The organism is Neorhizobium sp. AL 9.2.2 (genome assembly GCF_013317225.1).
Lineage (GTDB): Bacteria > Pseudomonadota > Alphaproteobacteria > Rhizobiales > Rhizobiaceae > Neorhizobium > Neorhizobium soli.
On sequence record NZ_JAALXU010000001.1, the window covers coordinates 1,241,837 to 1,345,236 of the forward strand.

The window sequence follows — 103,400 nt, forward strand, 5'->3', positions numbered from 1 at the left end:
AGATAAAGTGGTTCGCGCTCATAGTACCAGCGTGAAAAGAGCAGGACGGCGAGCGTCACCGCTTCAGCGGCCCAGATCAACAGACCCGTCAAGATATCCACGTCCAGCTCCGTCATTCATTCCCGGCCGCTTCAGTATGCAGCCAAGTCTTTAAGGCTGCGTTGCTGTTTTGCGTCGGTTATTTTGATTAGAATGCTGTCATTTATTCATATCTGCTTTACCCTGCTCGATCAAAAATGCTTGGATGGCCGTCGATACTTCTCTTTTGCCTCTGGTATATGAGAGTTGTTGCATTATCGGTCAGCCTCGCGCATCCCAAGCCGATTAAGGATATCGGGCTCTCCGTCTTGAAGTACCCGGCGGTGACACTCTATGTAGGAGATAACCCATTCCAATGATTCCGGAGCGCATCGCCGCCTTCGGCGATGCATTTGACAAAGGACGGACATGAGAAATCCAGTTGATACCGCAATGGCCTTGGTGCCGATGGTCGTTGAGCAGACCAATCGCGGTGAACGCTCCTACGATATCTACTCGCGCCTCCTGAAGGAGCGCATCATCTTCGTCACCGGTCCGGTGGAAGATTACATGGCGTCGCTCGTGTGCGCCCAGCTGCTTTTCCTCGAGGCTGAAAATCCGAAGAAGGAAATCGCGCTCTACATCAATTCGCCAGGTGGTGTCGTCACCGCCGGCATGTCGATCTACGACACGATGCAGTTCATCAAGCCGGCCGTGTCGACGCTCTGCATCGGTCAGGCCGCGTCAATGGGCTCGCTGCTGCTGTGCGCCGGCGAGAAGGGCATGCGTTTTGCAATGCCGAACTCGCGTATCATGGTTCACCAGCCCTCCGGCGGCTTTACCGGTCAGGCCTCGGACATCGAGCGTCATGCCCGCGACATTCTGAAGATGAAGCGCCGCCTGAACGACGTTTACGTGAAGCACACCGGCCGTACGCTTGAGGAAGTTGAAAAAACCCTCGATCGTGACCACTTCATGACCGCCGACGAAGCTCAGGACTGGGGCGTCGTCGACAAGATCCTGACCACGCGTCAGGAAATGGAAGGCGTTTCGGCGTCTTGAGGCAATAGTGGCATCCGTGCTGCTCACCCGGATTTGAGTGATTTCGGGGGTTTCAAGTGGCACGGAACGCGCTATTAGTACCTATTAAGGCTGTGTTGAGTGTTTATGACATAGCATTGGCGTCTTAGGGGTTTCGTTGCAGCCGGTCATTCTGGACCTGCGAAAGCGAGTTTAAGGCCGGTAGAGTACCCCTTGAGCGAAGACAGGCGCGGCATGGCGTCCGCGCGTGTCGACAGCGACAAAGTTGACCGCGACCGTCTGGACAGGCGGATAGGCGGAGTGCTGGAAGGAAAGTGATATGAGCAAAGTCAGCGGCGGCAACGGCGGCGACTCCAAGAATACCCTGTATTGCTCCTTCTGCGGAAAGAGCCAGCACGAGGTCCGCAAGCTGATTGCCGGCCCGACCGTATTCATCTGCGATGAATGCGTCGAATTGTGCATGGACATCATTCGCGAAGAGAACAAGTCTTCGATGGTGAAGTCCCGCGAAGGCGTTCCTACGCCGCAGGACATCATCAAGGTCCTCGACGAGTACGTCATCGGCCAGAAGCAGGCCAAGCGTATTCTGTCGGTCGCAGTCCACAATCATTACAAGCGTCTCGCGCATGCCTCAAAGGGCGGCGATGTCGAGCTTGCGAAGTCGAACATCATGCTCGTCGGTCCGACGGGTTGCGGCAAGACCTATCTTGCCCAGACGCTCGCGCGCATCATCGACGTCCCCTTCACGATGGCCGACGCGACGACACTCACGGAAGCCGGCTATGTCGGTGAAGACGTGGAAAACATCATTCTGAAGCTGCTTCAGTCGGCTGATTACAATGTCGAGCGCGCCCAGCGCGGCATCGTCTACATCGACGAAGTCGACAAGATCTCCCGCAAGTCGGACAACCCTTCGATCACCCGCGACGTGTCGGGCGAGGGCGTCCAGCAGGCGCTTCTGAAGATCATGGAAGGCACGGTCGCATCGGTTCCGCCGCAGGGTGGTCGCAAACATCCGCAGCAGGAATTCCTGCAGGTCGACACGACGAACATCCTGTTCATCTGCGGCGGCGCGTTCGCCGGTCTCGACAAGATCATCTCGGCCCGTGGCGAGAAGACCTCGATCGGTTTCGGTGCATCCGTCCAGTCTCCGGACGATCGTCGCGTTGGCGAAGTGCTGCGCGAACTCGAACCGGAAGATCTGGTCAAGTTCGGTCTCATTCCGGAATTCATCGGTCGTCTGCCGGTTCTGGCAACGCTCGAGGATCTCGATGAGGATGCGCTGATCCAGATCCTGTCGGAGCCGAAGAACGCGCTGATCAAGCAGTACCAGCGCCTGTTCGAGATGGAAGACGTCGAACTGACGTTCCACGAGGACGCGCTGCGCGAGATCGCCAAGCGCGCCATCATCCGCAAGACGGGTGCTCGTGGTCTTCGCTCGATCATGGAAAAGATCCTGCTCGACACGATGTTCGAGCTGCCGGCGCTGGAAGGCGTTCGCGAAGTGGTCATTTCCGACGATGTGGTGCGGGGCAATGCACGGCCGCTCTACATCTATGCCGACAGGCAGGAAGAAAAGGCCAACGTTTCGGCCTGATCCTCAGTGGTCATAGCAACATTGAGAAGGGGCCCCATTGGGGCCTCTTTTTCGTTTTAGCCTCGGCTATTGTTTTAGGCCGTATTACACGATTTTTGCACTGCAAAGAGTTGCAAGATAATCCGCTTGATTTAGACAGGGTCAGGGATGAACCTTTCCGTTCCGGCTGCTTCGCATCTTTTGTGCGTGTGCCGTTGATTTCGGACCTCGTCTCGAAGAGCTTTGTCGGCAAGAACGGTGGCGCGTCCGTGCTGAAGAGCTGACATTTTGCGTAATGCGTTATGCGTGGGCGCTTTGTCTGACGGCTGGTTGCACAAGGTGCAGTGCAGCGACCTTGCAAGGCTTGAAAACGATCTGTGAAAACTCCACTTTTAGCGGGAGTGAAGTGCTTGGGTAATTTCTCAAGCCATCCCGGCAACGGGACGATGGAAAGGAAATGACATGACGAATTCAACGTCTGCGGCATCCGGCGCTGAGACCTATCCGGTCCTGCCTCTGCGCGACATTGTGGTCTTCCCGCACATGATCGTGCCGCTGTTCGTCGGACGGGAAAAGTCCATTCGGGCGCTTGAAGAGGTCATGGGTTCCGACAAGCAGATCATGCTCGTCACCCAGATCAATGCCAGCGACGACGATCCTGAGCCTGAGCAGATCTACAAGGTCGGCACGGTGGCCAATGTGCTGCAGCTCCTGAAGCTCCCGGACGGAACCGTCAAGGTTCTGGTCGAAGGCAAGGCGCGCGCCCAGATCTCCGAATACAGCGACCGCGAAGAGTTCTACGAAGCCAAGGCCGAGATTCTGGCCGAGCCCGATGAGGACGCCGTCGAGGTCGAAGCACTGTCGCGCTCCGTGGTTTCCGAATTCGAAAACTACGTTAAGCTCAACAAGAAGATCTCGCCGGAAGTCGTTGGTGCCGCGAGCCAAATCGAGGACTACTCGAAGCTGGCCGACACGGTCGCCTCGCACCTGTCGATCAAGATCACCGAAAAGCAGGAAATGCTCGAAACGGTCTCGATCAAGCTGCGGCTTGAAAAGGCCCTCGGCTTCATGGAAGGCGAAATCTCCGTCCTCCAGGTCGAGAAGCGCATCCGCTCGCGCGTCAAGCGCCAGATGGAAAAGACCCAGCGCGAGTATTACCTCAACGAGCAGATGAAGGCGATCCAGAAGGAACTCGGCGACGGCGACGAAGGCCGAGACGAGATGGCCGAACTGGAAGAGCGCATCGGCAAGACCAAGCTTTCCAAGGAAGCCAAGGAAAAGGCCGACGCCGAGTTGAAGAAGCTGAAGCAGATGAGCCCGATGTCGGCGGAAGCCACCGTCGTGCGCAACTATCTCGACTGGCTGCTCGGTATTCCGTGGTCCAAAAAGTCGAAGATCAAGACCGATCTTAACGCGGCTGAGAAGGTCCTCGAACTGGATCACTTCGGTCTCGACAAGGTCAAGGAACGCATCGTCGAGTATCTCGCAGTGCAGGCCCGTGCCACCAAGCTCAAGGGCCCGATCCTCTGCCTCGTCGGTCCTCCGGGCGTCGGCAAGACGTCTCTTGCCCAGTCGATCGCCAAGGCGACCGGCCGCGAATACGTGCGCATGGCACTCGGTGGCGTTCGTGACGAAGCGGAAATCCGTGGTCACCGCCGCACTTACATTGGCTCGATGCCCGGCAAGGTCATCCAGTCGATGAAGAAGGCGAAGAAGTCGAACCCGCTCTTCCTGCTCGACGAAATCGACAAGATGGGTTCCGATTTCCGCGGCGATCCGTCTTCGGCCCTGCTCGAAGTGCTCGATCCGGCGCAGAACTCGACCTTCATGGATCACTACCTCGAGGTTGAATACGATCTGTCCGACGTGATGTTCATCACCACGGCGAACACACTGAACATCCCAGGTCCCCTGATGGACCGCATGGAAGTGATCCGCATCGCCGGGTACACCGAGGATGAGAAGCGGGAGATCGCCAAGCGTCACCTTCTGCCGAAGGCGATCCGGGACCATGCGCTGCAGCCGAAGGAATTCTCGGTGTCGGACGATGCCCTGATGGCGATCAGCCAGCAGTACACGCGCGAAGCCGGCGTTCGCTCCTTCGAGCGCGAGCTGATGAAGCTCGCCCGCAAGGCCGTGACCGAGATCATCAAGGGGAAGACGAAGTCGGTCGCGGTGACCGCTGCCAATATTTCGGATTACCTTGGCGTTCCGCGTTTCCGTCACGGCGAAGCCGAAGGCGAGGATCAGGTCGGTGTCGTTACGGGTCTTGCCTGGACAGAAGTCGGCGGTGAGCTCCTCACCATCGAAGGCGTCATGATGCCGGGCAAGGGTCGCATGACCGTGACCGGCAACCTCAAGGACGTGATGAAGGAATCGATTTCGGCTGCGGCATCCTATGTCCGCTCCCGTGCCGTCGATTTCGGCATCGAGCCGCCGCGCTTCGACAAGTCGGACATCCACGTGCACGTGCCGGAAGGTGCGACGCCGAAGGACGGTCCGTCGGCCGGTGTCGGCATGGCAACCGCGATCGTTTCGATCATGACCGGCATTCCTGTTCGCAAGGATGTCGCCATGACCGGCGAAATCACGTTGCGCGGCCGGGTGCTGCCGATCGGTGGTCTCAAGGAAAAACTCCTTGCGGCTCTGCGCGGCAACATCAAGGTTGTGCTGATCCCGGAAGAGAACGCGAAGGACCTCGCGGACATTCCGGACAACGTGAAAAACGGAATGGAGATCATCCCGGTGTCGCGTATGGGCGAGGTGATCAAGCACGCTTTGGTTCGCCTTCCCGAACCGATCGAGTGGGATGGCACGGTAGAGACTCCGGTCATTGCGACAGTTGACGGTGCCGACGACTCGTCGACAACGATCGCTCACTAAGCGGTGCCTTGAAGCCGCCACGAACTGATAAAAAAGCCGGCGAAAGCCGGCTTTTTTTGTGAAAAATGCCCAAGACCCCTTGTTTTTCAGGCTTTTTCGGAGCCTTTGGGTTGCCAAGTGCCGACGCAAAACTATTGTCGGCGCCGACCAAATGAGTCGTTCCAAAACCGTTGAAAGGGTGGAAATATGAACAAGACCGAACTGGTGTCCGCAGTGGCCGAAAAAGCCGGCCTCTCCAAGGCTGATGCCGCCTCTGCAGTCGATGCCGTTTTCGAGACTGTCCAGGCCGAACTGAAGAATGGTGGCGACATCCGCCTCGCTGGCTTCGGCAGCTTCTCCGTTTCGCGTCGCGAAGCATCCAAGGGCCGCAACCCGTCCACGGGCGCTGAAGTCGATATCCCTGCTCGTAACGTGCCGAAGTTCTCGGCCGGCAAGGGTCTCAAGGAAGCTGTTAACAGCTGATCGAAAGCATCTGGCGGCCTGCCGCCGTGATGCAAAGCGTTGAGAAGGCCCGGTGAAAACCGGGCCTTTTTCGTTGAACAGAAAGCGTGTTCGAGCCTTATCCGCAGGTCCGTTCTTTCTGCGTCCAAAACTGTCATCCGCCTGTCATGACAGTGCAGCACAAGCCGAGTGTAGTTTCACGGAGGCTTCCCATGACATTCTCGACACGCGCCGCTTTGACCGCGCTCCTCCTCGGCTCCGTTGCAGCTCCTGCCGGCGCCGAGCAAGTCTTCGACCGTATTGCATCCTTCCCGGTTGCCCAGAACCTGCCCAAGGGCGAGGACAAGGCGACCTCGTCGGAAATCATCACGGCGACCGCCGACGGCAACACGCTCATCTATTCCGATGCGCCGGGTGGCACGATTGGCTTTATCGACATCACCGACGCGAAAGCGCCGAAGGCAGGCGGCTCGGTCAAGATCGACGGCGAGCCGAACTCGGTCGCAGCAATCGGTGCGAAGGTTCTTGTCACCATCGACCGCACCAAGGATCTGACCAAGCCCGCGGGCCAGCTCGGGGTGGTCGATATCGCCTCTCGCAAGATCGAGGCCACCTGCGATCTCGGCGGCCAGCCGGACTCGGTCGTCATCTCGCCGGATGGCACGTTTGCGGCCATTGCCATCGAGAACCAGCGCGACGAAAAGCTCAACGACGGCGCTCTTCCGCAGCTGCCGGCCGGTGAATTGCAGATTGTCACCCTGAACAATGGCGTGCCGGTTTGCGATAGCATCCGTCACGTCGACCTGACGGGACTGTCCACTGTCGCTCCTGAGGATCCTGAGCCGGAATTCGTCAATATCAACGCCAACGGCGAAATCGTCGTGACGCTGCAGGAAAACAACCACATCGTCATCGTCGACAGCAAGACCGCAAAGGTTACCGCCCATTTCACGGCCGGCACGGTTGATCTCGATGGCGTTGACAACAAGACCGACGGCGCACTGACCTTCTCCGGCAAGCTCACAGCCATCCCGCGCGAACCGGATGCGGTAAAGTGGCTCGGTACCGATCGTTTCGTTGTCGCCAACGAAGGCGACTACAAGGGCGGGTCGCGCGGCTTCACCATCTTCGACCGCACAGGCAAGGTTCTCTATGACGCCGGCACTTCGCTCGAATATGCCGTAGCCCGCGTTGGTCACTTCCCGGAAAAGCGTGCCAAGAACAAGGGCATCGAGCCGGAAGGCTTGGAAGCTGCGACCTTCAACGGTCAGAAGTATTTCTTTGTCCTGTCGGAACGCGGTTCGATGATCGCGGTCTACAAGGATACCGGTGCGGAACCGGAACTGGTGCAGCTTCTGCCATCCGGCATCTCGCCGGAAGGCGCGGTTGCTATTCCCGGCCGCAACCTGCTCGCGTCCGCCAACGAAGCCGATCTCGGCGAAGATGGCGGTGCCCGCTCGCATGTCATGATCTACCAGCTTGGCGAAGGCGAGAAGGCCTATCCGATGCTGGTTTCCAAGGATGTCGACGGCAAGCCGCTCGGCTGGGGCGCCATGTCGGGCCTCGTCGGTGATGCGGAGAAGGACGGCATTCTCTACGCAGTCAGCGATAGCGTCTATGCCATGCAGCCCTCGATCTTCACCATCGACGCCACCAAGAAGCCGGCCGAAATCACCAGTGTCGTGCGTGTGACCCGCAACGGTCAGCCGGCCCAGAAGCTGGATATCGAAGGTATCGCACTCGACGGCAAGGGCGGCTTCTGGCTCGCTTCGGAAGGCGACAGTGCCAAGTTCGTCGGTCACGGCATCTACAACGTCAGCGCCAAGGGCGAGATCAAGTCCGAGATCGCGCTTCCTGCAGAACTTCTGGCCGGCGAAACCCGCTTCGGCCTGGAAGGCATCACCACAACCGGTTCCGGCGACGACCTGACACTCTGGATGGCAATCCAGCGCGAATGGAAGGACGATCCGAAGGGCCAGGTGAAGCTTCTGTCCTACAAGCCGAAGTCCAAGGAATGGGCCGCCGTTCGCTACCCGCTCGAAAAGACCGAAAAAGGCTGGGTCGGCCTGTCGGAAATTACGGCCCGCGGTGACTACCTCTACATCATCGAGCGCGACAACCTGATCGGCGACAAGGCAAAGCTCAAGAAGCTCTACCGTGTGGCAATCGCCGATCTGAAGCCGGCAAAGCTTGGAGGAGAGCTGCCGCTCGTCACCAAGCAGGAGGTTCACGACTTCCTGCCCGACCTGAAGAACGCCACCAACGGATACGTGGTCGACAAGCTCGAAGGTTTCGCCTTCGACAAGTCCGGCAAGGCCTTCGCCATCACCGACAATGACGGCGTCGATGACAGTTCTGGTGAGACGCTGTTCTTCCCGGTTGAGATCAAGGCGACCAACTAAACCGTTCATCAACAGGAAAAGGCCGGGTGTTTTCGCACCCGGCCTTTTTTATTGCCGATGCGTGACTTAAGTCTGTCGTTCCCGATGTGTTCCAGCAGCCGAGTCGATGACCTCATTCCGCTTCATCCATGCCGCCGATCTGCATCTAGGCAGTCCCTTTCAGGGCCTGGCGCTGAAGGATGTCGAGCTTGCCGATATCTTCATCGAGGCCAGCCGCAAGGCGTTTTCAGGCCTGGTGGACGAGGCGGTTGAGCGCAAGGTCGACTTCTTCATCGTCGCGGGCGATGTCTATGACGGCGATTGGAAAGACAACAAGATCGGCCTGTTTTTCAACCGCGAGGTCGCCCGCCTGGAACGCGCCGGCATTCCGGTCTATCTGCTGAAGGGCAATCACGACGCAGAAAGCGTCATCACCAAGACAATCACGCTGCCGAAGAATGTCAGCGAATTCCCGACGGCAAAGCCCGGCACGTTCAAGCTGGATCACCTGAGGGTCGCGCTGCATGGCCAGGGTTTTGCCGAGCGCTCGGCCAATGAAAACCTGGCGCTTGCATATCCGAAGCCGGAGGCCGGCTGGTTCAACATCGGCGTGCTGCACACCTCGCTGACCGGCCGCGAGCCGCACGCAGCCTATGCGCCCTGTTCCGTCGAAGATCTGCGGTCGCGTGGCTACGATTACTGGGCGCTCGGCCATGTCCACGATTTCGAAATCGTCGCCGAAGACCCGCTGGTGGTTTTCCCCGGCAACCTTCAGGGACGATCGATCCGCGAGCAGGGCGCAAAGGGCGCCGTGCTCGTGACCGTCGAGGACGGGCGCATCGCCTATGAGCGCATCGTGACCGACAGCGCAAGGTTTGCCGAACTCGCCGTTCTCGTTGAGCCGAATGAAACACCGGCGGCGATCCTGCGGCGGCTGGAAGACCTGCTTGGTTCTGTGATCGATGCGATGGAAAGCCGCCCGCTGGCGCTGCGCATCCGCATAAGCGGGCGCAGTCGCTTCCGCAACGAGATCCTGGCGAGAGCGGCCGATTTCCGGGATGAGGTACAGGCCGCCTGCCATCGCGGCCATGAGGATATCTGGCTGGAAAAGCTTGAGGTTAAACTCGAAGCCGAGGTCGCCTCGACGGGGAAATCGACCGATCTCCTCGGGCTCGAAGGCCTCCTGCCGACGGCGGAGTTTTCACCATTGCTGGTCAGCGAGGCCGAGGCCCGCATTGCAGAGATCGCCGCGCGTCTGCCGGGCGGTATCGGCGCCGGCGACCTGGCGCTTGGCGATGATGCGGCAGCGCTGTTGGCGGAAGCACGCGAGCTGCTTCTGTCGCGTGCGGCAAGGGTAGGGTAGTCACATGCGTTTTACCCGTCTCGACATCCTGCGCTACGGCGCGCTCACCGACCGCGCGCTTACCTTCCGGCCGGATGCGCAGCTGCATGTCATCTATGGTCCGAACGAAGCCGGAAAGTCTTCGGCACTGTCGGCAATCTCGGATCTGCTGTTCGGTTTTCCGACCGCTGCCGAATACAGTTTTCTCCACGATGCGACGGCCCTTCGCGTCGGCGCCGAAATCGAGACACGCGATGGCAGCAAGCTGGGCTTTCGCCGTCGTCGCGGCCGCAAGAACACGCTGCTCGCCGCAAGCGACGCGGAAGAAGCGCTGCCCGAAGATGCGCTGGCACCGTTTCTCGGCACGCTGAACCGCGATGTGTTTCAACGCGCCTTCGGTCTCGATTCGGCCTCGCTGCGCGCCGGCGGCCAGAGCATGCTGAAAAGCGGCGGCGAGATCGGCAGCCTGCTGTTTTCCGCAGCGTCGGGCCTTACCGGCCTCTCCGACCTGCGCAAAAGCTTCGATGCCGAGGCAGACACCATCTACGCGTCGCGACGCTCCAAGGACCGTTTGTTCTACCAGGTCCTCGACAGCCATGACGAAGCGCGCAAGGCCGAGCGGGACAACGAGCTGAAGTCCGGCGACTGGAAGAAGCTGCTCGCCGAACAGGCCGAGCTGGAAGCGGAACTCGCCACCATCAAGACCGAGCGCGAAACCACGAAACAGACGCTCGAACGGCTGCGCAAGCTGATGCGGCTGGAGCCGGTGCTTCGCGAGATCGATCGCGAGCAGGACCAGCTGGCGCAGTATCAGTCGCTGGGCGCGCTGCCGCCTGGCTTCGAGGACGCACTCGCGCGGGCGCTGGAAGAGGCGCGGCGCAATGACGACGCGCATCGGGCGGCGGAAACGGAAGTTTCGCGGCTGGGCGACGAGATCGCCGCTCTCCATGTCGACGACGCGCTGATCGCCGCTGCCGGCAGCATTCTTGCCCGCCACGCCGACAAGGGCGTCTATCTGAAAGCCCGCGAGGATATCGCGAGGGTGCGCGGCGAGGTGGAGGATTTCGATACCCGGCTGGTGCAGCTGGGGCGCAGGTTGGGTCTTGTCAGGACCGACGACCTCGAACGCCACCAGCCTGCCGATGCCGATCTGGTGCGGCTGAAGACCCTTCTCGAGGAAGGCAGCGAACTCGACCGGAGCCTCAAACAGCTGCATCTCCGTCTGGAAGAAGAGCGCGAGGCGCTGCGCCGTCTGGATGAAGCCAATCCGGACAGCCGCCTGATCGATCCGAAACCATGGGCCGAGCAGCTCACGGCGTTGCGCCCCGAACTCAGTGATCTCGCAGGGATCGAAAACCTGCAGGTCCGCGCCACACGGGCAGAGAGCGATCTTGCCGCCGCCGTTGCAAGGCTCGATCCGCCGGTCAAGGACATCGACGCCCTGCTTGCGAGCCCGCTGCCGGATCTCGCAGCGCTCAGCAGCCACCGCAAGCTGATCGACGATGCACGCGCCGTGCATGCGAGGATCACCCAGACGCTGACGACGGTGAAGGCAGAAGCCAAGACCGTGGCGGATCAGATGGCGGCGCTGGAAGGGCAGGGCCGCATCGTTTCGCGTGCCGATATCCTGGAAGCTCGCCAGCTGCGCGATGCGGGTCTTGCCGCACTCGGAGCAAAGCCAACAACGGATAAGCTCGCCGATGTGCACAAGGCCGTGCAGAACGCTGACGAATTGGCTGACGCGGCCCTGACCGACGCCGAGCGCGTGTCCCGGCACGCACAACTCAGCTTGCGTCAGCACGAGATCGAGCATCAGTTGACAAACGCCCGCGCCGAAGCGCGCGAAAGCGATATCGCGCTGTCGGATGCGATCACCGAATTCGAGGACCTGTTCCGCTCGGTGCCCGTCTCCCCGCTGTCGCCCGAACGCATGCTCGAATGGCGCCGCGGCGTCGAAGCCCTGTCGCATCAGGTCGATGCGCTAAAGGATGCACGTGACGCGCTGCAGACCGCGCGGCTGAAGGAAGAGCGGTTGAAGCCGGTGCTGGTCGGCCTTGCCGACGCGATTGGTCTTGCCGCAACCGCCTTGCCGCCGGCGGCCCTGGCGCGCGCTCTCGACCGCAGACTGGCGGAGATCGCGGAACGCTGGACGGAAAGCCGCTCGCTGGAGGGCAAGCGCCATTCCGCCGTCGATGCGCTGCAACGTCTCGAAGAGCGCGAGACCGTTCTGCGCCGTGAAGTCGACACGTGGCGAGCCGCATTCTCCAACGCTGCGACCATGGCCGGCCTGCCGGATGAGGCGACGGTCGAAATGGCGGCCGCAGCGCTCGATGTCTGGCGCAGCGTGCCGGATCTTCTGGCCGAGCGCGAGAACCGCAGGCGCCGGGTGCGCGGCATGCAGCGCGACATGGAAACCTTCGACGAAGAGATCCGCAGCCTCTGCACCAAGGTGGCGCCCGACCTAATCACTGTGCCGGCAGACGTCGCCGCCGGCCTGCTCAACGACCGGGCAGTGGACGCCAATGCCGCCGCCAAGCACAAGGCGGCGATGTCAGCTGACCTGGAGCGTGCGACGCTCTCTCTCGAGCGCTACGCCACGCGCCAAAAGACCCTGCAGGACGAGCTTGCGGCCCTTGCCGCATCCGCCTCGCGAGACGTCGCCGACCTCGAACAGGTCCACGAAGAATTGCGCCAGCGAAGCCGGCTGAACGGACAGCTGCTGCAGTGCCGCTCCCGTTTCAACGAACACGCCGATGGTGACGACGAAGTGGTAGTGCGCTCGGCGCTGGTCGATTTCGACAAGGTGACCGCAGGGCTCGAGATCGAGCAGCTGGAAAGCGCCGATAGCAGGCAGATCGACCGGATTTCTTCCCTGCGGACCGCTGAGGCAGACAATGCCCGCCGCCGCCGCGAACTCGAAAGCGGCATCGGCGCCGAGCGCGCTGTGTTCCAGAAGCATGCGGCCGAAACCGAGGCGAGGGACCTTGCGCGTCGGTGGGTGGTCCTGAAGCTTGCCGCCAGCCTCCTGTCGTCGTCGATGGAAACCTATCGCGAGCAACAGGCCGATCCTGTCATGCAGCGGGCGGGAAAGGTTTTTGCTGATCTCACCGGCGAACGGTTTGCCAAGCTGGTGCAGCTCTATGACGAGAAGGACGAGCTCCAGCTTGCCGTCGAGCGAAACACCGGTGAGCAGGTTCCGCTATCGGGCCTCAGCGAAGGGACCGGCGACCAGCTCTATCTGGCACTGCGTCTGGCGTTCCTCGAGGATTACTGCAGCCGCAACGAACCGGCACCGCTGATCCTCGACGACATCTTCCAGACATTCGACGACGAACGCACCGCCGCTGGCATCCGCACCCTCGCTGCCGCCGGCGACAAGTTCCAGACGGTGCTGTTCACCCACCAGCTGAGCCTGGTGGAAACGGCGCAGCGCGAACTCGGAGAGCGGCTGGACTTGATCAGGCTTTAACGCAATCTGACGGTTGCGTAGCGTGGCTAGCCTTGCGGCGAAAAAACTTGCCCCACTGGGAGCGTCAGGCAGCCGATCCGCGTGCTGACGATCGCTCGCTGTGACGCCCTGGCAGGTTCCGGCGTCGGTACCGGGCATGCCGTGGTAACGGGATGGGCAACGAGGAGCAGGTTGAACCGTCTCTGGTCCATCATTTCGGGGACAAAGGTGGCGCGGTAGTTTTCGAGATCGGATTTAAACGCCGTGCGGGCGGAAAGCCTTGCCTCGAGATATGACCGGCTCTGCGGTGTCAGCGACAGGCCGTAACCGTCGAGCGTGGTCAGTGCAGTCTGCAACAGCGCACCGTCGTGGCGCTCATCCGTGAAACTGAGCTTGATCCGGAAGGTGCGCAGGTCATCCTCTCCAACCCCTTTCGCCTGGATGAACAGAGACGCCGGATCTTCACCCGGGCCCAGCGGCAGGAAGAACGTGCACTCCCATACATTGGCGCCCGCCAAGAAGTTCGGCGGTTCAACGCCTATGCCCGCCAGTGCTTGGCAGCGTTCCTCGGTTGATGTCGTAACGGGTGGGATGAGACGCGACGTGTCGTGCGCCAGCGGCCGGACCAGTCTGGGCAGCTGCTTGCTACTCGCCGCAAGCCGTCGCTGGCGCCCGATGCGAACAGCCGGTGCGGGAGGAGGAGGAAGCAGATAGGTTTGCAGGCCGAACTGGCGCACCAGACGCTTATAGTTGCGCCCTTCGTTGACGAAAAGGACGGTCGCCGCAAGCCCGCTGAAGACAACGAGAAGGAACACCGCAAGAACGAACAACCGGCCGCCGCGTCGGCGACGTTGTTCGGCAGGGGTCGAAATTGCGGGCCTCTCCTCTTGCGGCATAGTCTTGTTCCGATCGAGGAATGCCTGCGATGATGCCTGCGCTTACCACATTACTAACAGGCTTCAAATCTAGAGCTTCGCCATATTTTCGATTCGACCGGCGGTCATCAGCGTCTGGCGGACGAGTTTACGCTGGTCGGAGCTGTAAGCTGTCTCGCCTTCTCAACTCCATTTGCAGGCGTGGTGCCGCTTTCTGTTCACTGTATGGTTGATTGTTGCTGTAAGGTATCTGGCGATCCAACCCATGCTAGTATAAACAGGAGGCAGGTTATGTAATGGCTTGTTTATGCAATAACTTTGTGCTTTTTGCGAACCCCTGAACCCGCCTTGGGCCATATGTGTATTAGCTTTTCTCGTGACATCCGCTAATAAGTATGTTGTTAAAGTTGTCCGATGCGGGCATTCCGCATCCGCCATTTTAGCTGTGAAAACAGAGTGACAATGACGATCGAAATTATTGGTAGAGCCTGTGTGGCGCCGGGTGCAAGCTCCGTCAAGGAACTCAAGACGATCCTGAGCGGCGGCCGTTGCACCGTTTCGGAGATCCCTGGAGATCGATGGGACTTGGCACGTTTCTGGCATCCGGCACAGGGTATCGCTGGAAAGACCTATACGTTTGCCGCAGGCGTTATCGACAGGCTGTATGACTTTGATCCTGCCGTTTTCGGCATTTCGCAGCGCGAGGCCATGCAGATGGACCCGCAGCAGCGCGTGCTTCTGACACTGGTCTGGCAGGCGCTGGAAGACGCCAATCTTCCGGCAAGCACGCTCGCCAAGGAAAAGGTCGGCGTTTATATCGGCGCGTCCAGTCTCGAAAACAGTACGCTGTCGTCGGAGGATCCGGCATCCGGTAGCCCGTATTTCATGACGGGCAACACGCTCTCGATCGTCTCGAACCGCATTTCGCACGTCTTCGGCCTCAATGGGCCGAGCATGACCATCGACACCGCCTGCTCGTCGTCGTTGGTGGCGCTGGATCAGGCGGTGCGCTCGCTCGAGCGCGGTGATATCGACACCGCGATCGTCGGCGGCGTCAATATCCTCGTCAACCCGCTCTCCTTCGTCGGCTTCGCGCAGGCGCGGATGCTGTCGCCCGAAGGGCTTTGCCGTGCTTATGACACCAACGGCCATGGCTATGTCCGCGCCGAAGGCGGGGTGGCGATCGTCCTTCGTCGCAGCGATCGCGCGAAGCGGGAAAATGACCGCAGCTACGCCAAGATCCACGCAACAGGCGTGAATTCTTCGGGCCGCACCAACGGCATCAGTCTGCCATCGCGGGAAGCGCAGGCCGATCTTCTGCGCTCGATCTATCAGGGCAACGGCATCGACGTGAACCGCGTCGCCTTTATCGAAGGCCACGGCACGGGAACGCGTGTGGGCGACCCGGCGGAAGTCTGGGCCATTGGCACTGTCATCGGCCAGAACCGTCCGGCTCCGCTGCCGATCGGTTCGATCAAGTCGAATATCGGCCATACCGAGCCGGTGTCGGGTCTTTTCGGTCTCATCAAGGCGATGATCGCGCTGGAAAACGATTTCCTGCCCGCGACGCTGCATATCGATAAAGCCAACGAGGATATCGACTTCGCCTCGCTCAACGTGCGGGTCAACATGTCCGCGATGAAGCTGATGCCTGCCAAGGGCGCTCGGCTCGCCGGCATCAACTCGTTCGGCTTCGGCGGCACCAACGCCCACGTCGTGATCGGCGATCCCGATCCGGTCGACACGCCGGCGCTGCCCACCAAGGCCGACAGCCAGTTCTTCTTTGCCAGCGCCCATAGCGCCACCGCCCTGAAGTCGCTTCTGGAAAACTACCAGTCGGCCCTCGAACGCTCCGATGCTGTCAAGGCACGTCGGATGATCGCCGCCTCCAGCGCCAATCGCGACCCGATGCGTTATCGCTTCGCCGTCGAAGCCAAGGACGAGGGCAGGGTTCTCAAGGCGATCGAAACGCATTTGGCCGGAACGGCTTCGCAGGGGGAGCGCGGAGAAGCGCCGTCCCATGCCGGCAAGACAGCTTTCGTGTTTTCCGGCAATGGTGCGCAGTGGGCTGGAATGGGTGTTGAGGCCTATCGTGAAAGCCGCCATTTCCGCCAGTGCTTCCAGTCCTTCAGCGCGCTGTTCGAGTATCACCTGGGCGAAAAGCTCTCGGATCTGCTGTTTGCCGACGATATCGGCAATAGGCTTGCCGATACCAAGATCGCTCAGCCTATGCTGTTTGCGATCCAGGCTTCCATCTCGGATTGCCTCGCTAATCTCGGGGTTCGCCCGGATGTCGTCTTCGGCCACTCCGTGGGCGAAATTGCAGCTGCCTATGCCGCCAAGGCCCTGACCGCTGCGGAAGCCGTGGCGATCGTCGCCAAGCGCTCCAAGTCGCAGGATCTGTTTGCCGGCAAGGGCAAGATGGCTGCCGCTGTGATGAACGAGGAGACGGCGCTTGCCTTCGCAAAGACCCATGGTCTGAACGAGATCGGCGTCGCCGCCATCAATGCACCGAACTCGGTCACGATTTCCGGTCCGACTGACGAGATCCAGGCGTTTCGCGATGCGGCACGCAAGGCGCAGACCGTCGTCCATGTTCTCGACATCAACTACCCGTTCCATCACCCTATCATCGACAGCGCGCGCGATCTTTTTCTCGCGGACCTGCCGACGATCGAGCCGAAGAGTGGCGCTTGCACCTATGTTTCGACGGTCACCGGCGGCATCTACGACTGCCGCGGCCTGGATGCCGATTACTGGTGGCGCAACGTCCGTGACCCGGTTCTCTTCAAGTCTGCCGCCGAAACTGCACTGGATCTCGGCTGCAACCTCTTCATCGAGATCTCGCCGCGTTCGATTCTGTCGAACTATGTCAGTGAAATCGCCAAGCATGCGTCGCATTCGGCTGTCGTGATCGGTACCCTGCAGCGAGAGACCCCGATCGAGGGACGTGACCCGGTCGCGCAGTCGTTTGCCCGCGCCATCGCCCACGGCGTCTCGCCGAGCGTGTCGCGCCGTAGCAGCAAGCGCGATGCGTTTGCAGGCCTCCCGGTCCTGCCGCTCGAGCCGTCCGTCTTGAAGATGGCGAACACGACCGATGAGGTTGATATCTTCGGCCGCGAACACCGCGGCAGCTACTCGCTGCTCGGATGGCGCACCGATCCCAACAGCGCCCACTGGAAGAACCATGTCGACGCGCAGCTTTTCCCGGATCTGGCTGAGCACGTCGTCGATTCGCGCGCGATCCTTCCGGGTAGCGGATTTGTCGAGATCGCCGTCACAGCCGCCCAGGTGCATTTCGGGTCCGACGACGTCGAACTGACGAATATGGAGATCGTGCGTCCGCTCGAACTTCGTACCGACCGGCTGCTCGAGCTATCGACGATCCTGTCGCCCGAGACAGGCGATATCGAGATCCGCTCGCGCGAACGACTGAGCAGCGACGACTGGACCGTGCATGCGGTGGCCCGCTGCCGCAAGCCGGTAGAGCATGCATCTGACCGTCAGATCTGGCGTGCCAACGAAGGCGAAAGCGCGAAGCTCTCCTCGCTGGAGGTCTACGGGACTGCCGAAAAGTTCGGCCTCCAATACGGCCCGCACTTCCAGCTGCTGCGCGAAGCGCGCGTCTTTGGTCGCAACACCGTCGAGGTCGATCTGAAAGCGGCCGAGGCTCCGGCCCACCCCTATCTGACCTACAACCTCAACCCGTTCTCGGTGGACGCGGTGTTTCATGGCCTTGTTGCCATGTTCGACCAGTTATCGGGCAGCGATGCCGGCTCTCCCTATATCCCTGTACGATTTGGTTCGGTTCGGGTGGGGGCGCGGGCCAAGCCTATTACCCGTGCAGTCATTGAGATCGAACGGTTCAGCGGCTTCTCGATCAAAGTCAACTTCCGCATGTTCGGGGAAGATGGCGAAATCGTCGCGTCGTTCGACGACTGCCGGTTCCGCCGCACCTCGTTGCGTCGTCATCACACCTTGGCCTCGGTGGCGTTCCATTACGAAGCCGTGCCGTCGACGATGTCAGGCAATTTCGCTCGGATCGGGTTTGCCGGCGGTCTACTGGCCGCGACGACGGATGCAGAAGCCAAGGACACTGCGTCGTTGATGCTGGATGCGATGATTTACCGTGCCTGCCACGAGATCGCGCTGTCGCTCGCATCACAGGACGGGTTCGTCTCCGTCACCGAGTTCCCGGGCGAACCCAATTTCCGGGCTTTCCTGGCAAGCTGTCTGTTTATTCTGGAAGATGCCGGGATCGCGTCGTCCGAGGAATCCGGCTGGCGCGTGCCGTCCGAATTCACCATGCCGGCCGTCTCTGAACTTCTGCAAGAAATCTACCGTGAGGATTCCGGACGTATCGCCGAGGCCGTGCTGCTGCACAATGCCTATCGCGATGCTCTGGAACACCTGTCGCTTGGCGGCCTCCATAGCGGCGAAGACGTCTCCGAAGCGCGCCACACCAGCGAAGCAACGCTCGAACACGTGCTTGTTCACTCGCCACTTGGGCGCAAGCGCTCCGATCTGGCGCTGCATCTTGTCGAGCAAGCCTGTCGGGCCAATGGCGGCCGGACCCGGGTCATTGTCGAGCTCGGCTCCACATCCGTATCCGTCAGCAGCAAGCTTGCGTCGCTTGCCGTCGATTTCTCGGCGACGCTCGCCATCGTCGAGCCGCGCGAAAGCGTTCGCCGTACACTCGAACTTGCCTTCGAACAGCATGCACATGTCTCGGTGATCGAGCCGAAGGCGCTGACCGATCTCCGCGGCATCGATGTGATCGTTGCCGCCGGACTTGAAAGCCAGGCGGTTCTGGTCGCCGACGATAGCCTTCGTTCGGCTGTGCGAGGCGCTGCCGCAAGAGGCGCTGCATTCCTGTTCGTCGACCGTGCACCGTCAGCGTTCAACGACTTTGCCTTCGGCCTGTCGGATGACTGGTTTGCCGCAAGTCAGTCGCCAGAATTCCCGGTCGGGCGTCTCGCGACAACCGAACAGGTAACCGACCTTCTGACAGGTCTCGGCTTTGCCGCCCCGCTTGTCGAAGAGAAAGATGTGGCCGAAGGGCTGCTGATTGTTGCAGGCGCCTCCTCGGCCGCGGCCGACCAGCTGCAGGCACTGCCGTCGATCCCGTCGGCGCTCGTCTTCGCTGAAGATGTTGCCCGTGCTGCAGCGTTTGGTGACGGCGACACCGTCGTCCTGCTCAGCGCGGATGCGGACGAGACTGCGATTTCGCAGTCGCTTGCCGGATTCGATGGCAAACCCGTTCAAGCCATCTTCTTAGCCGAACGTCTGAGCGATCGCGAAGCCTCCGATGTCGCTCTGGCACGTCTCGAAAACCTGAAGCGTATCGTTGAAGCGTTCACCCGGCATAGCGCCAGCCTCGCGTCGGGCGACCAGTCCCGTCTCGTGATCGTCGCACCCGGCGGCTCGCCGCTTGCCGGTGAGGCGACTGATGACGTCAACGCCGGTCTCTGGACCTTCGCCCGCGTTCTTCAGAACGAATACGATGCGGTCGCCACGCACCTTCTCGATCTCGAGACGGACAGTGCGGAACTCGGCCTGTATGTCGGCGAGATCCTTGCATCCGCCAGTGCCAACCGTGAGTGGATCCTGCGCGATGGTTCGCTGTCGGAAATCCGCGCATCGAGCGGTCCGTTCGGGCCGAAGGATACAGAAAGCGCCGACTTCACCGCGGCCACGATCCGGCAAACCGTGAATGGACGCGTCGACAGCATCATCTGGGAGAGCGCCTCCGAGCCGGTGCCGGATGCCGACGAGATCGTTCTCGCCGTGGAAGCGGCCGGCCTCAACTTCCGTGACGTCATGTGGGCGATGGGACTGCTTCCGGAAGAAGCACTCGAAGACGGCTTTGCCGGCGCAACCATCGGCATGGAAATGTCCGGCCGCGTCATCTCGGTCGGTGCGTCGGTGACGGATCTCGTTGCCGGAGACCGTGTCATGGGCATCGGCCCGGCCGCGTTCTCCACGCACGTCAAGGTTCGCCGTGACGGCGTGACGAAGTTTCCGGCCCGCCTCGACTTTGAGGCTGCAGCAACGGTTCCGGTGGCATTCCTAACCGCCTATTACGCCATGGTCCAGCTCGGCCATATCGAACCCGGTGAAACCATCCTCATCCATGGCGCTGCTGGCGGTGTCGGCCTTGCCGCATTGCAGATCGCCAAGCTGAAGGGTGCGATTGTCATCGCCACGGCTGGCACGGTGGAAAAGCGCCGCTTCCTGGAAGCGCTTGGTGCAGACCATGTGTTCGACAGCCGCTCGCTGGATTTCGTGGCCCGCGTGCGCGGCGTCACCGGTGGCGAAGGCGTCGACCTGGTGCTCAACTCGCTGTTCTCGGAAGCGATGGAACGCAGCCTGGAACTGGTGAAGCCGTTCGGTCGCTTTCTCGAACTCGGCAAGCGCGACTATTATTCCGACCGCAAGATCGGCCTTCGTCCGTTCCGTCGCAACATCAGCTATTTCGGCATCGACGCCGACCAGTTGCTGGTGAAGCTGCCGGCGATCACGAAGAAGATCTTTACCGAGATCGGCGTCCTGTTCGAACGGGGCGACCTGTCTCCGCTGCCCTATCGCGCCTTCGGCTATGACGAGATCGGCAGTGCCTTCCGTCTGATGCAGAATGCCGGCCAGATCGGCAAGATTGTCATCCGTCCGCCGGTTGCCGGCAAGGACAAGGTGGTGATTTCAAACGAAAAGCCGGTCGCCTTCGATCCGGATGGCATCTATTTGGTTGCCGGCGGCATTGGAGGCTTCGGCCTCGTTGCAGCGGACTGGCTTGCCGCACGCGGTGCCAAGCAGATTGCACTTTGCTCGCGCAAGGGCGTTGCCGACGCTGAAACCGAGGCGGCGATCGCCAAGTGGCATGCGAAGAGCGTGAAGGCATCTGTCCACGCCTGCGATATCACCAGCGAGCCGGCTCTTTCGAAGCTCCTCGACAGCCTGCGCAAGCAGGCTCCGATCAAGGGCATCGTGCACGCCGCCATGGTGCTCGACGACGCGCTTCTGTCCAACCTGACGCCTGAGCGCAACCGCCCGGTTGTCGAGGTCAAGGTTCGCGGCGCGGCTCTGCTCGACAAGCTGACGGCGGGCGACGACCTCGATCTCTTCCTCGTCTTCTCGTCGGCCACGACCATGCTCGGCAACCCGGGCCAAGCCAACTACGTCATTGCCAACGGCTATCTCGAAGGTCTTGCCCGTGCACGTCGCGCGGCCGGCAAGCCGGGTCTCGCCGTCGGCTTCGGCGCCATTGCCGATACCGGTTTCCTTGCACGCAATGCCGAGGTCAACGAAATCCTGTCCAAGCGAATCGGCAAAACGGCCATGAAGGCGCGCGATGCGCTGGAGCAGGTCGAACGCTACATGGCGTCAGACACCGGCACCATTGATGCGGCAGCCGTGATGATTGCCGAAGTCGACTGGCAGGCAGTGCGGATGCTGCCGATTTCTAACGCCTCGATCTTCGAGACGGCGATCCGTTCGGCCGGCAATCAGCAATCGGCCTCCGATGGCGACCGGATTGATCTTGAGGATCTGATCCGTGGCAAGTCGGCGGATGAAGCGCAGCAGCTTCTTCACAACCTCGTCGCGTCTGAAATCGCCACGATCCTGCGTGTCACGGAAGACAGTATCACGCCGGAAAAGGTCTTGAAGGATATCGGTCTCGACAGTCTGATGGCGATGGAGCTCGGTATGAGCTTCCAGCAGAAGACGGGCTTTGATATTCCGCTGAGCGGAGTAGGGGAAGACACGTCCGTCAGCGACGTGGTAAGCCGTCTGAGAGAGCGTGTCGCCAAGCGCAACGGCGAGGACGACACCGTCCAGAACGAAGTGATCGACCGGCTGGTCAAGAGCCATTCGACGCAGCAGAAAGCCGCAACGCAGTGACAGACAGCAGTTCGGATGAAACCCGGCCCTCCAAGCTGAGCCTTGGGGGGAAGGGCAATTTTATCGACCAGATGCGCAAGGCCAACGAAAACGTCGGGCGCAATCGCACGACGCGGCTCAATGCACAGCCGCAGCAGCCGGCCCGCCCTCCGGTCGGCTTTGACGCCTTGCCCGAATATCAACGGGTCATGGTGCAGCGCAAGGCGAGCGAAATCATCGGCGTCGACAACCCGTTCTATCGCTCGCACGACGAAGCCGCCGGCGCGACGACGACCATGGACGGGGAAGTCTATGCGAATTTTGCTTCCTACGACTATCTCGGCACCAACACGGACCCGAGGGTGACCGAAGCCGCCAAGGCTGCGATCGATCGTTTCGGCATTTCCGCCTCCGCCAGCCGTCTGGTCGCAGGCGAGCGCCCGGTGCATGCGGAACTCGAAGAAAAGCTTGCCAGCGTCTACGGCGTTGATGCTGCAGTCTGTTTCGTCAGCGGCTACCTTACCAACGTTGCGGCAATCAGCTGTGTCGTCGGCCCCAAGGACCTCGTCATCCACGACGAATTCATCCACAACAGCGCGCTGGCCGGCATCAAGCTTTCCGGCGCCACGCGGCGCCTGTTCAAGCACAATGACGTCGATAACCTCGAGACGGTGCTCAACACGCTTGCCGGAGATTTCCGGCGCGTTCTCGTGATCGTCGAAGGCGTCTATTCGATGGATGGCGACATCGCCGACCTGCCACGCCTGATCGAGCTGCGCAATCGGTACGGCTTCTGGCTGATGGTCGACGAGGCCCATTCGCTCGGCGTTCTCGGCAAGACCGGTCGCGGCTCGTTTGAACATTTTGATATCGACCCGAAGAGCGTCGATATCTGGATGGGCACCCTGTCGAAGACAACGTCGAGCTGCGGCGGATATATTGCCGGTAGCCGGGCGCTGGCTGACATCCTAAAGGCCGAAGCGGGCGGTTTCGTCTACAGCGTCGGGCTTGCTCCGGTTCTGGCAACGGCTGCAGCCACGGCCCTCGATATTCTGCGCGAGGAACCGGATCGGGCCGAGCAGTTGCACCGGAACGGTTCGCTGTTTCTGAAGCTCGCCCGGGAAGCCGGTCTCGACACCGGATTGAGCCTCGGCTTTTCCGTCGTGCCGATCCTCGTCGGTGATTCGCTTCGCTCCATCCAGCTGTCGAACGAATTGCTGGAAGATGGCGTCAACGCTTTGCCGATCATTCATCCCGCCGTCCCGGAAGGCATGGCCCGGTTGCGATTCTTTATCACCAGCGACCATACGGAAGAGCAGATTCGCCATGCGGTGGAATCGACAGCAAGACGCCTGAAGGACCTGCAGGACAGGAATTTCGGTCTTGCCTCTCTCAGCCCGGAAAAACTGATGCAGCTTGCGCCGCTTCTCCAGTCGCCCGACAACACCTGAGGCTGTGGCGACGACGATGCACGTGATCGTAACGGGTGGATCAAGCGGCATCGGACTGGAAGTGGCGCGGATCTACGCATGCCGGGGTGCGCGCGTATCGATCATCGCGCGCACGGCGGCAATGCTTGAAAGCGCTGTTGTCGACCTCCGCAGTACCGGCAAGGCTGACATCAGATGTGAACGCGCGGATGTCGCGAACGATAGCGAGATCTCGCGTGCTGTTGATGCCTGCGAGGCCGCATTCGGACCGTGCGACGTTCTTGTTGCCTCGGCCGGGATGGTAGAACCCGCTTTTTTCGACCAGCAATCGCAGAGCGACTTTTCCCGCCAGATAGACGTCAACCTGCTCGGTACGGCGAATGCCGTACGCTCGGTCTACGCGGGCATGAAGAGCCGCGGGCAGGGCGCAATCATGATCGTGTCCTCGGGTGCGGCACTGATCGGCATACCCGGCTACACAGCTTATTGTGCCTCCAAGTCGGCGCTCACGGGCTTCGCCGAGGCCCTCCAGGCTGAGTCGGTTGGAGATGGCGTCACCATATCGCTGTGCTTCCCGCCGGATACCGAAACGCCGCAGTTCGAGAGGGAACTCGCCAAACGCCCGGCGCAGGCACGGGCTCTGATGGGTGCCGCGCCGCCGTGGAAGGCGAATGCCGTTGCCGAAAAGATCGTTCGCGGCATCGATCGGCGGTCGAAGAAAGTCTATTTCGGCTTTTCCATCACTGGCCTTGGCCTGTTCGGTCCACTGGTAAAGCCGTTCGTTGCGGCCTGGTTTTCCAGACGTCGCTAGATAAACCGCGTCTCTTCGCCCGCAATCCTCAAGATTGTCAGCTTGCCCGAATAAAATGCCCCGGTATCGATGCCGATTCTGTTCGGTCCGAGCGAAGGCTCAGCCTGCGGCGTGTGGCCGTGGATCACGAAGGTGGATGGAAGGTTTGGTCCTTTGGCGAGGAATGGATCGCGGATCCACATCAGGTCAGCCTCCTCCTGGTCTTTCAACGCGACACCCGGCCGGATGCCGGCGTGGACGAACAGAAGCTGTCCGACCTTCATGCTGATCGGCAAATCGGTGAGGAACTGGCGGTGCGCATCGGGCACGACTTCAGCCAGCAGCTGCTTCAGCGTGCCATTGCGGCTGCGCTGGCGAAAGTTCTGGTCATGCACGTCGAGCCCGTAGGACGCCAGCGTCTGCTCTCCGCCGAGGCTCAGCCATTCGCCATGCGTATCCGGATCATCGAGGAAGAGGCGGAACACATCGTCATGGTTTCCGCATAGCGGCAGTCGGCGCAGACCGTATTCGCTCGGCTTGATCAGATAGTCGAGAACACCCGAGGATGCCGGGCCGCGGTCCACATAGTCGCCGAGAAGAACCACCACGCCCGCACGGCGCGTTTCTTCGATGTCGCGGGCGATCTTCGCCTCGGCTTCCTTGAGGAGCCCCAGGCAGCCATGCACGTCGCCGATCGCGTAGATCGGATAGGTCGGCGCGTCTACGCCAAGGTCGATACGCCGACGGGGACGTGGGACGCTCCCCTGGCTGGAACGTTTCTGGGTGAGCCACCCGATGACCTTGCGCATGATACAGTTCGTTTCGAGAATGAGAGAGAACGTGAGGATACAATGGGAAATGTGCCCCTAATGGACGTTTAACAAGCCCTTTCGGATCTCGTTGCAAACCGTTCAACGATCCCGATGCTGCTGCACCTCCGCTGCAGTATGAGAAAGTATAAACCGGCGCTCCGCAAAATATAATGCTGCACTGCACCAAGTCCTCGTGCTGCTATGGACAGTTGTTTTATTTTGAAACACTATCGAGGGGAGGAGCTGGGGGAGGGAAATAAATGCGGATACAGATCGTTGCCATCTCGATTATGGCAAGCCTTTTCCTGTGGATTTTCGCATACTATTGTCTGCAGACCACCTACAGGACGGGCCAGGCTTACGGCGTGATGCCGAACCTGAACATCAGCAAACGACTCAGCATCTTTGATTGAACGGGTAAGCGCTTCGAGTGCACGAGAGCTTCTGCGCTGTCGCTAAGGCTGCCTCTGCGCGTAGGTCGCCGCGAGTTGCTTGACCCCTTGGCGATATTTGAACAGCTCTATGCCGCCGACGAAGACGGCGCAGCAGGAGAGCAGAATAAAGGCGACAGCGGCAGCTTTCATGGCGGGACAATGGCATGCCGCTCGCCTCTGCGCCAGTCCCGGTTGAAGTGCTGCCGGACAGGCGTACAAAACAGGAGACCGGAGAGTGTTCGCCGGCCGTCCAAATGCTACAACGCGTATAGTCGTGCAGGCCGACAGTCTTTTGCAACGTAGCCCCTCAGCGATGCAAACCACAATTGTGTAGCTCGCCAACGTCATTTGCCCGTGATCGAATGATTGAGACTGGATAACGAATCGGTTGGAACCTGGCGTTGATGTCGCGCAGTATTCTGTCGGAGCGGATGAGCCGCTTAGAGCCGCCGCCTACTTCCGGTCAACGCAATCGTCCAAAAGGCAGTGATGGGCAAACATGTGCCATTATCAGCGAGAGAGCATTCTACGGAAATTATCTGGTAGGGAAGGCCGAAGAATGGTGGGCGATGACGGACTCGAACCGCCGACATCCTCGGTGTAAACGAGGCGCTCTACCAACTGAGCTAATCGCCCCTAAACTGCAGACCGTTTCGTCTGCCGCTTCGGTGGCCGTGATCTATGCGGATCGCGCGAAAACCGCAAGAGCTTTGACGACATTTTTTTGAATTTTCGACAAAATCCGTGGCAGATAAGGGTTCTTAACGACAAACCACGGGCCTCGATGTGGGAAAGTGAGTGGCGTCATTATTTTGTCTTCAAACTTGCTTGACACCTCCCGTCGAACCTCTTAGGAAGCGGCCAACCGAGCAGTCGAGGCTGCCTGGTGAGAGACGAAAGTTTCTGAAGAAATGTGCGGGTGTAGCTCAGTTGGTTAGAGTGCCGGCCTGTCACGCCGGAGGTCGCGGGTTCGAGCCCCGTCACTCGCGCCATTCTTCTTCCTCGAACGTCGTGTCCAAATGATGCGGCGCCGTAAAGTCGGCAATATGCGCGGGTGTAGCTCAGTTGGTTAGAGTGCCGGCCTGTCACGCCGGAGGTCGCGGGTTCGAGCCCCGTCACTCGCGCCATTTACTTTTTTTCCTCCCATTTGATCAAGCGTCTCTATCCTCACCGGGATGGGGAATGATCGTGTCGTCGAGCCCACCTGTCGCGCTGAGAGTTGCAACGTCCGTCCGCCGCGCCTCTCGAATCGCTATTCCTGAATGAAACTCGATCGTTAGAAGACCGTCGGCAGACCCTTGGCCGGGAACATGTCGGGTACTGATTTGTTGGCGAACGAACTGGTGTTTTCCAGTGGAGTATTATTGGTAGGTGAGGGGGACTCAAAGGGCTTGCGCCTTTCCTCACGCTGCGCTAGTCACGCCTTGTTGCAATGCACGTACGCTTGTCGAATTCATGTTCGAGCGTCGCCCGGCGCTAAAGGCAAGCAGGGATCGAATATCATGAGTGAACTCCTCACTTCCTACGTCCCGATCGCGATCTTCATCGGTATATCCTTGGTGATCGGTCTGGCGCTTCTGATCGCGCCTTTCGCCGTTGCCTACAAGGCGCCAGATTCGGAAAAGCTTTCCGCCTACGAATGCGGCTTCAATGCCTTCGACGATGCCCGCATGAAGTTCGACATCCGCTTCTATCTCGTGTCGATTCTGTTCATCATTTTTGACCTCGAAGTTGCCTTCCTGTTCCCTTGGGCTGTGTCCTTCGGTGAAATCGGCTGGTTCGGCTTCTGGTCCATGATGGTGTTCCTGGGTGTCCTCACGATCGGCTTTATCTACGAATGGAAAAAAGGAGCGCTGGAATGGGAGTAGTCGATAGCGGCACAACTCTCGTCGCGCCGAAGTCCAAGGGTATTATCGACCCGAATACCGGCAAGCCGATTGGCAGCGACGACGCGTTCTTTGGCGAGATCAACAATGAGCTCGCCGACAAGGGCTTTCTTGTCACGTCGACCGACGAACTGATCAACTGGGCCCGTACCGGCTCGCTGATGTGGATGACGTTCGGTCTGGCCTGCTGCGCCGTCGAAATGATGCAGCTTTCCATGCCGCGTTATGACGTCGAGCGTTTCGGCTTTGCGCCACGCGCTTCGCCGCGCCAGTCGGACGTGATGATCGTGGCGGGAACGCTGACCAACAAGATGGCGCCTGCGCTTCGCAAGGTCTATGACCAGATGCCGGAGCCACGTTACGTCATCTCGATGGGATCATGTGCAAACGGCGGTGGGTATTATCACTATTCCTACTCCGTCGTTCGCGGTTGCGACCGCATCGTGCCGATCGACATCTACGTGCCGGGCTGTCCCCCCACGGCAGAGGCGCTGCTTTACGGCGTGCTCCTGCTGCAGAAGAAGATCCGGCGCACCGGAACGATCGAGCGTTGAGGGCTTGAGGAGGATATGATGACCGAGACCCTGAGCGAGCTTTCGACCTACATTCGCGAATCGCGCTCGACGCTGGTCGAAGACGCGGTGATGTCCTATGGCGAACTGAACCTGATCGCCACCAGCGACAACATCATCGAGCTTCTGACCTTCCTCCGCGATGATCCGAAATGCCGTTTCATCAGCTTCATCGATATCTGCGGCGTCGATTATCCGGCCCGTGCGAAGCGTTTTGATGTGGTCTATCACCTGCTGTCGCCGCACCGGAACCTGCGCATCCGGATCAAGGTTGCAACGGGCGAGGACGAACCGGTTCCTTCGGCATTCTCGGTCTACCCGGGCGCCGACTGGTTCGAACGTGAGGCCTGGGATCTCTACGGCATCCTGTTTACCGGTCACCCGGATCTTCGCCGGATTCTCACCGATTACGGTTTCGAGGGGCATCCGCTCCGCAAGGACTTCCCGACGACCGGCTTCGTCGAGGTTCGTTACGACGACAGCGTCAAGCGCGTCGTCTACGAACCGGTCGAACTTCGGCAGGAATTCCGCAACTTCGATTTCCTTTCACCTTGGGAGGGGACGGATTACGTTCTTCCCGGTGACGAGAAGGCGAAGACCTGACGCGGTTGATTTGGTAATTGCCGGGTTGGGTGGACTTGGTTGAGGGAGCGGGCAGGCGGGTCGATTAGACGTGGTAATGTGATATCGGTCGAAAATATCAGGAGAGGACAGCAACATGGTTGCACTCCCTGAAAGATCGGTTCCTACTAAGTCTGCGTCCGTCTGAATTGATTGACATGACGATGAAGCAGAATTTCGGGCGGTTGCCCATTTTCCAAAGCGCGGAGCGCTGAAATGACGGAACACAACGTCCGGAACTTCAATATCAACTTCGGTCCGCAGCATCCGGCTGCCCACGGCGTTCTGCGTCTGGTGCTGGAACTGGATGGCGAAATCGTCGAGCGTGTCGATCCGCATATCGGCCTCCTGCATCGCGGCACCGAAAAGCTGATCGAGACCAAGACCTATCTGCAGGCCTTGCCCTATTTCGACCGGCTCGATTACGTCGCGCCGATGAACCAGGAGCATGCCTATTCGCTCGCGGTCGAAAAGCTGCTCGGCCTCGAGATCCCGATCCGCGGTCAGCTGATCCGCGTTCTCTATTCGGAAATCGGCCGTATCCTCTCGCATCTTCTCAACGTCACGACGCAGGCCATGGACGTCGGCGCTCTGACCCCGCCGCTCTGGGGCTTCGAAGAACGCGAAAAGCTGATGGTGTTCTATGAGCGCGCCTGCGGCGCCCGCATGCATGCGGCATACTTCCGTCCGGGCGGCGTCCATCAGGACCTGCCGGTGGAACTGGTCGAAGACATCGGCCAGTGGTGCGACGAGTTCCCGGCAAAGCTCGACGATATCGACGACCTTCTGACCGGCAACCGTATTTTCAAGCAGCGCAACGTCGATATCGGCGTTGTGAGCCTCGACGACGCATGGGCCTGGGGCTTCTCCGGCGTCATGGTCCGCGGTTCGGGCGCGGCATGGGATCTGCGCAAGTCGCAGCCTTACGAATGCTACGCCGACCTCGACTTCGATATTCCGATCGGCAAGAACGGCGATTGCTACGACCGCTACCTGATCCGCATGATCGAGATGCGCGAATCGTGCAAGATCATGAAGCAGTGCGTCAATCGTCTGCTCAGCGACGCAAAGACCGGCCCGGTGTCTTCGACCGACGGCAAGGTCGTGCCGCCGAAGCGTGGCGAGATGAAGCGTTCGATGGAAGCGCTGATCCACCACTTCAAGCTCTACACCGAAGGCTACCACGTTCCGGCCGGCGAAGTTTACGCGGCCGTCGAAGCGCCCAAGGGCGAGTTCGGCGTGTTCCTGGTCGCCGACGGCACCAACAAGCCCTACCGCTGCAAGATCCGCGCTCCGGGTTATGCACATCTCCAGGCGATGGACTTCATCTGTCGCGGACACCAGCTGGCGGACGTGTCCGCGGTGCTCGGTTCTCTGGACATCGTGTTCGGTGAGGTTGACCGCTGATGATGCTTCGCGCCGTCGCAGCCGCTGCTCTCGTGCTCTCTGCTCCTGCGGTCTCGCAGGCGCAGGAGGCGCTGTCGAGTGTCAGCGGCGGTTCGGCGTCGATGGCTACGCTCCTGTCCGATGGCTACGAGATCAAGACATCCGTACTCAACGGCACGAAGCTGATCGTGTTCATGCAGAAAGACAAGACGGCCTATGCCTGCGAATTCGTGACCCTCACGAGATCGCGGTGCGGGGTCATAAACTGATAAGGCGTTGAAAGCATGTCCGTTCGTCGACTAGCCGAAGAACAGTTCCAGCCGGCAAACTTCTCCTTCAACGAGGAGAATGCGGTCTGGGCAGAGGCAACGATCAGGAAATACCCGGAAGGCCGGCAGCAGTCGGCCGTCATTCCGTTGTTGATGCGTGCGCAGGAGCAGGATGGCTGGGTCACCCGTTCCGCCATCGAGCATATCGCCGCCAAGCTCGACATGGCCTATATCCGCGTTCTCGAAGTCGCGACCTTCTATACCCAGTTCCAGCTGAAGCCGATCGGCACGCGCGCCCATATCCAGGTCTGCGGCACGACGCCTTGCATGCTTCGCGGCTCGGAAGACCTGATCAAGGTCTGTCAGAAGAAGATCCACCACGATCCGCTGCATCTGAATGCGACCGGCACGCTGTCCTGGGAAGAGGTCGAGTGTCAGGGCGCCTGCGTCAACGCACCGATGGTGATCATCTTCAAGGATGCCTACGAGGACCTGACCCCCGAGCGTCTTGAAGAAATCATCGACACGTTCGAGGCAGGCAAGGGCGCCGAGGTCAAGACCGGCCCGCAGATCGACCGTCATGAGTCGGCACCGATCGGTGCTCCAATCACACTGGTCGACGATATCAAGCCTGTTCGCACCAATCTCGAGCCGCAGCCACAGGCTGTGACCGAGGGCGCATCTGTGCCACCGGCAAATGCCGGTCGTCCGAAGGATACGGCGCCTGAGACAGACAAGTCGCTGAAGACGCCGGTCACGGCACCGAAGGCTGCTGCCGAGAACGTCAAGGTTGCTGAAAAGGGCGAAGGTTCGCCGACGACAACCGAGACGGCGCCAGCAGCGACCGGCAGCAAGGCCGAAGGCGCTCCGGCAGAGCTCGGTGTTCCCTCGGGCGAGACGAAGCCGAAGCGCAGCCGCAAGCCGAAGCCTGAAGGGGAAAGCTCCTGATGATGGGCGCGGCAAAGTTTCGGTCCGTCACTACGGGCATGCTGATGATGACATCCGATGTGATAAAGTCGGTCGAGTAGGTAGATAGATCATGTTGCAAGACCAGGATCGCATTTTCACCAATATCTACGGTCTCAAGGACAAGTCCTTGAAGGGCGCGATGAGCCGTGGCCACTGGGATGGTACGAAGATCATCATCGAGAAAGGCCGCGACTGGATCATCAACGAGATGAAGGCTTCCGGTCTTCGCGGTCGTGGTGGCGCAGGCTTCCCGACCGGGCTCAAGTGGTCCTTCATGCCGAAGGAGTCCGATGGTCGCCCGCACTACCTTGTCGTCAATGCCGACGAATCGGAGCCCGGCACCTGCAAGGACCGTGAAATCATGCGCAACGATCCGCATACGCTGATCGAAGGCTGCGTGATCGCCGGTTTCGCCATGAACGCGCATACCGCCTACATCTATGTCCGCGGCGAATACATGCGCGAGCGTGAAGACCTCCAGGCGGCGATCGATGAATGCTATGCTGCCGGTCTTCTCGGCGTGAACAACAAGAACGGCTGGGATTTCGACATCTACGTCCATCACGGCGCCGGTGCCTATATCTGCGGCGAAGAGACGGCGCTCCTCGAAAGCCTCGAAGGCAAGAAGGGCCAGCCGCGCCTGAAGCCTCCGTTTCCGGCCAATATGGGTCTCTACGGCTGCCCGACGACCGTCAACAACGTCGAATCGATCGCTGTTGCGCCGACCATTCTGCGCCGCGGAGCCTCGTGGTTCTCGTCGATCGGTCGTCCGAACAATGTCGGCACCAAGCTGTTCATGGTGTCTGGTCACGTCAACAAGCCCTGCACCTTTGAAGAGGCGATGGGTCTGTCGTTCCGCGAGATCATCGAGCATCATTGCGGCGGTATCCGCGGCGGTTGGGATAACCTTCTCGGCGTCATTCCCGGCGGCGCGTCCTGCCCGATCGTTCGCGGCGAAGACATGGCCGATGCCATCATGGACTTCGACGGCATGCGCGACGTGAAATCGTCGTTCGGCACGGGCGGCATGATCGTCATGGACAAGTCGACCGACGTCATCAAGGCGATCTGGCGCATCGCAGCCTTCTTCAAGCACGAGAGCTGCGGCCAGTGCACGCCGTGCCGCGAAGGCACGGGCTGGATGATGCGCGTTCTCGAGCGGATGGTGCGCGGCAATGCGCAGAAGCGCGAAATCGACATGCTGTTCCAGGTATCAAAGCAGATCGAAGGCCACACGATCTGTGCGCTCGGCGACGCGGCCGCTTGGCCGGTCCAGGGCCTGATCCGTAATTTCCGCCCCGAAATCGAGGCGCGGATCGACCAGTACACGAAGGACTCGACCTCACACGGCGCAGTTCTGGAAGCAGCGGAGTAACCGGACGGCATCTGCTTGAAGGTCGAAAAGAATTCGAAGGACAAAGGTGTTGGTGGGCTTGCCGCGATCGCCGCTTGGTCCGAAACAGATATTGCCCGGTTCGAAGACGACTTGGGTTTCGATGGGCGCATTTCGCGGGACGACTGGGTCGGCCAGGCGCGGGCGCTGTTGAAGTAAGGAATGTGTCCCTCGGCGAGACGGCTGATGGATGAACTGAGGACGTAGTTAAGACGATGACGAAGCTGAAGGTAGACGGCAAGGAAATCGAAGTCCCGGATCATTTCACGCTGCTTCAGGCGTGTGAGGAAGCCGGCGCCGAAATCCCGCGCTTTTGTTTCCACGAGCGTCTGTCCGTGGCAGGCAACTGTCGCATGTGCCTGATCGAGGTAAAGGGTGGCCCGCCAAAGCCGGCGGCATCCTGCGCGATGGGCGTGCGTGATATTCGCGGCGGCCCGAATGGCGAACTGCCGGAAGTCTTCACCAACACGCCGATGGTCAAGAAGGCCCGCGAAGGCGTGATGGAATTCCTGCTGATCAACCATCCGCTGGATTGCCCTATCTGTGACCAGGGTGGCGAATGCGACCTGCAGGACCAGGCGATGGCCTTCGGCATCGATAGCTCGCGCTACACCGAAAACAAGCGCGCCGTCGAAGACAAGTATATCGGCCCGCTCGTCAAGACCGTGATGAACCGCTGCATTCACTGCACGCGCTGCGTCCGCTTCACGACCGAAGTCGGCGGCATTTCTGAGCTTGGTCTTATCGGCCGCGGTGAAGATGCCGAAATCACGACCTATCTCGAGCACGCGATGACTTCGGAGCTTCAGGGCAACGTGGTCGATCTCTGCCCGGTCGGTGCGCTCACCTCCAAGCCGTTCGCCTTCACGGCCCGTCCTTGGGAACTGAACAAGACCGAATCGATCGACGTCATGGATGCCGTCGGCTCCGCAATCCGCGTCGACACTCGCGGCCGCGAAGTGATGCGCATCATGCCGCGCGTCAACGAGCAGGTGAACGAAGAGTGGATCTCGGACAAGACCCGCTTCATCTGGGACGGCCTGAAGACCCAGCGCCTCGATCGTCCTTACGTCCGCAAGGATGGCCGTCTGCAGGCTGCAAGCTGGGCTGAAGCCTTCGCAGCGATCAAGACCGCTGTTTCCGCGACATCAGGGGACAAGATCGGCGCAATTGCCGGCGATCTGGCTTCGGTCGAGGAAATGTACGCGCTGAAGTCGCTGATGAACTCGCTCGGTTCGGAAAACCTCGATTGTCGCCAGGACGGGACGGCGCTCGATCCGTCGCTTGGTCGCGGCAGCTACATCTTCAACCCGACCATCGAAGGCATCGAACAGGCCGGTGGCTTGCTCCTGATCGGCGCCAACCCGCGCTATGAAGCTTCGGTTCTAAACGCCCGCATTCGCAAGCGTTTCCGTCGCGGCAACTTCCCGATCGGCGTGATCGGCGAAGTAAGCGAACTCCGCTACGCCTATGATTATCTCGGCGCCGGCCCGGACTCGCTTGCCGAGCTTTCGTCGGGCAGCAACAGCTTTGCCGAAAAGCTGCGCGGCGTGAAGAACCCGATGATCATCGTAGGGCAGGGGGCTCTGTCCCGTCCGGATGGTCTCGCCATCCTTCAGGCAGCTGCAAAGCTTGCCGGTTCCGTTGGCGCGCTGACGGAAGAGTGGAACGGTTTCGGCGTCCTGCACACCGCAGCATCGCGCGTCGGTGGCCTCGATCTCGGCTTCGTGCCGGGTGCCAAGGGTGCCAATGCCGCGACCATGCTGAAGTCGATGGACGTTCTCTTCCTGCTTGGCGCCGACGAGATGGAGTTCTCGACGAAATACGCCAAGTTCACCGTCTATATCGGCAGCCACGGCGATAACGGCGCACATACCGCCGACGTGATCCTGCCGGCCGCGACCTACACGGAAAAGTCAGGCACCTGGGTCAACACCGAAGGCCGCGTCCAGATGGGCAACCGTGCCGGCTTCGCGCCGGGCGAAGCCCGCGAGGATTGGGCAATCATCCGCGCCCTGTCCGACGTGCTCGGCAAGAAGCTGCCGTTCGACTCGCTTTATGCTCTGCGTGCGAAGCTCTATGCGGATCACCCGCATTTTGCGGATCTCGACGAGATCGCGACCGGCTCGGTCAACGACATCGCCACCCTCGGCCTGAAATCCGGTGAGCTTTCCAAGGGCGGCTTCACGACGCCGATCAAGGATTTCTATCTGACCAACCCGATCGCCCGCGCATCTGCCGTCATGGCGGAGTGCTCGGCACTGGCCCGCAACAATTTCCAGGTTGCGGCGGAGTAATATGAACATGGATTCGTTCTTCTGGACCTACGTTTGGCCGGCACTGATCATGGTTGGGCAGTCTCTTCTGCTCCTGGTCTGCCTTCTGGTCTTCATTGCCTATATCCTTCTCGCCGACCGCAAGATCTGGGCGGCCGTTCAGCTGCGCCGTGGTCCGAACGTCGTTGGTCCGTTCGGTCTGTTCCAGTCCTTCGCCGACCTTTTGAAGTTCATCCTGAAGGAGCCGATCATTCCGGCTGGCGCCAACAAGGGCGTCTTCCTTCTGGCGCCGCTGATTTCGGTGACGCTGGCGCTGGCGACCTGGGCGGTCATTCCGTTCAGCCAGAACTGGGTTATCGCCAACATCAATGTCGGTATCCTCTACGTCTTTGCGATCTCGTCGCTCGAAGTCTACGGCGTCATCATGGCCGGCTGGGCATCGAACTCGAAATACCCGTTCCTCGGTGCACTCCGCTCCGCGGCGCAGATGGTGTCTTATGAAGTCTCGATCGGCTTCGTCATCGTTTCGGTCCTGCTCTGCGTGGGCTCGCTCAACCTGACCGACATCGTCAATGCACAGCATGACGGTCTCGGCACGATGATGGGTCTGCCGGCTTCGTTCCTCGACTGGCACTGGTTGGCGCTGTTCCCGATGTTCGTGATCTTCTTCATCTCGGCGCTTGCAGAAACCAACCGTCCCCCGTTCGATTTGCCGGAAGCGGAATCCGAACTTGTCGCCGGTTACATGGTCGAGTATTCGTCAGCGCCATACATGATGCTGATGCTCGGCGAATACGCCGCCATCCTGATGATGTGCTCGCTGACCACTATTCTTTTCCTCGGAGGCTGGCTGCCGCCGGTAGACGTCTGGTTCCTCAACTGGGTTCCCGGCATCATCTGGTTCATGCTGAAAGGCTCCATGGTCTTCTTCATGTTCGCTATGGTGAAGGCCTTCGTACCGCGCTATCGCTACGACCAACTCATGCGTCTCGGCTGGAAGGTGTTTCTGCCTCTGTCGCTCGCCATGGTCGTGATCGTTGCATTCGTGCTGAAACTGATGGGATGGGCATGATCATGGCTCGTTCGTCACTCGGCATCATTGGAGAATAAGATGGCTATTGCCCAGGCTATCAACTCGCTGTTCCTGAAGGAATTCGTCGGCGCCTTCTTCCTGTCGATGAGGTATTTCTTCAAGCAGAAGGCGACGATCAACTACCCGTTCGAAAAGGGCCCGGTCTCGCCGCGCTTCCGTGGCGAACATGCACTGCGCCGCTATCCGAACGGCGAAGAGCGTTGCATCGCCTGCAAGCTGTGCGAGGCGATCTGTCCCGCCCAGGCGATCACCATCGAAGCCGGCCCGCGCCGCAACGACGGCACCCGCCGCACGGTGCGTTACGATATCGACATGGTGAAGTGCATCTACTGCGGCTTCTGCCAGGAAGCCTGCCCGGTCGACGCGATCGTCGAAGGTCCGAATTTCGAATTCTCGACGGAAACCCGCGAAGAACTGTATTTCGACAAGGCACGTCTTCTCGAAAACGGCGATCGTTGGGAGCGTGAAATTGCGCGCAACATCGGGATCGACTCGCCCTACCGGTAACGGGGCGAGCATGCCGTCGCTCTGATCGGGCGCCGGGCAAGCATTGGTCATTTAATCTCGGTGCGTTCGAAGCGCCGGGTTCTGACGGGCAGGGGGCTTTTTGGAAGCGCCGCCCGATGAGGAACGAAAAGGCACCACGATGGGTCTGCAGGCTATCTTTTTCTACATCTTCGCGTTCATCGCGGTGGCGTCGGCGTTCATGGTCATCTCGGCCAAGAACCCGGTCCATTCGGTGCTCTTCCTCATCCTCACCTTCTTCAACTCGGCGGGCCTGTTCCTGCTGACCGGGGCCGAGTTCCTGGCGATGATCCTGCTCGTCGTCTATATCGGCGCGGTCGCGGTTCTCTTCCTGTTCGTCGTGATGATGCTCGACATCGACTTCGCCGAACTGCGTTCCGGTATTCTTCAATACGCGCCGATCGGCATCGTCATCGGGCTGATCCTCGCGGCTGAACTGATCGTCGTGATCGGTGGCTCGGTTCTGGCACCGGAGGCGGCGAAATCCATCACGATGCCGATCCCGAACCCTGCCGTGCGCACCAATACGGCCGCTCTCGGCGATGTGCTCTATACGAATTACGTCTATTTCTTCCAGCTCGCCGGCATGGTGCTTCTGGTCGCAATGATCGGTGCCATCGTGCTGACGCTGCGCCATCGCACCAACGTCAAGCGTCAGGATATTTCGAGGCAGGTCGCACGCACCCCGGAAACTGCCGTCGAGGTGGTCAAGGTCAAGTCCGGCCAGGGTCTCTGAAGGTAGCGGGAACAAGGAACAACAAACATGGAAATCGGTCTTTCCCACTATCTCACGGTCAGCGCCATCCTGTTCACGCTCGGCGTGTTCGGTATCTTCCTGAACCGCAAGAACGTCATCATCATCCTGATGTCGGTCGAGCTTATCCTGCTCGCGGTCAACCTCAACATGGTGGCCTTCTCATCCTTCCTGAACGACATCGTCGGCCAGGTCTTCGCACTGTTCATTCTGACCGTCGCAGCTGCGGAAGCCGCCATCGGTCTTGCAATTCTCGTCGTCTTCTACCGCAACCGCGGCTCGATCGCGGTCGAAGACGTCAATATGATGAAGGGCTGATCGGGTCATGATCTACAAGGCAATCGTCTTTCTTCCCCTGATCGGCTTCCTGATCGCCGGCCTGTTCGGCCGCCAAATCGGTGCCAAGGCTTCCGAATACGTCACCAGCGGTCTGATGATCATCGCGGCGATCCTCTCCTGGATCGTCTTCTTCAACGTGGCCCTTCACCACGGCGAAGCCGGCGAAGTCATCAAGGTTCCGGTGATGCAGTGGATGCAGTCGGGCGGCATCGACGTCGAATGGGCGTTCCGCATCGATACGCTGAGCGCGATCATGTTCGTCGTCGTCAACTCCGTGTCGACGCTCGTGCACATCTACTCGATCGGCTACATGCACCACGATCCGCATCGCCCGCGGTTCTTCGCCTACCTGTCGCTGTTCACCTTCGCGATGTTGATGCTGATCACGTCCGACAACCTGGCGCAGATGTTCTTCGGCTGGGAAGGCGTGGGTCTCGCGTCCTATCTGCTGATCGGCTTCTGGTACAAGAAGCCCTCCGCATCGGCCGCGGCCATGAAGGCGTTCATCGTCAACCGCGTCGGCGACTTCGGCTTCATCCTTGGTATCGCCGGCCTGTTCGTGTTGTTCGGCTCGATCAGCTTTGAAACCATTTTTGCCGCTGCGGCCAACTACCTGCCGGCTGAAGGTGCTCCGGAAGCGACGCAGGTCGTTGCCAACATCTTCGGCATGGAACTGACACGGGCAACCGCACTCACCGTCGTCTGCCTGCTTCTGTTCATGGGCGCCATGGGCAAGTCGGCGCAGTTCCTGCTGCACACCTGGCTGCCGGACGCGATGGAAGGCCCGACCCCGGTCTCGGCCCTCATTCACGCCGCGACCATGGTCACTGCCGGTGTGTTCCTCGTCGCCCGCATGTCGCCGGTGTTCGAGCTGTCGCCGGACGCGCTGACCATTGTCACCATTATCGGTGCGATCACGGCCTTCTTCGCGGCAACCGTCGGCCTCGTGCAGAACGACATCAAGCGCGTCATCGCCTATTCGACCTGTTCGCAGCTCGGCTACATGTTCGTGGCACTCGGCGTCGGCGCCTATGGTGCCGCCGTATTCCACCTGTTCACGCACGCCTTCTTCAAGGCACTCCTGTTTCTATGCGCCGGCTCGGTCATCCATGCCGTCGATGGCGAACAGGACATGCGACACATGGGCGGCCTGCGCAGCCACATCAAGCTCACCTTCGCCATGATGCTCATTGGCACGCTTGCCATCACCGGCGTTGGCATTCCGTTCACGCCAATCGGTTTTGCAGGCTTCTTCTCGAAGGACTTCATCATCGAGGCGACCTATGCGTCCCATTCGCCGGTTGCAGGCTTTGCCTTCACTCTGCTGGTCATTGCCGCGATGTTCACGAGCTTCTATTCGTGGCGCCTGATCTTCCTCACCTTCTTCGGCAAGCCGCGTGCGAGCCATGAAGTGATGCATCACGTCCATGAGAGCCCCAACGTCATGCTGGTGCCGCTCTACATCCTGGCAGCCGGCGCAGTGCTCGCTGGTGTCGTGTTCAAGGAATTCTTCTACGGCCACGACTACGACGCCTTCTGGAAGGGCGCGCTGTTCACGTCCGAGCAGAACGAACTGCTACACGAGTTCCACCACGTGCCGGCACTGGTGGCGCTGTCGCCATTCATCGCCATGCTGATCGGACTTGTCACCGCCTGGTACTTCTACATCAAGTCGCCAGAAACCCCGAAGCGTCTCGCCGCTTCGCAGCAGGGCCTCTACCAGTTCCTGCTGAACAAGTGGTATTTCGACGAACTCTACGACTTCCTTTTCGTCCGCTCGGCCAAGGCTCTCGGCCGCTTCCTGTGGAAGAAGGGTGACGTCGCCGTGATCGATAACTACGGCCCCAACGGCGTCGCCGCCCGCGTGGTCGATATCACCGACCGGGTGGTCAAGCTGCAGTCCGGTTACCTTTATCACTACGCGTTCGCGATGCTGATCGGCGTCGCCGCCCTCGTCACATGGATGATGCTCGGGAGCTCAATGTAATGACCGACTGGCCAATTCTCTCGACGGTCACCTTCCTGCCGCTGGTCGGCGTTCTCCTTCTCTTGCTGACAAACGGCGAGGGGGCGAACGGTCGCCGCAACGTGCTCAACATCGCGCTCCTGACGACGGTCGTCACCTTCATCGTCTCTCTGTTTATCTGGATCGGCTTCGACAATTCGAACCCGGGCTTCCAGATGGTTGAAAAGCATGAGTGGCTGAGCACCGGGATTTCCTATCATCTCGGCGTCGACGGCATTTCCATGCTTTTCGTCATCCTGACGACATTCCTGATGCCGTTCTGCGTGCTTGCCAGCTGGGAAGCGATCGAGAAGCGCATCAAGGAATACATGATTGCCTTCCTGCTTCTGCAGGTTGCCATGACCGGCGTCTTCGTCGGCCTCGATATCGTTTTGTTCTACATCTTCTTCGAAGCGACGCTGATCCCGATGTTCATCATCATCGGTGTCTGGGGTGGCAAGGATCGCGTCTACGCATCCTACAAGCTGTTCCTCTATACGCTGCTTGGTTCGGTTCTGATGATGCTGGCCGTTATGGCCATGTACTGGCAGGCCGGCACGACCGATATGACCGAGCTTCTGAAGTTCGGCTTCCCGGCCGGCGTCCAGACCTGGCTCTGGCTCGCCTGCTTTGCAGCCTTCGCGGTCAAGATGCCGATGTGGCCGGTCCACACCTGGCTTCCGGATGCGCACGTTCAGGCTCCGACCGCAGGTTCGGTCATCCTGGCCGGTGTCATGCTGAAGCTCGGCGGCTACGGCATGATCCGTATCCTCTTGCAGATGTTCCCGCTGGCGTCGGAGTACTTCGCACCGATGGTGTTTGCGCTGTCCGTCATTGCCATCATCTACACCTCGCTGGTGGCGATGATGCAGGACGACATCAAGAAGCTGATCGCTTACTCGTCGGTTGCCCACATGGGCTACGTCACAATGGGCATCTTTTCGGCTAACCAGCAGGGCGTGCAGGGTGCGATCTTCCAGATGCTGTCGCACGGCATCGTCTCCGGCGCGCTCTTCCTCTGCGTCGGCGTTGTCTATGACCGCCTCCATACCCGCGAGATCTCGGCTTACGGTGGTCTCGTCAACAACATGCCGAAATATGCCGTCGCCTTCATGATCCTCACCATGGCGAATGTCGGCCTGCCGGGCACGTCCGGCTTCGTCGGCGAATTCCTGACGATCATGGGCGTTTTCCGGGTCAACACCTGGGTGGCACTGTTTGCCGCCACCGGCGTCATCCTTTCCGCGTCCTATGCGCTCTGGCTTTATCGCCGGGTCATTTTCGGGGCACTGGAAAAGGAAAAGCTGAAGGCACTTCTCGACCTTTCGACGCGCGAGAAGTTCCTGCTCTACCCACTGGTCGCGCTCACGATTTTCTACGGTTTCTATCCAATGCCGGTCCTCAACGCGACCGCAGCCTCGGTGGATCTCGTGGTGAACAATTACTCCGCAGCCTTGGCCGCAGCAAAGAACCTTGCACTCAACGTGCACTGAGACGGGACGAAACTGGACATGACCGCTGAACTCTTGAGCCAAAGCCTGCGTCTGGCCCTGCCGGAAGTCATCCTGGCCGTAGGCGCGCTCGCCCTTCTGATGATTGGCGTCTTCTCCGGCGAGAAATCCGCCCCGCTGGTCACCGGTCTTTCGATCGCCCTTCTGGCGGTCGTAGGCGCCATGCTGGTCTTCATGACCGGCGACGGTCAGGCGTTCGGCGGCGCCTTCGTATCGGATACGTTCGCCCGCTTCATGAAGATCCTGGCACTGATCGGATCGATCACCGCCATGGTCATGTCGATGGGGCAAGCCAAGGCGCTGGAACTCGACAAGTTCGAATTCCCGGTCCTTCTGGTTCTCGCAACGCTCGGCATGATGGTGCTGATCTCGGCCAACGACCTGCTCGCCTTCTATCTCGGCCTCGAACTGATGTCGCTGGCTCTGTATGTTGTCGCTGCCTTCAGCCGCGACAACCTTCGCTCCACGGAAGCGGGCCTCAAGTACTTCGTTCTCGGCGCCCTGTCGTCGGGCATGATGCTCTACGGCATGTCGCTGGTCTACGGATTCACCGGCAATACCGGCTTTGATGAAATCGCCACCGTTCTGTCGTCTGAAGAGCGCGGCCTCGGCCTCATCTTCGGCATGGTCTTCATCCTTGCCGGCGCCTGCTTCAAGATCTCCGCCGTCCCGTTCCACATGTGGACGCCGGACGTGTACGAAGGTGCACCGACACCGGTGACCGCCTTCTTCGCGTCGGCGCCTAAGGTTGCTGCCATGGCAATTCTGGTCCGTGTCGTCTCGGAAGCCTTTCTGCCGATCCTTTCCGACTGGCGCCAGATCATCGTCTTCGTGGCGATCGCATCGATGCTGCTCGGTTCCTTCGCGGCCATTGGTCAGAAGAACATCAAGCGACTGATGGCCTATTCCTCGATCGGCCACATGGGCTACGCACTGGTCGGCCTTTCTGCCGGCACCGAAACCGGCGTCTCCGGCGTCGTGCTCTACATGACGATCTATATGGTGATGACGCTTGGCACCTTCGCCTGCATCATGGCGATGCGCCGCGAAGACGGTACCTATGTCGAAACCGTGGAAGATCTCGCAGGTCTTTCCTCGACCAAGCCCTTCATGGCTCTGGTGCTGACGGCGCTGATGTTCTCGATGGCCGGCATTCCGCCGCTCGCGGGCTTCTTTGCCAAGTACTTCGTCTTTGTCGCGGCGATCGAGGCAAAGCTCTATGCGCTGGCAATCATCGGCGTGCTTTCTTCCGTCGTCGGCGCCTATTACTACCTGCGCATCGTCAAGCTGATGTGGTTCGATGAGCCGAAGGCACAGTTTGCCCGCGTCTCCGGCGAGCTGCGTCTGATCTTCGGTCTGTCCGGCCTGTTCGTCGTCGCCTATGTGCTGATCGGTGGACCGATCGGCTCGGCGGCCAGCGCTGCGGCGAAGTCGTTCTTCTGAGGATGACGTTGAGGAGCCGAAGCCTGTCGCTCGATGCGTTTCGTCACGAAGCGCTGAGCGAGGTCGGCTCCACCAACACAGAATGCCTCGCCCGCGCCCGTGCGGGCGAAGCCGGTTTGTTGTGGTTGACCGCCACCCGCCAGACAGACGGCCGTGGCCGCCGCGGTCGCGCCTGGACGTCCGAGCCCGGCAATCTCTATGCCTCGCTGCTGCTTATTGATCCGGCACCTCCGGAGCGCCTTGCGTCGCTCCCGCTCGCAGTTGCCGTCGCTGTCCATGCCGCCTTGCGTGCCGTTCTACCCACCGGTGGAGAGCCGCTCGAGGTCAAATGGCCGAACGATATTCTCATCGGGCGCAAGAAAACCTGCGGCATCCTCATTGAAAGCGAAACGCTTCCCGGCGGCCACCGGGCGCTCGTGATCGGCATCGGCATCAATATTCGCCACATGCCCGATAGCGCACCCTACGGTGTCACCCGTCTTCACGACCAAGGGTCTTCTGCGTCGCCAGAGGATGTATTCGCACATCTTTTCAGGGAGATGGCGACAGTTCTGGAGGAATGGGACGAGGGTCGGGGTATTACCACAGTCGTCGACAGATGGCGCCGCGTCGCATGCGGAATTGGTGAGAAAATTACGGTAAATCTACCTGAGCGCTCGCTAAACGGCACATTCGCAGGTATCGATGACACTGGATTTCTGCTGCTTGATACCGGCCATGGCTCTTTGATGCCGATCGCAGCAGGCGATGTATTTTTTGCAAGAACGGAATAACAATAAAAATGGCTAAACAGGACGAACTGGTGTTCCTGCCGCTTGGCGGCGTGGGTGAGATCGGCATGAACCTCGCTCTCTACGGCTACGGAACGCCGGACAAGCGTCAATGGATCATGGTCGATTGCGGCGTCACCTTCCCGGGTCCGGACCTTCCGGGCGTGGATTTGGTCCTGCCCGATATCCGGTTCCTGACCGCCCAGAAGAAAAACATCAAGGCGATGATCATCACGCACGCGCATGAGGATCACTACGGCGCCATGAACGATCTGTGGCCCGGCCTCAAGGTGCCGGTCTACGCCTCTCCGTTTACGGCGGGCATGCTGGAAGCAAAGCGCAATTACGAAGGCACCCGTGCCGAAATCCCGATCACCATCTTCAAGGCTGGCGATCGCATCAATGTCGGCCCGTTCGAGATCGAAGCCGTCGGCGTCAACCACTCGATCCCAGAGCCGATGTCGCTGGTCATCCGCACACCGCTCGGCAACGTCGTCCATACCGGCGACTGGAAGATCGACCATGCGCCGTCGCTAGGGCCCCTGACCGATGAGAACCGTTTCCGCGCGATCGGCGACGAGGGCGTTCTCGCACTGATGTGCGACAGCACCAACGCACTGCGCGAAGGCGTTTCGCCCTCAGAGGAAGAAGTGTCGGAAGGCCTGCGCCAGGTCATCCAAAATGCTGCGGGCAGGGTGGCAATCACCACCTTCTCGTCGAATGTCGGCCGCATCCGCTCGATCGCCGAAGCAGCCGACGCCGCCGGCCGCGAAGTTCTGCTGCTCGGCTCGTCGCTGAAGCGAGTCGTCGCCGTGGCCCGCGACCTCGGCATCATGGAAGGCATCAAGCCCTTCATCTCCGAAGACGAGTTCGGTTATATCCCGCGCGACAAGGTCGTCGTGATCCTGACGGGCAGCCAGGGCGAGTCGCGCGCAGCGCTTGCCAAGATCTCCCGCGACGAGATGCGCAACGTCGCGTTTGCTGCGGGCGATACGGTCGTATTCTCCTCGCGCACCATTCCGGGCAACGAAAAGCCGATCATCGAAATCAAGAACGCGCTGATCGAACAGGGCATCAAGATCATCACCGACTCGGATGCGCTTGTGCATGTTTCCGGCCACCCGCGCCGCAATGAACTTCTGAAGATGTACGAGTGGACCAGACCGGAGATCCTCGTGCCTGTTCACGGCGAGGCAGCCCACCTTACCGCCCAGGCAGCGCTCGGCGCCACCGCCGGCATCAAGACCATCCCGCGCGTGCGCAACGGCAATATTTTGCGTCTCGCACCGGGCCCGGCCCAGGTCATCGACGATGCGCCACATGGCCGCGTCTTCAAGGACGGCAAGCTGATCGGCGACTTTGAGGAAATGGGTATCGGCGACCGCCGCAAGCTCTCCTTTGCCGGTCACGTCTCGGTCAACGTGCTGCTCGACAGCCGCTTCGACTTCCTGAGCGATCCCGACGTCGTTGCCTTCGGCATGCCGGAGGTCGACTATGAGGGCGAGGGCATGGAGGACACGCTTTATGACGCGGTTCTCAATGCGATCGAAAGCATCCCGCGCGCCCGCCGCAAGGATCTCGACATGCTGCGCGAAGCCGTGCGTCGCTCCGTCCGCTCCGCGGCCAACCTGGCCTGGGGCAAGAAGCCGGTCGTGACGGTGTTCGTCTCCAAAGTCTAAGGCGCCGTCGCCAAACCAAGTCTGCCCACGGCCTCCGACACCTTCTCCTCGCTGTAAGCGTCAAGAGGGTTCGGGGCCGGGCAGATGTGTTAGCATTTCAGCATGTTGGCTGCGTCTGCGGAATCAATCTCGCAGAGCTTGGCCGGACGGGAAATATCGAACCTCGTCCTTTGCGCCCGGCATCCCCTGTTCTATAGGTAGTGCGGAGGAGACACATCATGCCATTGCTGACCGTCGCTGCGATCTATTTCATTCTCTGGTGGACGGTTCTGTTCGCCGTCCTGCCGCTTGGCTATCGCAGTCAGCAGGATGATGGGGAAGTGATGGTCGGGACGGTGGAAAGCGCGCCCGCGACATTCCGCGGCGGCAGGGTCATCTTGCTCACGTCCGTGATCTCGGCGGCGCTCTACCTCGCCTACCACATTGCCTCCACTTACTTTGGCTTCGGCATCGACAGCATTCCCAACTTCATCCCGACATTCGAGTAGGGTGGACGAGCGGGCGTGTCATTCGCCTGTCACACACCTCCGGCATTTGTGCGGGTAACTGCTGTCTTACGATCGCTATTCAGCGGATTGGCCATGCCTGTGAGCAGGGCAAAAAAAAACAAGGCGGTTAAGCCTTGTTTTTCAGTTTCGCGTGATACTCATTCCGTTACCGGGGCTGCGACGAGCGCGCCAGAGATCTGATCCTCCCAAGACTTGACCGCGAACTGGCAAGAATTTGAACTCCTTGCCTCTTTTGTGAGCTGAACCTAGCTTAACGAATGTGCTTTGTCACTCGATATTTTTGCATTTTTGACACAGTTTGGCAAAAATTTCCCGTGGACGAATTTGTCGCAGGGCTTGTCATCAAGCCGTTGAGCTTCAGCCAGTGCAAGCGCAATCTGCTGTGCCGCGGTGCGCGCTATGGGTTCCATTTGCGCCCTCGAACGGCTATGTACGCCGTCAAAGTTCAATCCAAGAAACGGCCGATTCCCTTGTTATCTGGGGAACGCCTCGGAAACCGGAAACGTCCATGCGTCTGTCCCGCTATTTTATGCCCATCCTGAAGGAAAACCCCAAGGAAGCGGAAATTGTCTCGCACCGGCTGATGCTGCGTGCGGGCATGATCCGTCAGCAGAGCCAGGGCATCTATTCCTGGCTGCCGCTTGGCAAGCGCGTGCTGGACAAGGTCAACAAGATCGTCCGCGAGGAACAGAACCGGGCTGGCGCCGTCGAACTGATGATGCCGACGCTGCAGTCGGCCGAGCTGTGGCAGGAAAGCGGTCGCTACGACGCCTACGGCAAGGAAATGCTGCGCATCAAGGACCGCCAGGAGCGGCCGATGCTCTACGGACCGACCAACGAGGAAATGATCACGGATATCTTCCGGTCCTACGTCAAGTCCTACAAGAGCTTGCCGCTCAACCTCTACCATATCCAGCTGAAGTTCCGCGACGAGATCCGCCCGCGTTTCGGCACCATGCGCTCGCGCGAATTCCTGATGAAGGATGCCTATTCCTTCGATTTGAACAAGGAAGACGCCGTCCATTCGTATAACAAGATGTTCGCGGCCTATCTGCGCACCTTCGATCGGCTGGGACTGCGCGCCATTCCGATGCGTGCCGATACCGGCCCGATCGGCGGCAACCACAGCCACGAGTTCATCATCCTTGCCGAAACCGGTGAGTCGGAAGTGTTCTCGCACCGGGACTTCGTCAATTTCGACATTCCCGGCGAAGACACCGATTTCGACGATGTCGCCGGCATGCAGGCGATCTTTGACAAGTGGACATCGGTCTACGCCGCGACGTCCGAAATGCACGACGAATCGGCCTTCGATCAGATCCCGGATGCCGATCGCCTCTCTGCCCGCGGCATCGAAGTCGGCCATATCTTCTATTTCGGCACGAAATATTCCGAGCCGATGGGCGCAAAGGTGCAGGGCCCTGATGGCAAGGAACATCTTGTCCACATGGGATCCTACGGCATCGGGCCGACACGCCTTGTTCCCGCCATCATCGAAGCATCGCATGACGATAACGGAATCATCTGGCCGGCATCCGTTGCGCCGTTCGATGTCGTGGTGATCAACATGAAGCCCGGTGACGAGGCATGCGATCGTCTGTCGGAAGATCTCTACGCAAAGCTCAACAAGGCCGGTAAGGACGTGCTGCTTGACGATACCGACGAACGCGCCGGCACCAAGTTCGCGACAGCGGATCTGATCGGTGTTCCGGTACAGATAATCGTCGGTCCGCGCTCCGCCGCCAACGGCGAGGTCGAGGTCAAGGACCGCAAGTCCGCAGCCCGTGACGTCATGACGCTCGAAGCGGCGCTCAACCGCGTCGCCGGATGATCGGACACCGACGTCTCGCCGGGCCAGTCTGACGACAGGCTAGGCAGGCATATCTGATACAGCAGCGCGGGAAGCCTCCCGCGCGCTCCATGTGTAAGGAAGCGTGAATGGCGAGCATCGCGACGAGTGGTGAACCAGAGAAGGTCGACAAGTCTCCGCGGGCTGGCGCTTTCTCGTCGTTCGAGCGAATGGTCGCCTGGCGCTACCTGCGCTCGCGCCGCAAGGAAGCCTTCATCTCGGTCATCGCGGGCTTTTCTTTCGTCGGCATCATGCTTGGCGTCGCGACACTGATCATCGTGATGGCGGTCATGAACGGCTTTCGCACCGAGCTCATTTCCCGCATTCTCGGCATCAACGGCCACATGGTGATCCAGCCGATCGACCAGCCGTTCACCGATTACGCCGAACTGACCAAGAAATTCGCTGCCGTTCCCGGCGTCAAGATGGCCCTGCCGCTTGTCGAGGGGCAGACGCTGGCATCCGGCAAGGGTGGCGCCGGTTCCGGCGCTCTTGTTCGCGGCGTACGGCCGGAAGACCTTGAGAAGGTCACGGAAGTCGCCGGCAACATCAAGCAGGGCGATATCGTCGGCTTTGCGTCGGGGCAGGGCGTTCTCGTCGGCTCCAGGCTTGCCTCGCAGCTCGGCATTTCGGCCGGCGACCAGATCACGCTGATTTCGCCCGAAGGCGACGTGACACCGATGGGTGTCAATCCGCGCGTTAAATCCTATCCAGTGTCCGGCGTTTTCGAGATCGGCATGTCGGAATACGACGCGACGATCATCTACATGCCGCTTGAGGAATCGCAGCTCTATTTCAATGCCGAAGGGCTGGTGCAGTCGATCGAACTGTTCATCGATCACCCCGACAATGTCGAGGACATGCGTCCGCTGGTGGAGCAGGCTGCCGGTCGCCAGATTTTCATTACCGACTGGCGCCAACGCAACCAGACGTTCTTCTCGGCGCTTCAGGTTGAACGCAACGTGATGTTCATGATCCTGACCCTGATCGTGCTGGTCGCGGCACTCAACATCATCTCGGGCCTGATCATGCTGGTGAAGGACAAGGGCTCCGATATCGCAATCCTGCGCACGATGGGCGCGAGTTCCGGCGCCATCATGCGGATCTTCTTCATGACGGGTGCTGCTATCGGCATCGTTGGCACGTTTGCCGGCGTCGCGCTCGGCGTTATCGTCTGCCTCAACATCGAATCGATCCGACAGTTCTTCTCCTGGGTCTCGGGCACCATCCTGTTTGATCCGGAGCTCTATTTCCTCAGTCAGCTTCCGGCCGAAATGAGTTTTGGCGAGACCTTCTCGGTCGTCATCATGGCGCTGGTCCTGTCCTTCTTCGCCACCATTTTCCCGGCATGGAGAGCCTCGAAGCTCGATCCTGTCCAGGCCCTCCGATACGAATAGGTCTCCATGGCTGTCCCGCGTAAAACCGTCCTCAATCTCTCAGGCGTCGAACGTCACTACGGCCAGGGGGAGACGAGCCTGTCGATCCTCAACGGGGCAGACTTCTCGCTCGTGAGCGGCGAGATCGTGGCGCTCGTCGCCCCGTCCGGTACCGGCAAATCGACGCTCTTGCATCTGGCAGGCCTGCTTGAACATCCGGACGCTGGCGATGTGACGATCGGCGGTCGGGCCTGCAACGGTTTGTCGGATGAAGAGCGCACCTCGATCCGTCGCTCCGACATCGGCTTCGTCTACCAGTTTCACCATCTCCTGCCGGAATTCACGGCGATCGAGAACATCATGATGCCGCAGCTGATTGGCGGCCTTTCGAAGGGGGAAGCGCGCGAACGCGCGGGCCAGCTTCTCGATTACATGCGAATCGGTCATCGCGGCGAACACCGCCCGTCGGAACTGTCTGGTGGTGAACAGCAGCGCGTGGCGATTGCCCGTGCGGTGGCCAACGCGCCCCGCCTTTTGCTGGCCGACGAACCCACCGGCAATCTCGACCCGAAGACGGCATCCTACGTGTTCGAAGCGCTGGAGGCGCTGGTGCGCCAGTCAGGGCTTGCTGCACTGATTGCCACTCACAATCATGATCTCGCTGCCCGCATGGATCGTCGCGTCACGATCGAGGGCGGCAAAGTCGTCGAGTTCTAGCGAACGCACTGATCCCCAAAGCGTGCCCCTAATCCGATAGTGTCCATCGTCACATCCTCGAAGGGGCGTGCGATGGACACTGCTGCCATGGAATGACGTCACGTCAGCGATCCGCAGCGATGGCTGGCGTTTGGCTGCCGACCGCGTGCGTCGGCCGGCAACGGCTTGGTCCTATGGAGCGCTGGTTACCTCCAGCCAGCAAGCAGCATTAACCATCGGTCAGAATCTTCTATTCCCGTTTTGTTCTACTATTGACGGTGGCACGAAAAGAGAACAAAGTGCCAACATAAACGAACACGGGAGACGACGATGACTGACCTTCTTCGTGATATTGCCGCATTCGCCTCCATTGCAACTTTCGTTGCCAGCTTGTCGATGATCATGCTGGTAATGTGAGCCGGTCCGTGCTCGCCCAGCCGGCGGGCGCAAGCGGAAAGAGGTTGAGAAGACCATTCTTGACTCGACTCTGAAGCCCCCGCGCCGGACAATGACCCGATTCAAGGAATGGGTATCAGATGGCGGACGCAGCGACTTTACAATCGGAATCGGAGGATTTGGGAGCGACGCCACAGTTCGTGCATCTGCGCGTCCATTCCGCCTATTCGCTTCTGGAAGGTGCGCTGCCGCTTAAGAAAATCCTCTCCAAGGCCATCGCGGACAATCAGCCCGCGATCGCCGTCACCGATACCAACAATCTCTTCGTCGCGCTGGAATTCGCCCAGAAATCCATCGGTGATGGCATTCAGCCGATCATCGGTTGCCAGCTGTCGATTGACATGGAGGATCAGCCGGACGAGCGCCGCAACGGCCATTTGGCGAAGCTGCCGGCAATCGTTGTGCTCGCCGCCAATGCCAAGGGATACGAGCGGCTGGTGGATCTCGTCAGCCGCGCCTATCTCGATGGAGAAGGGCAGGCGGCAACGCATATCTGCCGCGCCTGGCTGGAAGATGGCGGCACCGAAGGACTGATCGCGCTGACAGGTGCTGCCGGTGGCCCTGTCGACGTGGCAATGAAGGATGGCAACACCGTACTCGCAAAGGCGCGCCTCCTGTCATTGAAGCAGGCCTTTGGCGATCGGCTCTATATTGAACTGCAGCGTCACGGCACTTACGACCGCCGTCATGAGCAGCGGATGATCGATCTTGCCTACGACCAGGATGTGCCGCTGGTCGCGACCAATGAGGCCTTCTTCCCAGGTCAGTCCGATTACGACGCCCATGATGCCCTGATGGCCGTCGCGCACAATGCGATCGTATCCGACGATACCCGTTTCCGTTTGACGCCCGACCATTACCTGAAGAGCCGTGCCGAAATGGCAAAGCTGTTCGCCGATCTGCCGGAAGCGCTCGATAACACGGTCGAGATCGCCAAGCGCTGCTCGTTCATCCTGAAGACCCGCAGCCCGATCCTGCCGCGCTTCACCGGCGCCACCGACGATCCGGCAGAAGCGGAGCGCGCCGAAACGGCGGAGCTGCGCCGTCAGTCGGTCGAAGGCCTCGAGAACCGGATGGCCGAACTCGGTATCACCGCGGGCTTCACCGAGCAGGATTATCGCGAACGGCTCGATTTCGAGCTCGGCGTCATCGAGAAGATGAAGTTTCCGGGCTACTTCCTGATCGTTGCCGACTTCATCAAATGGGCAAAGCTGCAGAACATCCCGGTCGGTCCGGGTCGCGGTTCCGGTGCAGGCTCGCTGGTTGCCTATGCGCTCACGATCACCGACGTCGATCCGTTGCGCTTCTCGCTGCTGTTCGAACGCTTCCTCAATCCCGACCGCGTCTCGATGCCCGACTTCGACATCGACTTCTGCCAGGATCGCCGCGAAGAAGTGATCCGCTACGTGCAGCGCAAATATGGCCGCGAGCAGGTGGCGCAGATCATCACCTTCGGTTCGCTGCAGGCCCGCGCAGCACTGCGCGACGTCGGCCGCGTTCTCGAAATGCCCTATGGCCAGGTCGATCGCATCTGCAAACTGGTGCCCAACAACCCGGCCAATCCGACCACCTTGGCAAAGGCGATCGAGGAAGAGCCGAAGTTTCAGGAAGAGGTCGACAAGGAGCCGGTCGTTGGCCGTCTTCTCGATATCGCCCAGAAGATCGAAGGTCTCTACCGCCACGCCTCGACCCACGCCGCCGGTATCGTCATCGGTGACCGCCCGCTGTCGAAGCTGGTGCCGATGTACCGCGACCCGCGCTCCGACATGCCGGTCACCCAGTTCAACATGAAATGGGTCGAGCAGGCCGGTCTGGTCAAGTTCGACTTTCTCGGACTGAAGACGCTGACGGTTCTTAAAACCGCGGTCGAATTCTGCAAGAAGCGCGATATCGTTGTGGATCTCGCCAAGATCCCTCTCGATGACGAACTGACCTACCAGATGCTGTCGCGCGGCGAGACCGTCGGCGTGTTCCAGGTGGAAAGTGCCGGCATGCGGAAGGCGCTGATCGGCATGAAACCGGACTGTATCGAGGACATTATTGCGCTGGTGGCGCTTTATCGCCCGGGTCCGATGGAAAACATCCCGACCTACAATGCCCGCAAGCACGGCGAGGAAGAAATCGAATCGGTCCATCCGTCGATCGATTATCTGCTCAAGGAAACCCAGGGCGTTATCGTCTACCAGGAACAGGTGATGCAGATCGCCCAGGTCCTGTCGGGCTATTCGCTCGGCGAAGCCGACCTTCTGCGCCGCGCCATGGGCAAGAAGATCAAGGCCGAGATGGACCAGCAGAGCGAACGCTTTGTCAGTGGCGCCATCAAGAACGGCGTGTCGAAGCCGCAGGCGAAGAACATCTTCGAACTGCTGGCGAAGTTCGCCAACTACGGCTTCAACAAATCTCACGCCGCCGCCTACGCCATCGTCTCCTACCAGACGGCCTATATGAAGGCGCATTACCCGGTCGAGTTCCTCGCCGCGTCGATGACCTACGATATGGCGAACACCGAAAAGCTGAACGATTTCCGCGAGGATGCCGGCCGGCTCGGCATCAAGGTCAGTCCGCCGTCGGTACAGACCTCGTTCCGCCGCTTCGAGACAGGCGACAACCGCATCTATTACGCGCTGGCCGCCATCAAGGGCGTCGGCGAAAACGCCGTCGATCACATCGTCGAGGTCCGCCGCGACACGCCCTTCGCGTCGATCGAGGATTTCTGCCTGCGCATCGACCCGAAGCAGATCAACCGCCGCGTCTTTGAAAGCCTGAATGCTGCGGGTGCCTTCGATTGCTTCGGCTTCGACCGCGCCCAACTCAGCGCCGGCATGGACCGCGTCATCGGCTATGCCCAGCGCGCCCAGGAGGAGAAGGTCTCCGGCCAGTCCGATTTCTTCGGCTCGGGCGCGGCCAGCGGTCCGGAAAAACTCGTTCTGCCAACATTCAATCCGTGGATGCCGTCGGAAATGCTGATGCGCGAGTATCAGGTGCTCGGCTTCTACCTGTCTGCCCATCCGCTCGATACCTACGGCGCGGTGCTCGACAAGATGCGCGTCCAGACTTTCGCTGACTTCTCGACGGCTGTGAGGGCAGGCGCCACGGCAGGCCGTCTTGCCGGGACCGTGACCGGTCGCCAGGAACGCAAGACCCGCACAGGCAATAAGATGGGCATCGTCATGTTTTCCGATTCCACCGGTCAGTTCGAGGCGGTGCTGTTTTCCGAAGCGCTTGCTCAGTACCGCGATCTGCTTGAGCCCGGAAAATCGCTTGTCATCACCGTTCAGGCCGACGAGCGTCCGGAAGGCATTGGCCTGCGGATCCAGACGGTGCAGTCGTTGGAGGAACAGTCGGTCCGCATGCAGAAGGCGCTGCGGGTCTTCGTGCGCGACTCAGGGCCGCTGAAGACGGTCGCCCGGCATCTCAATGCCCGCGGCGATGGCCTCGTCTCGTTTATCGTCATCAAGGATGATGGCAAGCGCGAGATCGAGGTGGAACTGACGGAACGGTATCGTATCTCGCCGGAAATCGCCGCCGCGTTGAAGGCGGCACCCGGCGTGCTGGATGTGGAACTCGTATAACTGCCGCTGTCGGCTCGGCCTCAGTAGAGGCCGACGCCGCCTTGGTAACGGATGACACTGCGCTTGGCGCGCGGCTCGGCGGCAGGCGTTGAGCCAATATCCTGAACTGCCACCATCTCGCTTTTCGACGACTTGGTCAGCGTGACGAAATCGGTGCCCTTGCCGGTCTCCGGTCCAAGCGATTCGTCGTTGATCGTGACCGACGTCCCATCCGCCATTAGCGTCTCGATCCGGTCGCGAACGTCCTGCGAAATCTCGATCCGGTCGAGTGCGGCTTTTGCGGCACCCGGCAGTTTCGCATCGGCCGCCACGGTGATCCCCAGCCGCTTCATCGTCGCATCGGACAGCACGTTCGGCAACGTCACCGCGTGCCAATCGGCTGATTCGATCGAGCGATCGATCTTGTCGACAGTGAAGAGATGCGTGCCGAGGGCCACTTCCGGCGCCTTGATGCCGACAGGGGCCTCAAACAGCGGTTCGAAATTCTGCCGCACCATGATCTGGCCGGCGGGTGGCTTCGGCTGGCCGGCAGAGGCGTAGAGCGCGTCGATGAACTCGCCGCTTATCATCGGGCCCGTCTGCTTCAGGCCTTTCCAGCGCTTGAAGCCGGCAACGGCGCTGCGAGTCAGCGGTCCGACATAGCCGTCGGAGCCGCCGGTCTCAAAGCCCATCTCTTCCAGCAACTTCTGGACGTCCATCAGCGTCTCGCGGTCGGTACGCCGCGTGATCAGGATGCGCAGCGCGTGCGTCTGCGCTTCCTCGAGATCATCAGGCTGCGTCGGAAGAGCATCCGTGGCGCGGTTCGGATTGGCCGGCGCGACATTCATCGCCACTTCCACCGGCTTCTTCGGCGAGGCCTTGATCGATGCGGTGCGAAGATCGACATCGGTCATCAGCGCGCCGGCAGGCAAAGGCTTGCGCGGCGAAAACAGCACGACGTCCTCGATGCGCTGCGGCACCACTTCCGCATCGGTCACGATCACATGCGCACCACGCTCGGTCAGGCCGTAAAGCTTGGTCGCAAAACCGCTCGGCAGGCGCACGCAGCCGTGCGACGCTGGATAGTTCGGAACATTGCCCTCGTGCAGCGCGATACCTGACCAGGTGATTCGCTGCATGAACGGCATCGGTGCATTCGAATAGATGTTCGACTCGTGGTATTTCCGCTTCTCAAGGATGGAGAAGATGCCGGTCGGCGTATCGTGCCCGGCCTTGCCGCTCGATATCCGCGACCTGGCGACCACGGTCTCGCCCTCGTAGACGGTCAGCGACTGCTTGTCCTTGGAAACGATGATCTGCAGGGGAACACTGTCCGCTGCAAACGCTGGAGGCGACAGCATCGTCGCAGACATCAGACAGAACCCCAAAACCAGGCGACGCATCATGCTAAACCTCATACGCAAAACTTGAGCCGCATTTTACCGAGCGAGGTTTAACGAAGGTTTGCATCCGCGCTGATCTCGTCAAGTTTAGCAGGAAAAATTTAATCACGTTTGATTGAAACTATCGGTCGTGGCGCTTGTCGCCAAACGTATAGCCGGTCTCGACGGCCGCAGCTCCGAACTTCTCACGCAGCTTGTCCATGGCCGCTTCCGCAGCCGCCCGGCGTCCGGCCTGAACATCCACGAGATCCGGCGGATCTGCACGGGCAGGGTCGGTCAGATCGGTGACGCCGATCCCGAGCAGGCGAAATTTTGTACCATCCGTCTCCCGCTCCAGCATGGAGATACCGGTGCGAAAGATGCGGTCGGCAAGCTGGGTCGGGTCTTCCAGCCGCTTGTTGCGGGTGCGGCTCTTGAACTCCGCGGTCTTCAATTTCAACACCACCGTCTGGCCTGCAAGGTCCTCGCTCTTCAGTCGTTTAGACACCTTTTCCGAAAGCCGGCGCATGATCGGGACCAGGTCGTCGTGGCGGGAGATGTCGTCGAAGAACGTGGTCTCGGCCGACACGCTTTTCGCCGGGTCGTTGAGATGAACCTCGCGGTCGTCGATACCGCGAGACAAACGATAGAGGCGCTGGCCCATCGTGCCGTAGCGGCGCATCAGGTCGGCCTCGTTCATGGCTTGCAGCTGCCCGATGGTGCGGATGCCGTCCGCCTCCAGCGTCGCATCAAAAGCCCGGCCGACGCCCCAGATCGTCGTGACCGGCCGGGTGGCCAGAAACTCCACGGCTTCTGCGCGACCGATCACCGAAAAACCCCGCGGCTTTTCGAGGTCGGAAGCGACCTTGGCGAGGAACTTGCAGTAGGAGAGCCCGACGGAAATACTGATGCCAATCTCGGATTCGACGCGTTTTGCGAGCTTTGCGAGAATGCGGCTGGGCTGATCGTGGTGCAGACGCTGGGTGCCTGCCAGTTCCAGAAACGCCTCGTCGATCGAGATCGGCTGCACCAGCGGCGTCAGATCCATCATCATCTGCCGCACCTGTCGGCCGGCAGTGACGTATTTCTCCATGTTCGGCTTGATGACGACCGCATCCGGGCAGAGTTCGAGCGCCTTGAACATCGGCATTGCCGACCGGACGCCGCTGATGCGGGCGATGTAGCAGGCGGTCGACACCACGCCGCGCTTGCCGCCGCCGATGATCACCGGCTTGTCGGCCAGGCTCGGGTCGTCGCGTTTCTCGATGGTGGCGTAAAAGGCATCGCAGTCGATATGGGCAAGCGTCAGGTCATGAAGTTCGCGGTGATACACCAGCCGTGGACTGCCGCAGGCGCGACATCGTCGCACCTCTGCCTTCTGCTCGGCAAAGCAGTCTCGACAGAAGCCGGGCTTGTGATTTGGTACGACTGTCATCGGCGGAACAAAGGTTGAACATTCCGACAATAGGCCGTAAGCTGCAACCTCTCAAGAGTAGAACGCACATCCTTCAACCACTATTTTGCGGTTCGATGATGCGGGATGTGGGACAGGATGTAGGCGTCGATCATCTCTGCGGCATGCGGCCAGTCTGTGGCCCGGACGATCGGTTGATCAGGCTTCGGAGCAAGCTGATGCAGAGGACTGTCCGGCATCATGTGAATCAGCAGGCAGTTCTCGACGTGGTCGCGGACCGAATGCAGGTTGTGGGCCATGTCATCGATAAAGACCGAGGGAAGGGGGCGCGCGGCATGGATCATCTGCATGACAGGGCCTTTCTTCTCCTCCGTCGCGACGAGAGGGAAGGTGAGGTCGAGCCGGTCGAGAAGCCGGCGACGCTGTTCCTGATAGCGTGGCGGCATGGCAGTGAGGAAGATGACGTCTGCAGCCTTACCGATCGCCTTAAGGGTCTCGATCGAAAGCGCAGAGGGCGTCTGCCAGTCTTCTTGGCGGTCGAAGAACGCGCCGATCAGGCGTTTGACGTCCGCTTCCTCGATAGGGACCTGCGTTTCGACCGAAACGATATTGCCGGTGAGGCGGAAGGAGCGCGGCAGCAGCTCCAGCCCCTCTGCCTTGATGAACTCGGTGAAAGGTGCCGCGAAGTCCAGAACGACGTCATCGACGTCGCATACGACCAGCGGGCGGTCGCCAAGTTGGACGTGGGAAAAATCGAGGGCAACGCCGAAAGAGTTCTCCATCTCAGTAGTCGCCCGAATCGAGTGCAGGCTTGGAATAATAGTGTGACGCTGCGGCAACCGTTTCCGGTCTCGTGTTCGTCGCTTCGCAAAATGCCATCAGCGTTGGCTCGTGGCTCATCAGGAAATCGATCATTCCGCCAAGAAAGCCCGGATCGTCGATCACATAACGCAGCTGACCGGGCTGGAGACCGGACAGCGCCAGAAACCTTGAAAACATGTCGGGCTCGTCCGCAAGCCAGCTGAGGATTGCGCCGGCCGTCTCTTCGGGGGCTGCGGCGGGTGCCTTGTTATTCAACGGATCGAACCTCATCGCCTGCTCAAGTTACCTATTTCTCAACCAAATGCCCTTAACGTGTGCCGCTAGTGGCTTAAAGAATCTCGTGTTCGGAAAGCTTATAGACTGAAAGCACGCTTGCAAGGCGCGATTTAAGGAACGGATCGACATGCCCAAACGGGTCATGATTGTCGAAGACAACGAGCTGAACATGAAGCTCTTCCGCGATTTGATCGAAGCGTCCGGCTACGAGACGATCCAGACGCGCAATGGCATGGAGGCGTTGGATCTTGCCCGCCGTCACCGTCCGGATCTGATCCTGATGGATATCCAGCTGCCCGAAGTATCGGGTCTGGAAGTGACCAAGTGGCTGAAGGAAGACGACGAACTGCACGTCATACCGGTCATCGCCGTCACCGCATTCGCGATGAAGGGCGACGAGGAACGAATCCGACAGGGCGGGTGCGAAGCCTATGTTTCGAAGCCCATCTCGGTGCCGAAGTTCATCGAGACCATCAAGACGTATCTTGGCGACGCGTAAGGTCGGAGAATGACATGACGGCACGGATCCTGGTAGTCGACGACATTCCCGCAAACGTGAAGCTGCTCGAGGCACGCCTGCTTGCGGAATATTTCGACGTTTTGACTGCCGATGACGGCTACAAGGCGCTGGCGATCTGTGAACAGGCCCATGTCGATGTCATCCTGCTCGACATCATGATGCCGGGCATTGACGGGTTCGAAGTCTGCGAGCGGCTGAAAGCCAATCCGCGGACATCCCATATCCCTGTTGTCATGGTCACCGCGCTGGACCAGCCCTCCGACCGCGTGCGCGGCCTGAAAGCCGGTGCCGACGATTTTCTGACCAAGCCGGTCAACGACCTGCAGCTGATTTCCCGTGTCAAAAGCCTCGTGCGGCTGAAGACGCTGAGTGACGAGCTGCGCATCCGGTCCGACACCGCGCAGGATCTCACGCTGCAGGACATGATGAAGAGTGCAGCGGGGCAGGACGCTCAGGACGACGTCGCGCAGGTCCTACTGGTCGATGGCCGCGGAAGCTCGCAGGAACGCATCGTCAGGGCGCTGAAACCGGTCGCGGATATCACTGCCATCTCCGATCCGCAGGCAGCCCTTTTCGAAGCGGCTGAAAACCCGTTCGATCTGGTGATCGTCAATACGAATTTCGATGACTACGATCCGCTGAGGCTCTGTTCACAACTGCGATCGCTGGAGCGGACCCGATTCCTGCCGCTGCTGCTGGTGACGGAACACGGCGACGACCAGGTCATCGTCCGGGCGCTCGATCTCGGCGTCAACGACTACATCATCCGGCCGATCGATCCGAATGAACTCGTGGCCCGGACCCTAACGCAGATCAAGCGTAAGCGTTACAACGACCGCCTGCGGTTGAGCGTGCGCCATACGATCGAACTGGCTGTGACAGATGCCCTGACCGGTCTGCACAATCGCCGTTATCTCGACAATCACATGAAGGTGCTGTTTGCCCGCGCAACAGCCCGTGGGCGGCCGCTGTCCGTCTGCATCACCGACATCGATCGCTTCAAATCGGTCAACGACACGCACGGCCACGACGCCGGTGACGAGGTGCTGAAGGAAGTTGCGGCCCGTATCCGGTCCACGGTACGCGGCGCGGATCTCGCCTGCCGGTTCGGTGGCGAGGAATTCGTTGTGGTTATGCCCGATACGGATAGCGCCGCCGCGGCTTTGATTGCCGAACGATTGCGCAACATCATCGAGCAGACGCCGTTCGTGCTGAAAAGCACTGGCGCCAGCCTGAACATCACAGCTTCGCTTGGGATTGCCTGCAGCCGCAGTGGAGCGGAAACGCCGGAGCAGTTGTTGAAACAAGCCGATCGTGCGCTTTACGACGCCAAGAACAGCGGGCGCAACCGAGTCGTTGCAGCCGCCGCTTAAGATTTGCACGAGAATCGTCGTATATTAAAATACGCTAATATAATATCTTTCGTCTTGCAGCGAGGCTTTTTGATAAAGAAGCGCTCGTCCCACAGTTTCCTCAATTAAATTTGACGATTCGTACGCGGCTTCGAGCCAAATAAAACGCATACGGGAATGGAAGACCGGTGCTTTGTTTGAGCATTGCCGAACGATACGGTAGCATCTACACAGAAGCGAGAAAGTCCTGCTTCTCGCTGACGATTTATAATCGCCTTTTACTTCCGTCTCGAAGCCGGGCTAATCTTCGAGCTCGCACCAAACACCGTAGGGTGGATAAAGCTAAAAACGCTTTGGCTCAGAATAAACCTAACAATTGAAGAGCCGGAATAGCGTCTTTCTACAAAGACGCGTGTGGATTTTAACCATCATATCCAAACAGTTTCGTACTGATCTAAGTATGTGTTGATTTTCCATTGATTTTGCGCAATTTTGGTTTCAACGGGGCGAAGGGTTCCTTCAGCTTACGTCGAGATACCCCATGATGCTCAGGTCCGCCGCATCTCCTGGGTCGTGGGGTCGGTCGACTGGCAAGCAATTTCAACGGCTCCTCGTGCCGCGATTGCAAGCCGGTCGACCCCCAATCAAAGCGCCGCTGTCAGAAATGACGGTGGCGCTTTTTGCGTTTTGGTACTCACGCGTGAAAACAGTAGGCAAAGAAAAAGGCGCCCGGCTGATCAGCCTGCGCCTTCTTTCATGCCTTTAAGTGACCAGATCTTACTTGATCTTGGTTTCCTTGAATTCGACGTGCTTCCGGGCAACCGGATCGTACTTCGTCTTGGTCATCTTGTCTGTCATCGTACGGCTGTTCTTCGTGGTTACGTAGAAGAAACCGGTATCAGCCGTCGACAGCAGCTTGATCTTGATGGTCGTAGCTTTTGCCATGGTCTTAGCGCCTTTAAGAAAAGTGGAGCCGCGGACGCAGACGGTCGACGGCGAAATCTGGGGCGAAATTACAAATCGCGGTCAGAATGTCAACCTTGTTTCGTTGGTAAAAACCATCGAGCCCCCGAAACAACCACGTAAAAGCCGAAGAAACCGGCCAGCGCCCAGGCAAAGCCGTCATTGCCCGCGACATCCATGGCAGCGCCGATGCCCTGTGGTCCTGCAACCGTGCCGACGGCATAGCAGAAGATGAAGGCGGCATTGGCAGCGACCAGATCGGCACCTCGAAGGCGAGCGCCCAGATGCGCGAGGCCAACGGTATAGAGGCCGGAGATACAGCCGCCCCACATGAATAGGAGAACCGCGGTCATCATCCAGTTGCCGATCAGGAAGGGGATCGTCAGCGAGCCGAGAACGCCCAGTACGGCGAGGCCGGTCAGAAGCGGCCTGCGGTCACGCATGCGGTCCGAAATCATCCCCAGCGGGATCTGGAAGGCCATGTTGCCCAGTCCCATCACCGTCAAGAGGATGGCCGCATGCGATTCGGTCATCTGTTCGCGCAACGCATAGATCGGAAACAGCGACAGTCCGCCAACCGAGACTGCACCAAAGGCAAAGACGGCTGCCGTCGCACTGGGAACGAGGAATATATAGTGGAAGAAGTGCCGCTCGGGCTTGCTGTCTAGCTTCGGGCTTTCGTGACGGGCGAGAAAGATCGGTATGATGGCCGTCATGATAATGAGTGCGCCGACGATGAACGGAAGCACGCCATCGCTGCCGAGAAGCGAAAACAGCATCGGCCCGATCGCAAACCCGACCGCCAGCACCGTTGCGTATATGCCGAGGACCAATCCGCGTCGTCTGGGTGGCGCGGCTCCATTGATCCAGAATTCGGACAGGATGAACAGAGCCGTGGTCGCGCCATGGAACGTAAAGCGTAGTGGAAACCACATCCAGAATTGGTCGGCGTAGTAGAAACAGATGGCGCTGACGGCGGCGATCACCACGGCGATCATCATGCTGCGCGCCACACCAAAGTCATGAGCACATTTCGTCGTGATCGGGGCGGCAACCATGGCTGCAACGCCTGCCATGGCAGCGTTCAACCCGATCAGCGTCGATGAGATGCCGCGTTTTTCAAGGATGATGCTCAGCAGCGGCAGGCCGAGCCCCATGGCTATTCCCACGGCGCTGACGGCGGCGGTGGCTGCGATCAGGGATGGCCAGTGGATCTCCGCGACATGGCCGTTTTCGTCGGTCGTCGGCTGAGGCATTCAGACTTCCTTACAAGTCGGCTTCGGACTGGACGTCCGTACGCATGAAATAGGACGGGAAGGTGGTAACGAACGGTGGACCATGATCAGTTCGGTCTGTTGCTCGGACCGCTGGTCGAATCGGTCTCGTCCTCGCCGCCGCCGAACCCATGCATGCGGTTTGCCCATTGCAGGCCGATGACACCGCCCTTGATGGGCTGGATCGTCGCGATGGCGGCAAGCACCGCAAGCGGTGCCCAGATGGCGAGGTGGACCCAAGGAGAGACACGCAGGATCATATCGGTCAGCATGTAGCCGGTCATCAGCACGTGACCAACCACGACGATGACGAGATAGGCCGGAAGGTCGTCTGCACGATGGTGGGAGATATCTTCACCGCAGACGGAACAATGATCGACTGGCTTCAGGAAGGCACGGAAAAGCCGGCCCTCTCCACAGGCAGGACATCGACAGGCGAGGCCCCGTTTGATGGATCGGCCAAGAGGTCGATCGACCGGGTCCGACCCGCCGAAGCGGACCGTCTGTTCGCCATCTGACTGCATTGCTATCTCCTGCCGCCACGGAAGGGGCGCGTACCGGGCTTTTTGGGCCGTCCGCCAGATTTGTCTCGTCGTGCAGACTTGTGGAACGAGCGGGCGCCGCCCGGCAGCTTCTTGCCTTCGCTCAGCATTTCAAACTGAAGCGCACCGGCAAGCGGAACTGCCGCCTTCAGCTTCACATCGACGGTATCGCCGATCTGGTAGCCGAGACCGGAACGTTCGCCTGTTAGCGCCTGATGCGCCTCGTCATAGATATAGTAATCGTCGCCGATCGTTGACACCGGCACGAAACCATCGGCGCCATAGGTCGGCAGGGCCACGAACAGGCCTGCCTTGGTCACGCCGGACACGCGGCCCTGGAACTCCTCGCCGATCTTCGTCGAGAGGTGGTGCGCGACAAGACGGTTTACCGTGTCGCGTTCGGCGGCCATGGCGCGGCGCTCGAAGGTGGAGATCTCTGCCGCGATATCTTCGAGCTGGGCTTCCTCGCCCGGCGTGATTCCACCTTCGCCGAGGCCGAGCGACCCGACCAGCGCGCGATGCACGATCAAATCCGCATAGCGCCGGATCGGCGAGGTGAAATGCGCGTATTTCATCAGGTTGAGGCCAAAATGGCCGATATTGTCGGGGCTGTAGACCGCCTGGCTCTGGGAGCGCAGCACCATCTCGTTGACCATGATCTGGTGCGGCGTGCCCTGTGCCTGCGACAGGATGCCGTTGAACGAGTTGGAGCGCATCTGGCCGCCGCGAGCCATCGAAATGCCGAGCGTGTTCAGGAACTCGCGCAGCGTCTCCTGCTTGGCAAGCGAGGGACCATCATGGATCCGGTAGATCAGCGACTGCTTCTTCTTCTCGAGCGTCTCGGCAGCGCAGACATTCGCCTGGATCATCATTTCTTCGATGAGCCTATGCGCATCGAGCCTCTGCGGCACGATCACCCGATCCACCGTGCCATCCGGCTTCAGCAGGATCTTGCGCTCGGGCATGTCGAGCTCGAGTGGCTGGCGACGGTGGCGGCCGATCGTCATGATGCGGTAGGCGTCCCAGAGCGGCTTCAGGACTGGCTCCAGCAGCGGACCGGTCTTGTCGTCGGTCTCGCCGTCGATGGCGGCCTGAGCCTGCTGGTAGGAGAGCTTGGCCGCACTCTTCATCATGATGCGGTGGAACGTGTGGCCGGCCTTGCGGCCTTCCTTGGAAAAGATCATGCGCAGGGCAAGCGCCGGCCGGTCTTCGCCTTCACGCAGCGAGCAGAGATCGTTGGAAATGCGTTCCGGCAGCATCGGCACGACGCGGTCGGGGAAGTAAACGGAATTGCCGCGCTTCTGCGCTTCGCGGTCGAGCGGCTTGCCGGTGCGGACATACCAGGAGACATCGGCGATCGCGACGGTGACGATGACGCCGCCCGGATTGTCGGGCGAGGTGTCGGGCTCGGCATAGACAGCGTCGTCGTGATCCTTGGCGTCGGCCGGATCGATCGTCAGGAGTGGCACGTCGCGCCAGTCCTCGCGCTTCGACATGGTCGCGGGCTTTGCGGCTTGCGCTTCCTCCATCACCTCGTTCGGGAAGATGTGCGGAATGCCATGCGAATAGATGGCGATCATCGAGATCGCCTTTTCGGAACCGACGGAGCCGACAATGTTGAGGACGCGGGCACGCGGCAGACCGAACCGGCCGTTGCGGACGACTTCCGATTCGACCAGGTCGCCATCCTTGGCGTCTCCGATGTCCTCGGGCTCGATGACCATTTCCTCGCCGCGCCGGTCGGTCGGCAGAAGACGCATTTCGCCGTCAGCCAATCTCTGGACGACGCCGAGTGCTGCGCCGCGGCGCTTGTCGATGACCTTGATGACGCGGGCCGTATAGGCCGGGCCTGACCGTTCCTTGTTCGGGAAGATCTTCGCAAGAATGCGGTCGTTGAGGCCGGCGGCCGGCGCCTTGCCCTTTCCGCGGCTGTCATGCGACTGACGGATGAGCACGGCCGGGGCAGCACCCAGATCCTCCGGCCACTCGGTCGGCCGGCCGATCAGTTCGCCATCCTTGTCGCGGGTGGTGATGTCGAGAACGGTGACCGGGGGCAGGGCACCCGGACGCGAGAGCGACTTGCGGTTCTTGGTGAGAAGACCGTCTTCCTCGAGCGAATGCAGCAGATCCTTGAGCTCGATCCGCGTATCGCCTTTCAGCCCGAAAGCCTTGGCAATTTCCCGTTTCGAGCCCTTGTCGGGATTGTCAGCGATGAAATGGAGCAGCACATCGCGCGGAGGAACTGCACCCTGGACAATCACCGGTCTGCTCGCCGACTGGCTGTCGCCACGGTCAGCCTTCGCGGCGCGTTTCTGCTGGCGATTGGATCGCTCGTTCGGTTCTCTCACGTGTCCGTCTTCTTCGCCTTTGATGCGGTTGTCTTTTTGGCCGGTGCCTTCTTGGCAGGTGCCTTCTTGGCTGCGGTCTTAGCCTTGGCAGGCGACTTCTTTGTGGCGGTCTCGGTCGTTGCGTCCGCCTCTGTCTTGGCAGCAGCCTTTTTTGCCGTGGCCTTCTTGGCAGGCGCTTTCGCCTTGGCCTTGCCCGACGATGCCTTGCCGCCCTTTTCGATGATCAGCGCCATCGCCTGTTCCATCGTTACCGACTGCGGGTCCATGCCCTTCGGCAGCGTGGCATTGACCTTGGCCCAGTTGACGTAAGGCCCGTATTTGCCGTCGCGCACGGTGATCGCGCCGCCATCCGGATGCGCGCCAAGGTCCTTGAGCGCTGCCGGTGTGCCACGACCGCGTCCGCCGGGGCCTTTTTCCTTTTTCTCGGCAATCACGGTGACGGCGCGGTTGAGACCGATCGAGAACACGTCCTCGATCGTTTCCAGGTTCGCATAGCCACCGTCATGCAGCAGGAACGGCCCGTAACGGCCAAGACCTGCCGAAATCATCTTGCCCGATTCCGGATGCTTGCCCACGTCGCGCGGCAGGTTGATCAGTGCCAGCGCCTTTTCATGGTCGATATCGTCAGGCAGCCAACCCTTGGGCAGCGAGGAGCGCTTGGCTTCCTTGCCGTCGCCGCGCTGGATATAAGGTCCGAAACGACCCGACCGCAGCGTCAGCTGCTCGCCGGTCATCGGATCGGTCCCTAGTTCCTTCGGCTCGTTGAGGCCGGAAGCTTCCGCATCCGCGCCGCCTTCGGACGACAACTGACGGGTGAAGTTGCACTCCGGATAGTTCGAGCAGCCGACGAATGCGCCGTACTTGCCGAGCTTCAGCGACAGGTTGCCGGTGCCGCAGACCTGGCAGATGCGTGGATCCGAACCGTCTTCCCGCTTCGGGAAGACCAGCGGTGCAAGCGCTTCGTTCAAAGCGTCCAGCACGTTGGTGACGCGCAGTTCCTTGGTGTCTTCGATCTGGCCGAAGAAGTCCTGCCAGAACTCCCGCAGAACCTGCTTCCAGTCCAGTTCGCCAGCAGAGATCCTGTCGAGCTTCTCTTCGAGATCGGCCGTGAAATCGTATTCGACGTATTTCGTGAAGAAGTTCTCGAGGAACGCCGTCACCAGCCGTCCCTTGGAATGCGGGATCAGCTTGCGCTTGTCCATGATCACATATTCGCGATCCGACAGCGTCTTCAGCGTCGCGGCATAGGTGGAAGGACGGCCGATGCCGAGTTCTTCCATCTTCTTGATCAGCGATGCTTCCGAATAGCGCGGCGGCGGCTCGGTGAAATGCTGGCTCGAGTTGACCTTGTTCTTGTCGAGCTTTTCGCGAGCGTTGATCTCGGGCAGACGACCGTCTTCGTCGTCGTCCTCGCTTTTGTCATCCTCTTCGCGGCGGTCCACATAGGCGCCGAGGAAGCCGTCGAAACGCACGACCGAACCGACGGCCCTAAGGCCAGCCTTCTCGGCACCGTTTGTCGCCGAGATCTCGACGGTGGTGCGTTCCATTTCAGCAGATGCCATCTGGCTGGCAATGCCGCGCTTCCAGATCAGCTCGTAAAGACGCGCCTGATCGGCATCGAGATACTGGCGAACCTTGTCCGGCGTGCGGTTGAAGTCGGTCGGACGGATCGCTTCGTGGGCTTCCTGCGCGTTCTTCGCCTTGGTGGAGTAGAAGCGCGGCTTTTCGGGCATGTAACGTTCGCCGAACTGGTCGACGATGGCACGGCGCGCCTGGTCGATCGCTTCGGGTGCCATCTGCACGCCATCGGTACGCATATAGGTAATGAGACCGACAGTCTCGCCACCGATATCGATACCTTCATACAGCTTCTGCGCGACCTGCATCGTGCGCGACGCGCCGAAGCCGATGTTCGAAGACGCGGCCTGCTGCAGGCTCGACGTGGTGAACGGAGGGCCGGGATTGCGCTTCACCGGCTTTGCTTCGACCGTCTCGACGCTATAGGCGGCGCCGTCGAGCAGCGTCTTCAGGCGGCCGGCTTCTTCGCCGTTCGTGATCGATTTGCTCTGCAGGCGCTTGCCGTCGGCCTGCACCAGCTTGGCCAGGAACTCGTCGCCACGCGGTGTCTTCAGAAGCGCGGAGATATTCCAGTACTCTTCCGAGACGAAGCGCTCGATCTCGGTTTCGCGGTCGCAGACGAGGCGCAGCGCAACCGACTGCACACGGCCGGCAGAACGGGCGCCCGGCAGCTTGCGCCACAGGACCGGAGACAGGTTGAAGCCGACGAGATAGTCGAGAGCGCGGCGGGCGAGATAGGCGTCCACCAGCGGCACGTCGATATCGCGCGGGTTGGCCATCGCATCGAGAACCGCCTTCTTGGTGATGGCGTTGAACACGACGCGCTTGACCAGCTTGTCGCCGATTACCTTCTTCTTCTTCAAGAGGTCGAGGACATGCCAGGAAATCGCTTCACCCTCGCGATCCGGGTCGGTCGCGAGATAAACGGCGTCCGAACCCTTCACAGCGTCGGCAATATCCTTCATCCGCTTCTGGGATGCGCTGTCGACTTCCCAGAGCATCTCGAAGTCCTGGTCAGGCAAAACCGACCCGTCCTTGGCAGGAAGGTCGCGGACGTGGCCGAAAGAGGCGAGAACCTTGTAACCCGAGCCAAGATACTTGTTGATGGTCTTGGCTTTGGCTGGAGATTCTACAATGACTACATTCATCTTGTTTCTCTGCAATAGAGCTTTGCCCGGTCTCGTAACGATCCAGGCGGAAATCTGGTCTCCCGACATGGCGGGCGTTTGTCCCGGGGTCAAGAGGTCATCGTTAATTAGTAGGATACAACGAACTGCAACCTGAGAGAGATGTGCAATTAGTTGCAATCTTAAATAAACATCTCTAAGCTGCGCTGATAAGGTGACGAATAGTTATATTAGGCGGTGTCGCGCCCTATTTGACAGGATGTGAAATGGTCTCTCACGGTGACAAGGACGGACGGGGCGAGGAGAATTCACGCAACATCGCCTACATCCGGCAGATGCTGGGAGAGTTGAGGCAGGTGGCACTCAGTGAGGGCGCCGATATGCTGTGCTACCTCATCGAGATGGCCTATGTCGAGGCTGGCGACGTGCAGGCGGGCCGACGACCGCGCTCAGTCTTCCATAGCAAGTGACACCATGCCACCCGGATGCCGGTGCAGGCGTCCCGCGAGATCGAGTTCCAGCAGGATAAGATAGACACTGGCCGCGGCAACACCCGTATGGCGGATGATATCGTCGATATCGACCGGTGTCGGACTGAGCGCCGAAATGATGCGCGTCCTGTCGTCGTCATCGGGCGGCAGGAGTGTGCTGCCTCTGCCGGGCTCTTCGATGACGGTATTTTGAAATGTATCGAGATCGGACAGCGGCGCCAGCGCATCCAGCACGTCCGAAGCGCCTGTCGTGACGATGGCGCCCTGCTTGAGAAGTCCGTTCGTACCGTGGCAGCGCGGATCGAGTGGCGAGCCGGGGACGGCAAACACCAGCCGTCCGAAATCGGCAGCCAGCCTTGCGGTGATCAGCGAGCCCGACCGCTCGGCCGCCTCCACGACGACAAGCCCAAGCGAAATGCCAGAAATCAGGCGGTTGCGGCGGGGAAAATCCCGCGCTCGTGGCTCCCAGCCGAATGGCATTTCGGAGACGGCAAGGCCGCTGCCGGCCGTAATCTCATCGAGCAGGGAAAAGTTTTCCGGCGGATAGGGCCGGTCGAGGCCGCCGGCCAGAACCGCGACCGTGCCGGTATCGAGACTGGCGCGGTGCGCCGCCGCATCGATGCCGCGGGCAAGCCCAGACGTGATCGCATAACCAGCGCGGCCGCAATCTCTGGCAATGGCCGCGGCAAACTTTGCCCCGGCAATGGAGGCATTGCGCGAGCCAACGATGCCTACCGAGGGGCGGGTGGCGGTGGACAGATCGCCCTTCACGGCAATCAGCGGCGGGGCTGCCTCGATCTGTCGCAACGCGGGAGGGTAGTCGGGCTCGCCGATGCCGATGAACTGTGCGCCGTGGCGGCGCGCGATCTCCAGCTCGCGTTCGGCCTCACTGGCACTGGCGATGCGGATTGCCCGTGTCGATCCGCCGCGCGCCGACAGTTCCGGCAGCATGGCCAGCGCGTTTTCCGCCGAGCCGCAATGATTGATGAGATCCCGGAATGTCGCCGGGCCAACATTGTCGGAGCGGATCAACCGCAGCCAGGCGATCTTCTGCCGTTCGGTGAGCGCAATTCCTATCCGTCTTGCGCTGCTATCCGGCATGATCCGTCCTTTAAGGGACTAGCCCTTTCGGCCGATCTTGCTTTCGGTGCCGGCAATCAACCGCTCGATATTGGTCTTGTGCTTGATAAAGGAGATGATCGTCATGAGAGCCATGACGGCAGCAATCTTTGGTTCCTGTATGAACCACAGCACAACCGGAATGACAAGGGTTGCAACCAGGGCGGACAGCGATGAGTACTTGCTGAGCTTGGCAACCGAAAGCCAGACCGCGGCAAACACCAGAACCATGAGCGGAGCAACCCCCAGCAGCGTGCCGATATAGGTCGCGACACCCTTGCCACCCTTGAAGCCGAGCCAGACCGGATAGAGGTGACCCAAGAAGGCGGCAAAGCTGGCGATAAGGCCCGCTTCCGGCCCGAAGGCGTACCAGCCGATCAGGGCTGCCGCGGTTGCCTTCAATGCGTCGAGCAGAAGCGTGCCGGCGGCGAGCTTCTTATTTCCGGTGCGAAGAACGTTGGTCGCCCCGATATTGCCGGAACCGATCGACCGGATATCGCCGAGACCTGCGGCGCGGGTCAAAAGCAGGCCGAACGGGATCGAGCCCAAGAGATAGCCGAGAACAAGCGCGCCGGCTGCGATCGGCAGCGTGATCTGCCAGGTAAGAAGGTCGGTTATCATGTGTTTCCCCCAAAGCCCCTAGTCGGGTTTGCCCCGTTCCAACCCTTTCGCGCAAGCGCGCGATGGGTTGGCCCGCCCCATCTCTATCCCAGCTTGTAGACGCATTTTCCGCCGACATAGGTTGCGACGGCCCGGCCGGAAAAGCGCGCGTCCTCGAACGGCGTGTTTTTCGAGCGCGACAGAAGCATATCCTTGGCGACGATCCAAGGCTCGTCGAGATCGATCAGCGTGATATCGGCCTTTGCGCCCGGTCTCAGCGTGCCCGCATCAAGACCGAAGATCTCGGCCGGGCGGGTCGACATCGCCGAAATCAGCCGCATCAGCGGCACGCGCCCATCATGATGCAGGCGAAGGGCTGCAGACAGCATGGTTTCAAGCCCGATCGCGCCATCGGCGGCATCGGCAAAGGGAAGACGCTTCGTGTCGACGTCCTGCGGATCGTGCGAGGACACGATGATATCGATGCTGCCGTCGGCGAGTGCCTCGACCATGGCGATCCGGTCGTCTTCGGACCGCAGGGGCGGGGACAGCTTGAAGAAGCTGCGGTATTCGCCGATGTCGTTTTCATTGAGCGACAGATGGTTGATCGACACGCCGCAGGTGACGTTGGCACCGCGTGCGCGGGCAGTCCGCATGGCTTCGGCCGATTCCGCCACCGAGATTTTTGCCGCGTGGTATTTGGCGCGGGTGAGGCCGGCAATCCGCAGATCGCGTTCCAGCGGAATGATTTCCGCTTCCTTCGGCACGCCCGACAGGCCGAGCCAGGAGGCAAACAGGCCCTCGTTCATCACGCCGTTGCCGAGATATTTCTCGCGCAGTTCGAGAGAGATGACCGCGTCGAACTCGCGCGCATAAGTCATCGCGCGGCGCAGCAGCAGCGAATCGGACAGTCCGTGTCGGCCATTGGTGAAGGCGACGGCGCCGGCTTGCTGCAACAGGCCGAACTCGGTCATTTCCTTGCCGGCAAGGCCTTTGGTCAGCGCTGCAGCGGTGTGGACATTGACGATCGCCTTGTCACGCGCCGTCTTCTGCACGAATTCAACGAGCGCAATATCGTCGAGAACAGGATCGGTATCCGGCATCATGATAAACGAGGTGACGCCACCGGCAGCAGCGGCGCGGCTGGCCGATGAGATCGTCTCGCGATGTTCAGCACCCGGTTCGCCGACATAGACGCGCGCATCGACAAGCCCGGGCGTTGCGACAAGACCCTGGCAATCGCGCACCGTGGCGCCGTCGGGCGTGCCCTGGTTCTGGGCATCCTTTCCGGCTGCGAGGATGCGGCCGTCGGCGCCGACGATGATCGTGCCGGTTTCGTCGAGATTGCGCGAGGGATCGATGATGCGCAGGTTCCTGAGAACGGTGCCATTAGACATGGTCGTGCTCATGCGCGCTCTCCCTGATTAGAGGTCAGGAGCGTTTCCATGACCGCCATGCGGACGGCGACACCCATTTCGACCTGCTGCTCGATGACGCTCTGCGGACCGTCGGCGACATCGGAAGCGATCTCGACGCCGCGGTTCATCGGACCCGGATGCATGACCAGCGCATCACCCTTGGCGACTTTCAGCTTTTCCGCATCGAGACCGTAGAAGTGGAAGTATTCGCGCACCGACGGCACAAAGGAGCCGGCCATGCGCTCGCGCTGCAGACGCAGCATCATCACCACATCCGCATCCCGCAAACCTTCTTCCATCGAGTGAAAGACCTCGACGCTCATGTCGCGGATGCCTGACGGAAGTAGCGTCGACGGCGCGACGACCCGGACACGGGCGCCCATGGCATTCAAGAGGATGATGTTGGAGCGGGCGACGCGCGAATGTAAAACATCGCCGCAGATGGCGACGATGATGCCCGACAGCTTGCCCTTGGCGCGGCGGATGGTCAAAGCGTCGAGCAGCGCCTGTGTCGGATGTTCGTGCTGGCCATCGCCGGCATTGACCACCGAGCAGGTCACCTTCTGGGCAAGCAGGGCCGCGGCACCGGCCGAGGAATGCCTGAGAACCAGCACGTCCGGGTGCATGGCATTCAGCGTCATCGCCGTATCGATCAGCGTTTCGCCCTTTTTCACCGACGAATTGCTGACGGACATGTTCATCACGTCGGCGCCAAGCCGTTTGCCGGCAAGCTCGAACGAGGACTGCGTGCGCGTCGAGGCTTCGAAGAAGAGATTGATCTGGGTGAGGCCCCGAAGCGTGGACGTCTTCTTTTCCCGCTGCCGGGAAATCTGCACGGCCTCGTCGGCCTTGTCGAGAAGCGTCGTAATGTCCTGCCGGGTGAGACCCTTGATGCCAAGGAGATGGCGGTGGGGAAAGAAGACCATAGGGGGCGTCTCCGCTTGCGTTCGGCGGTCTATAAGGTCTGGGGGGAAAGGCCGCAAGCGGGATGGGAGGTTATGTCACTGCTGTTTTCCCCCGTTTCCGGGATTCCCAACCGCAAGCCGTTTGTTGAGAACGCTGAAATTCCTTCTGTGCTGCCGTTCCCACGCCCTTTAACTTCCGCTAGAACCGCCCCATGAACGACATGTCGCGCGATGAAGAAAAATTTGGTGAACTGAACCAGCCGAAGCCCTGGTCGGGGATCAATGCCTACCGCTCCGATCCCCTTGTGGTCGACCTGACCGGCGATCTGAACCGCGCGATCCGCGACGAATACGACCAGCTCGGCAATTACGTGACCTCTCCGGAAGCCCAGGAACTGGCGCGGATGGCGAACGAAAATCCGCCCAAACTGCGCACCCACGGTCCGCGCGGCGAGCGGCAGGACACGGTTGAGTTCCATCCTGCCTGGCATGCCCTGATGCGCCGCTCGATGCAAAGCGGCCTGCATTCGTCGATCTGGGAGACCATTCCGGAGCAGCGTGCACACGAACACAAGGTTCGCGCCACGCGCTTTTATCTGTCCGCCCAGCTGGAATGCGGCCATCTGTGCCCGCTGACGATGACGAGCGCTTCGATTGCGGCGATGATGGCTTCCCCACGCGTCCACAAGGAATGGGCGCCGAAAGTTCTGTCGCGCAAATACGATTCGACCAATCGGCCGGCCATGCAGAAGTCCGCCATCACGGTCGGCATGGGCATGACCGAAAAGCAAGGCGGCACCGACGTGCGCGCCAACCGGTCGACCGCCGAGCGTGTGGGCGAGGGAATCTACCGTCTTTCCGGCCACAAGTGGTTCATGTCGGCGCCGATGAGCGACGGCTTTATCATGCTGGCAAAGACCAATGAGGGGATCGGCTGTTTCCTCGTGCCGCGGCTCCTCGAGGACGGTTCGGCCAACGGGCTGAATTTCCAGCGGCTGAAGGATAAGCTCGGCAACCGCTCCAATGCATCGTCCGAAGTCGAGTTCACCGACGCCTTCGGCTATCTGCTCGGAGAGTCTGGCGGCGGCATCCGCACCATTCTCGATATGGTGACGCTGACCCGTCTCGATTGTGCTGTCGCGTCTGCCGGCATGATGCGCGCGTCGCTGGCCGAAGCGGTCCATCATACCCGCGGTCGTGCCGTGTTCGGCAAGAACCTGATCGATCAGCCGCTGATGACGCGCGTGCTCGCCGATATGGCGCTGGATGTCGCGGCTGCAACGGCGCTGTCGTTCCGGCTGGCCGACGCGTTCGATCGCGCCCGCGGCAACCCCGGCGATGCGGCCTATGCGCGCGTCATGACGCCAGTCATCAAATACTGGAACTGCAAGATCGCGCCATCGCTTATCGCCGAGGCAATGGAATGCCTGGGCGGCAATGGCTATGTCGAGGAGCGTCCGATTGCCCGGCATTACCGCGAGGCGCCGGTGAATGCGATCTGGGAAGGCTCGGGCAGTGTCATGGCGCTCGACGTTCTGCGCGTGCTGTCGCGAGGCCGCGATCTGTTCGATACGGTTCTGGCCGGTTTTGAGCGGGATCTCGGCGCATCGGGCAAGAAGACCGTGGAAGTTCTGCGTGCCGCGATGGCGCTGTGCGAGCGCGACGAGGGTGCTGCGAGGCTTCTGATCGAACAGCTGGCGCTGGCGGCCGGTGCAGCAGAGCTTGCGCGCCTCGGTGCCGGCAAGATCGCCGATGCCTTCCTCGAAACCCGTCTCGCCGGCGGCTGGCGCTCGACCTATGGCATGCTCGATGCCCGCTTCGACGCCCGCTACATCGTCGATCTTCTCTACCCGCCGGCGGCGTAAGAGGAAGTCACCGCCAGGCGAGACGAAGACTGCCTGTGGGGCCAAGGCGTGCACAGCCGCGTCCCCACTTATCTCTTGTGTAACGCAGCATGCGCCAGTTTCGGTCTTCTATCCTGTGCACGGCGTCCGTGTGGCGCTTGCGATGATGGGAAACGACGGGGTATCGCAACAGTTAACAAAGAGTTGCGAGACAGGCGGGCGATGCTTCAGATAGCCGAGACGAATACCGAGACCGGCGCTGCATCAGCTCAGGCCATACGTCCGCGCAACCGGGCCGGGACGGAGCGGGCGATCTTCATTGCTGCCCGCACGCTGCTGGCCGAGGAAGGGTTTCAAGGCTTCGGCGTCAATGCGGTCGCACGGCGCGCCGGCTGCGACAAGCAACTGATCTATCGCTATTACGGCGGGCTGAACGGCCTCATCGACGCGATCGGCGCCGATCTCGGCAACTGGGTCAAGGATCGCATTCCCGAAGATACCGGCGGCATGTTTCTTCTGACCTACGGCGACCTGATGGAAAAGCTCGCCATCTATTTCATGGATGCGCTGCGCGAGGATCCGCTCGTCTGCAAGATCGTCGCCTGGGAAGTCTCGCAGGATACGCCACAGGTGCGGCGTCTGACCGAATCACGCACCAAGGCTCTCTCAAAGTGGCTGGACAAGATGCGCGGCTCGCTCACACCCCCGAAGGGTGTCGATGTCGCGACCACGAACGCCATCCTGTTTGCCGCCATCCAGCATCTGGTCGTCTCGTCTGCCGTCAGCGGCCAGTTCGCCGGCATACCGTTAAAGTCCGAGAAAGATTGGGAAAAGGTAGCGTCTTCCGTCCGCCGCCTGGTTCGCGCCATCTACGGCTGAGCAGCAGACTTTCTCCACAGCGACGCTCTGGAAATTAACCATGTTTGGCGTTTTGAATTGCAGCTTTCGCCATGCGGCCTAAATCTCTGGTTAATGATTTCTTAACCAAATCGCGGCCGTCCATGGGCAAGAATGCAACTTCCACAACGAGCATCGCATTGCTGATCGTCATGACGACGATCTTTGCAGTGCTGGCGCTCGACATTGCCATTCCTGCTCTGGTTCTCAGCCTGATGGCGCTGTCGAGATGGGTCGTAACGCTGGACCTGTCTCCAGCGGAACCAGAAGGCGAAACCGCATGAAGTTGCTCTTGATCTTGTGGGCAGGGCCCGTGCTTTTGCTGGGCAGCTGGTACGGGCTTTCCTATTACGACATGAGCTTCGGCTTCTTCATGCTGACCCGTCAGACCCATGATCTGGTCTTTCAGGTCTACGGCGACGTCCTCGGAATTCCGCCCGAGACCATCCCGCCGCTGGTTGCCCGCGCAATCGCATTCGACAGTCTTGTCGTTTTCGCCATCATCGCCTTCCGCAAGCGCAAGCAGATTGCAGCCTGGTGGCGTAGCCGTCAGGTGGGGACGTCGTTGCCGGTTTCTCTGGCAAGGGACGAAAGCCTGTCCAAGGCTCCCTGAAGAATGAAGCTCGCGGCCGCCGAATCGATACGTTCGGCGCGCTTGGCCCGCGAAACATCCATCTCTAGAAGTGCCCGTTCAGCCGCGACCGTCGATAGTCTTTCGTCCCAGAAGACGAAAGGAATGGCAGTCTTGTCCGACATCGCTCGCACAAAGGCGCGGGTCGCCTGAGCCCGCGGCCCGGCGGAACCATCCATGTTCATCGGCATCCCGAGAATGAAGGCTGAGACCTTCTCCTTCTCCGCGAACGCCAGCAGAACCTCCGCATCCTTGGTGAATTTGACGCGCTTGATGACGGTGCGGGGCGTGGCAAACCGCCGGCCGAGATCGGACATCGCAAGCCCGATGGTTTTGGTACCGAGATCGAGCCCTGCAACAGCCTTGCCGGGCGCAAGTGTCGCGGCGAGTTCTGCGATGGTGAGGATTGCCATATGCCGGCCTTAGGTTTTCTTGCGCACGAATTCGGTGCGCAGCACCAGGCCCTTGATCGCATCGTGGCGGCAATCGATCTCTTCCGGATTGTCGGTGAGCCGGATCGAGCGGATGACGGTGCCCTGTTTCAGCGTCTGACCGGCTCCCTTCACCTTGAGATCCTTGATGAGAGTGACCGCATCGCCATCGGCAAGAATATTGCCGGCTGAGTCACGCACCTCGGATGCAGCGGAAGCCTTCGCAGCCGCATCGGCTGCAGACAGCCATTCGCCGGTAGCCTCGTCATAGATATAATCGTCGTCGGCCATGTCGGTTTCCTCAGGGGTTCGGATGTGACGCAATCGCAGCGAGCATGCGACGATCATATCGGGATGCGACCGCTTAACCCAGTGGCAAGTCCGTGGCAACGTGGCGCCGCCTGTGTGTCAATTCCGGTACGGGCGCTGCTCGCGCAATCATCGTCCTAGACCTTTGAAATGTGAAAGCGCCGCGTTATTTGATGAGGTGTGAGGTGAGACAACTGAGTTCAGAGCCTCATCCGCTTTCGGTGCTTCGAAACCTCCCTTTCGAAGTTCCATCTATGAATTTTGATTTGGTGTCATCACCTCTCTTTTTGCCATCCTCAAGGACACTTTCCCATGAAAATTACCTGGCTCGGCCATGCCGCCTTCCGCATCGAAACGGCAAAGGCAAAGATCCTGATCGACCCGTTCCTGACCCATAGCCCGACCTTTGCCGGCCAGGATCTGAAAGACGTGACCGAAGGTGTCACGCATATCCTTCTCACCCACGGTCATGGCGACCATGTCGGTGATACGGTCGCGATCGCCAAGGAAAAGGGCGCCATCGTTCTTGCCAACGCCGATCTCGCATCCTGGCTGGGTGGAAAAGGCGTCGAGAAGCTCGAGATGGGCAATACCGGCGGCACAGTCGGCTTCGAGGGCTTCACCGCGACCTTCACACAGGCGCTCCATTCGTCCGGCCAGATCGACGAGCTCGGCGTGTCCCACTCGCTCGGTTCCGCGAACGGACTGATGCTGCATTTCGACGACGAGATGTCGGTTCTGCACATGGGTGATACGGATATCTTTACCGACATGGGACTGATCAACGAGTTGCACCAGCCGGATATCGGCATCGTGCCGATCGGCGACCGCTTCACCATGGGCGGTGCTGTCGCAGCCGTTGCCTGCCAGCGCTTCTTCGATTTCAAGCACGCCATTCCCTGCCACTACGGCACGTTCCCGATCATCGAGCAGACACCCGATAAGTTCGTCAAGGGCATGGAAGGCAGCCGCACCGCCGTCGAGGTGCCGGGCGTCGGCGTGACGCTGACCTGCTGAACGGGCATTTCAGTTAAGGCGCGCCAGGAAACCGGCGCCCTGCCTGTTGCGAAGGACGGGCATGGCCATTATAGCGAAGGTGAATTTTACCACCGGAGCCCTGCCATGTCCGTCGATCTCGCCACCGTCAAGCGCGTCGCGCGCCTCGCCCGTATTGCGGTTACGGAGGATGAGGCCAATCGCATGGTTGGCGAATTGAACGGGATCATCGATTTCGTCGAACAACTCTCGGAAGTCGATGTCACAGGCGTCGAGCCTATGACCTCGGTGATGCCGATGGAAATGCGGTTGCGCGCCGACGTCGTCACCGACGGCAACAAGGCAGACGATATCGTCGCCAACGCGCCGGCAACCGACCGCAATTTCTTCATGGTGCCGAAGGTCGTCGAATAAGCCGCTTTAGCCCAAGCGCCGCCGACCCGTTTTAGCCTTTCGAGAGCACGAAAAATCATGACCGACCTGACCAGCCTGACCATTGCCGAAGCCCGCGACAAACTGGCATCGAAGGAATTCACTTCCGTCGATCTGACGAACGCCTATCTCGGCGCCATCGACGCTGCAAATTCCGTCCTGAACGCCTACATCACCGTTACGCCCGAGATGGCGCTGGAGATGGCCGGGGCATCCGATGCCCGTCGCGCTTCGGGTCAAGTCGGGGCGCTGGAAGGTATTCCGCTCGGCATCAAGGATCTGTTTGCCACCAAAGGCGTCCACACCCAGGCCTGCAGCCATATACTCGACGGGTTCAAGCCCGAATACGAATCGACCGTCACTCAGAACCTGTGGGATGACGGCGCCGTCATGCTTGGCAAGCTCAACATGGACGAGTTCGCCATGGGCTCCTCCAACGAGACCTCGCATTACGGACCGGTGGTCAATCCCTGGAAAGCCGAAGGCTCGAACACTCAGCTGGTTCCGGGCGGCTCCTCGGGCGGTTCAGCCGCTGCCGTCGCCGCGCATCTTTGCGCCGGTGCGACCGCGACCGATACCGGCGGCTCGATCCGCCAGCCGGCCGCCTTTACCGGCACCGTCGGCATCAAGCCCACCTATGGCCGCTGCTCGCGCTGGGGCACTGTCGCGTTTGCATCCTCGCTCGATCAGGCCGGCCCCATTGCACGCGACGTGCGTGATGCCGCGATCATGCTGAAGTCGATGGCAAGCGTCGACCGCAAGGACACGACCTCGGTCGATCTGCCTATTCCGGATTACGAGAAGGCGCTCGGCCAGTCGGTCAAGGGCATGAAGATCGGCATTCCGAAGGAATATCGCGTCGACGGCATGCCTGAAGACATCGAGGCCCTGTGGCAGAAGGGCATTGCCTTCCTGAAGGATGCCGGTGCCGAGATCGTCGATATCTCGCTGCCGCACACGAAATACGCGTTGCCCGCCTATTACATCGTGGCGCCCGCCGAAGCTTCGTCCAACCTTGCCCGCTATGATGGCGTTCGCTACGGCCTGCGCGTCGACGGCAAGGACATTTCCGACATGTACGAAAAGACCCGTGCTGCCGGCTTCGGTACTGAGGTCAAGCGCCGCATCATGATCGGCACCTACGTTCTTTCGGCCGGCTATTACGACGCCTACTACCTGCAGGCGCAAAAAGTCCGCACGCTGATCAAGCGCGATTTCGAACTCTGCTTCCATGCCGGTGTCGACGCCATCCTGACACCAGCGACACCGTCGTCTGCCTTCGGCATTGCCGACGAGGCACTCGCTGCCGATCCGGTCGCGATGTACCTGAACGACATCTTCACCGTGACGGTCAACATGGCAGGCCTTCCCGGCATCGCCGTACCGGCCGGTCTCGACAAGAAGGGCCTGCCGCTTGGCCTGCAGCTGATCGGTAAGCCGTTCGACGAGGAAACCCTGTTCCGCACAGCGCACGTGATCGAACAGGCGGCAGGCAAGTTCACGCCTGCGAAATGGTGGTAGCGGCAGGTCGGCTGTCCGGCATCTGCCAACCCAGTGCGGTTCTAGCCCGAATCGCACGCCGATGATCTACTGTTCCTGAGACAGGAGACTCCATGGCAGTCATTCGCAACGCACGCCAGGACGACGAAGCCGCGCTAGTTCAGATCGGCTTGCTCAGCTGGGAAAAAGCGATGGGCGCCGTTGGCGATCCGTCCAGCATGCGCGAAAGTGCGCTTGCCGCATTCCGCGACTTCGTTTCCTCGTCCTGGCTGACGATTCTCGTGATCGAGGCGCACGGCACGGTCGCCGGCTGGGCGGCCTGCGAGAATCGCGACGACCTGATCACCGACTTCTGGATCGATCCGCAGTTTGAGGGGCAGGGGCTCGGCAAGGCGCTGCTCGCCGATATCGAGGCCGATATCGTTCGTCGCGGGTTCGACAAGGCGCGGGTCGAGACCCATGCGCAGAACGACGGGGCAGTCGGTTTCTTCGAAAAGCAGGGATACAGCGTCCATTGGCTTTCGAGCGCCTACCAGCCGAAGATCGATCGCGATATCCAGTCCATCGGACTGTCGAAGCAACTCGTCTCCGACGATCCGGGCACCTACGGGCCGAATTTTTAAAGGCCGACGAGCATCGTCCAGATCGATGCCAGCATTCCGGACACCGCGAGGATCAGCACGACACCCAGGCAGACATGCAGCGTGACGATGGCGGCAAGGATGGTCCTGAACGGCTCCTTGTGCGTCTTGTGACGCAACATGCGCTGAGCCGCGACAGCGCCTAGACTTCCGCCGGCAAATGCAAGCAGGAGGAGGGTGGTTTCGCTGACCCGCCAGCGTCCATTCCTGGCGGCCCGCTTGTCGATCCAGTAGATGGAAAAGACCACTGCATTGAAGAGGATGCAGAGAACGACAAGTGTCAGCGCAAGGTTTAGGGTCATGAACCCCAGCTAAGTGCGCTCCGGTTAAGATTCATCCTCAGTGGTATCAGATGTTTCACCCGGCAAGCCTTGGCCTACGCTTGCACCTCGCCAACATTTGCTCTACCCACAAAGCACTTCGAAACTAAGCCCGAACGAGCATAAGATGACCCTAGTCGACGTCCGCACGCCCGATCCGAAACGCTTCATTCCCGGCGCCACTGGCGATTGGGAAGTGATCATCGGCATGGAGGTGCACGCCCAGGTTCTCTCCAATTCAAAACTGTTCTCCGGCGCTTCGACCGAGTTCGGTAAGCCTGCCAATGCCAACGTCTCGCTGGTCGATGCGGCAATGCCCGGCATGCTTCCCGTGATTAACGAGGAATGCGTCCGCCAGGCTGTCCGCACAGGCCTTGGCCTGAAGGCGCAGATCAACAACCGTTCGATCTTCGACCGCAAGAACTATTTCTATCCGGATCTTCCGCAGGGCTATCAGATCTCGCAGTTCAAGGATCCGATCGTCGGCGAAGGCCAGATCGTCATCTCGCTCGGTCCCGACCGCCAGGGCCAGTTCGAGGATATCGAGATCGGCATCGAGCGCCTGCATCTGGAACAGGATGCCGGCAAGTCGATGCACGACCAGCATCCGACCATGTCCTATGTCGACCTCAACCGGTCAGGCGTCGCTCTGATGGAGATCGTGTCGAAGCCGGACATGCGTTCGTCCGACGAGGCAAAGGCCTACATGACCAAGCTGCGCTCGATCGTGCGCTATCTCGGCACGTGCGACGGCAACATGGACGAGGGCTCGATGCGCGCCGACGTCAACGTGTCCGTGCGTCGTCCGGGCGAAGGTTTCGGCACGCGCTGCGAAATAAAGAACGTCAACTCGATCCGCTTCATCGGCCAGTCGATCGAATACGAAGCCCGTCGCCAGATCGCCATCCTCGAGGACGGCGGCTCGATCGATCAGGAGACCCGCCTGTTTGATCCGGGCAAGGGCGAAACGCGGTCGATGCGCTCCAAGGAAGACGCGCACGACTATCGCTATTTCCCGGATCCGGACCTGCTGCCGCTCGTCTTCGACGACGCGTTCGTCGCAGAGCTCGCCAAGGACCTGCCGGAACTGCCTGACGACAAGAAGGCCCGCTTCGTGGCTGAACTTGGCCTTTCGATCTATGACGCCTCGGTTCTGGTTTCCGAGAAGGCCATCGCCGACTATTACGAAGCCGTGGCTGAGGGCCGCGACGGCAAGATGGCGGCCAACTGGGTCATCAACGACTTGCTGGGCGCCTTGAACAAAGCGGGCAAAGGCATTGAAGAGACTCCGGTTTCTCCCGCCCAGCTTGGCGGCATCATCGATCTGATCAAGTCGGAAGTCATCTCCGGCAAGATCGCCAAGGACCTGTTCGAGATCGTCTTTTCCGAAGGCGGTGACCCGGCGGACATCGTCGAGAGCCGCGGTATGAAGCAGGTCACCGATACCGGCGCCATTGAAAAAGCCGTGGACGACATCATCGCCGCCAATCCCGATCAGGTCGCCAAGGTTCTGGCCAAGCCGACGCTTGCCGGCTGGTTCGTGGGACAGGTGATGAAGTCGACCGGCGGCAAGGCTAATCCGCAGGCCGTCCAGGCCCTGGTCAAGGCCAAGCTGGGCATCGAGGACTAACCTGTTGGTCTACTTCATTCGCACAGCGGGCGACGAGGACGTGGAGAAGATCCGCGTCCTTCTCGCCGAGACGTTTCATCAGTCCTACGACCCGTTCTACGGTGCAGACGCCGTCGAGAAGATGGTGCGCAACTGGCATTCGCCGGTCGCGATCCGCACTAGGCTGATCAAGAAGGATGGCGAGTTTCTCGTCGCCGACGATGGAAGCAAGATCGGCGGCATCGCTTACGCCGCCGTGTATCCAAAAATGGCAAAGACGGTGATGCTGCATCAGCTCTACGTCGCGCCAGCCTGCCAGAATGACGGCATCGGCAGGGATCTGTTTGCCGAAATCGAGACCTGCTTTCCGGATGCGGAAATCATGCGGGTCGAGGTGTCGCTGCCGAATGTGCGTGCCGCCTCCTTCTACCAGCGGCTCGGCTTTGCCGAAGTCGACCGCATGGAGGAATGGGGCGCGCCGAACTCCGGCCTGCCGGCGATCATCATGGAAAAGCGGCTCCAGTCGCTTTAGACGGCTCAGATACGGGAGGGTGACATGGACGGCATCATCATTCGCAGGGCTCGCGAATCGGACCTCTCCCAACTGATCGCAATGTTTGCCGCTGACGATGTCGGTGGTCACGGCGATACGACTGACGCAGACGCCTACGACGATTACCTGCGCGCCTTCAACATGATCGATGCCTCCCAGAACGAGCAGCTTTTCGTTGCCGAGCGGGACGGCGACGTTGTCGGCACGTTCCAGATCCTGTTCAACCGAACGCTGACCGGTCGCGGCTCGCTGTCGATGATTATCGAAGCCGTGCAGACGAGACCCGACATGCGCGGGAAGGGGATCGGCGCGCAGATGATCGGTTACGCGATCGAAGAGGCAAAGCGGCGCGACTGCCGCCTCGTGCAACTGACCTCCAATGCGGCGCGCACGGATGCCCATCGCTTCTACGAGCGGTTGGGTTTTGCCAAGAGCCATGCGGGCTTCAAGATGAAGTTCAAATAGAGGTCTACATCTCGGAAATGCTGGACATCACCGCTGTCTGGCGGCATAAGCGGTGGAGCCAGTTCGACTGGTCACCTGTTTGCCAATCCTATGGACAAGCCCATGAAAAATCTCCTGCTGCAGATCTTCACCTGGTGGAACGGCCAAACCATGGGCACGCGTTTCTTCACCTGGCGCCATGGCAAGAAGGTGGGCGACGATGAGTTGGGCAACGTCTATTTCGAAGGCCCGATGACCTCCTGGGGTAAGCCGAAGCGCTGGGTGATCTACAAGGATTACGCCGAAGCCTCCGCGATCCCGCCAGGCTGGCACGGCTGGATGCATTACCGCACCGATACGCCTCCGTCGCAGGAGGATTACAAGGCGCGCGAATGGCAGAAGTCGCACAAGCCGAACCTCACCGGATCGCCGCTTGCATACCGGCCTCAGGGTTCTCTGTCGGCCAATGGTGAACGTCCTCGCGTCACCGGCGACTATGACGCCTGGACGCCCGGCAACTGAGCCTGACTGGCACCTGTTTTAGCCATATTCCACAACTAGTCCTCGATCGGGCATTCCCAGGACGCCTTTTCGAGACGGGACCAATAATGACACGTACCAAGCTTTCCCCACGCACACGATCGATTGGCGCCGTTCTTGCCGTCGTCTCGGTTCTGGCAGGGGGAAGTGCCTCGGCTGCACGGATCGAAAATCCCGTCGCCGTCTTCAACGGCATCGACAAGATCACCGGCCGCATCACCACATTCGACGTCTATCTCAACGAGACGGTGCAGTATGGCGCGCTTCAGGTGACGCCGAAGGTCTGCTATTCCCGAGACGAAACGGAAGCCCAAAAGATCGACGGGTTTATCGAAGTCGACGAGATCACACTCGACCGCAAGATCCGCCGCATCTTCACCGGTTGGATGTTTGCGGACAGCCCCGGCCTCAACGCCGTCGAGCACCCAATCTATGACGTCTGGCTGACAGGCTGCAAGCAGACTTCCGACGTGCCGGCACCCGCCCGCGCGACCAATTGAAATCAACGATTTCCGGACAGATCAAAATTCGAGATGCGGCGAGTTGACTGCCGCATGCAGCAGCTTGAGATAGTCATCCTTCGGAACGTCGATCGCCCCGAAGGTCTTCAGGTGTTCTGTCGTGAACTGCGTATCGAGCAGCTCGAACCCCTTGGCCTTCATCCGTTCCACCAGATGCACGAGGCAGATCTTGGACGCGTCGGTTCGGCGCGAAAACATGCTCTCGCCGAAGAAAGCAGCGCCAAGCGAAACGCCGTAAAGCCCGCCGACGAGTTCATCGCCGTCATAAGCCTCGACGCTATGGGCATGGCCCATGTGGTGGAGTTCGCGATAGAGCTTGCGGATCGTCTCGTTGATCCAGGTGCTCGGCCGGTCATCGGCCGGTTGCGCGCAAAGCGCGATGACGCCCTCAAAGTCGGTGTCGAAACGGATGTCGAAGGGTTTTTTGCGGACCGTTTTCTGCAGGCTCTTGGAGACGTGAAAAGCGTCGAGCGGCAGGATACCCCGCATCTCGGGATCGACCCAGAATATCTCCGGATCATCGGCGGCTTCCGCCATCGGGAAAAGCCCGATGGAATAGGCTCGCAACAGAATTTCCGGGGTTATTGCCGGGTAATATTTGCCACGACGCCCTGCCATCGGTCTCCTTGATCCGGCCATCGCATTCCGCGCCTCATCTGGCGCGGAATGGTCGACAGCATCTTATGAACCGCTAACGGATCGTGTGGATCCGGTAGGTAGCGTCTAGTGAGACTTGTCGCCGGCCAGATGGTTCTCCAGCCAGTGAATATCGTAGTTGCCGCTCAAGATATCCGGATTGTCCACCAGTTCCTGGAAGAGGGGAAGCGTGGTCTTGATACCATCCACGACGAACTCGTCCAGCACGCGGCGAAGGCGCATCATGCATTCGGCGCGGGTGCGTCCATGCACGATGAGCTTGCCGATAAGGCTGTCATAGTAAGGCGGGATCTTGTAGCCGGCATAGGCACCCGAATCGACGCGAACGCCGAGACCGCCGGGAGCATGGAAATGCGTGATCGTGCCAGGCGACGGAACGAAGGTCCTTGGATCCTCGGCATTGATGCGGCACTCGATCGCATGGCCCTGGAACTGGATCTCGTCCTGGGTCACGGACAGGCCGTTTCCGGAGGCAACACGGATCTGCTCGTGCACCAGGTCGATATTGGTGATCGCTTCGGTGATCGGATGCTCGACCTGAAGACGGGTGTTCATTTCGATGAAATAGAACTTGCCGTTTTCGTAGAGGAACTCGACCGTACCGGCGCCGCGATACTTCATCTTCTTCATGGCGTCGGCGCAGATCTGGCCGATCTTCATGCGCTGTTCGACATCGAGGGCCGGCGAATTGGCTTCTTCCCAGACCTTCTGGTGGCGGCGCTGCAGCGAGCAGTCGCGTTCACCCAGATGAATGGCATTGCCTTCGCCATCACCGACGACCTGGATCTCGATATGCCGCGGCTTGCCGAGATACTTTTCCATGTAGACGGCATCGTTGCCGAAAGCTGCGAGCGCTTCGGAACGGGCCGTGGACACGGCCTCCTCGAGCTCGGCCTCGGTTTTTGCCACCTTCATGCCGCGGCCACCGCCGCCGGCGGTCGCCTTGATCAGAACCGGGAAACCGATTTCGCGGGCAATTTCGAGCGCGTTCTCAGGCAGAACTTCGCCGGGCGAACCCGGAACGACCGGAATGCCAAGCTCAACTGCTGTCTTCTTGGCAGTGATCTTGTCGCCCATCAGCCGGATATGCTCGGCGGTCGGTCCGATGAAGGTGATGCCGTGTGCTTCCAGAATGTCTGCGAACTTCGCGTTCTCGGACAGGAAGCCGTAACCGGGATGAACGGCGTCGGCACCGGTGATCTCGCAGGCGGCAACAATCTGGTGGATGTTGAGATAGCTGTCACGCGAAGGCGGCGGGCCGATGCAGACGCTCTCGTCGGCGAGGCGAACATGCATCGCATCCGAATCGGCCGTCGAGTGAACGGCGACGGTCGCGATGCCGAGTTCCTTGCAGGCGCGCAGGACGCGAAGTGCAATCTCGCCGCGGTTGGCTATGAGGATTTTCGAGATCATGAGATCGCCTTACTCGATGATGACGAGCGGCTGGCCATATTCGACAGGCTGCCCGTCTGTGACCAGGATTTCCGTAACCTTGCCGGACTTCGGCGAGGGGATCTGGTTCATCGTCTTCATGGCTTCGATGATGACGAGGGTCTGGCCTTCCTTCACGGTCGCGCCGACTTCGACGAAATTGCGCGAACCGGGAGCAGGTGCCAGGTAGACGGTGCCAACCATCGGAGCGGTGAGCGCGTTCTTGAGGTCCGGGCCGGCTACGGCAGCGGGTGCTGCAGCGGCGGCAGGGGCGGCCGCAAGGGCAGGCGCGGCTGCAATCGGAGCCTGAACGTACTGGGGAGTGCCTGCGCGTGAAACACGGATGCGCAGGTCATCCTGCTCAACTTCGATCTCGGTGAGATCGGTGTCGTTGAGGATGTTCGCGAGATCGCGGATCAGTCCCTTGTCGATACCGGCTTTCTTCTCAGACATGGCAAACCCTACTGTTTTGTTATGTTGTCAGGCGATGGTGGTCTTCAAGGCGTGCAGCGCGAGCACGTAGCTCTGCGTGCCGAACCCGCAGATGATGCCCTTGCAGGCCGGTGCAATCATGGAATGGTGGCGGAATTCCTCCCGCGCATGCACATTCGAGATATGAAGTTCCACCACCGGTACGGAAATGGCCTTGATCGCATCGTGAAGGGCGATCGAGGTATGGGTAAAGGCGCCGGCATTGATGGCGACAGCGGAAGCCCGCTCGCCGGCCTCATGCATCCAATCAATGAGCACGCCCTCGTGATTGCTCTGGCGAAACTCGACAGTCAGTCCGAGTTCGGCAGCAACGGCCGCACATTCCTGCTCGACATCGGCCAAGGTCTTGCCGCCGTAGATGCCAGGTTCGCGTTTTCCCAACATGTTGAGGTTGGGACCGTTGAGGACGAAAATCGGTTTGCTCATCGAGATAACTATTTGTTCCACCCAGAATTCAGCGGCCACGTATAAACCGCTGGGACGGCAAGGGAAAGCCCCTGACGCGCCTAAACGCCATGCATCCACCGGCGAACGGGCAAGAATGCAGCATCCTGCTCGAAATCTCGACCGTCAGCAGCTGGCCTTTCCGCAAGCGCGCACATTGGCGACCTTTTCCTCGATCGTATCGAGGCCAACAGCACCGAACACGGCCTCGTCTCCGACAACATAAGTCGGCGTGCCGGTGATGCCGATCGCGGTGGCCAACTGATAGGCCTGGCGTACGAGATCGTCGTTGGGATTGTCCTTCATCGACTTCCGCAGTGCTGCTCCGTCGATCCCAAGCGCGGTGGCGACAGAGAGCGCGGTCTCTTCGGACGCGTGCTCGCGGCTGCCGAGCAGCGTGCGGTGGAACTCGGCATACTTTGTCGGGGCGACCAGACGCACCGCATTGGCAACCTTGTGCGCGGCAATCGAGTCCGGGCCGAGGATCGGGAATTCCTTCAGCACGAAGCGGACGTTCTTGTCCTTTTTGAGAATGGTGTCCATGTCGGCCAGCGCATGCTTGCAGTAGCCGCAATTGTAATCGAAGAATTCAACGACCGTGACGTCGCCCTTCGGATTGCCAAGCGTGATGTCGGTGGGGGAGGCAAAGATCGCCTCCTTGTTGGCCGCGACCGCCTTGGTGGACTGGTCGACGCGCTGGTTCTGCTGCTTGGCCTCCAGCGCGTTCTGGACCTCGATCATCACTTCCGGGTTCTGGATAAGATATTCCCGGATGAATTCGCCCATCTCCTTCTTCTGCTGGTCATCCAGGGCAAAGGCCGGAACGGCAAACGCCGTTGCGGCCAGCATCGAACCGGCAGCAAGCGTCTTCAGTATCGGGTTGAGAAGGCGGGTCATTCGTTTCCTCGTCGGTCTGTTGGGCGTGGCTTCGCGCGAAACGCCGCACCATCATGTCTGTTTGCGCCAAAACTAAGCCAGCGTGGCGCGAGGCGATAGAGTAAAAACGGCAGGGGTGCCCGGGACTGCGCAACAATGGCCGACTCCGCAGGGCAGGCGGTACAAAAAGCACTTGCAATCAGAGCCTTAGATCCGTTTCCGGAATCAATCAGCAAGCGACTTGAATCATTTTCTGAGGACATGCCGCAGACAAAAAAACGGCCGCGTCAAACGCGGCCGTTTCGATTTCTAGGATGGGTTACGGCTCAAAAGAAGCCGCGCTTCTGCCACCAGCCGCCCTTTTTGGGCTTGGCCGGATCGCCGTCGCTCTCGGTCGCTGCCTTGGCAGGATCGGAGCTCTTCACCACCGCTTCGCTGGACGAAGAGATGTTGGAGGCGCGGTTCGCGCGGGCAGGCTTCGATTCGTCCGCATCATCGGCAGCGCCAGCCTGTGGAGCAGGCTCTGCGACCGGCGCGGCTTCTTCGGCCTGCGGGGCTTCTGCGACAGGTGAGGCTTCAGCGGCCGGCGTAGCTTCAGGGGCCTCGGCAGGTGTCTGTTCACCAAGGGCTGCATCGACCTGTTCCACGATCGCTGCGACCGGAGCTTCCACCGGAAGTTCGACCGGGGCAGGAGCCGGAGCTTCTGCAGCAGTCTCGACGACGGCATCAGGTTCGGCAACAGCCTCAACTTCGGACGAAACCTCTTCCGTCTTGGAAGACGCCTTGCCACGGCGCGAACGGCGTGGCTTGGGCGCAGGCTCGACCGGCGCTGCAGCAACGTCAACTGGCGCAGCTTCGGTTTCAGAACCGACATCAGCACCCGCGTCAGCAGCGACCGTCTCGGCCGGACCGGCTTCGGAACCGTCACCAGCGTCTGCGGTTTCGGTCTCGTCGTCGGACGCGTTCAGCTCCTGACCGTCTTCGGTCCGGTTGCGACGTCCGCCACGCTTGCCGCGACGACGGCGCTTGCGGCGCGAGTTCTCATCCGAGTCGTCGCCGTCTGCGACAGGCGCAGTTCCGTCGGCAGCAACTGCTTCGTTCTCGTCGCCGTCTTCATCTTCTTCGTCATCGGCACCCGATTCGGCATCGCTTGCCGCGTCGAGCGTCTGGCCTTCGCCATTCTTCTCGCCGTTGCGGTTGCGACGACGCCGGCGACGCTTGCGCTTGCGGCCGTTCTGATCATCGCCTTCGGTCCGCTCGCGGTCCTGCTTGGCGGCAGGCGCGGCAGCGACGATCTCCTCGTCTTCTTCCTCTTCATCAACCTCGATGATGATGTCGTCGTCCTCGTCCTCAACGGGGATCGCGGCAAACTGCATCAGGCTTTCGATCTTGACCGGGTTCTCGACGGCTTCGCCGCGATCGATTGCAAAGTGGTTCGAACCGATGGTGACGTCGGATTCGATGAAGATCGACACACCGAAGCGGTTCTCGTAATCCACCACGCTGCCGCGCTTGTGGTTCAGCAGGAACAGCGCGATGTCAGGCGTGGTCCGCACGGTGATGTCATGCGTGGTGTTCTTAAGCAGGTATTCCTCGACGCCGCGCAGAACATGAAGCGCAACCGACGACTGCGAGCGCACATGACCTGTGCCGCCGCAATGCGAGCAGATCTGCGTGGTCGATTCGAGAACCGATGCGCGGATACGCTGGCGCGACATTTCGAGCAGGCCGAAATGCGAGATACGGCCGACCTGGATGCGGGCGCGGTCGTTCTTGAGGCAATCCTTCAGCTTCTTCTCGACAGCGCGGTTGTTGCGCTTTTCTTCCATGTCGATGAAGTCGATGACGATCAGACCGGCAAGGTCGCGCAGGCGGAGCTGGCGGGCAACTTCTTCGGCAGCTTCAAGGTTCGTCTGGAGTGCTGTGTCTTCGATCGAATGTTCGCGGGTCGAACGACCGGAGTTCACGTCGACTGCAACCAGAGCTTCGGTCTGGTTGATGATGAGATAGCCACCGGACTTCAGCGTCACCTGCGGCTGCAGCATGCGGTCGAGCTGTGCCTCGATGCCCGAACGGGAAAAGATCGGGTGAAGGTCGCGGTAGGGCTGAACCACCTTGGCATGGCTCGGCATCAGCATCTTCATGAAGTCTTTCGCTTCACGATAGCCTTCTTCGCCGGAGACGATGACCTCGTTGATGTCCTTATTATAAAGGTCGCGGATCGAGCGCTTGATCAGCGAGCCTTCCTCGTAAACGAGGCAAGGTGCGGTCGAGGCGAGCGTCAGCGTACGGACGTTCTCCCAGAGGCGCATCAGATACTCGAAGTCGCGCTTGATTTCGACGCGGGTGCGGTTGGCACCGGCGGTGCGCAGGATCACGCCCATGCCCTGCGGCACGTCGAGCTCGCGAGCGACTTCCTTCAGACGCTTGCGGTCCGTCGGCTGGGTGATCTTGCGGGAAATGCCGCCGCCACGTGCCGTGTTCGGCATCAGAACCGAGTAGCGGCCTGCGAGCGACAGATAGGTCGTGAGAGCTGCGCCCTTGTTGCCGCGCTCTTCCTTGGCGACCTGCACGAGCAGGATCTGGCGACGCTTGATGACTTCCTGGATGCGATACTGCTTGCGCGGCTTGCGCTGGATGCGATCCGGAACCTCTTCCATGGCGTCTTCGGCGCCAACGGATTCGATCTCTTCCTTCTCATGGTGATCGTCGTCGTCACCATCATCATCGTCGTCGTTCCCGCCACGCCCACCGGCATCCTCGGAAATCGAATCGGTGTCGACCATTGCCGCCATCTCGCCGGGCTTTGAACCCTCGTCGTCGGAAGACGGGTTTTCGTCGGAGGAGGGCGCTTCTTCTTCGGAGACAGTTTCAGTAGCTGGCGCATCTTCCGCAGTCGGCTCGACAACCTTCTTGCGCGAGCGGGTGCGCTTCGGCTTGGCCTTCTTCTCGGCCACGTCTGCAACCGGTGCGTCCTCGGGAGCTGGAGCGTCTTCAACTGCAGCTTCAACCGGTTCTTCTACGGCGTTGACAGGGACGATGCCGACATCCGGCTGGTCCTGCTGGGAAAGATCGACCACCGGATCGCCAGGATCCGCCGAATCAGCTTCCGCAATGCGGCGCTGGTCTTCAGCTTCCTGCTGCATCAGCGCCTGCCGGTCGGCCAGCGGTATCTGGTAATAGTCGGGGTGGATTTCCGCAAAAGCCAGGAAGCCGTGGCGGTTGCCACCGTAATCGACGAACGCGGCCTGTAGCGACGGCTCAACGCGCGTCACTTTGGCCAGATAGATATTGCCCCGGATCTGTTTCTTGTGTTCCGATTCAAAATCGAATTCTTCAATACGGTTGCCGCGTACAACGACTACCCGCGTCTCCTCTTCGTGAGACGCGTCGATAAGCATTTTGTCTGCCATGTAAATTCTGCTCCTCGGCGCCGAGCAAATGCACAAAAGCCTGCCGCGAGGATTTCCCCGACAACAGGCTTGTCATGCGAAATGGTCGTTCCGCCGGATAAAAAGGATCCCGTCGGGTGGGATTGTGCGGGCAACCGGAAAGAAGACGGAGCCAAAGGCGTCCCTGATCTCTCCCGGTTCTGAAAATTGTGCCGCGCCATCAAAAACCAAACGAGAATGACTTTACCATAGGCCCCAAACGGGGCCCGATGAATTTGCTCCAATGAGATTTGCTCGATGGAGCGGTGGGTGGCATGCCACCCGATATGTTTCCGGCCACCGCCGGGCGGATCGTGTATCAGGATGAAGCGTAGCGACGGCGGATGTCTGTCGGTCCATGGCGCCAGATCATTATCAGCTGGCAGCCTATCGGCAGACTATCCCGTCAACACTTCAACCTTCGCTCGCGTTGTATGGTTTATCTGTCACAATAGCAAGGGAAAAGCCGCCTTTGCCATATTGTCGATCGAATTGCCATTCTATGCAAAAACAACGGGCGGACGAGATGATTCGCATCCGATCTGCATGAAATTGCTATGTTAAAAACATGCGGCTGCAGCGGCTGCCGTTGCTGCATTCCGAATGTGCGAAGTCAGGTTAGGGGACTTATGTGAGGGTGGGCAAACCGACGGGTGCGTTGCGTGTATCACATGAGACGTCCAGATACGATTTCGCGACCGGTGCAACCGGTGTCGTAAGGCGAATCGCTTTTGGTTTGGTCATGTTGCTTGCTGGGGCAGCGTTGGCGCCTGCGATGGCGGCAACCACGAAGCCAATCCTCGCATTCGGAGCCCGCATTGCCGGCGACGCGGCACGCAGCCGCATTGTCATCGACTTCGAATCGAAGCCTGAGTTTTCAGTGCACTATGTTGGCGGCCCCGAACGCGTCATTGTCGACCTCTCGGCGACCGCCTTCGGGTTTCCGCCCGAAGATCTATCGCCGCGCGGTCTGTTCAAGGATATCCGCTTCGGCACCATGGATGAACAGAGCGCCCGGATCGTGCTGACCACCAACCGGCCAGTGAAGCTCTCGACAGCGGATGTTCGGCCGGGGGAGAACGGCGTCTGGCGTCTCGTCCTCGATGCCGAGGTCGTCTCGAAGGAAGAGTTTGCCGTTCTCCTGAAAGGCCAGGACTGGCGCGCCACGACGCAAACTGACTCGGAGCCGACGCCACTGATGGCCGACGACGGCGTTTTCACCGTTGCGGTTGATGCAGGCCATGGCGGGATTGATGCCGGCGCGACTGCGTTGACGACGAAGACGCAGGAAAAGGTCATCACCCTCGATTTCGCAAAGACGCTTGCCGAGCGCCTGAACCGGCTATCCGGCGTGAAGGCATTTCTGACGCGTGACGACGACACGTTTCTCTCGCTGTCCGAGCGGGTGGCGACGGCGCGGGAACATCGCGCCGACCTTTTCATATCCCTTCACGCCGATACGCTGACGCAAAAGGATATCCGCGGTGCCACCGTCTATACCCTCTCCGACAAGGCATCGGACCGGATGGCGGAGAACCTTGCGGCGCGAGAAAACTTTTCTGACCAGCTCGCCGGCTACAGCATTCAGAACGGACCGTCGGACGTGGCGGATATCCTTCTCGACCTGACGCGGCGCGAGACCCAGGCCTTCTCGATCGCCATGGCGGACAATGTCGTCAAGTCGTTCGAGGGGCAGATCGGGCTCATCAACAACCCGCATCGGCAGGCAAGCTTCCAGGTGCTGCGGGCGCCGGATATTCCCTCCGTCCTGCTCGAGCTGGGTTTTCTGTCCAATCAGGAAGACGAAAAACTTCTGCTCGATCAGAACTGGCGCAACCGGATTGCAGACCTGATTGCCGCAGCCGTCGATCGGTATCGCGGTCACTCTGTCGCCAACGGCGGGTGAGGGGAGTGCTGCGTCGCATGCGGCGTGGCTGACGTGCAACAACGGCCCGGGAATATCCCCGTATACAAGCTAAGTTGCGGAAATACCTTGGTTGAAGCCCTATTTTACGCACATTCAGACGGTTACACCCTGCTGCACGAGGCAGGGCGGATAACGCGCCTTTTATCCTCGACGCCTTGCGCTGGCGTAATCACCGTGCAAAACGCCGAGAACCATGCGATGTTGCGCCTTGCGCAGCAACCCGAAAGCCGAACGGTAGCTTCGACATGATCAGATTGATTGGATACTTCTTTGGAATGGCCTGCGTCCTTTTTCTGGGCGTTGCTGCAGCGGTTGCCATCTATTTGAATGGTGTATCCAAGGATTTGCCCGATTATGCGGTCCTTGCTGCCTATGAGCCTCCGGTTGCCACGCGTGTCCACGCCGGCAACGGTGCACTGGTCACGGAATATGCGCGCGAGCGCCGCTTGTTCCTCCCCATCCAGGCTATCCCCGACCGGGTCAAGGCGGCCTTCCTGTCTGCTGAAGACAAGAATTTCTACAACCACCCCGGCGTCGATATCTTCGGCCTTGGCCGCGCGGTTGTGAACAATCTCCAGAACTTCGGTTCAGGCCGTCGTCCGGAAGGTGCGTCTACGATCACCCAGCAGGTGGCAAAGAACTTCCTTCTGTCGGCAGACCAGACGATGGACCGCAAGGTCAAGGAAGCGATCCTGTCGTTCCGCATCGAACAGGCCTACTCGAAGGACAAGATCCTCGAGCTCTACCTCAACGAGATCTTCTTCGGCCTTAACTCCTATGGCATCGCCGGTGCGGCGCTGACGTATTTCGACAAGTCGGTGACGGAACTGACGACGGCGGAAGCAGCCTATCTCGCGGCGCTGCCGAAAGGCCCCAACAACTATCATCCGTTCCGCCATCAGCAGGCAGCGCTTGATCGCCGCAACTGGGTTGTCGATCGCATGGCCGAAAACGGCTACATTACCCAGATGGACGCCGACGATGCCAAGACCCAGCCGCTTGGTGTCAAGCAGCGCCGGAGTGGTACGCACCTGTTCGCGTCCGACTATTTCTCCGAAGAGGTGCGTCGCCAGATCATTGGCCGTTATGGCGACAAGTCGCTCTATGAAGGTGGCCTGTCCGTCCGCACCTCGATCAATCCCGAGCTTCAGCTTGCTGCGCGCGCCGCGCTGCAGAACGGGCTTCTTGATTACGACGAACGCCGCGGTTTTCAGGGCCCGGTGACCACGGTCGACATTTCACCCGATTGGGGTGTCTCGCTTGCCAAGGCGATCACCGACGGCAAGGCGCCTGACCTGCGCGATGTCCCGGAATGGCAGCTTGCCGTCGTGATCAGCGCGTCCGCCAAGTCCGCCGAGATCGGTCTGCGTCCCGCTGCCGATGGTGGCGGCAAGGTGACCGAAGAGCGCGTGACGGGAACGATCCCCGCGGACGCCATGAAATGGGCCTATCGCGACGCCAAGGGTTCTCGCCGGACGGCGAAAGGTCCCGATGGCGTGCTGAGCCCGGGCGACGTCGTCTATGTCGAGCCGATCAATGAAGAAGCCAAGACCTTTCGGCTGCGTCAGCCTCCGAAGGTCCAGGGCGGCTTTGTCGCGATGGACCCGAATACCGGCCGCGTTCTCGCCATGGTCGGCGGCTTCTCCTACGCACAGTCGGAGTTCAACCGCGCCACCCAGGCGATGCGTCAGCCGGGTTCGTCATTCAAGCCCTTCGTCTATTCTGCAGCGCTCGACAACGGCTACACCCCGGCATCGGTTGTGCTTGACGCGCCGATCGAGATCGTCACCGGAGGCCAGGTCTGGCGCCCGTCGAACTACGGAGACAAGGACGGCAACGGTCCGGCAACGCTGCGCACCGGCATCGAAAAGTCGCGCAACCAGATGACTGTCCGCCTGGCGCAGGACATGGGCATGGAACTGGTGGCCGAATATGCCGAACGCTTCGGCATCTACGACAAGATGCTGCCTGTTCTGGCCATGTCGCTCGGTTCCGGTGAAACGACCGTGATGCGGATGGTATCCGCCTATGCGGTCATCGCCAACGGCGGCAAGCAGATCAAGCCGACCGTAATCGACCGCATCCAGGATCGTTACGGCAAGACCATTTTCCGCCATGAAGAGCGCACGTGCGAAGGCTGCAATGCCAACAGTTGGGCGAACCAGGAAGAGCCGGTTCTGGCCGACAACCGCGAGCAGGTTCTCGATCCGATGACCGCCTACCAGATCACCTCGATGATGGAAGGCGTCGTGCAGCGCGGCAGCGCGGCCGGCAAGATCCATCTGACCGACCGTCCCGTCGCCGGCAAGACCGGAACGACCAATGACGAGAAGGACGCCTGGTTCGTCGGCTTCACGCCGAACATCGTGGCCGGCCTTTATATCGGCTTCGACACACCGGCTCCGCTCGGACGCGGCAGCACGGGTGGCGGACTTGCAGCGCCGATCTTCGGTCAGTTCATCGAAGCGGCGGCAAAGCATATGCCGGCTGAAAAATTCCTTGTGCCGGAAGGCATGCAGTTCGTCGCTGTCAACCGCAAGACGGGCATGATGGCCATGGAAGGCGAGCCGGATACGATCACCGAAGCCTTCAAGCCCGGCACCGGCCCGGCCGACGTCTTCCAGGTCATCGGTGGCGGCGAATACATGACGCAGGACCAGATCCTGGACTCCTCGCCACAGGCACAGCAGGCCATCACGTCCGGTGCCTCCGGCCTGTTTTGATCCTCATACTGACGTCCTCTGGGACATCGTCGCGCCGGCCCGGGGTTTACTTCCGGGGCCGGCGCAACTATGTCCACCGCAACTTCGGTCAACAACGAAAAGACGAGAGAAGCATTACGCCATGCGCGCGGAAATCATCAACGTAACCGACGAAATCAAGCAGGCCATAAGCCTGCTGAGGAGGCATCTTTGACTGGGATCAGGCGGTAAGACGACTGGACTGGTTGAACAACAAGGCAGAGGATCCAAACCTCTGGAACGACGCCTCCGAAGCGCAGAAGCTGATGCGCGAGCGTCAGCAGCTGGATGACAGCATCAACGGCGTGCGAGCGCTCGATCAGCAGCTCAACGACAATGTCGAACTCATCGCGATGGGGGAAGACGAGGGCGACGACTCGATCGTTAAAGAGGCCGAGGAAGCGCTGAAGACGTTGCGCACCGAAGCCAACCGCCGGCAGGTGGAGGCGATGCTTTCGGGCGAGGCAGACAGCAACGATACCTATGTCGAAGTGCATTCCGGTGCCGGTGGCACGGAAAGCCAGGACTGGGCGAACATTCTGCTGCGGATGTACACCCGCTGGGCCGAGCGCCAGGGCTACAAGGTCGAGCTCTTGGAAGTGCACGATGGCGAAGAGGCCGGCATCAAGTCCGCGACCATACTCGTCAAGGGACACAATGCGTTCGGCTGGTTGAAGACCGAGTCGGGCGTCCATCGCCTGGTGCGCATTTCGCCCTACGACAGCGCGGCACGCCGCCACACGTCGTTCTCGTCGATCTGGGTCTATCCTGTAGTCGACGACTCGATCAACATCGAGATCAACGAGAGCGATTGCCGCATCGACACCTATCGTTCGTCGGGTGCCGGCGGGCAGCACGTCAACACCACCGACTCGGCCGTGCGTATCACGCACATTCCGTCCGGTATCGTCGTCGCCTGCCAGCAGGAACGCTCGCAGCACAAGAACCGCGCCAAGGCGTGGGACATGCTACGCGCCCGTATGTATGAAGCGGAACTGATGAAGCGCGAAGCGGCCGCCAATGCGGAAGCCGCTTCGAAGAGCGACATCGGCTGGGGCCACCAGATCCGCTCCTACGTTCTGCAGCCATACCAGCTGGTGAAGGACCTGCGTACCGGTGTCGAAAGCACGGCACCCAGCGACGTTCTCGACGGCGAACTCAACGAGTTCATGGAAGCAGCCCTTGCACACCGCATCAGCGGCAAGCCCGATCTTGGCGCCGACGCCGAGTAAGGTTTGGACGCATCACGAATCACAAACGGCCGGATCTCGCGATCCGGCCGTTTTCGTTTCTTGGGGGTCGTTGTCAGTCGTTGAACTGCTCGGCCAAGATCCGGTCAGACCAGGAATGGTCGGGATCCGATAGAAGCCGTGCCGTCAGTTCAGTCGATTGCGCGATGCGGATATGGATGACGGATTTCACCTCGGTATTGTCGGCGACCGCGTTGACCGGCCGCTTTTCCGGCTCAAGAATTTCGATATCGACGCAGACCCGGTTCGGCAGAAGCGCCCCGCGCCAGCGCCGCGGACGAAACGCGCTGACGGGAGTCATCGCCAGAAGCGGCGCCTCCAGCGGCAGGATCGGCCCGTGCGCCGACAGATTGTAGGCGGTGGAGCCGGCGGGCGTCGCGACCATCAGGCCGTCGCAGATCAGTTCCTCCAGCCTTGTGTGCCCATCGACCACCACCTTCAGCTTCGCGGCCTGATAGGATTGGCGGAACAGGTAGACCTCGTTGATCGCGAGCGAGTGGGATATCGCACCCCAAGCATCGGTCGCCGTCATCTTTAGCGGGTGAAACTCGTTTTCGACGGCACGCGCGATTCGGTCGGGAAGATCGACCGTTTCGAAATCGTTCATCAGAAAGCCGACCGAGCCACGGTTCATGCCGTAGACCCTTTTCCCGATATGCATGGTCTCGTGCAGCGTTTGCAGCATGAGCCCGTCACCACCCAAGGCCACGACCACGTCGGCCTCCACCAGGGGAACGTTTCCGTAAAGCCGGGTCAGCTCGTCAAACGCTGCCTCGGCATCGGGTGCCGTTGAGGCGATGAATGCGAGCTTTTCGGTCGCGATCGACATGGGAAGGCCTTTGGTGTGACGCGGACATGCGCCCAGGGATACAGGTCTGAAACACCGCATCGTCAACATACGGCTTCCAGCAGGTAGCTATAGGAGAAACGACAGGACGAACAAGCCGCTTCCGTGGAGCGTCGGTACTTCGTTAGCCATTCCGGCTGCGGGTAGACCACGAGTATCTCGTTTCTCGAAAGTGTTTATCGCGATCAACGGAATTTTCGCTTTACACGAAATCAGAATCTGGTAATTCCACCCCCAGAAGTGCCCTTGTAGCTCAGTTGGTAGAGCACCTGATTTGTAATCAGGGGGTCACGAGTTCGAACCTTGTCGGGGGCACCACTTCTATCCCAATCATTTTGATCGGTTGATCATGCTTTTCTCGGGCTGAGGAGAGCAGGGTTTGACGCACGTCGCTCCGTTGTCTTTCCGGCATCTCTTCTCGTGCCGGCCAATCCTTGCAACATGGAATGCGCTCTGTCAGGATCTCTTAAATTTAAGGGGAGACTGATGGGAAAAGTCTTGATGTGGATTGGCTGGATCGGGATCGTTCTGGTGGTCTGCGCCCTCGTGGCGCTGATGGCCAGCGCCGGGCAGGGGTCCTATGCCCTGCTCGCGCTCTTGGCAGCACTGCCTTGGGCGGCACCCGCCTTCATCGGCTCTGTGCTCGTCGCGGCGTTTGGCAGCATGCTTTTGCAGCTCAATGCGATCCGAGCAGCAACCGAAAGACAGGCCGAACTCTTCGCTCAGTTATTGGACGGCAAGAAGAAGCGTGACGCAGCGGTTGAGGCCTGACGGAAACGTCAATGCATCCTTCGTGCGTTGCTATCTCGCGTTTTCAAAACCATCCGTTTGACGGTTCGCTGCTCAGTAAGCTTCCAACGACCTCCCGGGCGTTGGGTCTGAGGGCGAATCAACAGAAAAAGCCGCCTCGACGAATCAGGCGGCTGTCTCTTTAGCGTATGGCAGTTGTGGAAGGGTAGTTCTTACTTATCCATGTCCTGTGCCATCTTGTAGTGATGCTCGAGGGCCGGAAGTGTCTTCGCGGCAAAGGCCTTCAGATCGGCATTTTCACCTTCTTCAGCGTAGCGCTTGAAGAGGTCTACCGCGTCTTCATGTGCTTCGACCTGATCGTCGAAATATTCCTCGATGAAATCGGCGCCTTCAAGCTTTGCCAGCTCGTCGACATCTTCCTTGTCATCTTCGGTCAATGCCGTGACAGGATTGCCCTGAACCTTGCCGCTGTCGATCAGCGCCTTGAGTTCGGCAGAAGCCTTTTCATGGTCTGTAATCATCTGCTGCGCAAATTTCTTGGTGGCGTCGTCGCCCTTGGTCAGCGCGAGCTTGCTCGACTCGATCTCGTACATACCGCTCGCAGACGCCTGCATGATAAAGTCTGCGGTGGTCGGAGCGCGACCCAGAACCGAGTTTGCGCCGGTGCTTTCTGCAGCCGACTGCGCGAAAGCTGCCGTTGCGGTCATGAGAAATGCTGCGGTGAGAATTGTTTTTTTCATGGTCGGTATCTCCTGTGAGCCCTACCAACCCATGGAAATCAAAGAGGTTCCGCAAAGATTTTTCAACGTGGTACTTCATCTGATTGAGATAAAGCGTCGAAGCGAGGGGATGACGAAGGCGGCCATTGCGCGTTAACGAACCTGAATGGCAGACAACGGGATATTACGGATTCCGTCAGGATTCGTAGTCTAGCATAAGCACAGCAATCCGCGGCGATTCTCATGCCAGGAGCGGACCGGAGGAAACGGATGCCCACATTCTACGGCAACGATTACGACAACACCGTCTACCAGGATGATTACGATTCTGATCTCACCGTCTACACCTATGGCGGCGACGACCGGATCTTCCTCAACCTCGTTGGCAAATACGGTGGTTTCAACACGGTCTATGCAGGCGCTGACGACGATTTGGTGCAAAATTCCTTCGAAGGCGGCAACAAGATCGATCTCGGCTCCGGCAACGACAGCTACGTCGCAACAGGATTTTCGACGTCGAGCAAGCTCTATGATGTCGTCTATGCCGGCAGCGGCAACGACTCTTTCGAAGTCTCCACCTATCACAGCGACTATTACGGCGAGACGGGCAATGACGCCTTCTTCTCGGTCGGCTATCGCAACTATTTCAACGGTGGCTCGGGGACCGATACGATCAGCTATGAGACGCAGGACGAGGATGATGATCTGGCCGGTCTCGGCGTCGCCATCGATCTCGGCAAGGGTTCGGCGCAGACGCTCGGAACCAGTTACAAAGAGACGCTCGTCAGCATCGAGAATGCCATCGGGACCGGTGCGAGCGACAAGATCTACGGCTCATCAGGCGCAAACAAGCTTTGGGGCGATGACGGAAACGACTTGATCGACGGCAAGGGCGGTAATGACACGCTCTACGGCGGTGCGGGTAACGACGACCTCTACGGTGGAGGCGGCAACGACAAGCTTTACGGCGGATCCGGCAACGACCATCTCTATGGTGGATCGGGCGCCGATACGTTCGTGTTCACCTCGATCGCAGACTCCAAGGCAAACAGCAGCCGCGACATCATCCAGGACTTCAGCCGCGCCGAAGACGATTATATCGATCTCCGGTCGATCGATGCGGATACGACCTTCGGCGGCAATCAGTCCTTCGATTTCATCGGTTCGAAAGGCTTTTCGGGCGAGGCGGGCGAGTTGCGCTTTAGCGGCGGCATCGTCTCAGGCGATGTGAACGGCGACGGTTATGCCGACTTCCAGATCAAGATCGCGGGCCAAACCAAAATGTACGACAGCGATTTCTTCCTCTGAGATATCGAGCTGTCTTAGGAAGGCGCTTCTGAAAGGAGGCGCCTTTTTTCGTGGTCGAGAGAATTTGGAAAACTACAGGACTTCAACCGATGCACCGGTCGCGATGAAGTCGCCATTGGCGAAATCAGTCTCATCCGATCGACCGACCTTGCCGTACCGGAGCGGCTGTCCGTCGATAGCGCAGGTCTTGCCACCGGCGGCGCGCAGGACCGCATCTCCGGCTGCCGTGTCCCACTCCATCGTCCGGCCGAACCGCGGATAAATGTCGGCGGCACCTTCCGCCAGCAGACCGAATTTCAGCGATGAACCGACGGAAAGGGTTTCGAGGTCGCCGTATTGCGCCAGGAAATCATCCGTTTCGACAGTTCGGTGGGACCGGCTGGCACAGGCGATGGGTCGCCGTGGCATGACGCGGGCGCGGATCGCCTGACGGTTTTCGATGGTGAAATCGGGGGCGATCGCGAGCTTGGACGCTTTGTTCTGTGCGCCGCCATAGCCGACGTTGAGCGCCGGAGCATACACGATACCAACGGTCGGAAGGGCATTTTCGATCAGCGCAATATTGACGGTGAAGTCATCGCGGCCGTTGATGAATTCACGTGTGCCGTCAAGCGGGTCGATCAGGAAGAAACGACCACCGGAAATATCGGGGATCTGCCCGGCGGCGACGGCTTCTTCTGCAACCGCGGGGATCGCCGGCCAATGCTGCGCAAGCGCTTCGAGAATGATCGCTTCCGCGGCTTCGTCAGCCTCCGTCACCGGCGAGTGGTCAGGCTTGTAGTGGGTATGAGCGCCACGGCCACGGATCTCAAGAATCGTGCGGCCTGCATCGAGCGCGATCGTCTCGAATATGGAAAGCATACTCATCATGAAGACGATCTACTGCCTTGCCTTCAGCAGCGCAAGCTCGTCTCGCCTCTACATCACCGTGCCTATGCCATTGGTTGCTGACGACCGACGGCCCAGGAATTGCCAAGGTGCGCATCCGCCGCGGCCGGAAGATCCGATGCTCCGTGGCGAAGCTGGGGCCGCAGCACGCCCGCGGCGCGTCGGGCGCCGAGCCGTGCAATCATGCCGATCGTCCGCGAGAGCTCTGCCAATAATTCGCGCATGCAGGGTGTGTGTGGGCTGGCCGGCCCAGCCCCCGATGCCGCGGAATGCGGCTCGCTCCAGCTAATCACCGGGTGGTGATATGACGGGAGTGAATCGGATCCGCCAGCATCGGGCTCGGTATAAGCAAGGGTAAGCCCGCGTAAGCGGGGCGACTTACTGAGGCGACGCCGGAACGGTGCGAGGGGGGCGAGGCGGTCCGGCGAGATCGGCAAGGTCGCAAGTGAGGCCGGGACGTCTTTGATTGGTTCGGCATCGATATCGGCAAGAAAGGTTTGCGGTTGAACATGAAAGCCGGCCTCTAGTGCAGCCTCAATGAAATCGGCGCGGGCAAGGGCCGCTACGCTTCGGCCCGTCAGCACATCGCGGCACGCCATCACCGCCGCCATATGCGCTTCTGTGCGTGCGGCCGGCCATCCGCTGAGCAGCATAAGAGCGGCATCCAGCGTGCCTTGCACGATGATCGGCCCCGGTTGGCCGAAGATTTCCAGGATGACAGGTTGCTTCCAGGTCCCGCGATCCATCCAAGCTCTCCCATTTAAGATAATTAGGAAATACTCATATAAAGCTTGCGCCAGGATGGAGCGCAGCGGCCCGACGGTTTTCGTCAGGCCGCTGATGTGATTTCAGGAGATCTTCAGGAGATGCTGCCTTGTCGCGTAAAGTGCAATCGCTGCGGCATTCGAGACGTTGAGCGACTTGATCTCGCCGGGCATGTCGAGCCGGGCCAACGCAGTCACCGTTTCGCGGGTCTTCTGGCGCAAGCCCTTGCCCTCGGATCCGAGGACCAGGGCAATCCGCTCACCGGAGAACGTGCCTTCCAGCGGGGCAGGACCTTCCGAATCAAGCCCGATCGTCTGGAAGCCAAGCTTGTGGATCGATTCCAGCGCGTCGGCGAGGTTGGTGATCTGGATATAGGGAATGAGTTCCAGTGCACCGGACGCGGATTTTGCCAGCACGCCTGACTCGGTCGGGCTATGTCTCTGGGTGGTGATGAGAGCGCCTGCGCCGAACGCTACGGCCGATCGCATGACGGCACCGACGTTATGGGGATCCGTTACCTGGTCGAGTACCAGGAGAAGCGGGCTCTCCTTAAGAGCTTCAAGCCGGCGTACGGGCAGGGGCCTCGTTTCCAGCATCACGCCCTGGTGAATCGCCTCGGGGCCCAGCACCTTGTCGATATCCTGCGGCGAGACGAACTCGACAGGAAAAGACAGCTCGCTCGATTCGCCGATCTCCAGTCGCATAAAGGCGTTCTGTGTCACCGAAAGCTTGATCAGCTTGCGCTCCGGGTTCTGGATCGCAGCCCGAACCGTATGGAGACCATAGAGCAGCACCTGTTCCGGCTGCAGCTGCGGTGGCGTCCAATCCTTGGCGCCCTTGTTGGATTTGACGCGGCCCTGCTGCGGCGTCGGGATCTCGCCGCGTTCGCGCTTGGTATCGCGAACATTCCGGCGAAGCGTCGCGTAATGGGTGTCGCGGGCGGTTTTGTCTTTAGGATCTTTTGTGCTCATGCTGCCTTATATCGAGGAGCGCGGTTTCGGCAAAGCCCTCCGCTCGAGCCTTCGTCGGATGTCATGACGATATCCAATTTTTTCCTCCTTTTTTCAAAGAGGTCGTGTTGACAGACGGACATGAGGCCGTCATATACGCGGCGCAGACCGAGGGGCGGCAAGCCAGACGGTCAGCAGACTTGGTCTAACGATCCAGACGAATGGAGAGATGCCCGAGTGGTTAAAGGGGACGGACTGTAAATCCGTTGGCTACGCCTACGTTGGTTCAAATCCAACTCTCTCCACCATTCGTCTTCGAGATCGGACCACCCCCGCGGGTATAGCTCAATGGTAGAGCAGCAGCCTTCCAAGCTGAATACGCGGGTTCGATTCCCGCTACCCGCTCCAATATCCCGGACACATTATTTCTATTTTGTATCGGTTTGATGCATTCAAACATCGCGTCGATTTGTGCGCGTGTTGATCACGTGCGGCACGCGCAAAAACCGGATCGGACGTCAGGATTACGTAGCAGGCCATCACGATCTCTGCAGCGACCATCTAGGCGGCGGACGGGGAAGGCGACACGCCGAGGCCTTGAAATACAGGCAGATAGAGCGCCATCTTTCGGCCTGCCCCTTGTACGGGGCGGCGGCGTAATTATGTCTTGCGCAATCCTTGGGAAAGCCTTAAACGGCGACACCAAACCCGGTCGCCGGGTCAACCTCTTATGTTCACAGGAAGCATTCAATGGCAAAGAGCAAGTTTGAGCGCAATAAGCCTCACGTCAACATTGGCACGATCGGTCACGTCGACCACGGCAAGACGTCGCTGACTGCGGCGATCAC

General features: G+C 60.1%; 86 protein-coding genes and 6 tRNA genes (1 of these 92 cut by a window edge). 60 read left to right on the forward strand and 32 right to left on the reverse strand.

The features are described 5' to 3' along the window. Window positions 1–101 carry the start of a GGDEF domain-containing protein gene (locus tag G6K99_RS06005; protein WP_174195974.1) on the reverse strand. Its footprint begins 1,159 nt before the window's first position, so the window shows 101 of its 1,260 coding nt (coding positions 1–101); the start codon lies at window positions 99–101; its stop codon lies off the left edge, out of view. A gap of 346 nt (window positions 102–447) precedes the next feature. Here G6K99_RS06005 and clpP point away from each other — a divergent pair, with 346 nt between their 5' ends. The 7 genes from clpP (at window position 448) to G6K99_RS06040 (ending at window position 13,151) form a co-directional block, all read left to right on the forward strand. Further along, a complete protein-coding gene (gene clpP, locus G6K99_RS06010) occupies window positions 448–1,080 on the forward strand; it encodes an ATP-dependent Clp endopeptidase proteolytic subunit ClpP (protein WP_062453248.1) in 633 nt (210 codons plus the stop codon). 298 nt (window positions 1,081–1,378) lie between these two features. Then, window positions 1,379–2,656 carry an ATP-dependent Clp protease ATP-binding subunit ClpX gene (gene clpX, locus G6K99_RS06015; protein WP_062453247.1) on the forward strand — a complete coding sequence of 426 codons (1,278 nt, stop codon included), beginning with the start codon at window positions 1,379–1,381 and terminating at the stop codon, window positions 2,654–2,656. 441 nt (window positions 2,657–3,097) lie between these two features. After that, window positions 3,098–5,518 carry an endopeptidase La gene (gene lon / locus G6K99_RS06020; RefSeq protein WP_062453246.1) on the forward strand — a complete coding sequence of 807 codons (2,421 nt, stop codon included), beginning with the start codon at window positions 3,098–3,100 and terminating at the stop codon, window positions 5,516–5,518. A 186-nt stretch (window positions 5,519–5,704) separates the two neighbouring features. Beyond that, a complete protein-coding gene (hupB, locus tag G6K99_RS06025; protein ID WP_062453245.1) occupies window positions 5,705–5,980 on the forward strand; it encodes a DNA-binding protein HupB in 276 nt (91 codons plus the stop codon). A 191-nt stretch (window positions 5,981–6,171) separates the two neighbouring features. Further along, the gene (locus G6K99_RS06030) at window positions 6,172–8,361 is read left to right on the forward strand and encodes an esterase-like activity of phytase family protein (protein ID WP_174195975.1); all 2,190 of its coding nucleotides are present in this window, start codon (window positions 6,172–6,174) and stop codon (window positions 8,359–8,361) included. 106 nt (window positions 8,362–8,467) lie between these two features. Then, window positions 8,468–9,703, forward strand: a complete 1,236-nt coding sequence (locus G6K99_RS06035) for a DNA repair exonuclease (RefSeq protein WP_174195976.1) — start codon at window positions 8,468–8,470, stop codon at window positions 9,701–9,703. Between the two features lie 4 nt (window positions 9,704–9,707). Beyond that, entirely contained in the window at window positions 9,708–13,151 is a 3,444-nt protein-coding gene (locus tag G6K99_RS06040) for a YhaN family protein (RefSeq protein ID WP_174195977.1), read from the forward strand. 26 nt (window positions 13,152–13,177) lie between these two features. Here the strand turns inward: G6K99_RS06040 and G6K99_RS06045 are convergent, their stop codons facing one another. Continuing rightward, window positions 13,178–14,026, reverse strand: coding sequence for a DUF6030 family protein (locus G6K99_RS06045; protein WP_174195978.1), 849 nt, complete (start codon window positions 14,024–14,026; stop codon window positions 13,178–13,180). Window positions 14,027–14,467: 441 nt separating this feature from the next. Here G6K99_RS06045 and G6K99_RS06050 point away from each other — a divergent pair, with 441 nt between their 5' ends. Genes G6K99_RS06050 through G6K99_RS06060 form a run of 3 tightly spaced genes read left to right on the forward strand, consistent with a single transcriptional unit; the run spans window position 14,468 to window position 24,124 of the window. Further along, window positions 14,468–21,904 carry a type I polyketide synthase gene (locus G6K99_RS06050; RefSeq protein WP_174195979.1) on the forward strand — a complete coding sequence of 2,479 codons (7,437 nt, stop codon included), beginning with the start codon at window positions 14,468–14,470 and terminating at the stop codon, window positions 21,902–21,904. Further along, window positions 21,901–23,334 carry an aminotransferase class I/II-fold pyridoxal phosphate-dependent enzyme gene (locus tag G6K99_RS06055; protein ID WP_062453239.1) on the forward strand — a complete coding sequence of 478 codons (1,434 nt, stop codon included), beginning with the start codon at window positions 21,901–21,903 and terminating at the stop codon, window positions 23,332–23,334. The genes G6K99_RS06050 and G6K99_RS06055 overlap by 4 nt, the downstream gene beginning before the upstream one ends. Before the next feature lie 16 nt (window positions 23,335–23,350). Then, window positions 23,351–24,124, forward strand: a complete 774-nt coding sequence (locus tag G6K99_RS06060; protein ID WP_092661982.1) for an SDR family oxidoreductase — start codon at window positions 23,351–23,353, stop codon at window positions 24,122–24,124. Here the strand turns inward: G6K99_RS06060 and G6K99_RS06065 are convergent. Beyond that, window positions 24,121–24,912 (reverse strand): metallophosphoesterase family protein, encoded by a 792-nt coding sequence (locus tag G6K99_RS06065; protein WP_174195980.1) that lies wholly within the window; start codon window positions 24,910–24,912, stop codon window positions 24,121–24,123. The two genes, G6K99_RS06060 and G6K99_RS06065, sit on opposite strands and share 4 nt — an antisense overlap. A gap of 997 nt (window positions 24,913–25,909) precedes the next feature. Beyond that, window positions 25,910–25,985 (reverse strand) — tRNA-Val (locus G6K99_RS06070). Between the two features lie 279 nt (window positions 25,986–26,264). On the opposite strand from G6K99_RS06070, the gene G6K99_RS06075 reads away from it, so the two are divergent. From G6K99_RS06075 to dnaE, 25 genes are all read left to right on the forward strand, one after another. Next, window positions 26,265–26,341 (forward strand) — tRNA-Asp (locus tag G6K99_RS06075). A 58-nt stretch (window positions 26,342–26,399) separates the two neighbouring features. Continuing rightward, window positions 26,400–26,476: transfer RNA gene (locus G6K99_RS06080), tRNA-Asp, on the forward strand. Between the two features lie 375 nt (window positions 26,477–26,851). Beyond that, the gene (locus tag G6K99_RS06085; RefSeq protein WP_062453237.1) at window positions 26,852–27,217 is read left to right on the forward strand and encodes an NADH-quinone oxidoreductase subunit A; all 366 of its coding nucleotides are present in this window, start codon (window positions 26,852–26,854) and stop codon (window positions 27,215–27,217) included. After that, entirely contained in the window at window positions 27,208–27,789 is a 582-nt protein-coding gene (locus G6K99_RS06090) for an NADH-quinone oxidoreductase subunit B family protein (RefSeq protein ID WP_062453236.1), read from the forward strand. The genes G6K99_RS06085 and G6K99_RS06090 overlap by 10 nt, the downstream gene beginning before the upstream one ends. A gap of 18 nt (window positions 27,790–27,807) precedes the next feature. Beyond that, on the forward strand, window positions 27,808–28,410 hold the full coding sequence (locus G6K99_RS06095; protein WP_062580253.1) for an NADH-quinone oxidoreductase subunit C: 603 nt from the start codon (window positions 27,808–27,810) through the stop codon (window positions 28,408–28,410). Between the two features lie 234 nt (window positions 28,411–28,644). Continuing rightward, the gene (locus tag G6K99_RS06100; RefSeq protein WP_062453235.1) at window positions 28,645–29,835 is read left to right on the forward strand and encodes an NADH-quinone oxidoreductase subunit D; all 1,191 of its coding nucleotides are present in this window, start codon (window positions 28,645–28,647) and stop codon (window positions 29,833–29,835) included. Window positions 29,836–29,837: 2 nt separating this feature from the next. Continuing rightward, the gene (locus tag G6K99_RS06105; protein WP_062580255.1) at window positions 29,838–30,083 is read left to right on the forward strand and encodes a hypothetical protein; all 246 of its coding nucleotides are present in this window, start codon (window positions 29,838–29,840) and stop codon (window positions 30,081–30,083) included. 15 nt (window positions 30,084–30,098) lie between these two features. Beyond that, a complete protein-coding gene (gene nuoE / locus G6K99_RS06110; RefSeq protein ID WP_174195981.1) occupies window positions 30,099–31,031 on the forward strand; it encodes an NADH-quinone oxidoreductase subunit NuoE in 933 nt (310 codons plus the stop codon). A gap of 91 nt (window positions 31,032–31,122) precedes the next feature. Further along, on the forward strand, window positions 31,123–32,427 hold the full coding sequence (gene nuoF / locus G6K99_RS06115) for an NADH-quinone oxidoreductase subunit NuoF (RefSeq protein ID WP_092661984.1): 1,305 nt from the start codon (window positions 31,123–31,125) through the stop codon (window positions 32,425–32,427). Window positions 32,428–32,442: 15 nt separating this feature from the next. Continuing rightward, window positions 32,443–32,604 carry a hypothetical protein gene (locus G6K99_RS06120; RefSeq protein WP_156466379.1) on the forward strand — a complete coding sequence of 54 codons (162 nt, stop codon included), beginning with the start codon at window positions 32,443–32,445 and terminating at the stop codon, window positions 32,602–32,604. A gap of 56 nt (window positions 32,605–32,660) precedes the next feature. Beyond that, window positions 32,661–34,742, forward strand: a complete 2,082-nt coding sequence (gene nuoG, locus G6K99_RS06125) for an NADH-quinone oxidoreductase subunit NuoG (protein ID WP_174195982.1) — start codon at window positions 32,661–32,663, stop codon at window positions 34,740–34,742. A gap of 7 nt (window positions 34,743–34,749) precedes the next feature. After that, window positions 34,750–35,793, forward strand: a complete 1,044-nt coding sequence (nuoH, locus tag G6K99_RS06130; protein ID WP_174196062.1) for an NADH-quinone oxidoreductase subunit NuoH — start codon at window positions 34,750–34,752, stop codon at window positions 35,791–35,793. A 39-nt stretch (window positions 35,794–35,832) separates the two neighbouring features. Continuing rightward, on the forward strand, window positions 35,833–36,321 hold the full coding sequence (gene nuoI, locus G6K99_RS06135; RefSeq protein ID WP_062580005.1) for an NADH-quinone oxidoreductase subunit NuoI: 489 nt from the start codon (window positions 35,833–35,835) through the stop codon (window positions 36,319–36,321). 139 nt (window positions 36,322–36,460) lie between these two features. Then, window positions 36,461–37,075: an NADH-quinone oxidoreductase subunit J gene (locus tag G6K99_RS06140; protein ID WP_062453230.1), complete on the forward strand. Its 615-nt coding sequence runs from the start codon at window positions 36,461–36,463 to the stop codon at window positions 37,073–37,075. 27 nt (window positions 37,076–37,102) lie between these two features. After that, window positions 37,103–37,411, forward strand: coding sequence for an NADH-quinone oxidoreductase subunit NuoK (nuoK, locus tag G6K99_RS06145; RefSeq protein ID WP_062453229.1), 309 nt, complete (start codon window positions 37,103–37,105; stop codon window positions 37,409–37,411). Between the two features lie 7 nt (window positions 37,412–37,418). Beyond that, window positions 37,419–39,419 (forward strand): NADH-quinone oxidoreductase subunit L, encoded by a 2,001-nt coding sequence (gene nuoL / locus G6K99_RS06150; RefSeq protein WP_113469306.1) that lies wholly within the window; start codon window positions 37,419–37,421, stop codon window positions 39,417–39,419. Then, window positions 39,419–40,930, forward strand: a complete 1,512-nt coding sequence (locus tag G6K99_RS06155; RefSeq protein ID WP_174195983.1) for an NADH-quinone oxidoreductase subunit M — start codon at window positions 39,419–39,421, stop codon at window positions 40,928–40,930. Before nuoL ends, G6K99_RS06155 begins: the two co-directional genes overlap by 1 nt. An 18-nt stretch (window positions 40,931–40,948) precedes the next feature. After that, window positions 40,949–42,391, forward strand: coding sequence for an NADH-quinone oxidoreductase subunit NuoN (gene nuoN, locus G6K99_RS06160; protein ID WP_174195984.1), 1,443 nt, complete (start codon window positions 40,949–40,951; stop codon window positions 42,389–42,391). A gap of 2 nt (window positions 42,392–42,393) precedes the next feature. Next, the gene (locus G6K99_RS06165; protein WP_174195985.1) at window positions 42,394–43,164 is read left to right on the forward strand and encodes a biotin--[acetyl-CoA-carboxylase] ligase; all 771 of its coding nucleotides are present in this window, start codon (window positions 42,394–42,396) and stop codon (window positions 43,162–43,164) included. 8 nt (window positions 43,165–43,172) lie between these two features. Beyond that, window positions 43,173–44,840 carry a ribonuclease J gene (locus G6K99_RS06170; RefSeq protein ID WP_174195986.1) on the forward strand — a complete coding sequence of 556 codons (1,668 nt, stop codon included), beginning with the start codon at window positions 43,173–43,175 and terminating at the stop codon, window positions 44,838–44,840. Between the two features lie 218 nt (window positions 44,841–45,058). Then, window positions 45,059–45,328, forward strand: coding sequence for a DUF1467 family protein (locus G6K99_RS06175; protein ID WP_174195987.1), 270 nt, complete (start codon window positions 45,059–45,061; stop codon window positions 45,326–45,328). Between the two features lie 529 nt (window positions 45,329–45,857). After that, window positions 45,858–47,180 (forward strand): proline--tRNA ligase, encoded by a 1,323-nt coding sequence (gene proS / locus G6K99_RS06180; RefSeq protein WP_062453222.1) that lies wholly within the window; start codon window positions 45,858–45,860, stop codon window positions 47,178–47,180. A gap of 107 nt (window positions 47,181–47,287) precedes the next feature. Next, window positions 47,288–48,595: a lipoprotein-releasing ABC transporter permease subunit gene (locus G6K99_RS06185; protein ID WP_062453221.1), complete on the forward strand. Its 1,308-nt coding sequence runs from the start codon at window positions 47,288–47,290 to the stop codon at window positions 48,593–48,595. Between the two features lie 6 nt (window positions 48,596–48,601). Further along, window positions 48,602–49,291, forward strand: coding sequence for an ABC transporter ATP-binding protein (locus G6K99_RS06190; RefSeq protein WP_062453220.1), 690 nt, complete (start codon window positions 48,602–48,604; stop codon window positions 49,289–49,291). Between the two features lie 515 nt (window positions 49,292–49,806). Continuing rightward, the gene (gene dnaE / locus G6K99_RS06195; RefSeq protein WP_174195988.1) at window positions 49,807–53,298 is read left to right on the forward strand and encodes a DNA polymerase III subunit alpha; all 3,492 of its coding nucleotides are present in this window, start codon (window positions 49,807–49,809) and stop codon (window positions 53,296–53,298) included. 20 nt (window positions 53,299–53,318) lie between these two features. On the opposite strand, the gene G6K99_RS06200 is transcribed toward dnaE, so the two are convergent. The 4 genes from G6K99_RS06200 to G6K99_RS06215 all read right to left on the reverse strand — a co-directional run bounded on the left by G6K99_RS06200 (window position 53,319) and on the right by G6K99_RS06215 (window position 57,165). Further along, complete coding sequence (locus tag G6K99_RS06200) at window positions 53,319–54,683, reverse strand: L,D-transpeptidase family protein (RefSeq protein ID WP_174195989.1); 1,365 nt, start codon at window positions 54,681–54,683, stop codon at window positions 53,319–53,321. Between the two features lie 118 nt (window positions 54,684–54,801). Further along, complete coding sequence (locus G6K99_RS06205) at window positions 54,802–56,124, reverse strand: DNA polymerase IV (protein WP_371816125.1); 1,323 nt, start codon at window positions 56,122–56,124, stop codon at window positions 54,802–54,804. Window positions 56,125–56,174: 50 nt separating this feature from the next. Then, window positions 56,175–56,855 (reverse strand): hypothetical protein, encoded by a 681-nt coding sequence (locus G6K99_RS06210; RefSeq protein ID WP_174195991.1) that lies wholly within the window; start codon window positions 56,853–56,855, stop codon window positions 56,175–56,177. A 1-nt stretch (window position 56,856) separates the two neighbouring features. Next, on the reverse strand, window positions 56,857–57,165 hold the full coding sequence (locus G6K99_RS06215; protein ID WP_174195992.1) for a DUF3572 domain-containing protein: 309 nt from the start codon (window positions 57,163–57,165) through the stop codon (window positions 56,857–56,859). 133 nt (window positions 57,166–57,298) lie between these two features. On the opposite strand from G6K99_RS06215, the gene G6K99_RS06220 reads away from it, so the two are divergent. Beyond that, window positions 57,299–57,670 carry a response regulator gene (locus G6K99_RS06220; protein WP_062453215.1) on the forward strand — a complete coding sequence of 124 codons (372 nt, stop codon included), beginning with the start codon at window positions 57,299–57,301 and terminating at the stop codon, window positions 57,668–57,670. Between the two features lie 14 nt (window positions 57,671–57,684). After that, the gene (locus G6K99_RS06225; protein ID WP_062453214.1) at window positions 57,685–59,064 is read left to right on the forward strand and encodes a PleD family two-component system response regulator; all 1,380 of its coding nucleotides are present in this window, start codon (window positions 57,685–57,687) and stop codon (window positions 59,062–59,064) included. Window positions 59,065–59,820: 756 nt separating this feature from the next. Here G6K99_RS06225 and rpmG read toward each other — a convergent pair. From rpmG to topA, 5 genes are all read right to left on the reverse strand, one after another. After that, entirely contained in the window at window positions 59,821–59,988 is a 168-nt protein-coding gene (rpmG, locus tag G6K99_RS06230) for a 50S ribosomal protein L33 (RefSeq protein WP_007626161.1), read from the reverse strand. 89 nt (window positions 59,989–60,077) lie between these two features. Beyond that, window positions 60,078–61,262 (reverse strand): MFS transporter, encoded by a 1,185-nt coding sequence (locus G6K99_RS06235; RefSeq protein WP_174195993.1) that lies wholly within the window; start codon window positions 61,260–61,262, stop codon window positions 60,078–60,080. A gap of 86 nt (window positions 61,263–61,348) precedes the next feature. After that, window positions 61,349–61,804 (reverse strand): DUF983 domain-containing protein, encoded by a 456-nt coding sequence (locus tag G6K99_RS06240; RefSeq protein ID WP_174195994.1) that lies wholly within the window; start codon window positions 61,802–61,804, stop codon window positions 61,349–61,351. Between the two features lie 2 nt (window positions 61,805–61,806). Beyond that, a complete protein-coding gene (gene rnr / locus G6K99_RS06245) occupies window positions 61,807–64,170 on the reverse strand; it encodes a ribonuclease R (RefSeq protein ID WP_174195995.1) in 2,364 nt (787 codons plus the stop codon). After that, window positions 64,167–66,896 carry a type I DNA topoisomerase gene (gene topA / locus G6K99_RS06250; RefSeq protein ID WP_174195996.1) on the reverse strand — a complete coding sequence of 910 codons (2,730 nt, stop codon included), beginning with the start codon at window positions 66,894–66,896 and terminating at the stop codon, window positions 64,167–64,169. The genes rnr and topA overlap by 4 nt, the downstream gene beginning before the upstream one ends. 245 nt (window positions 66,897–67,141) lie before the next feature. Here topA and G6K99_RS06255 point away from each other — a divergent pair, with 245 nt between their 5' ends. Continuing rightward, window positions 67,142–67,345 carry a hypothetical protein gene (locus tag G6K99_RS06255; protein WP_174195997.1) on the forward strand — a complete coding sequence of 68 codons (204 nt, stop codon included), beginning with the start codon at window positions 67,142–67,144 and terminating at the stop codon, window positions 67,343–67,345. Here the strand turns inward: G6K99_RS06255 and dprA are convergent. From dprA to G6K99_RS06275, 4 genes are all read right to left on the reverse strand, one after another. Further along, window positions 67,325–68,467, reverse strand: coding sequence for a DNA-processing protein DprA (gene dprA / locus G6K99_RS06260; protein ID WP_174195998.1), 1,143 nt, complete (start codon window positions 68,465–68,467; stop codon window positions 67,325–67,327). The two genes, G6K99_RS06255 and dprA, sit on opposite strands and share 21 nt — an antisense overlap. A gap of 18 nt (window positions 68,468–68,485) precedes the next feature. Next, on the reverse strand, window positions 68,486–69,106 hold the full coding sequence (gene plsY / locus G6K99_RS06265; RefSeq protein WP_174195999.1) for a glycerol-3-phosphate 1-O-acyltransferase PlsY: 621 nt from the start codon (window positions 69,104–69,106) through the stop codon (window positions 68,486–68,488). An 83-nt stretch (window positions 69,107–69,189) separates the two neighbouring features. Further along, window positions 69,190–70,482, reverse strand: coding sequence for a dihydroorotase (locus tag G6K99_RS06270; RefSeq protein ID WP_174196063.1), 1,293 nt, complete (start codon window positions 70,480–70,482; stop codon window positions 69,190–69,192). An 8-nt stretch (window positions 70,483–70,490) separates the two neighbouring features. Next, window positions 70,491–71,429, reverse strand: coding sequence for an aspartate carbamoyltransferase catalytic subunit (locus G6K99_RS06275; RefSeq protein WP_062453206.1), 939 nt, complete (start codon window positions 71,427–71,429; stop codon window positions 70,491–70,493). A 191-nt stretch (window positions 71,430–71,620) separates the two neighbouring features. On the opposite strand from G6K99_RS06275, the gene G6K99_RS06280 reads away from it, so the two are divergent. Together G6K99_RS06280 and G6K99_RS06285 are read left to right on the forward strand one after the other, a co-directional pair. Next, a complete protein-coding gene (locus G6K99_RS06280) occupies window positions 71,621–73,273 on the forward strand; it encodes an acyl-CoA dehydrogenase family protein (protein WP_092662012.1) in 1,653 nt (550 codons plus the stop codon). A gap of 201 nt (window positions 73,274–73,474) precedes the next feature. Further along, entirely contained in the window at window positions 73,475–74,131 is a 657-nt protein-coding gene (locus G6K99_RS06285) for a TetR/AcrR family transcriptional regulator (RefSeq protein ID WP_092662014.1), read from the forward strand. A 34-nt stretch (window positions 74,132–74,165) separates the two neighbouring features. Here the strand turns inward: G6K99_RS06285 and G6K99_RS06290 are convergent, their stop codons facing one another. After that, complete coding sequence (locus tag G6K99_RS06290; RefSeq protein WP_156461817.1) at window positions 74,166–74,303, reverse strand: hypothetical protein; 138 nt, start codon at window positions 74,301–74,303, stop codon at window positions 74,166–74,168. On the opposite strand from G6K99_RS06290, the gene G6K99_RS23395 reads away from it, so the two are divergent. Together G6K99_RS23395 and G6K99_RS06300 are read left to right on the forward strand one after the other, a co-directional pair. Next, window positions 74,254–74,433, forward strand: coding sequence for a hypothetical protein (locus G6K99_RS23395; RefSeq protein WP_062453202.1), 180 nt, complete (start codon window positions 74,254–74,256; stop codon window positions 74,431–74,433). The genes G6K99_RS06290 and G6K99_RS23395 overlap by 50 nt on opposite strands. Continuing rightward, window positions 74,430–74,762 carry a DUF6105 family protein gene (locus G6K99_RS06300; RefSeq protein ID WP_062453201.1) on the forward strand — a complete coding sequence of 111 codons (333 nt, stop codon included), beginning with the start codon at window positions 74,430–74,432 and terminating at the stop codon, window positions 74,760–74,762. Before G6K99_RS23395 ends, G6K99_RS06300 begins: the two co-directional genes overlap by 4 nt. Here G6K99_RS06300 and ruvX read toward each other — a convergent pair. Together ruvX and G6K99_RS06310 are read right to left on the reverse strand one after the other, a co-directional pair. Next, window positions 74,699–75,193, reverse strand: coding sequence for a Holliday junction resolvase RuvX (ruvX, locus tag G6K99_RS06305; protein ID WP_174196000.1), 495 nt, complete (start codon window positions 75,191–75,193; stop codon window positions 74,699–74,701). The genes G6K99_RS06300 and ruvX overlap by 64 nt on opposite strands. A 9-nt stretch (window positions 75,194–75,202) precedes the next feature. Next, window positions 75,203–75,502: an alkylphosphonate utilization protein gene (locus G6K99_RS06310; RefSeq protein ID WP_062453199.1), complete on the reverse strand. Its 300-nt coding sequence runs from the start codon at window positions 75,500–75,502 to the stop codon at window positions 75,203–75,205. 330 nt (window positions 75,503–75,832) lie between these two features. Here G6K99_RS06310 and G6K99_RS06315 point away from each other — a divergent pair, with 330 nt between their 5' ends. The 4 genes from G6K99_RS06315 to G6K99_RS06330 all read left to right on the forward strand — a co-directional run bounded on the left by G6K99_RS06315 (window position 75,833) and on the right by G6K99_RS06330 (window position 79,071). Next, complete coding sequence (locus tag G6K99_RS06315) at window positions 75,833–76,537, forward strand: metal-dependent hydrolase (protein WP_092662017.1); 705 nt, start codon at window positions 75,833–75,835, stop codon at window positions 76,535–76,537. A 105-nt stretch (window positions 76,538–76,642) separates the two neighbouring features. Continuing rightward, complete coding sequence (gene gatC / locus G6K99_RS06320) at window positions 76,643–76,930, forward strand: Asp-tRNA(Asn)/Glu-tRNA(Gln) amidotransferase subunit GatC (RefSeq protein ID WP_062453197.1); 288 nt, start codon at window positions 76,643–76,645, stop codon at window positions 76,928–76,930. A 57-nt stretch (window positions 76,931–76,987) separates the two neighbouring features. Beyond that, window positions 76,988–78,469 (forward strand): Asp-tRNA(Asn)/Glu-tRNA(Gln) amidotransferase subunit GatA, encoded by a 1,482-nt coding sequence (gene gatA, locus G6K99_RS06325; protein ID WP_174196001.1) that lies wholly within the window; start codon window positions 76,988–76,990, stop codon window positions 78,467–78,469. Between the two features lie 92 nt (window positions 78,470–78,561). Further along, entirely contained in the window at window positions 78,562–79,071 is a 510-nt protein-coding gene (locus tag G6K99_RS06330; RefSeq protein ID WP_174196002.1) for a GNAT family N-acetyltransferase, read from the forward strand. On the opposite strand, the gene G6K99_RS06335 is transcribed toward G6K99_RS06330, so the two are convergent. Next, window positions 79,068–79,391 carry a DUF1294 domain-containing protein gene (locus G6K99_RS06335; RefSeq protein WP_174196003.1) on the reverse strand — a complete coding sequence of 108 codons (324 nt, stop codon included), beginning with the start codon at window positions 79,389–79,391 and terminating at the stop codon, window positions 79,068–79,070. The two genes, G6K99_RS06330 and G6K99_RS06335, sit on opposite strands and share 4 nt — an antisense overlap. 145 nt (window positions 79,392–79,536) lie before the next feature. On the opposite strand from G6K99_RS06335, the gene gatB reads away from it, so the two are divergent. The 5 genes from gatB to G6K99_RS06360 all read left to right on the forward strand — a co-directional run bounded on the left by gatB (window position 79,537) and on the right by G6K99_RS06360 (window position 83,055). Beyond that, complete coding sequence (gatB, locus tag G6K99_RS06340) at window positions 79,537–81,039, forward strand: Asp-tRNA(Asn)/Glu-tRNA(Gln) amidotransferase subunit GatB (protein ID WP_062453193.1); 1,503 nt, start codon at window positions 79,537–79,539, stop codon at window positions 81,037–81,039. Between the two features lie 4 nt (window positions 81,040–81,043). Next, window positions 81,044–81,550 (forward strand): GNAT family N-acetyltransferase, encoded by a 507-nt coding sequence (locus G6K99_RS06345; RefSeq protein WP_062453192.1) that lies wholly within the window; start codon window positions 81,044–81,046, stop codon window positions 81,548–81,550. A gap of 24 nt (window positions 81,551–81,574) precedes the next feature. Continuing rightward, complete coding sequence (locus G6K99_RS06350) at window positions 81,575–82,036, forward strand: GNAT family N-acetyltransferase (RefSeq protein WP_174196004.1); 462 nt, start codon at window positions 81,575–81,577, stop codon at window positions 82,034–82,036. Between the two features lie 102 nt (window positions 82,037–82,138). Next, complete coding sequence (locus tag G6K99_RS06355; protein WP_062454718.1) at window positions 82,139–82,537, forward strand: NADH:ubiquinone oxidoreductase subunit NDUFA12; 399 nt, start codon at window positions 82,139–82,141, stop codon at window positions 82,535–82,537. An 86-nt stretch (window positions 82,538–82,623) separates the two neighbouring features. Continuing rightward, the gene (locus G6K99_RS06360) at window positions 82,624–83,055 is read left to right on the forward strand and encodes a DUF2155 domain-containing protein (protein ID WP_113111011.1); all 432 of its coding nucleotides are present in this window, start codon (window positions 82,624–82,626) and stop codon (window positions 83,053–83,055) included. A 21-nt stretch (window positions 83,056–83,076) separates the two neighbouring features. Here the strand turns inward: G6K99_RS06360 and aat are convergent, their stop codons facing one another. The 6 genes from aat to G6K99_RS06390 form a co-directional block, all read right to left on the reverse strand. After that, window positions 83,077–83,694, reverse strand: a complete 618-nt coding sequence (gene aat, locus G6K99_RS06365; protein ID WP_062453189.1) for a leucyl/phenylalanyl-tRNA--protein transferase — start codon at window positions 83,692–83,694, stop codon at window positions 83,077–83,079. Window positions 83,695–83,799: 105 nt separating this feature from the next. After that, on the reverse strand, window positions 83,800–85,146 hold the full coding sequence (gene accC / locus G6K99_RS06370; RefSeq protein ID WP_174196005.1) for an acetyl-CoA carboxylase biotin carboxylase subunit: 1,347 nt from the start codon (window positions 85,144–85,146) through the stop codon (window positions 83,800–83,802). 9 nt (window positions 85,147–85,155) lie between these two features. Then, complete coding sequence (gene accB / locus G6K99_RS06375) at window positions 85,156–85,617, reverse strand: acetyl-CoA carboxylase biotin carboxyl carrier protein (RefSeq protein WP_062453187.1); 462 nt, start codon at window positions 85,615–85,617, stop codon at window positions 85,156–85,158. 27 nt (window positions 85,618–85,644) lie between these two features. Then, window positions 85,645–86,082, reverse strand: a complete 438-nt coding sequence (gene aroQ, locus G6K99_RS06380; RefSeq protein WP_062580067.1) for a type II 3-dehydroquinate dehydratase — start codon at window positions 86,080–86,082, stop codon at window positions 85,645–85,647. 144 nt (window positions 86,083–86,226) lie between these two features. After that, complete coding sequence (locus G6K99_RS06385) at window positions 86,227–86,997, reverse strand: DsbA family protein (protein WP_062580069.1); 771 nt, start codon at window positions 86,995–86,997, stop codon at window positions 86,227–86,229. A gap of 305 nt (window positions 86,998–87,302) precedes the next feature. Then, entirely contained in the window at window positions 87,303–90,389 is a 3,087-nt protein-coding gene (locus G6K99_RS06390) for a ribonuclease E/G (RefSeq protein ID WP_174196006.1), read from the reverse strand. 760 nt (window positions 90,390–91,149) lie between these two features. Here G6K99_RS06390 and G6K99_RS06395 point away from each other — a divergent pair. The 3 genes from G6K99_RS06395 to prfB all read left to right on the forward strand — a co-directional run bounded on the left by G6K99_RS06395 (window position 91,150) and on the right by prfB (window position 96,307). Further along, a complete protein-coding gene (locus G6K99_RS06395; RefSeq protein ID WP_062453183.1) occupies window positions 91,150–92,313 on the forward strand; it encodes an N-acetylmuramoyl-L-alanine amidase in 1,164 nt (387 codons plus the stop codon). 266 nt (window positions 92,314–92,579) lie between these two features. After that, window positions 92,580–95,057: a penicillin-binding protein 1A gene (locus tag G6K99_RS06400; protein WP_062453182.1), complete on the forward strand. Its 2,478-nt coding sequence runs from the start codon at window positions 92,580–92,582 to the stop codon at window positions 95,055–95,057. Window positions 95,058–95,178: 121 nt separating this feature from the next. After that, window positions 95,179–96,307, forward strand: a protein-coding gene (gene prfB, locus G6K99_RS06405; protein WP_113111005.1) for a peptide chain release factor 2 whose coding sequence is annotated in 2 segments (ribosomal slippage) — window positions 95,179–95,247 and window positions 95,249–96,307 — 1,128 coding nt in all. Because the reading frame shifts where the segments join, the coding sequence is not laid out codon by codon here. Window positions 96,308–96,380: 73 nt separating this feature from the next. Here the strand turns inward: prfB and G6K99_RS06410 are convergent. After that, on the reverse strand, window positions 96,381–97,154 hold the full coding sequence (locus G6K99_RS06410; protein WP_062580078.1) for an NAD kinase: 774 nt from the start codon (window positions 97,152–97,154) through the stop codon (window positions 96,381–96,383). A 260-nt stretch (window positions 97,155–97,414) separates the two neighbouring features. Here G6K99_RS06410 and G6K99_RS06415 point away from each other — a divergent pair. Together G6K99_RS06415 and G6K99_RS06420 are read left to right on the forward strand one after the other, a co-directional pair. After that, window positions 97,415–97,490: transfer RNA gene (locus G6K99_RS06415), tRNA-Thr, on the forward strand. Between the two features lie 168 nt (window positions 97,491–97,658). Next, the gene (locus G6K99_RS06420; RefSeq protein ID WP_139283848.1) at window positions 97,659–97,943 is read left to right on the forward strand and encodes a hypothetical protein; all 285 of its coding nucleotides are present in this window, start codon (window positions 97,659–97,661) and stop codon (window positions 97,941–97,943) included. Between the two features lie 191 nt (window positions 97,944–98,134). On the opposite strand, the gene G6K99_RS06425 is transcribed toward G6K99_RS06420, so the two are convergent. Continuing rightward, complete coding sequence (locus G6K99_RS06425) at window positions 98,135–98,662, reverse strand: DUF4142 domain-containing protein (RefSeq protein WP_062453178.1); 528 nt, start codon at window positions 98,660–98,662, stop codon at window positions 98,135–98,137. Window positions 98,663–98,911: 249 nt separating this feature from the next. Here G6K99_RS06425 and G6K99_RS06430 point away from each other — a divergent pair, with 249 nt between their 5' ends. Next, window positions 98,912–99,949, forward strand: a complete 1,038-nt coding sequence (locus G6K99_RS06430) for a calcium-binding protein (protein WP_174196007.1) — start codon at window positions 98,912–98,914, stop codon at window positions 99,947–99,949. A 72-nt stretch (window positions 99,950–100,021) separates the two neighbouring features. Here the strand turns inward: G6K99_RS06430 and cysQ are convergent, their stop codons facing one another. The 3 genes from cysQ to G6K99_RS06445 all read right to left on the reverse strand — a co-directional run bounded on the left by cysQ (window position 100,022) and on the right by G6K99_RS06445 (window position 102,573). Then, entirely contained in the window at window positions 100,022–100,819 is a 798-nt protein-coding gene (cysQ, locus tag G6K99_RS06435; RefSeq protein ID WP_174196008.1) for a 3'(2'),5'-bisphosphate nucleotidase CysQ, read from the reverse strand. 62 nt (window positions 100,820–100,881) lie between these two features. After that, window positions 100,882–101,583: a DUF982 domain-containing protein gene (locus G6K99_RS06440; protein ID WP_113167067.1), complete on the reverse strand. Its 702-nt coding sequence runs from the start codon at window positions 101,581–101,583 to the stop codon at window positions 100,882–100,884. 102 nt (window positions 101,584–101,685) lie between these two features. Continuing rightward, complete coding sequence (locus tag G6K99_RS06445; protein WP_174196009.1) at window positions 101,686–102,573, reverse strand: RNA methyltransferase; 888 nt, start codon at window positions 102,571–102,573, stop codon at window positions 101,686–101,688. 202 nt (window positions 102,574–102,775) lie between these two features. On the opposite strand from G6K99_RS06445, the gene G6K99_RS06450 reads away from it, so the two are divergent. The 3 genes from G6K99_RS06450 to G6K99_RS06460 form a co-directional block, all read left to right on the forward strand. After that, window positions 102,776–102,860, forward strand: a tRNA-Tyr gene (locus tag G6K99_RS06450). A 26-nt stretch (window positions 102,861–102,886) separates the two neighbouring features. Next, a tRNA-Gly gene (locus G6K99_RS06455) sits at window positions 102,887–102,960 on the forward strand. A gap of 342 nt (window positions 102,961–103,302) precedes the next feature. Beyond that, on the forward strand, window positions 103,303–103,400 hold a 98-nt coding region (locus G6K99_RS06460; protein ID WP_141681087.1), incomplete at its 3' end, for a GTP-binding protein.

Coding starts and splice junctions, on each gene's coding strand:
- clpP (WP_062453248.1), top strand. CDS start 448: ATGAGAAATCCAGTTGATACCGCAATGGCCTTGGTGCCGATGGTCGTT.
- clpX (WP_062453247.1), top strand. CDS start 1,379: ATGAGCAAAGTCAGCGGCGGCAACGGCGGCGACTCCAAGAATACCCTG.
- lon (WP_062453246.1), top strand. CDS start 3,098: ATGACGAATTCAACGTCTGCGGCATCCGGCGCTGAGACCTATCCGGTC.
- hupB (WP_062453245.1), top strand. CDS start 5,705: ATGAACAAGACCGAACTGGTGTCCGCAGTGGCCGAAAAAGCCGGCCTC.
- G6K99_RS06030 (WP_174195975.1), top strand. CDS start 6,172: ATGACATTCTCGACACGCGCCGCTTTGACCGCGCTCCTCCTCGGCTCC.
- G6K99_RS06035 (WP_174195976.1), top strand. CDS start 8,468: ATGACCTCATTCCGCTTCATCCATGCCGCCGATCTGCATCTAGGCAGT.
- G6K99_RS06040 (WP_174195977.1), top strand. CDS start 9,708: ATGCGTTTTACCCGTCTCGACATCCTGCGCTACGGCGCGCTCACCGAC.
- G6K99_RS06045 (WP_174195978.1), bottom strand. CDS start 14,026: ATGCCGCAAGAGGAGAGGCCCGCAATTTCGACCCCTGCCGAACAACGT.
- G6K99_RS06050 (WP_174195979.1), top strand. CDS start 14,468: ATGACGATCGAAATTATTGGTAGAGCCTGTGTGGCGCCGGGTGCAAGC.
- G6K99_RS06060 (WP_092661982.1), top strand. CDS start 23,351: ATGCACGTGATCGTAACGGGTGGATCAAGCGGCATCGGACTGGAAGTG.
- G6K99_RS06065 (WP_174195980.1), bottom strand. CDS start 24,912: ATGCGCAAGGTCATCGGGTGGCTCACCCAGAAACGTTCCAGCCAGGGG.
- G6K99_RS06085 (WP_062453237.1), top strand. CDS start 26,852: ATGAGTGAACTCCTCACTTCCTACGTCCCGATCGCGATCTTCATCGGT.
- G6K99_RS06090 (WP_062453236.1), top strand. CDS start 27,208: ATGGGAGTAGTCGATAGCGGCACAACTCTCGTCGCGCCGAAGTCCAAG.
- G6K99_RS06095 (WP_062580253.1), top strand. CDS start 27,808: ATGACCGAGACCCTGAGCGAGCTTTCGACCTACATTCGCGAATCGCGC.
- G6K99_RS06100 (WP_062453235.1), top strand. CDS start 28,645: ATGACGGAACACAACGTCCGGAACTTCAATATCAACTTCGGTCCGCAG.
- G6K99_RS06105 (WP_062580255.1), top strand. CDS start 29,838: ATGCTTCGCGCCGTCGCAGCCGCTGCTCTCGTGCTCTCTGCTCCTGCG.
- nuoE (WP_174195981.1), top strand. CDS start 30,099: ATGTCCGTTCGTCGACTAGCCGAAGAACAGTTCCAGCCGGCAAACTTC.
- nuoF (WP_092661984.1), top strand. CDS start 31,123: ATGTTGCAAGACCAGGATCGCATTTTCACCAATATCTACGGTCTCAAG.
- nuoG (WP_174195982.1), top strand. CDS start 32,661: ATGACGAAGCTGAAGGTAGACGGCAAGGAAATCGAAGTCCCGGATCAT.
- nuoH (WP_174196062.1), top strand. CDS start 34,750: ATGGATTCGTTCTTCTGGACCTACGTTTGGCCGGCACTGATCATGGTT.
- nuoI (WP_062580005.1), top strand. CDS start 35,833: ATGGCTATTGCCCAGGCTATCAACTCGCTGTTCCTGAAGGAATTCGTC.
- G6K99_RS06140 (WP_062453230.1), top strand. CDS start 36,461: ATGGGTCTGCAGGCTATCTTTTTCTACATCTTCGCGTTCATCGCGGTG.
- nuoK (WP_062453229.1), top strand. CDS start 37,103: ATGGAAATCGGTCTTTCCCACTATCTCACGGTCAGCGCCATCCTGTTC.
- nuoL (WP_113469306.1), top strand. CDS start 37,419: ATGATCTACAAGGCAATCGTCTTTCTTCCCCTGATCGGCTTCCTGATC.
- G6K99_RS06155 (WP_174195983.1), top strand. CDS start 39,419: ATGACCGACTGGCCAATTCTCTCGACGGTCACCTTCCTGCCGCTGGTC.
- nuoN (WP_174195984.1), top strand. CDS start 40,949: ATGACCGCTGAACTCTTGAGCCAAAGCCTGCGTCTGGCCCTGCCGGAA.
- G6K99_RS06165 (WP_174195985.1), top strand. CDS start 42,394: ATGACGTTGAGGAGCCGAAGCCTGTCGCTCGATGCGTTTCGTCACGAA.
- G6K99_RS06170 (WP_174195986.1), top strand. CDS start 43,173: ATGGCTAAACAGGACGAACTGGTGTTCCTGCCGCTTGGCGGCGTGGGT.
- G6K99_RS06175 (WP_174195987.1), top strand. CDS start 45,059: ATGCCATTGCTGACCGTCGCTGCGATCTATTTCATTCTCTGGTGGACG.
- proS (WP_062453222.1), top strand. CDS start 45,858: ATGCGTCTGTCCCGCTATTTTATGCCCATCCTGAAGGAAAACCCCAAG.
- G6K99_RS06185 (WP_062453221.1), top strand. CDS start 47,288: ATGGCGAGCATCGCGACGAGTGGTGAACCAGAGAAGGTCGACAAGTCT.
- G6K99_RS06190 (WP_062453220.1), top strand. CDS start 48,602: ATGGCTGTCCCGCGTAAAACCGTCCTCAATCTCTCAGGCGTCGAACGT.
- dnaE (WP_174195988.1), top strand. CDS start 49,807: ATGGCGGACGCAGCGACTTTACAATCGGAATCGGAGGATTTGGGAGCG.
- G6K99_RS06200 (WP_174195989.1), bottom strand. CDS start 54,683: ATGATGCGTCGCCTGGTTTTGGGGTTCTGTCTGATGTCTGCGACGATG.
- G6K99_RS06210 (WP_174195991.1), bottom strand. CDS start 56,855: ATGGAGAACTCTTTCGGCGTTGCCCTCGATTTTTCCCACGTCCAACTT.
- G6K99_RS06215 (WP_174195992.1), bottom strand. CDS start 57,165: ATGAGGTTCGATCCGTTGAATAACAAGGCACCCGCCGCAGCCCCCGAA.
- G6K99_RS06220 (WP_062453215.1), top strand. CDS start 57,299: ATGCCCAAACGGGTCATGATTGTCGAAGACAACGAGCTGAACATGAAG.
- G6K99_RS06225 (WP_062453214.1), top strand. CDS start 57,685: ATGACGGCACGGATCCTGGTAGTCGACGACATTCCCGCAAACGTGAAG.
- rpmG (WP_007626161.1), bottom strand. CDS start 59,988: ATGGCAAAAGCTACGACCATCAAGATCAAGCTGCTGTCGACGGCTGAT.
- G6K99_RS06235 (WP_174195993.1), bottom strand. CDS start 61,262: ATGCCTCAGCCGACGACCGACGAAAACGGCCATGTCGCGGAGATCCAC.
- G6K99_RS06240 (WP_174195994.1), bottom strand. CDS start 61,804: ATGCAGTCAGATGGCGAACAGACGGTCCGCTTCGGCGGGTCGGACCCG.
- topA (WP_174195996.1), bottom strand. CDS start 66,896: ATGAATGTAGTCATTGTAGAATCTCCAGCCAAAGCCAAGACCATCAAC.
- G6K99_RS06255 (WP_174195997.1), top strand. CDS start 67,142: ATGGTCTCTCACGGTGACAAGGACGGACGGGGCGAGGAGAATTCACGC.
- dprA (WP_174195998.1), bottom strand. CDS start 68,467: ATGCCGGATAGCAGCGCAAGACGGATAGGAATTGCGCTCACCGAACGG.
- plsY (WP_174195999.1), bottom strand. CDS start 69,106: ATGATAACCGACCTTCTTACCTGGCAGATCACGCTGCCGATCGCAGCC.
- G6K99_RS06270 (WP_174196063.1), bottom strand. CDS start 70,482: ATGTCTAATGGCACCGTTCTCAGGAACCTGCGCATCATCGATCCCTCG.
- G6K99_RS06275 (WP_062453206.1), bottom strand. CDS start 71,429: ATGGTCTTCTTTCCCCACCGCCATCTCCTTGGCATCAAGGGTCTCACC.
- G6K99_RS06280 (WP_092662012.1), top strand. CDS start 71,621: ATGAACGACATGTCGCGCGATGAAGAAAAATTTGGTGAACTGAACCAG.
- G6K99_RS06285 (WP_092662014.1), top strand. CDS start 73,475: ATGCTTCAGATAGCCGAGACGAATACCGAGACCGGCGCTGCATCAGCT.
- G6K99_RS23395 (WP_062453202.1), top strand. CDS start 74,254: ATGGGCAAGAATGCAACTTCCACAACGAGCATCGCATTGCTGATCGTC.
- G6K99_RS06290 (WP_156461817.1), bottom strand. CDS start 74,303: ATGACGATCAGCAATGCGATGCTCGTTGTGGAAGTTGCATTCTTGCCC.
- G6K99_RS06300 (WP_062453201.1), top strand. CDS start 74,430: ATGAAGTTGCTCTTGATCTTGTGGGCAGGGCCCGTGCTTTTGCTGGGC.
- ruvX (WP_174196000.1), bottom strand. CDS start 75,193: ATGGCAATCCTCACCATCGCAGAACTCGCCGCGACACTTGCGCCCGGC.
- G6K99_RS06310 (WP_062453199.1), bottom strand. CDS start 75,502: ATGGCCGACGACGATTATATCTATGACGAGGCTACCGGCGAATGGCTG.
- G6K99_RS06315 (WP_092662017.1), top strand. CDS start 75,833: ATGAAAATTACCTGGCTCGGCCATGCCGCCTTCCGCATCGAAACGGCA.
- gatC (WP_062453197.1), top strand. CDS start 76,643: ATGTCCGTCGATCTCGCCACCGTCAAGCGCGTCGCGCGCCTCGCCCGT.
- gatA (WP_174196001.1), top strand. CDS start 76,988: ATGACCGACCTGACCAGCCTGACCATTGCCGAAGCCCGCGACAAACTG.
- G6K99_RS06330 (WP_174196002.1), top strand. CDS start 78,562: ATGGCAGTCATTCGCAACGCACGCCAGGACGACGAAGCCGCGCTAGTT.
- G6K99_RS06335 (WP_174196003.1), bottom strand. CDS start 79,391: ATGACCCTAAACCTTGCGCTGACACTTGTCGTTCTCTGCATCCTCTTC.
- gatB (WP_062453193.1), top strand. CDS start 79,537: ATGACCCTAGTCGACGTCCGCACGCCCGATCCGAAACGCTTCATTCCC.
- G6K99_RS06350 (WP_174196004.1), top strand. CDS start 81,575: ATGGACGGCATCATCATTCGCAGGGCTCGCGAATCGGACCTCTCCCAA.
- G6K99_RS06355 (WP_062454718.1), top strand. CDS start 82,139: ATGAAAAATCTCCTGCTGCAGATCTTCACCTGGTGGAACGGCCAAACC.
- G6K99_RS06360 (WP_113111011.1), top strand. CDS start 82,624: ATGACACGTACCAAGCTTTCCCCACGCACACGATCGATTGGCGCCGTT.
- aat (WP_062453189.1), bottom strand. CDS start 83,694: ATGGCAGGGCGTCGTGGCAAATATTACCCGGCAATAACCCCGGAAATT.
- accC (WP_174196005.1), bottom strand. CDS start 85,146: ATGATCTCGAAAATCCTCATAGCCAACCGCGGCGAGATTGCACTTCGC.
- accB (WP_062453187.1), bottom strand. CDS start 85,617: ATGTCTGAGAAGAAAGCCGGTATCGACAAGGGACTGATCCGCGATCTC.
- aroQ (WP_062580067.1), bottom strand. CDS start 86,082: ATGAGCAAACCGATTTTCGTCCTCAACGGTCCCAACCTCAACATGTTG.
- G6K99_RS06385 (WP_062580069.1), bottom strand. CDS start 86,997: ATGACCCGCCTTCTCAACCCGATACTGAAGACGCTTGCTGCCGGTTCG.
- G6K99_RS06390 (WP_174196006.1), bottom strand. CDS start 90,389: ATGGCAGACAAAATGCTTATCGACGCGTCTCACGAAGAGGAGACGCGG.
- G6K99_RS06395 (WP_062453183.1), top strand. CDS start 91,150: ATGTTGCTTGCTGGGGCAGCGTTGGCGCCTGCGATGGCGGCAACCACG.
- G6K99_RS06400 (WP_062453182.1), top strand. CDS start 92,580: ATGATCAGATTGATTGGATACTTCTTTGGAATGGCCTGCGTCCTTTTT.
- G6K99_RS06410 (WP_062580078.1), bottom strand. CDS start 97,154: ATGTCGATCGCGACCGAAAAGCTCGCATTCATCGCCTCAACGGCACCC.
- G6K99_RS06420 (WP_139283848.1), top strand. CDS start 97,659: ATGGGAAAAGTCTTGATGTGGATTGGCTGGATCGGGATCGTTCTGGTG.
- G6K99_RS06425 (WP_062453178.1), bottom strand. CDS start 98,662: ATGAAAAAAACAATTCTCACCGCAGCATTTCTCATGACCGCAACGGCA.
- G6K99_RS06430 (WP_174196007.1), top strand. CDS start 98,912: ATGCCCACATTCTACGGCAACGATTACGACAACACCGTCTACCAGGAT.
- cysQ (WP_174196008.1), bottom strand. CDS start 100,819: ATGATGAGTATGCTTTCCATATTCGAGACGATCGCGCTCGATGCAGGC.
- G6K99_RS06440 (WP_113167067.1), bottom strand. CDS start 101,583: ATGGATCGCGGGACCTGGAAGCAACCTGTCATCCTGGAAATCTTCGGC.
- G6K99_RS06445 (WP_174196009.1), bottom strand. CDS start 102,573: ATGAGCACAAAAGATCCTAAAGACAAAACCGCCCGCGACACCCATTAC.